Source organism: Streptomyces sp. NPDC007205 (assembly GCF_040634095.1).
Classification (GTDB): Bacteria; Actinomycetota; Actinomycetes; order Streptomycetales; family Streptomycetaceae; genus Streptomyces.
Genome location: NZ_JBEYEW010000012.1, coordinates 57,672 through 170,652, shown reverse-complemented (window position 1 = coordinate 170,652; position 112,981 = coordinate 57,672). Strand labels below are relative to the sequence as shown.

Here is a 112,981-nt window from a genome sequence, read left to right as displayed (position 1 = left end):
GCCGTTCTCGTACGCGTAGGAACGGTGGGTCAGCGCGCGCACCAGAAGGGCGGACTCGACCTGGTAGCCGAGCCGCCCTTCCAGAAGCGTGTGGGACGAGGCCGTGTTGTCCGCCTTCTTCCTGGCGGGTGCGTCCGCCGTGGCGTCTTCCGCCTTCTTGGGACTGGACACAGTGCCTCTCACCAGCCCACTCAGACTTCGAGGACCTGGCGCTTGTTGTAGGTGCCGCAAGACGGGCACGCGATGTGCTGCTGCTTGGGCTCGTGGCAGCGCTCGCACGCAACCAGGGTGGGGACCGCAGCCTTCCACTGCGACCGGCGGTGGCGCGTGTTGCTGCGCGACATCTTCCGCTTCGGAACAGCCACGGCTACTTCTCCTGCTTCTCGTCGGCGCGTGCTGACTGAGGCGCGCCGCCGCTCATCTCGTCCTTCTCGCCGTCTTCGAGTGAACCGGCGAGTCCCTGCAAAGCCGCCCAACGGATGTCGACGGCGTCGTGGTGGTGGTCCGGGTCGTCCGCGAGCCGCGCTCCGCACTCGGAGCACAGGCCCGGGCAGTCTTCCTGGCACACCGGCTGCATCGGCAGTGCGAGCACCACCGAATCGCGCAGCAGAGGTTCGAGGTCGAAGAGTCCGTCCTCGAGGTAGAACCTGTCCTCGTCGTCCTCGGCGTCGTCGCCCGGTTCCGCGATCACACGGCCCCGGTCGTCGGCGTCAGGGTACGTGAACAGTTCCTGGAAGTCCGCTTCGAGCTCCAGCCCGACCGGCTCCAGACACCTTACGCACTCCCCCTCGGCCTGTGCACGGGCGGTGCCTGTGACGAGCACCCCTTCCATGACCGACTCGAGCCGGAGTTCGAGCTCCACCGGGGCGCCTTCCGGCACTCCGATGACCCCCTGGATGCCGAGATCGGCGGGAGCGTCGATCGTGCGGGTCAGGCGCTGCAGCGCGCCAGGACGCCGACCCAGCTCGTGTGTGTCGAACACGAGGGGGTTGCGGTGGTCGAGGCGGGCGTTGGAGGCCATTCCTGCTTTCGATCTTGAACTCGGAGGGCCGCCGCCCGTCGGTTGATCCGGGCAGCGGTGATCGCGGACGTACACGCGACCGAAGAGCCAGGATACTGGAGCTTTCGCTCAGGGCCCAATCCGGTACGTCACTGCAGACCGCGCCCCTGCTCGTACGCCCGCAGCTGCTCCGCGCTGATCATGCCGGTGTCGAAGAGGCTGGTCTCGTCCAGAGCGTAGTTCTGCTGCTGGTGCTGGTGGGGCTGCTGTGCCTGCTGCGGGTCGTAGGCGGCCTGCTGGGGGTCGTAGGAGCCCTGATAGGCGTAGGGGTCGGCCTGCTGGTAGCCGTAGGGGTCCTGCTGGCCGTAGGCGGGCTGCTGCTGCGGGAAGCTGCCGTAGGGGTCCGGCTGCTGCTGGTCGTACGTCGCATACGCGGGCTGGGGGTCGTACGACGGCTGCGGCGGCTGCTCGGCGGGGCGCTCGGCCGTGGCGTCCTGCTCGGCGAGCGCGGCGAGGTCGGCGAGGTAGTCGGCGTCGCTGGAGTGCTGGAAGGTCGAGGTGTCGTCGGCGAGGGCACCGAGGTCGTCCGTGGCGATCCGGCCGTGCAGCTTCTGCCGGCCACGCCCGACGGCCTCCAGGGTCTTGGCGAGGACCGCCTCGAAGGCGCCCAGCTTGACGTCGACGTACTGGTCGGCGTTGTGGCGCAGGGTCTCCGGGTCGTGGCTGCGCTCGGGGGCGTCCTCGTCCTCGTAGCCGTTCTCGTCCAGGCCGGGACCGGTGCCGAGCAGCTTCTCGCGGCCACGGCCGACCGAGCCGAGGGTCTTGGTGAGGACGACCTCGAAGTTGGCGAGCTTGGAGTCGACGTAGTCGTCGGCCTCGGCGCGGATCTCCTCGGCCTCCTTGCGGGCCTCGGCGAGGATCCGGTCGGCCTCGGCCTGGGAGCGGCGGGCGATCTCGGTGTCGGAGATCAGCGAGCCGCGCTCGGCGTGCGCGTTCCCGATGATCCGCTCGGCCTCCATGCGGGCCTGCTCGACCATCTGCTCACGGTCGCCGATCAGCTCCTGCGCCTGTGCCAGGGAGCCGGGCAGCGCCTGGCGCACCTCTTCGAGCATCGCGAGCAGCTCGGCGCGGTTGACCACGCACGACGCCGACATGGGCATGGACCGGGCGCCGGAGACCGTGGAGACGATCTCGTCGAGCTTCTTCTGCACGTCCACCTGTGCTCGCCACTCTCTACAGCCGGGATGGAGACGGACGGGACGACTGTAGCCCCATCAGTCCTTGCGCAGACGTTTGTTCAGGGCCTCCAGGACCGGGGCGGGCACCAGGTGGGAGACGTCTCCGCCCCAGGCGGCGACCTCCTTGACCAGGGAGGAGGAGAGGAAGCTGTAGGTGGGGTTGGTGGGCACGAACAGCGTTTCGACGCCGGTGAGGCCGATGTTCATCTGGGCCATCTGCAGTTCGTAGTCGAAGTCGCTGACGGCGCGCAGGCCCTTGACGATGGCGGGGATGTCGCGCTGCTTGCAGAAGTCGACGAGGAGGCCGTGGAAGGCCTCGACCCGGACGTTCGCGTACTCGGCGGTGACCTCGCGGATCAGCTCGATCCGCTCCTCGATCTCGAACAGGCCCTTCTTGGACTTGTTGATCATCACCGCGACGTAGACCTCGTCGTACAGACGGGAGGCGCGGGCAATGATGTCGAGATGTCCGTTGGTGATCGGGTCGAACGACCCGGGACAGACGGCGCGGCGCACTTGAGTTCCCTCGCTCTCCGGTCCGGTCATCGTGCGTCTTCGCACGTAGAGGCGGCGCGACCGTACCAAAACGTTCCCTCGCCGTAGCGACGGGACCGGATCGCCTCGAAGCCGTCCGGCCAGTGGAATTCACCGCCTCTGGTGCTGCGCTCCACGGTGACGAGCGCTTGCTCAGCGAGCCAGCGTTCCGAGCGGAGTGTGAGCAGAATCTCGCGAAGATCGTCGTCTGTGACGGCGTACGGGGGGTCGAGGAAGACGAGGTCGTACGGCTCCGCCGGGGCCGGTGACTTGATGATCTGTTCCGCTTTGCCTGCTCTGACCTCGGCGCCTGGAAGGCCCAGGTTCTTCACGTTCTCGCGGACGGTCCTGGCTGCGCGGGCGTCTGCTTCGACCAGGAGCGTGTGGCTCGCGCCCCGGGACAGGGCTTCCAGGCCTACGGCGCCTGAACCGGCGTAGAGGTCGAGGACCCGTTCGCCATCCAGGGGGCCGCCCAACAGGGACTGCCAGGTGGAGAAGAGGCCCTCGCGTGCTCGGTCGGAGGTGGGGCGGGTGCCGGTGCCTGGCGGCACGGCCAGGCGGCGTCCGCCGGCTACGCCGGCGATCACGCGGGTCATCTTCAGTCCTTGGTCGGCGGTGGTTACTGGTTCAGTCTGGCAGCTGGTGCGTCGTGGTTGCTCGCGTGGTTCCCCGCGTGGCTCCCCGCGCCCTGACGTGGTCCACTTCACCCCTTTTCCAAGTACTGCTCCCTTTCCTCGTCCAAGAGGGCGTCCAGAGCTGTGCGCAGGCCCGGAAGCCGCTGCAGCTCAGGGTCCGCCGCCACCACCGCCGTTGCCTCCTCTCTCGCCTCCGCGATGACCTCCTCGTCCTCGATGACCGCCAGGACGCGCAGGCTGGTGCGGGCGCCGGACTGGGCCTGGCCGAGGACGTCGCCCTCCCGGCGTTGTTCGAGGTCGATGCGGGAGAGTTCGAAGCCGTCGAGGGTGGAGGCGACGGCGTTCAGGCGCTGGCGGGCGGCGCCGGCCTCGGGCATCTCGGTGACCAGGAGACAGAGGCCGGGGGCCGTGCCCCGGCCTACCCGGCCGCGCAGCTGGTGGAGCTGGGAGACGCCGAAGCGGTCGGCGTCCAGGATGACCATGACCGTGGCGTTGGGGACGTTCACGCCGACCTCGATGACGGTCGTGGCGATCAGGACGTCGGTCTCGCCGGCCGCGAAGCGGCGCATCACCGCGTCCTTGTCGTCCGGGTTCATACGGCCGTGCAGGACCTCCACCGTCAGGCCCTGGAGGGGGCCGCGGCTCAGCTGGTCCGCCACGTCCAGGACGGCGAGCGGCGGGCGCTTCTCCGCCTCGTCCTCGGGGGACTTCTTCTTGCCGGCCTTCTTCGGATCGTCCTCCTCGTCACCGATACGGGGGCAGACGACGTACGCCTGGTGGCCGTTCGCCGCCTCCTCGCGGACCCGTTCCCAGGCGCGGGCGAGGAAATGGGGCTTGTCGGCGGCCGGGACGACGTGGCTGGCGATCGGGGAGCGGCCGGCGGGAAGCTGGTCGAGGACGGAGGTCTCCAGGTCGCCGAAGACCGTCATGGCGACCGTGCGCGGGATCGGGGTGGCCGTCATCACCAGCAGATGCGGGGGCTGTTTGCCCTTGCCGCGCAGGGCGTCGCGCTGTTCGACACCGAAGCGGTGCTGTTCGTCGACCACGACCAGGCCGAGGTCGTGGAACTGGACCTTGTCCTCGATCAGGGCGTGGGTGCCGATGACGATGCCGGCCTCGCCGGTGACCAGGTCGAGCAGGGCCTGCCGGCGGGCGGCCGCGCCCATGGAGCCGGTGAGCAGGACGACCTTGGTGGCGTCTTCGGAGCCGCCCAGCATGCCTCCCTCGGCCAGGTCGCCCATCATCTCGGTGATCGAGCGGTGGTGCTGCTGGGCGAGGACCTCGGTGGGCGCCAGCATCGCGGCCTGGCCGCCCGCGTCGACCACGGCGAGCATGGCGCGCAGGGCCACCAGCGTCTTTCCCGACCCGACCTCGCCCTGCAGCAGGCGGTGCATCGGGTGCTCGGTGGCCAAGTCGTCGAAGATCTCCTTGGAGACCTTCTGCTGGCCCTCGGTGAGCGTGAAGGGGAGGCGGTCGTCGAAGGCCGTGAGGAGGCCGTCCGGCCTGGGCATGCGGGGGACGGCGGGGAGTTGGGCGTCCGCGTGGCGGCGGCGGGCCAGGGCGACCTGGAGGACGAAGGCCTCGTCCCACTTCAGGCGGGACCGGGCGTCCGCGACGTCGGCCTTGGTGTGCGGGCGGTGGATCTTGCGGAGGGCCTCGGGGAGCGGGAGCAGACCGCGGTCCTCGCGCAGGGCGGGCGGCAGCGGGTCGAGGGCTTCCTCGGCGGCGGGCAGCACCGTCTGGACCGCCTTGCCGATCTTCCAGGACTCCAGTTTGGCCGTGGCCGGGTAGATGGGGATCAGGGCGCCGGCCCAGGTCTCGACCGCCTCCTCGCCGTCGCCGCGCAACAACTCGTAGGCCGGGTGGGCGAGTTGGAGGCGGCGGTTGAAGACCGATACCTTGCCGGAGAACATCGCGTGGGTGCCCGGCAGCAGCTCCTTGTGGGGCTTGTGGACGCCGTTGCCGAAGAAGACCAGCTGGAGCCGGCCGCTGCCGTCGGTGATCGTGACCTCCAGGCGCTGGCCCTTGCCGCGGGGGGCCTTGGCGGAGGCGAAGCTGTGCAGCCGGGCGTCGGCGACCTGGGCGACCACCGTGACGTGCTCGTCCATGGGGAGGTCGGCGAGGTGGGTGAGCTGGCCGCGCTCCTCGTATCTGCGCGGGTAGTGGTGGAGGAGGTCGCCGACGGTGTGCAGGCCGAGGTGCTCGGCCATCACCTTCGCGGTGGCGGGGCCGAGCACTGACTTCAGTGGCTGCTTCAGTGGTTCTTCCAGTGCGGGCACGAGATCCATTGCACACCACGGCACTGACAATGCCGTATACGCTTCGGGAAAGTCCTGGTCACACGGTTGGTCCGGGCCCTAGGACGGCGCGCTCCGGCCATCCCTTCCGCGGCCACCGCCCCACCGGGACCGCCCGACCCCGCGCCGTGCGCGCCCCCGCCCGCGGCGCCGTGACGATGGACTCCCAGAATCCGCAGTCATCCCAGCCATCACGGTCAGCCGATAAGCCTCACCCACCTCATAGGTTCCAGGTCGACCTGCGCGGTCTGGTGGACCTGCTCTCGCACCACCTCTACACCAGCCCCAGGGTCTATCTGCGCGAGCTGCTGCAGGAGCTGATCGGCACGGCGGCCGAGTCGCTGTACGGGCAGGCGCTGCTGATGGCGCAGCGCCCGCTGCGGCCCGCCGACTCGGCGCTGCTCAACCGGGCGTTCATCAATCTGCTGGAGTGGGCGACGCACGGGGAGCGTGAGGATCGATGAGTGGGATCACGGACTTGGCCGCGCTGCGCCGGGCGATGGCGGAGAACTCCGAGGAGCCGGAGGGCCCGGCCCGCAACGCGCGCGCGGAGCAGCTGCTCGCCGAGGCCGAGCGGCTGGACGTCCCGCTCGCCGTGATCGAGGCGCTCGGACACCAGCTGCGGGTCTGCAACTACAGCTCCGAGAAGGACAAGATGTTCGTCCCGTTCGCGCGGCTGCTGCGCATGTGGGACGAACGGCCCGAGGACTTCGACGCCGACGAGACGCAGTCGCTGCACTGGGTCTTCAAGTGGATGTCGGCGGGCATGCTGGACCAGCCGCACATCCCGCTCGCCTCGATCGAGAAGTGGCTCGGCGAGATGGAGCACCGCTACCGGCTCGCGGGGCACTCCGAACGTGCCGTGCACAGCGCCGAGTTCAGCGTGGCCGCGCACATCGGGGACCTGGCGCGCGCGGAGCGGGCGTACGTGGCGTGGCTCGCCGCGGACCGCGACCGGATGGCCGACTGTCCCGCGTGCGAGCTGCGCGGGCAGGGCGTCTGGCAGGTCGAGCGGGGCCGCGACGCGGAGGCGCTGGGCCTCTGGCGGCCGGTGCTGGAGGGTGAGTTCGCGTGCGCGCACGAACCGCACACCGTGCTGGCCGCCTCGCTGGCCCCGCTGCTGTGCCTGGGCCGCGTGGACGAGGCCCGCGCCCGTCACCTGCGGGGCTTTCGCCTCGTACGCCCGATGGAGTCGATGCGCGGCGCGTACGCGACCATGTGGAGTTCTGTGCGCTGACCGGCAACGAGGCGCGCGGTCTGGAGCTGCTCGCCGAGCGGCCGGCGTACTTCACGGACACCGGGCATCCGCGCAGCCGGCTGGAGTTCCTGGCCGTGGTGGCGCTGCTGATGGACCGGCTGGCCGAGCGGGGGTTCGCCGGACAGCGGGTGCCCGGGCCGGCCGGGCGGACGTGGACGGCGGGGGAACTCGCCGCCCACGCGCGCGTGGAGGCGCTGGAGCTGGCCGAGCGGTTCGACCGGCGCAACGGCACGCCGTACGTCGGCGACCGGGCACGCGCGCGTATGGCCCAACGGCCACTGGTGGACCGCCTGCCGCTGGGCGTGCGCACCGTACGCCCGGTGCCGGCACCGGCGCCGGTGGCCGCACCGGCGGCGCCCGGCCTGGGGACTCTGCTCGCCGAGGCCCGACGGCTGTCGGACACGCTGCAGCCGCATGCCCTTGAGGCCTGGGCGGCCGCGGCCTACGAGGATGCCGACGACGAGGACGGGACCGTCCGCGCACGGCGGGCGGAGGCCGCCCAGTTGCTCGGCCCGGAGTCGTGAGGGCGGGTCACTCGACGCCGATGAGGAGCAGGGTGCCCTGGCGGCCACCCCGGTACACCACCGTGTCCACGGCGAGGTAGGACTCCCGTACGCGCGTGTCGAGGTGTTCGGCGATGGTCTCGGGGGCGTCGTCGCCGACGACGAGGGTGACCAGCTCGCCGCCGGCCTGGAGCATGCGGTCCAGGACGGTCGCGGCGGTGGCGGTGACGTCCGGGCCGATCACCGCCACATCGCCGTCGATCAGTCCGAGCACGTCCCCGGCCTGGCAGATCCCGGCCGTCGTCCAGGACCGGTGTTCGGCGACGACGACCTCGGCGTACCGGGTGGCGCCCGCCGCCGCGGTCATCTGGACGACGTCCTCGTCGAACCGGCGCTCCGGCTCGTGCACGGCGAGCGCGGCGATGCCCTGGACCGCCGAGCGGGTCGGGATCAGGGCCACGCGGATGCCCTCGGCACGGGCCTGCTCGGCGGCTGCCGCGGCCGTGTGGCGCAGCTCGGCGTCGTTGGGCAGCAGGACGACCTCGCGCGCGTGGGCACGCCGCACCGCCTGCACCAGCTCCCCGCTGGCCGGCGGCTCCCCCGGGCGCGCGAGGACGGTGGTCGCGCCCGCCTCGGTGTACAGGCCGGCCAGGCCCTCGCCCGGTACGACGGCGACGACGGCCCGCTGGACGCGCTCGCGCGGGTGCCGCTCGCCGCCGGTGTGCACGTCCCCGAGGCCGAAGTGGGTGATCCGGATCCGGTACGGCCGCCCGGCCTCCACGCCCGCCTCCACCGCGGCGCCCGCGTCGTCGACGTGCACATGGATGTTCCACAGCCCGTCGCCGCCGACCATCACCAGGGAGTCGCCGAGCGCGTCGAGGCGTTCCCGGAGCCGGGCCACGGCCGCGTCGCCGGCCTCCAGGAGATAGATCACCTCGTAGGCGGGCCCGGCGGTCTCGGAGCCGTCGGCGCACGGCCCGGCGTCGGTCATGGCCGCCACGCACGCGTGTGCCTTGCGGGCGCCGCCGTCCGCGTTCTCGCTGTCCTCGCTGTCCTCGCCGTCCTCGCCGTCGTGCGGGATCCCCGGGGTCTCCCCCGCCGCAGGGCTCTGCGACACCGCCGGCGCCTCCCGCACCGCCGTAGCCTCCTGCACCGTCTCCCCCGTGAACGCCTCCACCAGCGCCCCCAGCACCGCCACGAGGCCGCGTCCGCCCGCGTCGACCACGCCGGCCCGGGCGAGCACGGGCAGCTGGCCCGGCGTGGCTGCCAGGGCGGTCCGCGCACCGTCGTAGGCCGCCCGCGCGACCGCCCCGCAGTCGCCCTCGGCCCCCTCGGCGGCTTCTGCGGCTTCCGCGGCGGCCGAGGCGACCGTCAGGACCGTGCCCTCGACGGGGTGGGCCACGGCCTGCCGGGCGGAGTCGGCGGCCCGCCGCAGGGCCAGCCGCAGTCCCGCACCGCCGACGTGGGACCCGTCACCCCCGGGAGTGTCCGCGAGCACCTGCGCCATGCCCCGCAGCAGCTGCGCCAGGATCGTCCCGGAGTTGCCGCGGGCCCCGATGAGCGCCCCGTGCGCCATCGCGTGCACGGCGTCGGCCAGGGACGGTTCCCGGGTGCCCGTCTCGTACCCGGCGAACACCGCCTCCACGGCCGTGGCCGCCGATTCCAGGGTGAGATAGAGGTTCGTCCCGGTGTCGCCGTCGGCCACCGGATAGACGTTGATCGCGTCGATCTCCTCACGGGCCCGCCCCAGTGCCCGGAGCGCCAGACCGCACCAGGTGCGCACCGCGAGAGCATCGAAGAATGTCTGCGGCACCTGCGCCACCTGCGCCTCCCTGAGCTGGACGTGGGACGCAGCGTAGACCCCGGGACCGTGTGCACCGGAAGAGGGCTGGGAGCGGGGCCCTGAGCTGCCATGGTAGTTTCGTTGTACGGACGCAGCCGTTGTATGCTGCTCCGGTTGCCCGATCCGATCGGGCCGTTCCCCTGGCAACGCCACTCAGATCTCAGGTCGTACGACCTTGATCCCGGCATGCCGGGATTAACCGTAAGTGCATCTGAAGTCTTTGGAGTGACCCGTGGCTGCCAACTGCGACGTCTGCGGCAAGGGGCCGGGCTTCGGCAACAACATCTCGTTTTCGCACCGCCGTACGTCCCGCCGCTGGAACCCGAACATCCAGCGTGTGCGTACCGTGGTCGGCGGGACGCCGAAGCGCGTGAACGCTTGCACCTCGTGCATCAAGGCCGGCAAGGTCTCGCGCTGACGCTACAGCTGAGCGCGCGGCCACTGCCTGGTTCGCTGCACTGAGCCGGTCCACCTGCGGGTGGGCCGGCTTTTTGCCGTACCCAGGCTCCTGCCCGGCCGTACCCAGACTCTTGCCCGGCCGTACCGCGCCTCTCCCCGCCTGCCACGATCCGGGGAATGCTTCGGCATCCTGGGCCCGCTGGACATCCGTACCGACGACGGCGGCCCGATCGACCCCGGCGGCCCCGCCCCCGCGCCCTGCTCACGCTGCTGCTCCTGGACGCCGGCCGCCCGGTCGCCACGGAGCGGCTCACCGACGGTCTGTACGGCGCCGACCCGCCCGCCGGAGCGACCGGCGCCCTGCAGTCGCGGATCTCCCGGCTGCGCAGGCGCCTCGGCCCGCACACGGAGGTCGAGGCCACGCCCGGCGGTTACCGGATCACCGCCCCCGCCGACTCCGTCGACGCCCACCGCTTCGAGCGGCCGGCCCGGGAGGGGCGCGAGGCCCTCGCCGCCGGCGCCCCGCAGGCTGCCGCGTCCCTGCTGCGCGCGGCGCTCGCCCTGTGGCGGGGCCCCGCGCTGCCCGATCTGCCGGGCTCGCATGCCGAGTCCGCCCGGCTGGAGGAGCTGCGGCTGGCCGCCGTACAGGACCGGATCGAGGCCGACCTCGGCTCGGGCGGCCGCCCGGAGCTGGTGCCCGAACTGCGCTCGTTGCTCGCCGCGCAGCCACTGAGCGAGCGGCTCTACGGCCAGCTGATGCGGGCCCTGCACACCGGCGGCCGGTCCGCCGAGGCGCTGCGCGTGTACGTGGAGGCCCGGCGCACGCTCGCCGACGAACTGGGCGCGGATCCCTCGCCCGAGCTGGCGGCCCTGCATCCGGAGCTGCTGCGGGGTGCGGAGCCGGTCCGCCCGCGGTCCCGGCTCCCGGCGCAGCTGACCCGCTTCGTCGGCCGGGACGCCGAACTGTCCCGCATCCCCGCGCTGCTCACCGACGCGCGCCTGGTCACGCTCACCGGCCCCGGCGGGGCGGGCAAGACCCGGCTCGCGATCGAGGCCGCGCGCGCCCGCGCGGACGCGTACCTCGTCGAGCTGGCCCCGCTGACCGACGGCACCCGGATCCCGTACGCGATTCTCGCCGCCCTCGGGGTCCGGGAGGGCATGCGCAGCGCCACGACGGACATCGCCGGGCGGCTGCTGGCCGCGCTGGAGGACCGGGAGCTGCTGCTCGTGCTGGACAACTGCGAGCACCTGGTGGAGGACGCGGCCCGGATCGCCGGGCTGCTGCTCGGCGGCTGCCCCGGGGTGCGGATCCTCGCCACCAGCCGGGAGGCCCTCGGTATCACCGGCGAGGTGCTGGTACCGGTGCCCGCGCTGCCGCCGGAGCCTGCCGAGCAGTTGTTCCTCGGCCGTGCCCGTGCGGTACGCCCCGGGTTCGACGGCCACGCGTGCGTGGCGGACATCTGCCGGGCCCTGGACGGGCTGCCGGTGGCCATCGAGCTGGCGGCGGCCCGGCTGCGCACGCTGGGGCCGCGGGAACTGGCGGACCGCCTGGACGACCGCTTCCGGCTGCTGTCCCGCGGTGACCGCACCAAGGCGCCCCGCCATCGCACGCTGCGGGCCGTGGTGTGCACTACGAGGAGGGCCTGCGGGCCTGCGGGCCTGCGGGCCTGCGCCGCCAACTGGTTCGGGGCGGGCGAGGCCGTGCGCCTCCTCATCGGCCTGGGCCGTGCGGCCGCCGCCGAGGGGCGGGCCGAGGAGGCCCGGGAGTGGTTCGTGCAGGCGACCGGGCCGGCCGGCGAGACACCGGGGGCCCTGGAACTCGCCGAGTGCGCCGAGGCGGATCCTCGCCGAGCGGTTCGCGGGCATGGGCTGGGAGGCCCCGCATGTCCTGAAGGCGCTGGAGGAGACCGACGACCTGTACTTCGACGCGATCGCCCAGATCCACGTCGACCGGCTGGCCGAGGGGCGGGTGGTGCTGCTCGGGGACGCCGGGTACGGCGCCACCATGGGCGGGATGGGCACGGGTGCGGCGATCGTCGGCGCGTATGTGCTGGCCGGTGAACTCGCCCTCGCGGGCGGTGACCACCGTACGGCCTTCGCCGGGTACGAGAGCCGGGTCACGGGATTCGCCAAGGGCTGCCAGAAGATCTCCGGCAACGCGGGCCCGTTCTTCGCACCGCCCACCGAGCGGCGCATCCGCAGCCGTGACCGGATGTACCGGCTGCTCGGCTCACGCCTGCTGGCCGGCTTCTTCAAGCGGCTCACCGAGAAGGCGGCTACGGACATCGAGCTGCGGGACTACCCGGCGTGAGTCCGGCGCAGGGCCCATCCGTGATCCACCGGTCCGATGCCCGCGCCCAGCGCGAAGCCGGCGGCGATCGCCCCCGTGACGTACTCCTTGGCCCGCTTGACGGCCTCCGGCACGCTCTGTCCCTTCGCCAGCCCCGAGGCGATCGCGGAGGCGAGCGTGCAGCCCGTGCCGTGCGTGTGCCGGTTGTCGTGGCGGGGTGCGCGCAGCCAGTGTTCCTCGGAGCCGTCCGTCAGAAGATCGACGGCGTCTCCGGGCAGGTGTCCGCCCTTGACCAGCACCCACCGCGGCCCGTACGCCAGCACGGCGGCCGCCGCCCGTCGCAGATCGTCCTCGGACTCGACGCGGAGGCCGGTGAGTTGGGCCACCTCGTCGAGGTTCGGGGTTGCCACCGTCGCCACCGGCAGCAGCTTGGTGCGGACCGAGTCCAGGGCGGTGGCGGCCAGCAGCGGGTCGCCGTGCTTGGAGACGCCCACCGGATCCACCACGGCCGGGGCGTCCGTACCGGAGATCAACTCGGCGACCGTCCCGGCCAGTTCCGCCGAGGCCAGCATGCCGGTCTTCACGGCCTGCACGCCGATGTCGTCCACGACACTGCGGTACTGCGCCCGGACCGCCTCCACGGGCAGCTCCCACGCGCCCTGCACGCCCAGGGAGTTCTGCGCGGTGACGGCCGTGATCACGCTCATCCCGTGCACGCCGAGCGCGAGCATCGTCTTCAGGTCGGCCTGGATGCCGGCGCCGCCGCCGGAGTCGGAGCCGGCCACGGTCAGGACCCTGGGCAGGCTCATGACTCGATGTCCCCGAAGTGGTCCCAGCCGCCCTTGCTGGTCCAGGGCGCCCCGTCGACGGTCACCTGGGGCAACGCGGAGGGGTTGAGGACCTCACCGATGACCTTCCAGCGGGCCGGGAGCTTGGCGTCCGGCGGGAAGGTCGCCACGATCGCGTGGTCCTCTCCCCCGGTCAGCACCCACTGCATCGGGTCGACGCCGACGGCCTGACCGATGTCGTTCATCTGCGTCGGGATGTCGATCGCGCCGGAGCGGATGTCGATCCGGACCTTGCTGGCCTCGGCGATGTGCCCGAGGTCGGCGATCAGCCCGTCGCTCACGTCGCACATCGCGGTCGCGCCCAGCGCCGCAGCCGCGGGGCCCGCGTGGTACGGCGGCTCCGGGCGCCGGTGGGCCTCCACGAAGGCGCGCGGGGAGCGGAAGCCGCGGGAGAGGACCGCGTAACCGGCCGCGGACCAGCCCAGCCAGCCCGTGACGGCCACCAGGTCGCCGGGCTGGGCGCCGGCGCGGGTGACGGGCTCCTGGTTGCGCAGATCGCCGAGCGCGGTGATCGACACCATGATCGTGTCGCCGCGGACGACGTCACCGCCGACCACGGAGGCACCCGCGACCTGGCACTCGTCGCGCAGGCCGTCCATCAGCTCGCTCGGCCAGGTCACCGGGAGTTCGGCCGGTACGACCAGGCCGAGCAGCAGGGCGGTCGGTACGGCGCCCATCGCGGCGATGTCGGCGAGGTTCTGTGCCGCCGCCTTGCGTCCGACGTCGTACGCCGTGGACCAGTCGCGGCGGAAGTGCCGTCCCTCCAGCAGGATGTCGGTGCTCGCCACCACCCTCCGGTCGGGTGCGGCGACCACCGCGGCGTCGTCGCCGGGGCCGATCCGGACCGCCGGGGTGGTGGTGAGACGGGAGGTGAGCTCCCTGATGAGCCCGAACTCCCCGAGCTCACCAACAGTGCCCTTCATTGCCTTGCTCCCCTTCTCTGCCATGCCGTGCCCACTCGCGCCTCATCAGTGTCCCCGATACGGTCGAGGTGACCGTCGACACGGTCGGAACGACCGTCGAAACGGTCAGGTGACCGTCAACTTCCGTCGTGCCTGCACCCTGGCGCGCAAGCCCGGTTCCCGCAGGTCTCCCCGCGGGGAGCGGCAACGCGATACCGTGGCGTTCCTTTTCCCCACATGATCCTCGTGGCCGCTCTGGAGGTTCCGTGGTACAGGCGTACATCCTGATCCAGACCGAGGTCGGCAAGGCGTCGACCGTCGCCGAGACGATCAGCAAGATCCCTGGAGTGCTCCAGGCCGAAGACGTGACGGGACCTTACGACGTCATCGTGCGCGCCCAGGCCGACACGGTCGACGACCTCGGTCGCATGGTGGTCGCCAAGGTCCAGCAGGTGGACGGCATCACCCGCACCCTGACCTGTCCGGTCGTGCATCTGTAGCCCCCGTCTACCCTTGGCCGGTGAACATTTTCCGTCACCGGCCCATCGGCCTGCTCGCGCCCGCGCTGCTGATCGCGGTCGCGGGCTGCTCGTCGGCAGACGGCGGCGCCACGGTGGCGGTTCCCAGCCCCGACGCGAAGACGGCGAAGGTGTGCCGGGAGCTGCACCGGGTGCTGCCGCAGAAGCTCGACGGACGGAGCCGCAACGACCCCGGACCCCGGTCCGCCTACACGGCGGGCTGGGGAAACCCGGCGATCATACTGCGCTGCGGTGTCGTACGGCCGCCGAAGATGGTCGATCCCAAGGTGGCCGAGGGCGGTGACCCCGACGCCGTCGCGGGCGGCGTGAACGGCGTCGACTGGCTGATGGAGAAGCAGGGCGACGGCACCTGGCGGTTCACGACGGCGAACCGCGTGGCCTATGTGCAGGTGAGCCTGCCCGAGGGGGTGTCCGCGCAGGAGGAGGGCACGGCCCTGCTCACCGGCCTCGCGACGGCCGTGAAGAAGGCGATCCCCAAGGGGATCGCCTCCATGCGATGAGGGTGCCGACGGTCAGCGCAGCCCGGTCGGGCGCCGCAGCGCGGCCTGCACCAGGCGGTCGATCAGCTCGGGGTAGCTGACGCCGCCGGCCTGCCACATCTGCGGGTACATCGAGATCGGCGTGAAGCCGGGCAGGGTGTTGACCTCGTTGATCACGAACTCGCCGTCCTCGGTGAGGAAGAAGTCCGCGCGGACCAGCCCCTCGCAGGAGACCGCCTCGAAGGCCTGCACCGCGAGTTCCCGCACCTCGGCGGTCTGCTCCTCGGTGAGCGGCGCCGGGACGATACCGGGCGTGGAGTCGATGTACTTCGCCTCGAAGTCGTAGTACGCGTGCGCGTCCGGCGGCGGGATCTCGGCCGGCACGGAGGCGCGCGGCCCGTCCTCGAACTCCAGCACCCCGCACTCGATCTCGCGGCCCCGCACGGCGGCCTCGACGAGGATCTTCGGGTCGTGGGCCTGCGCGGTGGCGATCGCCTCGTCCAGGCCGGACAGGTCGCCGACCTTGGTGATGCCGATCGACGAACCCGCGCGCGCGGGCTTCACGAACAGCGGCCAGCCGTGCTCGCCGGCGAAGTCGATGATCTTCTTGCGGGCGGCGGACTCGTCCTGCTGCCACTCGCGGGGCCGGATCACCACGTACGGGCCGACCGCGAGCCCGTAGGAGGTGAAGATCCGCTTCATGTACTCCTTGTCCTGGCCGACGGCCGAGGCGAGCACACCGGCGCCCACGTAGGGCACCCCGGACAGCTCCAGCAGACCCTGCAGGGTGCCGTCCTCGCCGTACGGGCCGTGGAGCACCGGGAAGACCACGTCGACCTCGCCGAGCGCCTTGGGCACCGAGCCGGGCTCGCTGTAGACGACCTCGCGGTTCGAGGGGTCGACGGGGAGCACCACGCCGCCCTCGCGCGACTCCGCCAGTTCCTCCACGCTGGGGGTGCGGCGGTCGGTGATGGCCATCCGCTCCGGCTCGTCGGCCGTCAGCGCCCAACGGCCGTCCCGGGTGATGCCGATCGGCAGGACGTCGTACTTCGTCCGGTCGATGGCCTTGAGGACGGCGCCGGCCGTGACCACGGAGATCCCGTGTTCGGAGCTGCGCCCGCCGAACACGACGGCCACGCGCGGCTTGCGCGACGGCTGCTCAGGGCTCTGGGGAAGGTTCTCGGTGCTCATATCGCGTTGAGAGTACCCGTTGGTATCCACCGAGTCAGCGCCCGCTGGGCCGCCGTGACTCAGCGTCCCCCCAACGGTCGCTCAGCGTCGTGCGGGCGGTCCGTTCAGCGCCTCTCGGGCTTGGCGCTGCGCCCCATCAGCTCCTTGAGGGCGACCACCGGCGGCTTGCCCTCGTGCACGATGTCCACGACCGTCTCGGTGATGGGCATCTCCACACCGTGCCGGCGGGCCAGATCCGCCACCGACTCGCAGGACTTGACGCCCTCGGCTGTCTGCCTGGTGACCGCGATGGTCTCCTGGAGGGTCATGCCCTTGCCGAGGTTGGTGCCGAAGGTGTGGTTGCGGGACAGCGGCGAGGAGCAGGTGGCCACCAGGTCGCCCAGGCCCGCGAGCCCGGAGAAGGTCAGCGGGTCGGCGCCGAGCGCCATGCCGAGCCGGGTGGTCTCGGCGAGACCGCGCGTGATGAGCGAGCCCTTGGCGTTGTCGCCGAGCCCCATGCCGTCGGCGATGCCGACCGCGAGGCCGATGACGTTCTTGACCGCTCCGCCCAGTTCGCAGCCGACGACGTCGGTGTTGGTGTACGGCCGGAAGTACGGCGTGTGGCAGGCGGCCTGGAGGCGCTGGGCGACGGCCTCGTCGGTGCAGGCGACGACGGCCGCAGCGGGCATGCGGGCGGCGATCTCGCGGGCCAGGTTGGGCCCGGTGACGACCGCGATGCGAGCGGAGCCGACCTTGGCGACGTCGTCGACGACCTCGCTCATCCGCATGGTGGAGCCGAGTTCGACGCCCTTCATCAGGGAGACGAGCACGGTGTCCGGGGCGAGCAGCGGGGTCCACTCGGCGAGGTTGGCGCGCAGGGTCTGGGAGGGGATGGCGAGGACGGTGAAGTCCGCGTCGCGCAGGGCCTCGGCCGGATCCGAGGTCGCTGTGAGGTTCTCCGGGAGTGCGACGCCGGGCAGGTAGTCGGGGTTGGTCCGGGTGGAGTTGACCGCCTCGGCCAGCTCGGGACGGCGCGCCCACAGGGTCACTTCGCAGCCCGCGTCGGCGAGGACCATACCGAAGGCGGTGCCCCATGAGCCGGTGCCCATGACCGCCGCCTTGACCGCCTTGCTCACTTGCCCTGCCCTTCCGGTTCCTTGCGCTTGGTCTGCGCCTGGGTGCGGCGTCGCTGTTCGATCCGCTCGCGGCGCGGGTCGTAGGGCGTCTCGGGCGCCTTCTCGCCGCGGATCTGCTCCAGCTGGCGGGTGATGGCCGCCATGATGACCTCGGTGGCCTCCTTCAGCAGGTCCGGGGTCATCTCCTTGTCGTAGAAGCGCGAGAGGTCCACGGGCGGGCCCGCGAGCACGTGATGGGTCTTGCGCGGGAAGAGGTCGGGCTTCTTGGCGTACGGCGGCAGCAGTTCGTTGACGCCCCACTGCGCGACCGGGACGACCGGGCACTTGGTCTGCAGGGCGACGCGGGCGGCACCCGTCTTGCCGGTCATGGGCCAGCCGTTCGGGTCGCGGGTCAGGGTGCCCTCGGGGTAGAAGGCGACGCACTCGCCGCGCTCCACGGCGTCGATCGCGGCGCGGAAGGCGCTGAGCGCGTCCGTGGACTCACGGTAGACGGGGATCTGCCCGGTGCCCCGCATGGCGGCGCCGACGAATCCCTTCTTGAAAAGCCCGCTCTTCGCCAGGAATCGCGGAACCCGTCCGGTGTTGTACTGATAGTGCGCGTACGCGAAGGGGTCCACGTGGGAATTGTGGTTCACCACGGTGATAAATCCGCCCTCGGCCGGAATGTGCTCCATTCCACGCCAGTCCCGCTTGACCAGAACCACCAGCGGCGGTTTGCAGATCACCGCGGCGAAGCGGTACCAGAAGCCGATTCTGCGGCGGGGCACAAGAACACCTTCCTCTAGGGGCGCCACCCCGGCGGGGGCCGCACGATTGTCGCCCCGGGCCGCCGGTCTGTCGAGAACACCGTACGCCCGAGGGCAGGCGGCCAGACGGCCCGGGGACAATGATCGCGACAAGAGAGGGACGGTACGCCGGTGCAGTGGACCTTGGTCATCCCCCTGAAGCCCCTGTCCCGGGCGAAGAGCAGGCTCTCGGACACCGCCGCCGACGGGGTGCGCCCTGGGCTGGCGCTCGCGTTCGCACAGGACACGGTGGCCGCGGCGCTGACCTGCGCGGCGGTCGCGGATGTGGCGGTCGTCACCAACGACGAGCTGGCGGCGCGTGAGCTGGCGGCGCTGGGTGCGCGGATCGTGCCCGACGCGCCGGCGAACGGCCTGAACGCCGCGTTGGCGCACGGCGCGGCCGTCGTACGCGACAGGCGCCCGCGCGCACCGGTCGCCGCCCTGAACGCCGATCTGCCCGCGTTGCGGCCGGCGGAACTGGGCGTTGTCCTGGGTGCGGCGGCGGAGTTTCCGCGGGCGTTTCTCGCGGATGCGGCGCAGCTGGGCACGACGTTGCTGGCCGCGGGGCCGGACGGGGAATTGCAGCCGGAGTTCGGCATTGATTCCCGCGCCCGGCACCGGGCATCCGGGGCGGAGGAACTCCGGCTCGCGGGGGTCGATTCGGTACGGCAGGACGTCGATACCGGGGACGATCTGCGGGCGGCGCTGGCATGGGGAGTGGGCCCGCATACGGCCGCGGTGTCGGCGGGTTTGCTGATCCCGGGTTCGTGAGGTGCCCGGTACGGGAGCCGGGCTAGGCTGGCCGTCATGCACGCCACCGCATACACCTACGACCCGGAAAGCCGAAGCGGGCAGGTACTGCTCGACGACGGCACCCCGGTCCCCTTCGACGCCGCCGCCTTCACCGCCGGGGGCCTCCGGCTCCTGCGGCCCGGTCAGCGTGTGCGGATCGAGACCGAGGGACAGGGCGACGCCCTGCGCATCACCCTCGTAACCCTCCAAACCCTGTAACTGCCCTTACACACCCCGCGGGCCGGGCTCCCTGGGGAGTCCGGCCCGGCGCGTGAGTGCCCTGGCGTCGTGCCCTGGCGGCCTTACGACGTCGCCTTGCGGGCGGTGGCCTTCTTCGCGGTGGTCTTGCGTGCCGTCGACTTCTTGGCCGGGGCCTTCTTCGCGGTGACCTTCTTCGCCGGGGCCTTCTTGGCGGTGGCCTTCTTGGCGGTGGTCTTCTTCGCGGCGGTGGTCTTGGCGGTCGCCGTGGCCTTCTTGGCGGGCGCCTTCTTCGCCGTGGTCTTCTTCGCGGCGGCCGTGGTCTTCTTCGCGGTCGTCTTCTTCGCCGTGGTCTTCTTCGCGGCGGCGGCCTTGGTGGTCTTCTTCGCGGCGGCCTTCTTGACCGTGGGCGCCGCGGCGCCGCCGGTCAGGCTGCCCTTCGGCGCCTTCTTGACCGAGACCTCGCCCCCGCGCGGCAGTTTCTTCGAGCCGCTCACCAGGTCCTTGAAGCCCTGACCGGCGCGGAAGCGCGGCACGGAGGTCTTCTTGACCCGAACCCGCTCGCCCGTCTGAGGGTTGCGGGCGTAACGGGCGGGGCGGTCCACCTTCTCGAAGGACCCGAAGCCGGTGACCGAGACCCGCTCGCCCGCGACGACCGCGCGGACGATGGCGTCCAGGACATGATCGACAGCGTCGGCGGCCTGCTGGCGGCCACCCACCTTGTCGGCAATCGCTTCTACGAGCTGCGCCTTGTTCACGTCTTCCCCTTCGGAGACATCGCCAGAACGAAAGTGTTCAAGCTTTTTCGCACGTTAGGCAGATATATACCGCAAATCAAACACGAAACGGGCTAATCACCCTTGTGCCGCAACGGACTCGGTGGTCTCGGGCTGTTCAGTGGTCCTCGTCGGGGATCCGACCCTCGTCGAGGTCCGCGTTGAACCGCTCGAGCCGCCTTGCCGCAGCGGCGAGATCGTGCTTGGCCGCGGCCGTAATGACCAGCAGCTTCCGGGTCAGCGCCATCCGTACGCCCTCCGGGACTTGCAGTGCGCGCACCCTTGCATGCGCTTCTTTGAGTTGGTTCGCGACCGCCGTATAGAGCTGGAGTTGGCCGTCGTGTCCCATGCACAGATTGTGCCATCTGGGGCGAGTTGTCGCCTGCCCAGGGGGCAACTGCCGCCTCAAATGGCCTTCCAGGCACTTGCAAAGGACGCGATCCCGGCACTCACGTACCCGTGCAACCCCCTTCGTAACGTGGGAAGTTGAGAGGAGAGCAAGAAGCGCGCGGGGCGGTTCGGGCCCGGACATGGCCGTACCCCCGATCGTGGCGATCGGGGGTACGGAGGGGATGTTGGGGTGGCCGGATCTCGACCGCTCGGGCCCGGTGGCCGGAGCGGATCAGACCTGGAGCGTCCTCGGCTTGTACGACGGCCGCTTGGCCTCGTACGCGGCGATGTCGGCCGCGTTCTGCAGCGTGATGGAGATGTCGTCCAGGCCGTTCAGCAGCCGCCAGCGGGAGTTCTCGTCCAGCTCGAAGGAGGCGGTGATGCCCTCGGCGCGCACCTCACGAGCCTCAAGGTCCACAGTGACCTCAGCAGTGGGGTCCTGTTCCGTGAGTTCCCACAGCGCGTCGACGATCTTCTGGTCCAGGACGACCGTGAGCAGGCCGTTCTTCAGCGAGTTGCCCCGGAAGATGTCCGCGAAACGGGAGGAGATCACGGCCTTGAAGCCGTAGTTCTGCAGCGCCCAGACGGCGTGCTCGCGGGACGAGCCGGTACCGAAGTCGGGGCCGGCGACCAGGACGGTGGCGCCCTGCCGCTCGGGGCGGTTGAGGACGAACTCGGGGTCCTTGCGCCAGGCCTCGAACAGTCCGTCCTCGAAACCGTCCCGGGTCACCTTCTTGAGCCAGTGAGCAGGGATGATCTGGTCGGTGTCGACGTTGCTGCGGCGCAGCGGGACGGCCCGGCCGGTGTGCGTGGTGAATGCTTCCATGACTGATCAGACTCCAGCGGGCGTACGGGTCTCGGCGTCGGACAGGTCGGCGGGCGAGGCCAGGTGGCCCAGGACCGCGGTGGCCGCCGCGACCTGCGGCGACACCAGGTGCGTACGACCGCCCTTGCCCTGCCGGCCCTCGAAGTTGCGGTTGGAGGTGGACGCGGAGCGCTCCCCCGGGGCCAGCTGGTCGGGGTTCATGCCGAGGCACATCGAGCAGCCCGCGTGCCGCCATTCGGCGCCGGCCTCCTTGAAGACCACGTCCAAGCCCTCGGAGACGGCCTGCAGACCCACCCGAGCGGAGCCCGGGACGACCAGCATCCGTACGCCGTCGGCGACTTTGCGGCCCCGCAGCAGATCCGCGGCGGCGCGCAGGTCCTCGATGCGGCCGTTGGTGCAGGAGCCTACGAAGACGGTGTCCACCTTGATGGAGCGCAGCGGCTGGCCGGCCTCCAACCCCATGTATTCCAGGGCCTTTTCGGCAGCGAGGCGCTCCGAAGCGTCTTCGTACGAAGCCGGGTCGGGGACGTTCGCCGAAAGCGGCGCACCCTGGCCGGGGTTGGTGCCCCAGGTGACGAACGGGGACAGCTCGTCGGCGTTGATCACGACCTCGGCGTCGAACTCGGCGTCGTCGTCGGTGCGCAGCGTCTTCCAGTACTCCACCGCGGCGTCCCAGTCGGCGCCCTCGGGGGCGTGCGGGCGGCCCTTGAGGTACGCGAAGGTGGTCTCGTCGGGGGCGATCATGCCCGCGCGGGCACCGGCCTCGATCGACATGTTGCAGATGGTCATCCGGGCCTCCATCGAGAGCTTCTCGATGGCGGAGCCGCGGTACTCCAGGATGTAGCCCTGGCCGCCGCCGGTGCCGATCTTCGCGATGATCGCCAGGATCAGGTCCTTGGCCGTGACGCCCTCGGGCAGCTCGCCCTCGACGGTGATCGCCATGGTCTTGGGGCGGGCCAGCGGCAGCGTCTGGGTGGCCAGCACGTGCTCGACCTGCGAGGTGCCGATGCCGAACGCCAGGGCGCCGAACGCGCCGTGCGTGGAGGTGTGGGAGTCACCGCAGACCACGGTCGTACCGGGCTGGGTCAGTCCCAGCTGCGGGCCGACGACGTGCACGACGCCCTGCTCGACGTCGCCCAGCGGGTGCAGCCGCACCCCGAACTCGGCACAGTTCTTGCGCAGCGTCTCCAGCTGGACGCGGGAGACGGGGTCCGCGATGGGCTTGTCGATGTCGAGGGTCGGGGTGTTGTGGTCCTCGGTGGCGATGGTGAGGTCGAGGCGGCGCACCGGGCGACCGTTCTTGCGCAGTCCGTCGAAGGCCTGCGGGCTGGTCACCTCGTGCAGCAGGTGCAGATCGATGAAGAGGAGGTCGGGCTCGCCCTCGGCGCGCCGGACGACGTGGTCGTCCCAGACCTTCTCCGCGAGTGTCCTACCCATCGCTTTCCCTCCGGCCGGCAAAGGTCCACCGGCCCAACTAGAGATCTTGAGGAAGCGGCCGCCGCACCCTGATGTCGTGATTCCGGGCGTCCACCACCGGGCCCGTTGGTCTGCGGGCCGCTGTGTGATTCCAGGGTGGCGCGTTCCACGGAAAATTGAACTTGCGTTTCACAGAGTGAGACGTGAGTATCGTTGCATGGACAACAGTAGCGGCGTCGGCGTTCTGGACAAGGCGGCCCTCGTCCTGAGCGCCCTGGAGTCCGGTCCGGCCACCCTCGCGGGTCTGGTCGGGGCCACCGGACTGGCACGACCCACGGCTCACCGCCTGGCCGTGGCTTTGGAACACCACCGCATGGTGGCACGCGACATGCAGGGCCGTTTCATTCTCGGCCCGCGCCTCGCGGAGCTCGCTGCGGCGGCGGGCGAGGACCGCCTGCTCGCGACGGCGGGCCCCGTGCTCACCCACCTCCGCGATGTCACCGGCGAGAGCGCACAGCTCTACCGGCGCCAGGGTGACATGCGTATCTGTGTGGCCGCGGCGGAGCGCCTGTCCGGCCTGCGGGACACCGTCCCGGTCGGCTCCACGCTCACGATGAAGGCCGGCTCCTCGGCGCAGATCCTGATGGCCTGGGAGGAGCCGGAGCGTCTGCACCGCGGCCTGCAGGGCGCCCGCTTCACGGCGACGGCCCTGTCGGGTGTACGGCGGCGCGGCTGGGCCCAGTCCATCGGCGAGCGCGAGCCGGGCGTCGCATCCGTCTCCGCGCCCGTACGCGGCCCCTCCAACCGCGTCGTGGCCGCCGTGTCCGTCTCCGGCCCCATCGAGCGTCTGACGCGGCACCCGGGCCGTATGCACGCCCAGGCGGTCATCGACGCGGCGGCCCGCCTGTCGGAGGCCCTGCGCCGCTCGGGCTGAGCCGGCGCCGTACGGAGACGCCGGGGAGGGCCCGCCCCAACGCCGCGGCAGGCCCTCCCCGCTCCCCCGTCCCCCTGTTCAGCTGGTCTTCTCGGCCACCGGAACCTGTTGCGAGCGGTACGAGAACCGGTCCTTCGCGTACCGGCCCCGCTTCTCCAGCGGGATCTGCCCGTGCGCGGCGGCCAGCCCGAACGCGGGCATATCGCCGTAGATCGCCTCGTAGGACCCCTCCGGCACGACATACGTCTCGTGCCAGATGCCGACCTGCCCGCGCAGCTTCCCGGCCCGCTCCATGCGGTTGAGGCGCGCCCAGGCCTTGTGATGGAAGGCGTCCGGCGCGGTCGCGTAGGCGTACAGCTTCTCCTTGGACTCCCAGTACTGAACGATGTAGTACGTGCGCGGAGAAGCCGTCAGCATGACGCGGCTGCGCAGGCCCCGCGCCGGATCCTGCTCCAGCTCCCGCAGCATGCGGAACATCGCGAGCATCACCGGCAGCCACAGATGTACGGCCCGGAAGCGGTTGATGCGCATGCCGATCAGCAGGACGACGACCTCGCCCTTCGCGTCGGCGGTCGTGCGGGACACCATGGCCACTATCCCCTCGTTGGCGAGCGACGCTATCCAAGTAGCGATGCTTGGATAGTGCCGTTATCCAAGAAGGAGCGCAAGACATGCGGCTCGCCGAACTGAGCAGACGCAGCGGGGTGTCCACCGCGACGATCAAGTACTACCTGCGCGAAGGCCTGTTGCCGCCGGGCCGCCAGGTCAACCCCACGACGGCGGAGTACGACGACGGGCACCTGCGCCGGCTGCGGCTGGTGCGCGCGATGATCCAGGTCGGCGGGATTCCGGTGGCCACGGTCCGGGAGGTGCTGCGCAACGTCGACGACTACGCCCTGGGCCGCACGATCCGGCTGGGCGCGGCCCTGTGGGCGCTGCCGCAGGTGCCGGAGCCGGAAGAGGAGGACGCCTTCGTGCAGGCGGCGCACCGGGAGGTGGACGAGCTGCTGGACCGGCTGGGCTGGTCGAACGCGAAGCTGCTGACGACGATCTCGCCCTCGTACCGCTCCCTGGTGGTGGCGGTGGCCGCGTTCCGTCGGCTCGGCTACGAATGGGGAAGCGAACTGCTCGTGTCCTACGCCAAGTTGATGCACGAGGTCGCCAAACTCGACCTGGACTTCGTGGAAACGCATCTGTCGGAGGCGGAGAAGGTGGAGACGGCGGTGCTCGGCGCGGTCCTGACCGAGCCGATGCTGCAGGCGCTGCGCCGGCTGGCCCAGGAGGAGGAGTCGGGGCGTCGCTACGGCTTCGAGTGAGCCGACCGGTGGCCGGCTACGGCGAAGGCCCCCCACCGAAGTGGAGGGCCTGCCCTCTGTACCCCCGACCGGATTCGAACCGGCGCTACCGCCTTGAGAGGGCGGCGTGCTAGGCCGCTACACAACGGGGGCGTGGACTCTGCGTTTCCGCAGGTCCGAGCTGGTCTACCTGGACTCGAACCAAGACTAACTGAACCAGAATCAGTCGTGCTGCCAATTACACCATAGACCAATGATGGTTTAGACCAGTCAGTACCCCCGACCGGATTCGAACCGGCGCTACCGCCTTGAGAGGGCGGCGTGCTAGGCCGCTACACAACGGGGGCCCTAGCGATCCCGACAGGATCAGGATCAGTACCCCCGACCGGATTCGAACCGGCGCTACTGCCTTGAGAGGGCAGCGTGCTAGGCCGCTACACAACGGGGGCTTTGCAGATAAGCTCTGCGAGCTGGCCTACCTGGACTCGAACCAAGACTAACTGAACCAGAATCAGTCGTGCTGCCAATTACACCATAGGCCACCGGAACTCAAGCCCCTGCGGGGTTCTCGTTCTAGCTTGCTCCTTGGGGCTCCGGCCTTCCGGCCCGCTCCCCTCGGCGCAGGAAGAACATTACCCGAAGGTGGACGGGGCTCCAAAACGGGTATCCGCGCGGACGAGCGCCGGGAGTTCGGCGAGGGTCGAGATCCGGTGTGCGACGACGTCTCCGGCGGCCTGTGCGTACGCCGTCCCGCGGTCGATCCACACGGACAGCAGCCCCGCCTCGGCGGCGCCCCGCCCGTCGATCTCCGGGTGGTCGCCGACGTACGCCACCTGGTGCGGAGGCAGCCCCAGTGCCTCGCAGGCCGCCAGGAAGGCGCCGGGCTCAGGCTTGGATACGCCCAGCTCGGCGGCGCACAGCACGGCCTCGAAGCGGTCGAGGAGGCCGAGGGTGCGCAGCTTGTGCTCCTGGACGGTGATGCTGGAGTTGGACAGCACCGCGTGCCGGTGGCTGGCGGAGAGCGCCTCCAGGGCGGGCAGGACGTCCGGGAAGAGGTTCCAGGCGGCCTCGTAGTGCCCGATGTACCGCTGGAACCAGGCGTCGGCCTGGGCGTCGGCCAGTTCCGCGCCCAGGAAGATCCGTACGCGGTCCCGCCGCTGCTCCTCGAAGGTGACCTCCCCGGCCGAGAACCGCGCCCACTGCGCGTCGGTGATCGCCCGCCACCGCAGGAGGGCCTGCTCGGGACTGTCGTACCCGGCGAGCAGCCCTTCCACGGCAAGATGCGCCCGCATGCCCTCACGGTCCGCGGTCGTGTAGTCGAAGAGGGTGTCGTCCACGTCCCAGACCACGGCTCTGATCGTCATGACACCGACGGTACCGCCGAACGGCTGGCACACTGAGGGCCATGAGCGAGTACCGCGTCCAGTTCACCGTCGAGGCCCGCGCGACGTTCGACGCCCTGCCCGCAGAGCGCCGGGCGCAGTTGGACAGGGCCGTCGGGATACTGGCCCGTGACCCGTTCCGGAAGACCTCGACCGCACAGCTGGGCCCTGACGAGCACCTGCGCAAGGCGTACGTCGCCCCGGGCGTCATGCTGGAGTACATGGTGGCCGGCGCGGTCATGGTCATCGTCGTGCTGGAGATCTTCGACGAGAGCGCCTACCTGATCGACGATCCCGACGCCCAGTGAGCAACGCAACAGGGGCGGCACCCGGAACACTCCGGATGCCGCCCCTGACGCATGTGCCGGCTAGGCGCTCAGCTTCGCCAGCGCCGCGTCGATCCTGGCCAGCGTCTTCTCCTTGCCCAGGACCTCCAGGGACTCGAAGAGCGGCAGGCCGACGGTGCGGCCGGTGACGGCCACACGGACCGGGGCCTGGGCCTTGCCGAGCTTGAGGCCGTGAGCCTCGCCGGCGGCCAGGACGGCCTCCTTGAGGGACTCGGGCGACGTCCAGTCGGCCGACTCCAGGTTCTCGCGGGCGGTGCGCAGCAGGGCGTCGCTGCCCTCCTTCATCGCCTTCGTCCACGAGGCCTCGTCGAAGACCGGCTCGGCGAGGAAGAGGAAGTCGACGTTGTCGGTGATCTCCGACAGGACCTTCAGACGGGTCTGGGCGTGCGGGGCGACGGCCTCCCACTTGGCCGCGTCGAAGTCCTCCGGCGCCCAGGGGGCGAAGGGGGCCTTCAGCCAGGGTGCGCAGCGCTCGGTGAACTCCTTCACATCCAGCATGCGGATGTGGTCGCCGTTGATCGCCTCGCACTTCTTCAGGTCGAAGCGCGCCGGGTTGGGGTTGACGTCGGAGATGTCGAAGGCGGCGACCATCTCGTCGATCGTGAAGATGTCCTGGTCCGCGGAGAGCGACCAGCCCAGCAGGGAGAGGTAGTTGAGCAGACCCTCGGGCAGGAAGCCCCGCTCGCGGTAGAGGTTGAGGGACGACTGCGGGTCGCGCTTGGAGAGCTTCTTGTTGCCCTCGCCCATGACGTAGGGGAGGTGGCCGAACTGCGGAGTCTGCTGGGCGATGCCCAGCTCGGTCAGCGCCTTGTAGAGCGCGATCTGGCGCGGGGTGGAGGAGAGCAGGTCCTCGCCGCGCAGCACGTGGGTGATCTCCATCAGCGCGTCGTCGACCGGGTTGACCAGCGTGTACAGCGGGGCGCCGTTCGCGCGGACGATGCCGTAGTCCGGCACGTTCTCCGGCGTGAAGGTCAGCTCGCCGCGGACCAGGTCCGTGAAGGTGATCGTCTCGTCCGGCATCCGGAAGCGGACGATCGGGGTACGGCCCTGGGCCTTGTACTCCTCGACCTGCTCGGCGGTCAGGTCGCGGCAGTGGCCGTCGTAGCCGGAGGGCTTGCCGGCGGCGCGGGCGGCCTCGCGGCGGGTGTCCAGCTCCTCCTGGGAGCAGTAGCAGTGGTAGGCGTAACCGCCGTCCAGCAGCTTCCGGGCGACGTCGGCGTAGATGTCCATGCGCTGCGACTGGCGGTACGGCGCGTGCGGGCCGCCGACCTCGGGGCCCTCCTCCCAGTCGAAGCCGAGCCAGCGCATCGCGTCCAGCAGCTGGTTGTACGACTCCTCCGAGTCGCGGGCCGCGTCGGTGTCCTCGATGCGGAAGACCAGGGTGCCCTGGTGGTGCCGGGCGAACGCCCAGTTGAACAGGGCGGTGCGGACCAGGCCCACGTGCGGGTTACCGGTGGGCGAGGGACAGAAACGAACGCGTACGGGGGAGCCGGGTGCGCTAGCCACGCTTGACAACCTTGTTGGTGAGAGTGCCGATGCCTTCGATGGTGACGGCGACCTCGTCGCCGACGTTGAGGGGGCCGACCCCTGCCGGGGTGCCGGTGAGGATGACGTCGCCGGGGAGCAGGGTCATGGCCTCGGAGATGTTGACGACCAGGTCCTCGATGGAGTGGATCATCTCGCTGGTGCGGCCCAGCTGGCGCTGCTGGCCGTTGACCGTGAGCTGGACGGTCAGGTCGTTCGCGCGCTCCAGGGTCAGGTCCGTCTCCACCCAGGGGCCGAGCGGGCAGGAACTGTCGAAGCCCTTGGCGCGGGCCCACTGCTTCTCGCGCCGCTGCACATCGCGGGCAGTGACGTCGTTGGCGCAGGTGTAGCCGAAGATCACGTCCTTGACGCGCTCGCGCGGCACCTCGCGGCACATGCGGCCGATGACGACGGCCAGCTCGGCCTCGTGATGCAGTTCCTCGGAGAACGGCGGGTACTGGATGTCGTCGCCGGGGCCGATCACCGAAGTGGAGGGCTTGAAGAAGGCGAACGGGGTGTCCGGCACCTCGTTGCTCAGCTCACGCGCGTGCTCGGCGTAGTTGCGGCCGAACGCCACGACCTTGTTCGGGAGGACCGGCGGGAGCAGCCTGACCTTGTTCAGCGGCACCTTCGTACCGGACAGCTCGTGGTCCGCGAACGGGATGCCCTTGATGATGTCGAGGACGAGTTCGTCCTGCTTGTCGCCCTCGACCGCGCCGAAGGCGACGTTCCCGTCGATGGAGAACCTGGCGATGCGCACGGGATCCTTGCGCCCCTCACTGAGAACCGGCGTACTGACGCCTCAGGTTAACCGGTCGGGCGGCCCGGCGTTCGGCCGGTGCGGTGTGGCGGCCCGCATTTCCGGTACGGGAATGGCCGGGCCGGAATTCCGCGTCGGCGGCTGCGGCGCATGCGGAATTCGGACGAGGGGTGAGCGCGGAGTCGTTGCCCGCCGCGCGGGCGCGGACACACGCGCGAGGGCGCCGGTGTGGGCGCATGGGCCGGTCCCCGGCCGTACGGCGCGGGGACCGGCGGTGGGAGCACGTCCTCCCGTGTCTTTCGGCGGCTCCGCAGAGGCGCCGGAAATCCGGACCGCCGATGCCGTCGGCGGATATCCGGCGAGAGCGGTGCCGATATCGGCCGTCGTGGCCGGGCGCATCCCGGCCGTGACCGGGGAAAGGCGCCGTACGTGAATACGGGGCCCGGAATTCAGCGGAAAAGGCGAGCCGGGAGGCCGGCCGGCCGGGGTCGGCAGCCCGGTCGGCTACTCTCCGGCCGGGGCCGCCGCGCCGACGGGGACGTCCACCAGGACCGTGCGCCGCGGGTTGGCGGTCTGGGCGGGGAGGTCGACGGAGTGCTCCGGCAGGTCGGGCGTCTGCAGCTCGCCGGTGTCCTTGAGATGCGCCAGGGTGGTGCGTCGCGGGTTGGCGATCTTGTGGAACATCATCGTCGTCTTCACGGTTGTACGAGTCCTAGTCCTGTGTCGGCCTACAGAAGCGTCGCTCTTGTAAAGCGTCAGGCTAAACATCCGATTCCCTGCCGACGGCGCCAACTGCCCACGACAGGTGTGTGAGTTTGCTCACGAGCTCGCGGACAAACCGGTCAAATCTGACCCGCAACGTGCCCCAGCGAAACGGACATTGACCCCCTGAAGCCATCATTCCGCTCCTGATCATGGCGACTGGGACACCCGGCACCGGGCGGCAACTCGCAAAGAAACGCCCGTTTTGGCCGGGATCACCCTCCACGACTGGTAACTCGGCACTCACAGCCCGTCACGGAGGTCACAGCTCGGGACACGGACCTTGTTGGAGATCCGGCACTGTGCTGGAATTCCACGGACCGCCGCGGGGATCGAACCGGCGCACCGGGCGCGACGCAGCGCCGAAGCGGCGGCGAGATCAGGGGGGAGCCAGCGCCGGTCACTCAAGACCACCCGGAGGGCGTTTTCAGGGCGCTCTCCACAACGCCGACACCGTGTCCCTCCGTTCACGCGGAGGGGTGCCTGGTCCAGAGGTTGCGACGCTAGTGCAGGGACGTTTCAAGAGGGATGGCAGCGCTTCGGCGGAGCCGGAGTCGCACGACGGGACTGGCCCCATGAAGGGCAGCTCCTCGCCCCAGCACGCCCAGAACCCGGGCCAGGCCCCGTCCGGGAACGGCGGCGAGCGCAGCGGACGCCCCGGCGCGTCGGCCTCGTCGGCCGCCACGGGCGGCGGCTCCGGTGCGGCCCCCACGCCGGCCGTGAAGCCCCCGAAGGGCCCCACCGGGCCCGGCTCACGCATGGCCCTGCGCAACTGGCGCATCTCCACCCGCCTGGTGTCGCTGCTGGCGCTTCCCGTCATCGCGGCGACCTCGCTGGGCGCGCTGCGCATCAGCGACAACATGGACGACATCCAGCAGCTCGACAACATGAAGCTGCTGACGGACATGACCAAGCAGGCCACCGAGCTGGCCATGGCGCTCCAGGACGAGCGCGACCAGTCCGCCGGTCCCCTGGCGCACGGCCTGTCGCAGAACGACTACACGGTCAAGGGCTTCGAGGAGAAGACCGACCGGGCCCGCGAGAACTTCCTCAACGCCTCCGAGCAGATCGACGCGGCGAGCAAGGACGGCAACCTCCAGGGCGTCCGCGACGCGCTCGTCGGCCTCGCCAACCAGCTGGACGACCTGGCCAAGATCCGCAAGACGGCCTACAAGTCGCAGAGCAACTCGACGCAGACGATCGAGTCCTACCACCGGCTGATCACCCAGCTGATCAGCCTGTCCCAGGACATGGCCGAGGCGTCCAGCAACCCGGAGATGATCTCGCGCACCCGCGCCCTGGCGGCCTTCTCCACCGCCAAGGAGTACGCCTCCGTGCAGCGCGCCACGATCGCCGCCGCACTGCCCGCGACCACGGACAAGAAGGGCGACCTCTCCGAGAACGACCGCCTGTACGGCCAGTCGGCATACCAGAGCGAGAACTCGGAAATCGCGATCTTCCGGAAGATCTACGCGAACAACAACGCCGAGGAACTCCTCAAGCCGATCGACGAGGGCAACCCGACGATCCAGTCCGCGGACACCTACGCCAAGCGTGTCTTCGACTCCCCCAACGGCATCCAGACCCTGAACAACCGGTCGTACAAGGACTGGGTGGACGACAGCTCGACCAAGATCGAGCAGATGAAGAAGATCGAGCACACGCTGCTCGAGGAGATGGAACAGAAGGCCCGCGAGCTGAAGAGCGCCACCCAGCGTGACGCCATCATCTCCGGTGCGCTGATCCTGATCGTGCTCGGCGTGTCGCTGGTCGGTGCCTTCGTCGTGGCCCGTTCCATGATCCGCTCGCTGCGCCGCCTGCAGGAGACCGCGACCAAGGTCGCCCAGGACCGCCTGCCCGAGCTGGTCAAGCAGCTGTCGGAATCCGACCCGCAGGACGTCGACACCTCCGTGGAGTCGGTCGGTGTGCACTCCCGGGACGAGATCGGCCAGGTGGCCGCGGCCTTCGACGACGTGCACCGCGAGGCGGTCCGCCTCGCCGCCGAGCAGGCCCTGCTGCGGGGCAACGTCAACGCGATGTTCACCAACCTCTCGCGCCGCTCCCAGGGTCTGATCCAGCGCCAGCTGTCGCTGATCTCCGAACTGGAGTCCCGCGAGGCCGACCCGGACCAGCTGTCCTCGCTGTTCAAGCTGGACCACCTCGCCACGCGTATGCGCCGTAACGGTGAGAACCTCCTCGTTCTCGCGGGTGAGGAGCCCGGCCGCCGCTGGACCCGCCCGGTCCCGCTGGTCGACGTGCTCCGCGCCGCCGCGTCCGAGGTGGAGCAGTACGAGCGCATCGAGCTGGCCGCCGTCCCGACCACCGAGGTCGCCGGCCGGGTCGTCAACGACCTCGTGCACCTGCTCGCCGAGCTGCTGGAGAACGCGACCTCGTTCTCCTCGCCGCAGACCAAGGTCAAGGTCACCGGTCACGCGCTGCCCGACGGCCGCGTCCTGATCGAGATCCACGACACCGGTATCGGCCTCTCCCCCGAGGACCTCGCGGCGATCAACGAGCGGCTCGCCTCGCCGCCCACCGTGGACGTCTCCGTCTCCCGCCGCATGGGCCTGTTCGTGGTCGGCCGGCTGTCGCAGCGGCACGGCATCCGTATCCAGCTGCGCCCGTCCGACTCCGGTGGTACGACCGCGCTGGTCATGCTGCCCGTGGATGTCGCCCAGGGCGGCAAGAAGCCCGCTCCGGGCAAGCCCGGTGGCCCCGGCGTGACCGGTGGTCCCGCCGCCGCGCAGGCCGCCGCCGGTGCCGCCGCAGCACGCCGCGCGAACGCCGGCAACGGCCAGGGCGGTGCCCTCGGCGCCGGCCCGGCCGGTGGCGGTCTGCTCGGTGGCGGTCCCGGCCCGCGCGGCCAGGTCGGCGCCGGCCAGGGTCCCCGGGCCGCGCTGCCCGGCACGGGCCAGGGCGGCCGTCCCGGTGCGCCGGTCGGTGCGCGTGGTCCCCAGGGCGGTCCCGGTGCGCCGGGGACTGCGGGTGGTCCCGGCGGTCTCGGTGGTCCGCAGCAGGGCCGGCCGGCGCCCGCGGGTGCCGGTGCGGGCGTCTTCGGCGGTCAGGCGCCCGGCGCTCCGCAGGGTCTGCAGGCCGCGAACCCGGGCGGCCCGCAGCAGGACGCCTTCGGCGGCCGTGGCCCGCAGCGGCCCGGTGCCGCCTCCGACCAGGGCCGCCAGCCCCAGCTGCCGCCGCGTGGCGGCCCGCGGGCCGAGCTGCCCGGCGGTGACCAGCAGCAGCGCACCCCGCAGTGGGGCGATGCCCAGGCTCCGCTGTCGCGTGCCTCGCTGGACGCCCCGCGCGGCCACGACGAGCAGGGCCCGGGCTCGACCGCGGAGATGCCCCGGATCGACGCACAGGGCCCGGCCGGCACGGGCGAGTTCGCCCGCCCCGAGCTGAACGGCCTGGGCGGCCCCCAGCACACGGGCCAGTACGCCCGTCCGGAAAACCCGCAGCAGACCGGCCAGTTCGCCCGGCCCGACGCCCCCGAGCTGCCCGGCCGCTTCGACGGTGCCGGTGACGGACAGGGCACCGATCCCTACGTCCGCTCCGACATCTTCGGCACGCCGGCGCCGCGGCAGGACGACACCGCGAAGAACGCCGGTCAGAACGCGGGCCAGAACACCGGCCAGTTCGCGGCTCCGCAGGGCTTCGACAACGGCTACGACGGCAGCTCCACCGGCCGGCACGCGCTGCCCGGCCGCCAGAACCCGGCGCACACAGGTCAGTTCGAGCGCCCGCAGCCGGCCGGCCGGGACGGCTTCGGCGCCCCGCGCCAGCAGGCCCCGCAGCAGCGTCCGGTGCAGCGTGAGCCGGAGGCTCTGCCGCCGGCCACCGGCCCGGGTGACGGCCGTACCCCGCTGTACGACACGCTGGAGACCAACTGGTTCCACGGCGGTCCGCAGGCGGAGGGCGCGCCCGCGCAGCAGCAGCCGCCGCAGGCACCCGCCCCGGCCCCACAGCGCCCGACGAACAGCAACGGCAACGGCAACAGCCCCACCACCGGTTCCTGGCGCACCTCGCCGAACGACGAACTCGTCCGGCAGGCCGAGCGCGTCCGGCAGCCCGCCGCGGGTGGGGTCACCACCTCCGGCCTGCCGCGCCGGGTGCCCCGGGCCAACCTCGTCCCGGGCACCGCCCAGCAGCAACAGCACCAAGCCGGTCCGCAGGTCTCGCGTGCGCCTGACGACGTACGCGGACGGCTGACCAATCTTCGTCGGGGCATCGCTCAGGGCCGTCAGGCCGGCAGCGGCCAGACCGGCAGCTACCCGAGCCCCACTCACCAGCAGGAGCGTTAGTTGAGTCCGATGAGCCAGGCGGCACAGAACCTGAACTGGTTGATCACCAACTTCGTGGACAACACCCCTGGGGTGTCGCACACGGTGGTGGTCTCCGCCGACGGCCTTCTGCTGGCGATGTCCGAAGGTTTCCCGCGGGACCGCGCCGACCAGCTGGCGGCCGTCGCCTCCGGGCTGACCTCGCTGACGGCCGGGGCGTCCCGGATCTTCGAGGGCGGCACCGTGGCACAGACGGTCGTCGAGATGGAACGCGGGTTCCTCTTCCTGATGTCCGTCTCGGACGGGTCGTCCCTCGCGGTCCTGGCCCATCCCGAGTGCGACATCGGTCTCGTCGGCTACGAGATGGCACTGCTCGTCGACCGCGCAGGGGCGGTACTCACCCCGGACCTGCGCGCCGAACTCCAGGGCAGTCTGCTCCACTGACCGCCTTCGGCACCACCCACCTCACGAAAACACCGTCCGGCCGCCACAATCCCCCCACCGGCCCCGTCAGACGGCTTGACTGACCGACTTGCTGTCCTGCCCGGAGGATTCATGACCCCGCCCACCGCCCATCACGATCCGTATGCGGAACCGTACGGGGACGAGGGCGACCAGCCGCTGGTCCGTCCGTACGCGATGACCGGCGGCCGGACCAGGCCGCGCTATCAGCTCGCCATAGAGGCACTGATCAGTACGACGGCAGACCCGGCTGCGCTCATGGGACTGCTCCCCGAGCACCAGCGCATCTGCCACCTGTGCCGGGAGGTCAAGTCGGTCGCGGAGGTCTCCGCGCTGCTGGCCATGCCGCTCGGAGTGGCCCGGATCCTGGTCGCCGACCTCGCCGAGGCCGGCCTGGTCGCCATCCACCAGCCGGGTGGCGACGAGAACAACGGCGGCGCACCGGATGTGACGCTGCTCGAAAGGGTGCTCAGTGGACTTCGCAAGCTCTGATGCGGGCCGGGCCACCACCTCGGCGAAGATCGTGGTGGCGGGCGGCTTCGGCGTGGGCAAGACCACGTTCGTCGGCGCGGTCTCGGAGATCAACCCGCTGCGCACCGAGGCCGTCATGACGTCCGCTTCGGCGGGCATCGACGACCTCACCCACACCGGGGACAAGACGACGACCACCGTCGCCATGGACTTCGGCCGTATCACCCTGGACCAGGACCTGATCCTGTACCTCTTCGGTACGCCGGGCCAGGACCGGTTCTGGTTCATGTGGGACGACCTGGTGCGCGGTGCGATCGGCGCGGTGGTGCTCGTGGACACCCGGCGCCTGGCCGACTGCTTCCCCGCGGTCGACTACTTCGAGAACTCGGGCCTGCCGTTCGTCGTCGCGCTCAACGGCTTCGACGGCCAGCAGCCGTACCAGCCCGAGGAGGTGCGCGAGGCCCTGCAGATCGGGCCCGACACCCCGATCATCACGACCGACGCCCGCCACCGCGCCGACGCCAAGAGCGCGCTGATCACGCTGGTGGAGCACGCCCTGATGGCACGCCTCAAGTAGCACCCGCGTACGTACCCAAGTACGACGGCGAACAGGGCAGTTGCGGAAAGCGGCACGGAGCCGGCTGTGGCCTTAGACACGGTCGGCTCCGACGTTCATAACAGTTCGGCAGAGGAATCGCCCGGCTTCACCACGCGACGCGGTCGCGCAGTGCCGCTGTGCGCACAAACGCCCCGCCTTTTGGCGGGGCTCGCTCTTTATGACCGTTTTATCTGGGGCTTACAAGAGGGTCGCTCCAGGGTTTCCGCTGTTTGGAAGAGCGCTGGTCCACGTGCTGGAATGCCTGAACTGCCCAATAGTCAAAGACGTACCTACCAAGGGGTCGATGACGAACCGGGCTCTGAGAGACTGCGGCACGACGTAGGTGCCGACCGCCGAGAGGTTGTTGGTCGAGTGAGGCGAAGCAAGAACGGTCCCGAGCCGTCGGCGCGGGGCAACTTCACCCCGCCGCCGCGCGCTGCGGCGCCCACCCCCGTGCCCGGCGCGGAACCGACGGCGGCCCCCGCCCCGAGCGGCGGCCGTTTCTCCCCGCGCAACTGGCGCGTGCCGACCAGACTGAACGCGATCCTGCTGATACCCGTGGCGGTCGGCCTCGTCATGGGCGGCTTCCAGGTGAAGAGCTCGATCGACACCTGGCAGCAGGCACGCGACGCCGAGAACACCGCCCGCCTGGTGCGTGCCGCCCTCACCTACGCCGACGCCCTCGAGAACGAGCGTGACGTCACCGCGGCACCCCTGCTGCTGAAGAAGACCGACAGCAAGAGCAAGGCGACCATCGCCGCCGCCCGCAAGGCCACGGACGACGCCGCCGACGGCTTCGACCAGGCCGCACAGAACATGCCGCAGAAGTCGGGCCTGGTACGCCGGCTGAAGCTGTTCCGCGAGGCCGAGCCCAAGCTCGCGCAGCTGCGGCAGGTCGCGTACACCTCCAAGGTGACCGGCGTACAGACCGAAGAGGGCTACGTCGAGGTCGCCCACCCCCTGATGGAGTTCGCCAACGAGCTCGGTCTGGGCACCGGCAACATCACCTCCTACGGCCGTACCGTCTACGCCATCTCGCTGACCAAGGCGGCGCTGTCGCTGGAGCGGTCGATCGGCACCCATCTGCTGGTCAAGCCCGGTCCGGACGCCCCCAACCTGGCGACCCAGCGGGTGTCCCTGTCCTCGTACGCCTACCTCGAGCGGATCGCCGTGGAGGAGTACAAGGGCGGTGGCACCGAGGCCGACGCGCAGAAGCTGAAGGACAAGCAGACCCAGATCGAGTCGCAGGGCGCCGCGATGGCCACGGCGGCCAAGCAGCAGAACCCGAACTACGTCCCGCCGCCCTCCGACCCGGCCAAGATGGTGGCGGCGCTGGCCACCATGAGGGACACCAGCCTCCTCACCCGTCAGACCCTCGCGGCTGGCGGCATCACCGCGGACAACTGGTACGCGGTCAACACGCTGAAGTACAAGGCGTACCGGCAGATCGAGTCGGACATGGCCGACCGGGCCGTGAACGAGGCCTCCGACATCGCCGACAACGCCAAGACCTCGGCGTTCATCACCGGTGGCGTCGTCGTGGTCGCCCTGCTGCTCGCCTTCGTCCTGGCCGGTGCCGTGGCCCGCCAGATGAGCCGCTCGATGCGCCAGCTGCGCAACGCCGCCTTCGGCATCGCCGAGCAGCGCCTGCCGATGCTGGTCGACCAGCTCTCCCGCACCGACCCCGGCCGGGTCGACACCCGGGTCGCCCCGATCCCGATCAACACGAAGGACGAGATCGGCGAGGTCGCCCGCGCCTTCGACCAGGTCCACCGTGAGGCGGTCCGGCTCGCCTCCGAGCAGGCCCTGCTGCGGGGCAACATCAACGCCATCTTCACCAACCTCTCGCGCCGCAACCAGTCGCTGATCGAGGGCCAGCTGACCCTGATCACCGACCTGGAGAACAACGAGGCGGACCCGGACCAGCTGGAGAACCTCTTCAAGCTGGACCACCTGGCCACCCGTATGCGCCGCAACGGCGAGAACCTCCTGGTCCTCGCGGGCGAGGAGCCCGGCCGCCGCTGGGACCAGCCGGTCCCGCTGGTCGACGTGCTGCGCGCCGCCTCCTCCGAGGTGGAGCAGTACGAGCGCATCGAGCTGTCCGGCGTCCCCGAGGCCGAGATCCACGGCCGCGCGGTCACCGACCTCGTCCATCTGCTGGCCGAGCTGCTGGAGAACGCCACCACGTTCTCCTCCCCGCAGACCAAGGTCCGCGTCACCGCGACCCGGCTGCCCGACGGCCGCATCATGATCGAGATCCACGACAAGGGCATCGGCCTGACCGCCGAGGACTTCGCGGACATCAACCACAAGCTGGCCAACCCGCCGACCGTGGACGCCGCGATCTCCCAGCGCATGGGCCTGTTCGTGGTCGGCCGGCTGTCCGACCGGCACGGCATCCGCGTCCAGCTGCGCCCCTCGGGTGAGCAGGCCGGTACGACCTCCCTGGTCATGCTGCCGGACGCGATCACGCACGGCGGTGGCGGCGAGGCGCTGGATCGCGAGGAGTTCACGGTCTCGCAGATCATCCCGGAGCAGCAGTTCCAGGGCGAGAGCTTCCACCAGCAGCAGCCGATGCGCACCGCCGCCGAGCTGGGCTTCGACGACAGCCAGTACACGGAGGTCCCCGACGACATCCGTGAGCTGGATCCCGTCGGCCGTTCCCTGATGCGCGAGGAGCGCCGGGCGGCCCTGGAGGCCCAGACGCACGGCCAGCAGACCGGCGAGCCGCAGGCGGAGGCCGCCGAGGCCTCCGGGTACGAGGGCCCGCTCTTCGACGGGCGGCAGGCCTACCAGGAGCAGCCGCAGCCGTCGTACCAGGAGCAGGCCTACCAGCAGCAGCCGCAGCAGACGTACGAGGAGCAGACGTACGCCGAGCCGCAGCAGGCCTCGTTCCAGGAACAGTCGTACGACAAGCCGTACGAGGAGCAGTACTACGCGCCGAACGGCGGCTATCCGGACCCCGGGTATGCGGAGCCGGCGCAGGCCCCGTCCTACCAGGACGACTGGCCGCAGCAGCCGCAGCAGCCGCAGCAGCCGCAGCAGCCGCAGCAGCCGCAGAACGGCTACCGGAACGGGTATCCGGACCAGTACGCTCCGGAAACGGAATCCTCGCAGGCCGCTGACGCAAGTGAGCGGAACCGCGTAGGCTTCGACCGTCCGGGACCGGGCTCTCCCGCGGGCCACGAGCTGACCGACGCCGGGCTGCCCCGCCGCGGATCCGTCGCTAGCGGCTCCAACGGCTCGGGTACCGCGAACGGCACGGCGCGCGCGCAGCAGGAAGCCACGGCACCGGACAACACACCGGCGGCGGGCGGCGACAGCGACTGGCGTTCGGCCAACGACGAGCGCTGGCAGCAGGCCGCGCAGCTCCGGAAGCCCAAGGCAGGCGGGGTCACCGCCTCGGGCCTGCCGCGGCGGGTGCCCAAGGCCAACCTGGTCCAGGGTTCCGCCGAAACCACCCCCCAGGGGGGCCCACAGGTCTCCCGCGCCCCGGAGGACGTCCGGGGCAGGCTGAGCAACCTGCGTCGGGGCGTCCAGCGCGGACGCAGCGCAGGCAGTGAAACGAACGGCCAGGCCACTAGGAATCAGCACAGTGGTCCTGACAGCACCTACAACCAGGAGCGTTAGTGTGAGCCCGATGAGCCAGGCGGCACAGAACCTGAACTGGTTGATCACCAACTTCGTGGACAACACCCCGGGGGTGTCCCACACGGTGGTGGTCTCCGCCGACGGACTCCTTCTGGCGATGTCCGAAGGCTTCCCCCGCGACCGCGCCGACCAACTCGCGGCCGTCGCATCCGGTCTGACGTCGCTGACGGCAGGCGCCTCCCGGATCTTCGAGGGAGGCGCTGTGAACCAGACGGTTGTGGAGATGGAGCGGGGATTCCTCTTCATCATGTCCGTATCCGACGGCTCCTCGCTCGCGGTGCTGGCCCACCCGGAAGCGGACATCGGCCTCATCGGGTACGAGATGGCCCTTCTGGTGGACCGCGCCGGCACGGTCCTCACCCCGGATCTGCGTGCAGAACTCCAGGGAAGCCTTCTCAACTAACAGGCGAACGGTGCGTATACGCGTCCCGGGGCCGTAAGGTTTCGGGACGCGGCTCCACACGGATGGGTGCCCGGCACAGTCGGAGGAGGAGAAGAGAGTGGCAACACCCCCAGGCGGTTCGAATTCGGGCAACTGGTCGTACGGCCCTGCCCAGGGCCGCGGCGACGGTTCCCAGAACCCGAACCGTTACAACTTCCCCTCCGCCCCGGGCCATCGGCAGCCGTACGCTCCTCAGGGCCCCGGCCCCTCGCCGTACGACCAGCCGCCGGCCCCGCGCATCCAGCCGGTGCAACCGCAGCGCCGCCCCGAGCCGGCGCCCGCGACCGCGTCGAACAACCCCTTGGTGCGTCCGTACGCCATGACCGGCGGCCGGACCCGCCCGCGCTACCAGCTCGCCATCGAGGCACTGGTGCACACCACCGCCGCTCCGCACCAGATGCAGGGCCAGTTGCCCGAGCATCAGCGGATCTGCAACCTCTGCCGAGAGATCAAGTCGGTAGCCGAAATCTCCGCGCTCCTGACAATCCCCCTCGGCGTGGCCAGGATCCTCGTCGCCGACTTGGCGGAGGCGGGCCTGGTCGCCATCCATCAGCCCGGCGGCGACGAGAACGCCGGTGGCCAGCCAGACGTGACACTGCTCGAAAGGGTGCTCAGTGGACTTCGCAAGCTCTAGCGGCGGTCCTTCCCGCTCCACCACCTCCGCGAAGATCGTGGTGGCGGGCGGCTTCGGCGTGGGCAAGACCACGTTCGTCGGCGCCGTCTCGGAGATCAACCCGCTGCGCACAGAGGCCGTGATGACATCCGCGTCGGCGGGCATCGACGACCTCACCCACACCGGGGACAAGACGACCACTACGGTCGCCATGGACTTCGGCCGTATCACCCTGGACCAGGACCTGATCCTGTACCTCTTCGGCACCCCCGGCCAGGACCGCTTCTGGTTCATGTGGGACGACCTGGTGCGCGGTGCGATCGGCGCGATCGTCCTGGTCGACACCCGGCGCCTCGCCGACTGCTTCCCCGCGGTCGACTACTTCGAGAACTCGGGCCTGCCGTTCGTCATCGCCCTCAACGGCTTCGACGGCAACCAGCCGTACAACCCGGACGAGGTCCGCGAGGCCCTGCAGATCGGCCCCGACACCCCGATCATCACGACCGACGCCCGCCACCGCGCGGATGCCAAGTCGGCGCTGATCACCCTGGTCGAGCACGCCCTGATGGCCCGCCTGCGGTAACGGCGCCGCTTCGGGCAACCGACAAGCCTCTGTCTCTCTTCGTGAGGGACAGGGGCTTTTGTCGTTGTACGGGGACGGTTGGGCTGGTGGCTGCGCAAGCGGGACGAGGCTCGGCGCACCGGCTGACGGCAGGCGGACCTGGTACACGCCGAGAGCCGCCGACTTCGTGGACGAAGTCGGCGGCTCTCGGTGTCGAGGATCTCTGGCCCTCAGTGCCAGCTGTGCGGTGCCCGGAAGCCCGGCTCGCGCTCAAGGCGGCGCCAGCCGGCCTTGGCGCGGCCTCGGTGGGTCCGGGCGGAAGGCTCCGGCTGGGCAGCCGCGCGGGCCAGGAGGACGGCCGTGATGGCGGCGACCTCCTCGGGCTCGGCGTGGCCCTTCTCGACGCGGATGTCAGGAGTGCTCATGGGTGTCAGTCTCCGTGAGAGAGAGGTCCGCGGGGTTGCCGCGGCGGGTCCGCCCGGTTACTGCGGGGGGTTGCCGTGCTTGCGGGAGGGCAGGTCGGCGTGCTTGGACTGCAGCATCGCCAGGGACTTGACCAGGACTTCGCGGGTTTCGGCCGGGTCGATGACGTCGTCCACCAGGCCGCGCTCGGCCGCGTAGTACGGGTGCATCAGCTCGGACTTGTACTCCTTGACCATCCGTGCCCGCATGGCCTCGGGGTCCTCGGCCCCGGCGATCTGACGGCGGAAGATCACGTTGGCCGCGCCCTCGGCGCCCATGACGGCGATCTCGTTCGTCGGCCAGGCGTAGGTGAGGTCGGCGCCGATCGACTGGGAGTCCATGACGATGTAGGCACCTCCGTACGCCTTGCGCAGGATCAGCGAGATCCTCGGCACGGTCGCGTTGCAGTAGGCGTACAGCAGCTTCGCGCCGTGACGGATGATCCCGCCGTGCTCCTGGTCGACACCGGGGAGGAACCCCGGCACGTCCAGGAAGGTGACGATCGGGATATTGAAAGCGTCACACATCTGGACAAAGCGCGCAGCTTTTTCACTCGCCTCGATGTCCAGGACGCCCGCCAGCACCTGCGGCTGGTTGGCGATGATGCCGACCACCTGGCCGTCCAGGCGGGCCAGCGCGCAGATGATGTTCCGCGCCCAGCGCTCGTGCACTTCGAGGTACTCGCCGTCGTCGACGATCTCCTCGATGACCTTGGCCATGTCGTACGGCCGGTTGCCGTCGGCCGGGACCAGGTCGAGCAGGACGTCGGACCGGCGCTCCACCGGGTCGGAGGAGTCCACCCGGGGCGGGTTCTCGCGGTTGTTCTGCGGCAGCAGCGACAGCAGGTACCGCACCTCGGCGATGCAGGTCTCCTCGTCGTCGTAGGCGAAGTGGCAGACACCGCTCGTCTCGGCGTGCACATCGGCGCCGCCGAGGCCGTTCTGGCTGATCTCCTCGCCGGTCACCGCCTTGACCACGTCCGGCCCGGTGATGAACATCTGCGAGGTCTCGCGGACCATGAACACGAAGTCCGTCAGGGCCGGGCTGTAGGCCGCGCCGCCCGCGCACGGGCCCAGCATGACGCTGATCTGCGGGATGACACCCGACGCCTTGGTGTTGCGCTGGAAGATGCCGCCGTAACCGGCGAGCGCGCTGACGCCCTCCTGGATACGGGCGCCCGCACCGTCGTTCAGCGACACCAGCGGCGCACCGGCCGCGATGGCCATGTCCATGATCTTGTGAATCTTGGTGGCATGGGCCTCACCCAGTGCACCACCGAAGATCCGGAAGTCATGGGCGTAGACGAAGACCGTACGGCCCTCCACCGTCCCCCAGCCGGTGATCACACCGTCGGTGTACGGCTTCTTCGCCTCCAGGCCGAAGCCGGTCGCCCGGTGCCGGCGCAACTGCTCGACCTCCTGGAAGGACCCCGGGTCCAGGAGCAGCTCGATCCGCTCCCGCGCGGTGAGCTTGCCCTTGGCGTGCTGCGCCTCGGTCGCCTTCTCGCTCGGGCCCGCCACGGCCTGGGCACGAATCTCGTGCAGCTCGGCGACCCGTCCGCGCGCGTCCGTCGGCTCGCCGGTCGGCTCATCCGTCGTCTCTTCCAAAACGGTCATGTAGCGACCTTACGAAGGATGCCAAGGAAAGCGAGCCGTCGACTCCGTACAGTCTCCGGGCCGTTTTCCTGGTACCAGTGAACAGAACCATGGCCGCGTGCAGCCCTTTCGACTGGTCACAGGGCATCGGCATTGTAGGGAGGACACAAAGACGTCACCTGAGAGCCACCTCACATTCGAGGAGCCCGGATGCCATCCCCAGGGTGACACGACCCCTCGGGCGGACGTCCACCGGCATACCCGACACAGATGATGTTGAAAGTCGAACTAAAAAGGGCTACCGTGCAAGGCGTGAGGTTGTTTAACCTTCAACAGACCGTTCGGACACCCCCTGGAGCAGGACATGGGCTTCTTCAGCCGCAAGGACAGCACCCCCGCGACCACCGCCACGCCGGCCGTCACGGGCCCCGACCTCACCGCGCTGACCGGTGACTACACGATCGACCCGGCGCACACCACGATCGGTTTCGTCGCCCGGCACGCCATGGTCACCAACGTCAAGGGCAGCTTCCACGACGTCACCGGCACGCTGCACCTGGACGGGGCGGACCCCAGCAGGTCCACCGCCACGCTCGACATCAGGATGGACAGCATCGACACCGCCAACGCCGACCGGGACGTGCACCTGAAGTCGTCCGACTTCTTCAAGACCGACGAGTTCCCGGTCATGACCTTCCGCTCCACCAAGGCGGAGGCCCTGGGCGGCGACGACTACCGCATCACCGGTGACCTGTCCCTGCTCGGCGTGACCAAGCCGATCACCATCGACCTGGAGTTCAACGGCGCCGCGAAGGACCCGTTCGGCAACGAGCGCGTCGGCTTCGAGGGCAAGGCCGAGATCCTCCGCTCGGAGTGGGGCCTGACCTGGAACGCGGCGCTGGAGACCGGCGGCGTCCTCGTCTCCGACAAGATCAGGCTGAACTTCGACATCTCGGCCGTCAAGAACGCGTGACCCCTCCGGGGGTTCAGCCGGAAGACATCGGCCGAGCAGTGGACGGACCGCGCGGGTCGGCTTCAGAACCCTCCCCCGAAGTCGCCCCCGCTGTCCCCTCCGCCGAAGTCGCCGCCGCCGCTGTCCCCGAACCCGCCCCCGAAGTCCCCGGGGTCGAAGTCCGTGCCGGAGACATCGCCCCCCTCGTAGCCGCCCCCGTAGTCGCCCCCGCCGAAGTCGCCGTACCCCGTGCCGTAGTCGGCGGCGTACGACGGCGTCGCCATGATGCTCCCGAGCAGGGTGCCGACGAGCAGGCCGGGCAGGATGCCGCCGCCGAAGTAGCCGCCCGCCCAGGGGCCGTAGGCGGGACCCGCGTCCCAGTAGGGGCGGCGGCCGTAGTCCGTGTCGACCTCGCGGATCACCGGGTCGCGGCCGTCGGCCAGCCGGGTGGCGTCGGCCGCGCAGACGGGGACCTGACGCGCGGCGCCGCCGGGCGGGGTCCAGGTGGCGTCGGTGACCGAGGGGCCGTGGCGCGGATCGAAGAAGCAGGGCGGGCGGCGCTCGGGCAGGGGGCGGCCCTCACGGCGGGCGGCCAGCCGGGCCAGGGAGAAGCGGCCGTCCTCCAGGGCCTCGGTGACCGTGCGGACGTCCTCCGGGCGGCTCGCCTGCGCCATGCGCTGTTTGGCGGTGTCGTAGGCGTCGAGGGCGTGCTCGTAGTCGGCGCGCATCGCGTCGTCGGCACCGGGCCCGGCCGGCTGGAAGTCGAGGCGGTCCAATTCCTCGCCGAAGGCGGTGATGTCCTCGTCCACGACCACCCGGAGACGGTCGAGCGCGGCCCGCTGTTCTTCCTCGCGGCGCCGTCGGTTGCGGCGGACCAGCGCGAATGCGCCCACACCGCCCGCCAGCACCACCGCGCCGACCGCGATCAGGGCCGCACTCGACGCACCGCCGCCTCCGCTCGAGCCGCCCCAGCTCTTCGGGGCGTGGCCGCCCATGTGGGCCAGGGCCCGGTCGGTGAAGTCGGTGAGCTGGGCCTTGGCCGGCTCGCCCTGGACGCTCGTCACCAGGTTCTGCCGGGCCGTCGCCGACATGACGGAGGCGTCGGCGCGGGCGTCGAAGCGGTCGCCGAGGCGGATGCCGTACAGGCCGGTGATGCCGGTGGCCGCGCGGAGTCGGGAGAACAGGCCGGCCGTCGGGTAGTCGGCCGGGAGCACCGCGATGAACAGCGGTTTGTTCGCGTCCTTGATGCGTTTCGCGAGCGCGTCGGCGTCCGCCTTCGACAGCTGGGCCGAGGCGGCCGGGTCGACGTAGACCGGGCCCTTGCGGAACGCCTGGGCGATCGTGGAGATGCCGGTCTGCGCGCTCGCCGCGGGCGCGAACAGGGTCGCCATGACCAGGGCGAGGGCGGCCAGCAGCAGTGCTGGGAGGCTTCGGGTCCGCAGGACGGCCTTCATGCTTCGAAGCTACCCGAAGCCTCCCGTGAGCGGGCGGAACGATCCCGGTCTACGCGGCCCGGTATGCCGCCGTCAGCTTCTGCACCGCCGTTCCGTACCGGCCGGTGAGCAGCAGGTGGTCGGCGTCGGCGAAGGGTTTCGCCACCGCCGGTGTCAGCCGCTCCCCCAACCGCTCCCGCACCCGGTTCTGGACGATCAGCCGCGCCTTGGTCACCAGCGCGCGGCCCACCCCGTCGGCGCCCGTCCGTTCGGCCGCCGTCGCCGCCGCAGCCAGCGCCTTCAGGGTGGCCGTACCGCCGCGCGGGACGCCGGTGAGGGTGGTCAGGCCCCAGCCGTACGGGAACTGGGGGTCGTACGACGCGTCGCCCACGTTGATCGGCAGCTGCGCCTCGGACTTCGGCCAGGTGACCGGCAGCTGTCCGGTGAAGGGGCGCCTGCCGTAGAGGACGTCGGCGACGCCCTCGCCCTCGGTGCCGGGCAGCCAGGAGGCCACCAGCGCGTCGATCGTGCCGAGCCGGTCGCCGATGAGCTGGGGACGGCCGGAGACGATCAGCACCGCGCACTTCATGGCCGCGCACACCTTGTCCACGGCCGCCTGGTCGGCGGCGGACAACTGGAGGCTGCGGCCGTTGCCGACGTCGCCGACGCCCTCGGCGTACGGGGTCTCGCCGACCACGACGACGCCGACGTCGTAGCCCGCCAGAGGTGCCGAGGCGTCCCTGGAGTAGGTGACGTCCCCGCCGGCCTCGCGCATGCCCTGCAGGATGGTCGTGCCCCGGGTGTGGGTGCCGGACGCGCCCTGCCAGGTGAGGGTCCAGCCGCCGGTCTGATTGCCGAGGTCGTCGGCGTTCGACCCGGCCACGTACACCTTCTCGCTCTTCTTCAGCGGCAGGACGTTCCCGCTGTTCTTCAGCAGGACCTGCGACTCGGCGGCTGCCCTGCGGGCGACCGCCCGGTGGGCCGGGGAGCCGATGGCGGCGGCGCCGCTGGTGTCGGCGTAGGGGTGCTCGAAGAGGCCGAGCCTGAACTTCTGGGTGAGGATGCGGGAGACCGCGTCGTCGATCCGCCGCTCGCTGATGCGGCCCGCCTTCACCTCGTCGACGAGCGTGCTGCTGAAGTCCTTGTAGCCGTACGGCACCATCATCATGTCGACGCCCGCGTTCACCGCCGTGCGCACATGCGCGGCGTAGTCGCCGGGGAGCTGGTCGATGGCGTTCCAGTCGCTGATGACGAAGCCGTCGAAGCCCATCCGGTCCTTGAGCACGCCGTTGATCATGTCGCCGCGTGCGTGCATCCTCACCGGGCCCCGGCCGTCGCCGGTGATGTCGAGGGAGGAGTACGACGGCATGACCGTGCCGATGCCCCGCTCGACGGCGGTCCGGTACGGCGCCAGATGGATGTCCTCCAGCTGCTGCCGGGTGACGGTGGTGACCCCCTGGTCGATCGTGTAGGTGCCGGTGGTGGAGGAGCCGTAGGCGGTGCCGCCGTCGCCGGCGAAGTGCTTGGCGGTGGCGAGCACCTTGTCGTTCCGGCTCAGGTCGCGTCCGTCGGCGCGGCCCTGGAGGCCCTGGATGATGGTCTCCATGGACTGCACGAGGGCCGGGTCCTCGCCGAAGGACTCGTAGGCGCGGCCCCAGCGTTCGTCACGGCTCACGCACAGGCAGGGCGCGAAGTCCCAGGGGATGCCGGTGGCGCGGACCTCGGCGGCCGTCACCTCGCCCGTCTCCTCGGCGAGTTGGGGGTCCCGGGTGGCGCCGATGCCGGTGTTGTGCGGCATGATCGTGGCGCCGGTCAGGTTGTTGTGGCCGTGGACCGCGTCGACGCCGTAGATCAGCGGGACCTGGAAGCGGGTCGCCCGCGCCCGGAGCTGGAAGCCGTCGATCATCCTGGCCCAGGCCTCGGGGGTGTTGGGCGTGGGCGTGGAGCCGCCGCCGGAGAGCAGCGAGCCGAGGGCGTACGTCGTGATGTCACCACCGCCGCCGACGGCCCCGCGCTCGGCCTGTGTCATCTGCCCGGCCTTCTCCTCCAGGGACATCCGGGAGAGCAGGTCGGCGACGCGCTTGCGCACGGGCAACCCGGCGTTCAGATACGGCAGTCCGTGCGCGTCGATGACGATCTGCGGGGTTTCCGCCGGGGCTTTGGCGCCGGTGACCGTGAGCTTGAGCGGGACGGTCTCGGCGGGTTCGGCGGTCCTGTCCTTGCGGGTGGGCACCTCGATGGTCTGCGAGGCGCCGGACGCGGTGCCGGCCGGGAAGGTGAGGGTGCCGGAGACCGGGGTGTAGTCCCGGCCGGCGGTGGCGGAGCCGCCCTGCGTGGTGTACGTGACCGTCACGGGGTCGTCGACGGGCTGGTCGCCGGTCGTGACCAGGGTGACCTTCACCTGGGCGGTGCCGCCCTCCTTGACCGGGTGGACGGGCGCGCCGGTGGTGACGGAGGCGCGCAGCGACTGGTCGGCCCTGCCGTACAGCTCCACGTCGTCCATGGCGAAGTCGCCCCGGGTGCCGGGCGGGAGGGTGACCGCGTACCCCCACATCCGCGTGAGCCCGAGGACGTGGTCGATGCCGCCGACGGGCTGGTAGTCGGTGCGGTACCGGAAGTCGGTGAAGGGGATCTCGATGCGCTTCCAGCCGGTGAAGTCGTCGGTGAAGGAGGTCGTCCAGAGTTCCGAGGCCTCGCCGTTCGCGCCGCCGTCCTTGATCTCGAAGGCGATCTTCCTGCCGTTGTCGCGGCCGTCCCACCAGAAGCGGATGCCCTGGTGGGCGGACCAGTCGTGGGCGGGCCGGCCGGCGGCGAAGTCGTGGGTGAAGCCGCCGTAGCCGCTGATGTCGTAGGTGCCGGTGAGGACCTTGGCGCCCTCGGGGGCGTCGGCGCGGCCGGTGAGGCGGAGGGCGGGCGGGTCGTCGGTGTCGCTCCCCCAGGTGAAGATGCCGTCGGCGGGCTGGGAGGCGAAGGGGACCTCGCCCTCGAAGCGGTCGACGGGGACCGGGGCGGGGTCGTCGGCGGCGTGGGCGGCGGCGGACAGGGGCAACAGGGCGGCGAGCAAGGCCCCGGAGACGAGCAGGGCGGTTCTCGGCATAGACCTTCCCTCGGCTCTCGCGGTTCACTCATGTCTTAGATCACGCCGTGAGTTAACTAACGGCCCCTCAGGCCCGTCAAGACGTCGTGTCAGACAGGGATTCATGGAAATGACGGTCGCCATGCTGCGCTTCCGGGCTTCGCGGCTCATGGTAGGGCTATGACCACACCGCAGGATCTGTTCCTCGTCAGTCTCGACGTGCCCGGCGATCACCCCGTCGAGCAGGGTGATCTGTCACTGGCGCTCGCGGGGGCCGAGCTGATCGATCTGCTCGGCGCGCGGGCTCTCACCCTGGACGGTGAGCGCATCGTGCCCGGTCCGGTGCTGACCACGGGTGACCGGATGCTGGACGAGGCCGGGGCGGCGCTGGTGCGGAAGGAGCCGTACGAGACCGTCGAGGACTGGCTGTGGCGCCGGGGGCAGGGGCTGGCCGTGGCCTATCGCGACGTGCTGGACGCCGAGGGGCAGCTCTCGGGGAAGCGGCACCGCTGGCCCCACCGAGCCGACAAGGCGGCGGCTGCCGACACCCCGGCCCGGCGGCATGCCGCCGACCGCTGGTGGTCCCGTGAGCCGGTGCTCGCCGGGCTCGGCGCCGCCCTGGGCGTCCAGAGCGAGCGGCCGCCCGAGGAGGAGCCCGGCGACGAGGCGGTCGTCACCGTCCTGGTGGCGGTCGGCGACGCGGTGACCGAGCTGGAGGCCGTGCGCGAGCGGCGGCGCATCGAGAACGCGGCCTTCGACAACATCTGGCGGGCGCCCTGAGCCTCAGAAGTCCGGCTGCCTCAGGGGGCCCGCTGCCTCAATGGGCGCGGCTGCCTCAACGGACGCGGCCGCCTCAGGAGAGCGGCTGGCCGATGCCCATCAGGTTGCCCTCGCTGTCCCGGAACCAGGCGGCCCGCTCCCCGCGCGCGCCCTTGCTCGGGTAGTTGCCCTCGATCTCGGCGATGCCGTCCCGGGTGCGGAAACCGGGCGCGTCCACGTCCTCGAACACGACCCCGCGCCGCCTCAGCGCCGCCACGACCGCCTCCAGGTCGTCGACCTCGAACGCCATCTGGGTGAAGGTGCCGGGCGAGACCCCGGTGGAGCGGAACACCACGAAGTCGGTCCCGGCGCACCGGTACAGCAGCCCGCCGGGGCGTTCGTCGACGGGTTCGAGCCCGAGCTTGTCGGCGTAGAAGCGCCGGGCCCGCGCCAGGTCCCCGGCGGGCAGCCGGGTGGCCACGCGGGCCCGGGACAGCAGATCGGCGGTGTCTGTGCTCATGCCTCCACTGTGACTACTCCGCCGGCGCCACGCCCGCCCGCAGCAGGCCGTACGTGTACGCGTCCTCCAGCGCCTGCCAGGAGGCGGCGATGACGTTCTCGGCCACGCCGACCGTGGACCACTCGCCGGAGCCGTCCGAGGTGGAGATCAGGACCCGGGTGGTGGAGGAGGTGCCGTGCTTGCCCTCCAGGATGCGGACCTTGTAGTCGACCAGCTCCAGCTTGGCGAGCTGCGGGTAGATCTTCTCCAGCGCGACGCGCAGCGCGCGGTCGAGGGCGTTGACCGGGCCGTTGCCCTCGGCCGTGGCGACGATCCGCTCGCTCTTGGCCCACAGCTTGACGGTGGCCTCGTTGGCGTGGGTGCCGTCGGGGCGGTCCTCGACGATGGCCCGCCAGGACTCCACGTCGAAGTACTTCAGCGGGCGGCCCTCGACCTCGGCGCGCAGCAGCAGTTCGAAGGAGGCGTCGGCGGCCTCGTACGTGTAGCCCTTGAGCTCGCGCTCCTTGACGCGCTCGACCACCCGGCCGACCAGCTCCCGGTCGCCGCCGAGGTCGATGCCGAGCTCCTTGCCCTTGAGCTCGATCGAGGCGCGGCCGGCCATGTCGGAGACCAGCATGCGCATGGTGTTGCCGACCAGCTCGGGGTCGATGTGCTGGTACAGGTCCGGGTCGACCTTGATCGCGGAGGCGTGCAGGCCGGCCTTGTGGGCGAAGGCGGATACGCCGACGTAGGGCTGGTGGGTGGACGGGGTGAGGTTGACGACCTCGGCGATGGCGTGCGAGATCCGGGTGGTCTCGCGGAGCTTGCCGTCGGGCAGCACCTTCTTGCCGTACTTCAGCTCCAGGGCGGCGACGACCGGGAAGAGGTTGGCGTTGCCGACGCGCTCGCCGTAGCCGTTGGCCGTGCACTGCACGTGGGTGGCGCCCGCGTCGACGGCGGCGAGGGTGTTGGCGACCGCGCAGCCCGTGTCGTCCTGGGCGTGGATGCCGAGCCGGGCGCCGGTGTCGGCGAGGACGGTGGAGACGACGGCGTGGATCTGGGCCGGGAGCATGCCGCCGTTGGTGTCGCAGAGGATGACGACGTCGGCGCCGGCCTCCGCAGCCGTACGGACGACCGCCTTGGCGTACTCGGCGTTGGCGCGGTAGCCGTCGAAGAAGTGCTCGCAGTCCACGAAGACCCGGCGGCCCTGGTCCTTCAGGTACGACACCGTGTCGCGGACCATGTCCAGGTTCTCGTCCAGGGTGGTGCGCAGCGCCAGCTCCACATGCCGGTCGTGCGACTTGGCGACCAGGGTGATCACCGGGGCGCCGGACTCCAGCAGGGCCTTGACCTGCGGGTCCTCGGCGGCCTTCGCACCGGCGCGGCGGGTGGCGCCGAAGGCGACCAGCTGGGCGTGCTTGAAGGCGATCTCCGCCTGCGCGCGGGCGAAGAACTCGGTGTCGCGCGGGTTCGCGCCGGGCCAGCCGCCCTCGATGAAGCCGACGCCGAAGTCGTCCAGGTGCCGTGCGATGGCGAGCTTGTCCGCGACGGTGAGGTTGATGCCCTCGCGCTGCGCGCCGTCGCGCAGCGTGGTGTCGAAGACGTGGAACGAGTCGTCGAGCTCGCTGGTTGCCGTCTCGGTCATGGTCTCAAGGCTCCTGTTGTGAATCTTCGGTCTTACCGGAATGACCGGCTCCACCGTCCCCCCAATGGTCCCTCGCGCTGCGCTCCCGGCTGAAGGTGGGCCGGAAAACGAAAAAACCCCTCGCGGGTGCGAGAGGTCTGCGCGCGGGTCGAGGACGACGGTGGCCACCCGCATCTGTTCGTACGAGGTGGTCACTGCGGACCGGCGCGCCTGCTGCCCATAATCATGGCGAGCGAGAACACGGGGGCAGTCTGGCACAGTCCCACCCCCGGTTCGCCGACCGTCTCAGGATGCGGGCGTCAGACTGGACTCCGCTGAGCCCGCTCCGGCTTCCTGACCGGCCCTCACCCGGGCCAGATCCAGGTCCCTCGTCTCCCGCATGGTGACGTACACCACCAGGGATACGGCGGCACAGCCCGCCACGTACCAGTAGAAGCCGGACTCGATCCCGGCCTTCTTGAACCACAGGGCGATGTATTCCGCGGTGCCGCCGAAGAGGGCGTTGGCGAGGGCGTACGGCAGGGCCACGCCGAGCGCGCGGACGCCGGTCGGGAACAGTTCGGCCTTCACACAGGCGTTGATCGAGGTGTAGCCGGTGACGACGACCAGCGCGAGCAGGGCGAGCCCGAGGGCCGGCCAGAAGCTGCCCGTGTGCTTGAGCAGGGTCATGACCGGCACGGTGAGGAGGGTGGAGCCGACCGCGAAGGTGATCAGCAGCGGGCGCCGGCCGATCCGGTCGGAGAGGGCGCCCGCGAGGGGCTGGAGCGCGGCGAAGACGATCAGTGCGGTGAAGGAGACGAGGGTGGCGGTCTGCTTGGACAGGCCGGCCGAGTTGGACAGGTACTTGGTCAGATAGGTGGTGTACGTGTAGTAGGCGACCGTGCCGCCCATGGTGAGGGCGATGACGAGGAACGCCTCCCGCTTGTACGCCCACAGCGCGCGCAGGGTGCCGCGCTCCTCGGCGTGCGAGTCGTCCTCCTCGTACACCTCGGTCTCCAGCATGCTGCGCCGCAGATAGAAGATGACGGCGGCGCCGAGCGCACCGACGACGAACGGGATCCGCCAGCCGTAGCTGTGCAGGGCGCTGTCGGACATGGTCCGCTGCAGGATGATCTGCAGGCCGAGGCCGACGATCTGGCCGGCGGTCATGGAGACGTACTGGAAGCTGGAGGCGAATCCGCGCCGCTTCGGGTCCGAGGCCTCCGTCAGATAGGTGGCGCTGGCCGCGTACTCGCCGCCCACCGACAGGCCTTGCAGCAGGCGGGCGACGAGCAGCACGAGCGCGCCGCCGTAGCCGGCGACCGTGTAGGTGGGGGCGACGGCGATGAGGACCGCCGACGCCGACATCAGCGAGACGGTCAGGGTCAGCGCCGCCTTACGGCCCTTGCGGTCACCGACCCTGCCGAGCAGCCAGCCGCCCACGGGGCGCATGAAGAATCCGACGGCGAAGATGCCGGCGGTGTTCATGAGTTGGGCGGTGGGGTTGCCGCTCGGGAAGAACGCGCCGGCGAAGTAGGTGGCGAAGCTCGCGTACACGAACCAGTCGAACCACTCGACCATGTTGCCCGCCGAACCGACCCAGATCTTCTTCCAGTGTTGTCGTCCCATGGGCCGTTACTTGCCCGGCCCACGAGGAAACGATTCCTTTACCGGCAGCCACGACGGCGCCGCAGTCACGGCGAAAGGAGCGTATCCTCGACGAACTCCCTTACGTGCGCCAGCACTTGGCCGCGGTCCGTGCCGCGCAGCCCGATGGCGACGTGGATGGAGAAACCGTCGAGCAGCGCACGCAGCCGGGAGGCGAAGCGATCCGCGTCCACCCGGCGGAACTCCCCGCGCGAGATCCCCTCGGCGATCAGCGCGACCAGGTCCCGGTGCCACGCCCCCTCGATCGCCGCCTGCCGGAGGCGGGCTTGGTCGTCCGCGTTCTGCGAGCGGTTCCAGACCTCCAGCCACAGCGTCCAGTGCGGATCGCGGTGGCCGTCGGGGACGTACAGGTCGACATAGGCGGACAGTCGCTCCCCGGCGGTTCCAGGGCCGGTGAGGAGCCGGCCCCGCTCCGCGCCGAGCCGCCCCTCGCTCCACTCCAGGGTCTGCAGCAGCAGTTCGTCCTTGGAGTGGAAGTAGTACAGGAGATGGCCGCTGCTCATCCCGACCTCGCGGCCGAGCGCCGCCATGGTGAGCTTCTCCAGACCGCGCTCGGCGATCATGTCCATGGCGGCGGCGAGGACCTCCTCGCGCGGCGGCGCGTTCTTCCGCGCCCGTGCCGCACCGGCCATCCCTGACTCCTACATGCTCATGCCTTCGGCTGCTGCTGGGTGATGCAGTGGATGCCGCCCCCACCCGCAAAGATCGTACGCGCGTCCACCAGGGTGACCGTCCGCTCGGGGAACAGGCGGCGGAAGATCCCGGCGGCGATCTCGTCGCGCGGGTCGTCGAAGCCGCACAGCACGACGCCGCCGTTGCAGATGTAGTGGTTGATGTAGGAGTAGTCGGCCCAGTGGCCGTCGGCCTCCAGGACGGTCGGGGCGGGGACCTCCACCACCTCCAGCGCACGGCCCCGGGCGTCGGTCTGGGAGCGCAGGATGCCGATGACCTCCTTGGTGACCTCGTGGTCGGGGTGGGCGGGGTCCGGCTGGGAGTGCGCCACCACGACGCCCGGCCGGGCGAAGGCGGCCACGATGTCCACGTGGCCGAGGGTGCCGAAGCCGTAGGGAGGGTAGTCGCCGGTCAGGCCGCGCGGCAGCCAGATCGCCTTGCTGGTGCCGAGGTGGGCGTGGATCTCGGCCTCGACCTCCTCCTTCGACCAGTGCGGGTTGCGCTCGGGGCCCAGCTGGACCGTCTCGGTGAGCAGCACGGTGCCCTCGCCGTCGACGTGGATCGCGCCGCCCTCGTTGACCAGCTTCGAGGCGTACGTCTTCGCGCCCGCGAGGTCGGAGACATACGCGGCGATCTTGGAGTCGTGCTCCCAGCGGGCCCAGTCCTGCGCGCCCCAGCCGTTGAACGTCCAGTCCACGGCGGCCAGTTCGCCCTTGCCGTCGGTGAGGAAGGTGGGCCCGATGTCCCGCATCCAGGCGTCGTCCAGCTCCCGTTCGACGGTGTCGACGTCCGGGCCGAGCAGCGCCTGCGCCTCGGCCGACTGACCGGGGCCGCAGACCACGGTCACCGGCTCGAAGCGGCGGATCGCGCGGGCCACCGAGGCCCAGGCGGCGCGGGAGGCGGCGAGGTCGTCCGGGTCGTCGAAGGTGGGGTTGGGGCCCGGCCACGCCATCCAGGTGCGCTCGTGCGGGGTCCACTCGGCGGGCATGCGGAAGCCGTCGGCGGCAGGGGTGGTCATGTGAGATCCCTGAGGGTTAGAGGAAGTACAGGCGGTTGAGGGAGACGGAGTCGGCGGGCTCCGAGCGCAGCGGTTCGCCGTCGAGGGTGACCAGACCGGTGCGCCGGTCGACGTCGACGGCTCCGATACGGGCGTTCAGCCGCAGGTCGGCGGGGCCGATGCCCCGGGTGCCGCGCACGGCGACCCTCCGGCGGCGGGTGGGCATCGTGTCGTTGCCCTGGTCGACGGCCGCCCGGGCGACGAACGCGACGGAGATGTCGGCGGCCGTGGCACCGTACGAGCCGAACTGCGGGCCGAGGACGAGGGGTTCACAGGTGTCGGTGGCCGCGTTGGGGTCGCCGACCACGCCATACGCCGGGAAGCCGGACTTCAGCACCAGCTGCGGCTTGGCGCCGAAGTACTCGGGGCGCCACAGCACGATGTCGGCGAGCTTGCCGACCTCGATCGAGCCGACCTCGTGCGCGAGGCCGTGCGCGATGGCCGGGTTGATCGTCAGCTTGGCCATGTAGCGCAGGACGCGGGCGTTGTCGTCGCCGTCGCCGTCACCCTCCAGGGGCCCCAGCTCGGCCTTCATCTTCCCGGCCATGGCGAACGTACGGCGCACCGTCTCACCGGCGCGGCCCATGCCCTGGGCGTCGGAGGAGGTGATGCCGATCGCGCCCAGGTCGTGCAGCACGTCCTCGGCGCCCATCGTGCCGGCCCGGATGCGGTCGCGGGCCATGGCGGCGTCGCCGGGCAGGTCCGGCTTGAGGTCGTGGACGGAGACGATCATGCCGTAGTGCTCGGCGACCGCGTCCCGGCCGAAGGGCAGGGTGGGGTTGGTGGAGGAGCCGATGACGTTCGGTACACCGGCCATCTTCAGCACGTTCGGGACGTGTCCGCCGCCGCAGCCCTCGATGTGGAAGGCGTGGATGGTGCGGCCCTCCAGCACCTTCAGGGTGTCCTCGACCGACAGGCACTCGTTCAGGCCGTCGCTGTGCAGGGCGACCTGGACGTCGTGCTCCTCGGCGACCCGCAGCGCGGTGTCCAGCGCCCGGGTGTGGGCGCCCATGTCCTCGTGCACCTTGAAGCCGGAGGCTCCTCCTTCGGCCAGCGCCTCGATCAGGGGCGCGTCGTGGGAGGACGAGCCCCGGCCCAGGAAGCCGATGTTGACCGGCCAGGCGTCGAAGGCGTTGAAGGCGTGGCGCAGCGCCCAGGGCGAGTTGACGCCGACGCCCCACACCGGGCCGAACTCCTGCCCGATGACCGTGGTCACCCCGGAGGCGAGGGAGGCCTCCATGATGCGCGGCGACAGCAGATGGACGTGTGTGTCGACGGCCCCGGCGGTGGCGATCAGCCCCTCTCCGGACACGATGGAGGTGCCGGTGCCGACGACGACGTCCACGCCGTCGAGGGTGTCCGGGTTGCCGGCGCGTCCGATGGCGCAGATCCGGCCTTCCCGGATGCCGATGGAGACCTTCCGGATGCCCTGCGCCGCGTCGATCACGACGACGTTGCTGATCACGACGTCGCAGGTGTCGCGGACGGCGGCGGCCTTGAGGTGCAGTCCGTCGCGGGCGGTCTTGCCGAAGCCGGCCAGGAACTCGTCGCCGTAGCGCTGGGAGTCGGACTCGACGCGGACGGTCAGGCCCGAGTCGCCGAGGCGGACGCGGTCGCCGGCGCGGGGGCCGTGGGTGGCTGCGTAGGCGTGCGGGTCGACATGGATCGCCCGGCTCACCTCTCGTCCCTTCGAGCGGCTCATCGCTTTTCGCCTCCGTCCGTCGTCGCTCCCAGGTATCCGCATGCGGCGGCCCTGCGCAGGGCCTCGTCCTTGGCGCCGGGCACGTCCAGCGGCCCGTCGACCAGTCCGGCGAAGCCGATCGCGATCCGGTCGCCGCCGATGGGGACGAGACCGACCTCCTCGCTCTCGCCCGGCCCGAACCGCACGGACGATCCGGCGGGCACGGCGAGCCGCATGCCGTAGGCGGCGGCCCGGTCGAAGTCCAGGCGTGGGTTGGCCTCGAAGAAGTGGAAGTGGGAGGTGACGGAGACCGGCACGGTCGCGGTGTTGGTGACCGTGAGCCGGACGGCCGGCGCGGGGTCGGCGTGCTGGGGTCCGGGCAGCAGTGCGCCCGGTGCCTGCTCGCCGAGGCCGCCGCCGATGGGATCGGAGACCACCGCGAGCCGGGAGCCGTCGTCGAAGACGGCCTCGACCATCACCTCGGTGACGACGTCGGCGACGCCCGGCAGCACGTCCTCGGGGCCGAGCACGGACCGGGCCGCCTCGACGGCCTCGGCGAGCCGTCTGCCGTCCCGGGCCGCCTCGCAGACGGTGTCCGCGATCAGCGCGGTCGCCTCCGGCACGTTCAGCCTGAGGCCGCGCGCCCGGCGGGCCCTGGCCAGCTCAGCGGCTCCGAAGAGCAGCAGCCGGTCACGTTCCGTGGGGGTGAGTCTCATGTCGCGGCACCTCCTTGCCATCACCCGATTAGAGCACCACTCTAAACACAGAATTCTTGAAACAGAAGCATTGACTGCGGGCCGAGACTTCACAGACATTGAACGTCGCTCTAACTCTCTGGCGGTAGTCGAAGGAGACCAGTCATGCCGATAGAACAGCGCGGAGTCGACACCATCCCGGACGAGGAACGGACCAGCGGTCCGCGCGACCTCGTCTCGATCCTGCTCGGCTCCAACCTCTGCCTCGGGGTGATCATCTTCGGGTGGCTGCCGCCCTCCTTCGGGCTCGGCTGGTGGGCGTCGGTGAGCGCGATCGTGGCGGGAACGGTGGTCGGCACGGCCGTCACGGCCCCGCTCGCCCTCGTCTCCCTGCGCACCGCGACCAACCTGTCCACCTCCTCCGGCGCCCAGTTCGGCGTCCGGGGCCGGCTGGTCGGCTCGGTGGTCGGTCTGCTGCTCGCCCTCGGCTACACGGCGCTGACCGTGTGGATCGGCGGCGATGTGATGCTGAGCGTGCTCGGCCGGCTCTTCGGGGTACCGGCGGACGGGGTGTCGTACGCCCTCGTCTACGCGGTGCTCGCGGCGGCGACCGTCGCGGGCGCGGTGTACGGCTACCGGGTGCTGCTCGCCATGTCCCGCGTCCTCGCCATCGGCATGACGGCCCTGCTGGCCCTCGGGATCGCCGCCTACGCCCCGCACTTCACCACCGCGGCGCTGCCCGACGCCGGCGGCTGTCTGCTCGGCTCGTTCTGGCCGACCTGGTTCCTGGCGGCGGTGGCCGCGGGCCTGTCCGGTCCCATCGCCTTCATCACCCTGCTCGGTGACTACACCCGCTACATCTCGCCGTCCCGGCACTCCAGCCGCCGGGTGCTGCACGCCACCTGGCTCGGGCTGATCCTCGGTCTGCTGGTGCCGCAGCTGTTCGGCACCTTCACGGCGTACGCGGCCCACGCGGCCACCGACTACGCGGGCCCGCTGGTGGTGGCCTCGCCCACCTGGTACCTGATCCCGCTGCTGCTGTCGGCGTCCGCCGGCTCGGTCGGCAACGCCGGTCTGATGCTGTACTCCATGGGCCTGGACCTGGACGCGATCCTGCCGAAGGCCTCCCGCGCCCGGGCCACCTACACGGTCGCCGTCGTCGCCACGGTCTGCGTCTTCGTCGGCCACTACGCCTGGAACGCGCAGTCCGCGATGACGTCCTTCGTGCTGCTGCTCACCGCCCTCGGCACCCCGTGGGCCGTCATCACCCTCATCGGCTTCGCCCGCTGTCGCGGTGTGTACGACGCCGACGCCCTGCAGGTCTTCAACCGCCGTTCGCGGGGCGGCGTCTACTGGTACCGGGCGGGCTGGAACGCACGGGCGGCCGGCTCCTGGGCACTGGGCGCCGGAGTCGGCCTGCTGGGGGTGTCCCTGCCGGCGTACCAGGGCCCGCTGCTGCGCCTGACCGGCGGGGTGGACTGCAGCTTCCTGCTGTCGGGCGCGGTCGGGGGCCTGGTCTACCTGCTGCTGACGTTCCGCCAGGAAACCGGGAGGGCCGCGACGGACGTCGACGAGTCCGAGGCGGCCCTGAGCGTGTCCGGCCGGGGTTAGCCGATCTTGTGCATCCAGCCGTGCTCGTCCGCCGTGACACCACGCTGGACGCCGAGCAGGGCCTCGCGCAGCCGGAGGGTCACCTCGCCGGGGGTGCCGTCGCCGTGGGTCCAGGCGTCCGTCCTGGTCTTGACGTGACCGATGGGTGTGACCACGGCGGCGGTGCCGCAGGCGAAGACCTCGGTGAGCGCGCCGGAGGCCGCGTCCTCGCGCCACTGCTGGAGGGTGACGACGCCCTCCTCGGCGGTGTAGCCGAGGTCGCGGGCGACCTGGAGCAGGGAGTCGCGGGTGATGCCCTCCAGGATCGAGCCGGTCAGCTCCGGGGTGACGATCCGGTCGCCGTAGACGAAGGCGACGTTCATGCTGCCGCTCTCCTCGACCTTGGTGCGGGTGACCGCGTCGAGGTAGACGACCTGGTCGCAGCCGTGCGCGGCGGCCTCGGCCTGCGGGAGCAGGGAAGCGGCGTAGTTGCCGCCGGTCTTGGCGTCACCGGTGCCGCCGGGGACGGCACGGACGTGGTCCTCGGAGACCCAGATGGTGACCGGCCTCACGCCACCGGCGAAGTAGGCGCCGGAAGGCGAGGCGATGAGCATGAACAGGTACTCGTTCGCCGGGTGCACACCGAGCGCCGCCTCGGTGGCGAACATGAACGGGCGCAGGTACAGCGACTGCTCGCCGCCGTGCGGCGGGACCCAGTCGGCGTCCTGGGTGAGCAGCGCGTCCAGCGCGGCGATGAACAGCTCCTCGGGCAGCTCGGCCATGGCCATGCGGCGGGCCGAGTTGCGGAAGCGGCGGGCGTTCGCCTCGGGGCGGAACAACGCGATCGAGCCGTCGGGCTGACGGTAGGCTTTCAGCCCCTCGAAGATCTCCTGACCGTAGTGCAGGACGTGGGTGGAGGGGTCGAGGGAGATCGGGCCGTACGGGACGAGCTGGGCGTCGTGCCAGCCGCGCCCCTCGGTCCACTTGATCGTCACCATGTGGTCGGTGAAGTGGCGGCCGAACCCGGGGTCGGCCAGGATCGCCTCGCGCTCGGCGGCGGCGAGGGGGCTGGCGGAGGGCTTGAGCTCGATCGTGGGCGTCGTCATGTGTTGTCCTTCACCGGTTGTAGTGACGGGCCGCTTATACGCCCCGCACACGGCCGCTGGCCAGTTCTAGGACGTCCGAGCATTCCCTCATACCGCGGCTCCGCGTTCGATTATCGCGCGGGGGCTGCGGCCGGCGGAACGGGGGTGAAAGCGGCCCAAGGGTTGATGGTGGCACCCGGCGAGGCACAGGAAAAGCCGCCGGGTGCGGATGCGACCCGGCGGCTCGGTGGGAGGGGGCGCCGGGTCAGCCGGCTACTCGTGCGGCGAGCGTGTCGCCGATCTGCGAGGTGCTGCGGGCGCCCAGCCCGGCACGCTCGGTGAGGTCGGCGGCGACGGCCGCGTCGATGCGGTCCGCCTCGGAGTCGTAGCCGAGGTGGCGCAGCAGCAGGGCGACGGACAGCACCGTGGCGGTGGGGTCGGCCTTGCCCTGGCCGGCGATGTCCGGGGCCGAGCCGTGCACCGGCTCGAACATCGAGGGGAACTCACCGGACGGGTTGATGTTCCCGCTCGCGGCCACGCCGATGCCGCCGGAGACGGCCGCGGCGAGGTCGGTGATGATGTCGCCGAAGAGGTTGTCGGTGACGATGACGTCGAACCGGCCCGGGTCGGTGACCAGGAAGATCGTGGCCGCGTCGACGTGCAGGTAGTCGGTGGTGACCTCGGGGAACTCCTGGGCCACCTTGTTGAAGATGTTCGTCCACAGGTGCCCGGCGAAGGTCAGCACGTTGTTCTTGTGGACCAGCGTGAGCTTCTTGCGCGGGCGGGCCTGGGCGCGGGCGAAGGCGTCACGGACCACCCGCTCGACGCCGAAGGCCGTGTTGACGGACACCTCGGTGGCGATCTCGTGCTCGGTGCCCTTGCGGATGGTGCCGCCGTTGCCGGTGTACGGGCCCTCGGTGCCCTCGCGGACGACGACGAAGTCGATCTCCGGCTGGCCGGCGAGCGGCGTGGCGACGCCGGGCAGGAGCTTCGACGGCCGCAGGTTGACGTGGTGGTCGAAGGCGAAGCGGAGCTTGAGCAGGAAGCCGCGCTCCAGGACGCCGGACGGCACCGACGGGTCACCGATGGCGCCGAGCAGGATGGCGTCGTGCCGCTTCAGCGCGTCGAGGTCGGCGTCGGTGAGGGTCTCACCCGTGGCGTGGTAGCGCTGGGCGCCGAAGTCGTACTCCTTGGTCTCCAGCTTCACATCCTGCGGCAGGACGGCGGAGAGGACCTTGAGACCTTCGGACACGACCTCCTGGCCGATGCCGTCACCCGGGATCACTGCGAGATTGATGCTGCGAGACATGCGGGCACCCTACTCCTCGTCCCAGTTGCTGACATGACCCTTCCACCATGCGGACAACCGGACGGATGTGCTCCGTGGGTGCGAAGCCGGTGGGGCGGGGTCTCAGTGGCCGGTCTCGCCACCGTTGTCGCGGCGGTCGAGTGCGCGCTGGAGGGCGGCGGCGGCGTTCTTGCGGTCGGACTCGCTCGCGCGGGACACGTGGCGGACTCGGCGGCGGACGGTCGTCTCGGCCATGGAAATCGTCTCCTTCGGCAAACGTGGAGCACGCGGAGGGGCAGGGAGACGCCGGAGAGGCGGCGAGCGAGGACCGCAGGGGTTGCCTGCACAGGGCCCGGCTCACGACCGCCATTCGCTGGATCGAGCGAGACGTTCGGCTCCTCCCAAACTAAGGGAGCGGCCCGCTCCTGTCTGCCCAATTACTCGGACTTCCTACTATCTGAGACGGTGGACCCCGTCACACCGCTCTGAGCTGGGCTTTCACGCGTTCGGGTGATGCCGCGCCGAGGGAACGCAGGGCGCGGATCAGGCCTCGTACGGCGGTGGTGGCGGCCAGTTCCGGCGTCGTGAGACAGCCGACGGAGCGGTGGGGCCGGCCCGGCCCGAGGTCGGTGATCTCCACGGCGGGCGGCGCCCCGGTGAGGGAGAGCGCGGGCATGATCGCCATGCCGAGCCCGCTGCCCACCATGGACAGCACCGCTCCGTCGTCCTCGGCGTTGACGGTCGCCGCCGGGATCCAGTCCTGGGCGGCCCACCAGGCGCGGGTGTAGGAGCCGCAGTTCTCCGCCCAGTCGACGAGCGGGAGGGCGCGCGGATCCGGGTGCCCGGCCGGATGGACCAGGGAGTACGGCTCCCACCCCCGACGCCCCGCCGGTCGTCTTCGACCATGCCGACGTCGTGGAGAAGAGCCTGCGCATCGAGGGCTTCCTGGTGAGCGACCACCGGGACGCGCAGGAGGAGTTGTACGACTTCGCCGTACCGCATCTGCGCAGCGGGGCGCTGACGGCGGACGAGACGGTGGTGGACGGGTTCGAGCGGATCGTGGAGGCGTTCCTGCTCATGCTGCGCGGCGGCAACACGGGCAAGATCCTGGTCCGCGCCGCATGACAGTCGGTGACGGTCGGTCAGGTGACGTCCCCCCGGCCGTACGGCGACGGCTTCGACGTATGGCAGGGAATGGACACGAATGGAAAGGAATGGAGACGGGCCGGGGAGCCTGCTCGGCGGCAGGCTTCCCGGCCCGTGTTCAGGGGGCTGAGGGTCAGCCCATGTGCGGGTAGGTGTAGTCGGTCGGCGGGACCAGGGTTTCCTTGATGGCGCGGGTCAGGGTCCAGCGCAGGAGGTTCTGCGGGGCGCCGGCCTTGTCGTTGGTGCCGGAGGCGCGGCCGCCGCCGAAGGGCTGCTGGCCGACGACGGCGCCGGTCGACTTGTCGTTGATGTAGAAGTTGCCCGCGGCGAAGCGGAGCTTCTCCATCGTGTAGGCGGCGGCGGCTCGGTCGTTGGAGACCACCGAGCCGGTCAGGGCGTAGTCCGACACCGACTCCATCTGCTCGAGCATCTCGTCGTACTTGTCGTCCTCGTAGACGTAGACGCCGAGGACCGGTCCGAAGTACTCCGTCCGGAAGACCTCGTTCTCCGGGTCGGTGGAGACGATCACCGTCGGGCGGACGAAGTAGCCGACCGAGTCGTCGTAGCTGCCGCCCGCGACGATCTCGCAGGTCGGGTCGGACTTCGCGCGGTCGATCGCGGCCTTGTTCTTGGCGAAGGCACGGTCGTCGATCACGGCGCCGATGAAGTTCGACAGATCGGTGACGTCACCCATGGTCAGGTAGTCGACCTCGGCCGCGAACTCCTCCCTGAAGCCGCTGTTCCAGATCGACGCCGGGATGTACGCCCGGGAGGTCGCGCTGCACTTCTGGCCCTGGTACTCGAAGGCACCGCGGGTCAGGGCGGTCTTCAGCACCGCGCGGTCGGCCGACGGGTGGGCGACCAGGAAGTCCTTGCCGCCGGTCTCGCCGACCAGACGCGGGTAGGAGCGGTACTTCTCGATGTTCGCGCCGACCGTCTTCCACAGGTACTGGAAGGTCCTGGTCGAGCCGGTGAAGTGGATGCCGGCGAGGTCACGGTGCTCCAGGGCCACCTTGGAGACCTCGATGCCGTCGCCGGTGACGAGGTTGATGACGCCCTTGGGCAGACCCGCCTCCTCCAGCAGCTGCATGAGCAGGACGGCGGCGTGCGTCTGGGTCGGGGACGGCTTCCAGACCACGACGTTGCCCATCAGCGCGGGGGCCGTCGGAAGGTTGCCCGCGATGGCGCTGAAGTTGAACGGCGTGATCGCGTAGACGAAGCCCTCCAGCGGGCGGTGGTCCAGGCGGTTCCACACGCCCGGGGAGTTCGCCGGGGGCTGCTCGGCGATGATCTGGCGGGCGTAGTGGACGTTGAACCGCCAGAAGTCGACCAGCTCGCAGGGCGTGTCGATCTCGGCCTGCTGGGCGGTCTTGGACTGTCCCAGCATGGTGGAGGCGGCGATCGTCTCGCGCCACGGGCCGGCCAGCAGCTCGGCGGCGCGCAGGATGATCGCGGCGCGGTCGTCGAAGGACATCGCGCGCCAGGCCGGCGCGGCGGCGAGGGCCGCGTCGATGGCGTCCTTCGCGTCCTGCTGGGTGGCGTGGCGCAGGGTGCCGATGACGGCCTTGTGGTTGTGCGGCTGCACCACCTGGAACGGCTCGCCGCCGCCCATCCGCTTCTCGCCGCCGATGGTCATCGGCAGGTCGATCGGGTTCTCGGCCAGCTCCTTGAGCTTGACCTCCAGGCGGGCGCGCTCGGGCGAGCCGGGGGCGTAGCCGTGCACCGGCTCGTTGACGGGGGTGGGGACCTGGGTCACAGCGTCCATGAGATCCGAACTCCTTGTACGTGAGCGGGTGTTGGGGCGTTGGGGAGGCTCAGCCCTTGCTGACCATGGAGCGGAGGAAGAACCGCAGGTTGGCGGGCTTCTCCGCGAGACGGCGCATGAAGTAGCCGTACCAGTCGGTGCCGTAGGCGGTGTAGACGCGCATGCGGTGGCCCTCGGCGGCCAGCCGCAGGTGCTCCTCGCCGCGGATGCCGTACAGCATCTGGAACTCGTACTCGTCGAGCTTGCGGCCGGCCTTGTGGGCCAGCTCCTGGGCGATGGCGATCAGACGCGGGTCGTGGGACCCGATCATCGGGTACCCCTCGCCCTCCATCAGGATCCGCAGGACACGGACGTACGCCTTGTCGATCTCGTGCTTCTGCTGGTAGGCGACCTCTGCGGGCTCCTTGTAGGCGCCCTTGACCAGGCGGACGCGGCTGCCGGCGGCGGCGAGGCGGCGGGCGTCGGCCTCGGTGCGGAAGAGGTAGGCCTGGATGACGCAGCCGGTCTGCGGGAAGTCCTTCCGCAGCTCCTCGTGGATGGCGAACATCGAGTCGAGGGTGGTGTGGTCCTCGGCGTCCAGCGTCACGGTCGTACCGATGGCGGCGGCGGCCTCGACGACCGGGCGGACGTTGGCGAGGGCCAGTTCGTGGCCGCCGTCCAGCGCTTGGCCGAACATCGAGAGCTTGACGGACATCTCGACCTGCTCGCCGAGCTCCAGCTCCTTGAGGTGGTCGATCAGCGCCAGGTAGGCGTCCCGGGCGGCGGTGGCCTGCTCGGGGGTGGTGATGTCCTCGCCGACGACGTCCATCGTCAGCTCCAGGCCCTTGGCCGTCAGGTCCTTGATGATCGGGACGATGTCGTCGACGGTCTCACCGGGGATGAAGCGGTCGACGACCTGCTTGGTCACCGGGGCCGCCGAGACAAGGCGTCGCATCCGGTCGCTGCGCGACGCGGCGAGAATCACGGGACCCAGCACGGGGCACCTCCACAGACAAGCACCAAATACGGCCATCACCCGACGATTCGGGTACGGCGCGGAGAACCACCGTGAAACCTAAGGATCTCTCCGATCGTGAGCCATCGACAGCTGTCACGCATCCGTGCACTGGATCTCAGACAGATGTATGAAGGCGGCCGGAAAATGAGGGAGAATGCCCGAGTGGCGGCGGATTTCAAGGCTTTCAAGGGTGACTACCAGGAGCTGGTGGACGAGATCTCGGAGCTGCTGGGCGTCCCGGCGACCCTGGAGAACCGCGACTTCGAGCTGCTCGCCTTCGGCGCGTACGACAGCGAGGGTGAGCTGGATCCCTCCGCGCTGGACCCCGTGCGCACCCGCTCGATCCTGACCCGGCGCTCCACGGCGGCGGTCCGGGCGTGGTTCGAGGGCTTCGGCATCACCCGCGCGACCGGCCCGGTACGGATCCCGACGAGCCCGGAGGCCGGGGTGTACCGCGGCCGGATCTGCCTCCCCGTACGCCATCGTGGGGTCGTCCTCGGCTATGTGTGGCTGCTGGAGAGCGACCCGGGACCGACGGACGCGCAGCTGGCCGCCGCGATGCAGGTGGCCGGCCGGATCGGCGCGCTGCTCGCGGACGAGGCGGAGGCCGGGGCCGGGCTGAGCCGGGAGCTGCGGGCGGTGCTCACCGCGGAACGCGGCTGGCAGCGGGACATGGCGGTGGCCGAGCTGCGCACCGCGCTCGGCGCCCGCGCGGACGGCCCCGTCACCCTGGTGTGCGTCGCCCCCTGGCCGTCGGCCGACCCGGACGACGCCCCGGCCGCCCGTACGATCCCCCACACCGCGGCGCTGTGCACGCTGCCGTGGGGGGCGTCGGAGCAGAGCCTCGCGTTGCTGATACGGCTGCGCACCCCGGAAACGAGCACCCCCGCACTGACGGCCGCCGCGAGGGTGCTCAAGGAGGCGGAGGTGACCCGGGGGACACCACCGGAAGGCAGGGCGCGGGCGCAGGCGGGCGGGCTGTGGGGCGGAACCCGGCCCGGAACCGGGACGGGAGCGGGGACCGGGACCGGAGCCAGGACGGGGACCGGAGCGGGAGCCGGAGCCGGGAGCGGAGCCAGGGCCGGAGCTGGGACCGGAGCTGGGGCTGGAGCGGGGACCGGAGCCGGAACCGGGACCGGAGCCAGGACGGGGACCGGGACCGGAGCGGAAGCCAGGGCCGGAGCCGGAACCGGAGCCGGGACCGGAGCCAGGACGGGGACCGGGACCGGAGCCGGGACCGGGGCCGGGACCGGAGCCAGGGCCGGGACCGGAGCCAGGGCCGGAGCCGGGACCGGAGCGGGAGCCAGGGCCGGAGCCGGGACCGGGACTGGAGCGAGGGCGGCCTCGGTCGAGGCTGCGGCCCCGGCCGAGGGATTGACCGGGCCGGGCCGAGCCACCACGGGCGCCGGCGCGGGATCGACCGGAACACCCCGAGCCACCACCGGCACCACCGCGGGATCGACCGGGGTGGCGCGGGCCCCCGCGGGCGCCGGGTGTGCTGCCGGGGTCGGTGAACCCCGCGTCGGCCTCAGCGACCTGGGGACGGTGTGGGAGGAGGCCGCCGCCGCGGCGCGCGCCGCGCTGGCCGAGCCGCGGTTCGGGCCGGTCGCCCAGTGGGCGCACATCGGGCCGTACCGGCTGCTGACCTCGCTGCCGCCGGAGGCCGCGCACGATCCCGTGGTCGGCCCCCTCCTCTCCCCCGCCCACCGCGAACTCGCCCGCACCGCCGAGGTCTACCTCGACTGCGCGGGCCAGGCGGGCCGCACGGCGGCGGAGCTCGGCGTCCACCGCCAGACCCTGTACTACCGCCTCTCCCGGGTGGAACAGCTGACCGGCCTCGACCTGGACGACGGCGAGGACCGACTGCTGCTGCACATGGCGCTCAAGCGGGCACGGCTCTGAGTCTCCGAGCCCCGGCCTCGCCTCGACAGGCACATGCCGGCGGAGGTGATCCGCAGATACGTCTGGTACGTCTAGTACGTCTGGACCGCCCGGCGGCCCGGCGAGGCGAGGCCGCACCCCCTCGCCCACGGTACGGGCGTAGCCGGCCACTTCGCAGACTGCGCAGGCCTCAGCGCCGTACCTCACCGGTGCTCAGCTCACCGCCTCACCGAGGCGAGCCGAGACCCCGTGCACGCTGTCCACGCTGTCCACGCTGACGAGATCCCGCGCCCGCCGCCGCCTCGACGATCCGCCGGAGGCCCTCGGTGAGCTGCTCCGCGGTGGTCGCCGAGTCCGGGTCGAACAGCCACTGGACCATGAGGCCGTTGAGCAGTGTCTGGTAGAGGCGCCCCTCGGTCTCGACCGCCTCCTGGTCGAGGTCCGCCTCCGGGACACCGCTGAACATGGCGGCGAGCCCCGCGCGGCCCTCCTTCTGCGCCTCCGCCAGGAGCTTGCGCACCTCCTCCAGCCGCTCGTCCTGGAACATCAGCTCAAAGCTGAGCAGCCAGATCGCCCGCGACTCGGGCATCGTGCGGATGATGCTCGCCCATACCTCCTGGAAGCGCTCCAGCGACCCCGGAGGCTGCGTCACCTCTCCGCCGAGCCCTGGGTCGAACCGCTCCCCCACCCCCTCGATCAGCGAGATGTAGGCCTGCACCAGCAGCGCGTCCTTCGAACCGTAGTGGTAGCCGATCGACGCCAGGTTGGTGCCCGACTCCTTGACGATGTCCCGCGCGGTCGTGCGCAGGAACCCCTTCGCCAGCAGGCAGCGCTTGGCGCCTTCCAGCAGATCTTCGCGGTGTCCCATGCGCACCACACTACCGCCGACCCATACAACCGTCCTAGACGCATGACTTACACAATCGTTCTAGACAAACGTTTAGGACGTCCGTACAGTCACTGCCATGACGAACTCGACGCGCACCACCACCCCCGTCGTGGCGGCTCACCGGGCCGGGCGCCGTGAATGGACCGCTCTCTCCGTGCTGATGCTGCCGCTGCTGCTGGTCTCCATGGACGTCTCGGTCCTGTACTTCGCGACCCCGGCCATCAGCGCCGACCTGCACCCGAGCGGCACCCAGCAGCTGTGGATCTTCGACGTCTACGGCTTCGTCCTGGCCGGCCTGCTGATGACCATGGGCTCCCTCGGCGACCGCATCGGCCGCCGCAGGCTCCTCCTCATGGGCGCCGCCGCCTTCGGCACCGCCTCGCTCCTCGCGGCCTACGCGGACAGCGCAGAGACCCTGATCGCGGCCCGCGCGGTCCTCGGCATCGGCGGCGCGACCCTGATGCCGTCCACGATGGCGCTGGTGCGCACGATGTTCACCGACCCCGGCCAGCGGGCCAAGGCGATCGGCCTGTGGTCCGGCGTGATGACCGGCGGTATCGCCCTCGGCTCGGTGATGAGCGGCATCCTCGTCGAGCACTTCTGGTGGGGCTCGGTCTTCCTGGTCAACCTGCCCGCGATGGTGCTGCTCCTGCTCCTCGGACCGGTGCTCCTGCCGGAGTCCAAGGACCCGAACCCGGGCCGTTTCGACTGGCCGAGCGTCCCGCTGTCGATGGCCGCCGTGCTCCCCGTGATCTACGGCCTGAAGGAGATCCCCTCCGAGGGCTGGCACCCGCTGTACGTCGTCTCCGTCGCCGTCGGCCTGCTCTTCGCGGCCCTGTTCGTCCACCGGCAGCGCACGGCTGCCTCGCCGCTGATCCCGCCGGCCCTGCTGAAGGGCCGCGGCTTTACCCCGGCGCTGGTCCTGAACCTCGTCGCCGCCCTCGCCATGATGGGCTCGGCCATCTTCACCACGCAGTACCTGCAGGCGGTCCTCGGCAAGAGCCCGCTGGCGGCGGCCCTGTGGAGCCTGCTGCCCTCGGTGTTCATCGGATTCGCCGGTCCGGTCACCGCCCAGCTCGTCCAGCGGGGCGTCAACCGGGCGTACGTGGTCGCCGGCGGCTTCGCGGCCATGACGGCCGGTTACTCGACGATGGCCCTCATCGGCACCGACTCCCTGTGGCTGGTGCTGGCCGGGGCCGGCGTCCTCGCCTGCGGGATGGTCGCGATCTCGTCCCAGCTGGTCGACCTGGCCATGAGCAGCGCCCCGGTGGAGCGGGCGGGCTCGGTCTCCTCCCTGCTGGAGACCGGCACCGAGTTCGGCGGCGCGCTCGGCATGGCGGTCCTCGGCTCCATCGGTACGGCGGTCTACCGCCACGAGATGCCGTCCACCGCTCCGGCCGAGGCCCGCGAGAGCCTGGGCGACGCCCTCGCCACGGCCGCCCGGCTGCCCGGCCGGGCCGGCGAGTCCCTCCTCGCCACGGCCCGCGAGGCGTTCACCAGCGGGATGCAGGGCGCGGCGATCGCCGGCGCGGTCGTGGTGGCGCTGGCGGCGGTGGGGGCGGCGGTGAGCCTGCGGAGGATCGAGATCAGGGACGGCGAGTAGGGCACAGAAAAACGCCGGGCGGGCTGACCGAAGTCAGCCCGCCCGGCGTTTTCGATGCCGCGTCAGACCAGGTTCACCGAGCGGGCGGACGTCGCACCGATCTCGGCAGCCACCTCGGACAGCACACCGGCGGCCACCGTGTCATCGACGGTGAGCACCGCCAGCGCCTCGCCGCCCACCGCCGCGCGGGCGACCTGCATGCCGGCGATGTTGATGCCCGCCTCGCCGAGGATGCGGCCGACGGTGCCGACGACACCGGGACGGTCCTCGTAGCGCAGGACGACCATGTGGTCGGCGAGCGCGAGGTCGACGTCGTAGTCGCCGACCGCGACGATCTTCTGGACGTGCTTCGGGCCGGCCAGCGTGCCGGAGACCGACACCTCCTCGCCGTCCGCGAGCGTGCCGCGCACGGTGACGACGTTGCGGTGCTCGGCCGACTCGGAGCTGGTGGTCAGCCGGACCTCGACGCCCCGCTCCTGCGCGAACAGCGGCGCGTTGACGTACGACACCGTCTCGTCGACGACGTCCTCGAAGACACCCTTGAGCGCGGACAGCTCCAGCACCTTCACGTCGTGCTGGGTGATCTCGCCGTAGACCTCGACGTCGAGGCGGTGCGCGACCTCACCGGCGAGCGCGGTGAAGATACGGCCGAGGCGCTCGGCGAGCGGCAGGCCCGGCTTGACGTCCTCGGCGATGACACCGCCCTGGACGTTCACCGCGTCGGGCACCAGCTCACCGGCGAGGGCGAGCCGGACGGACTTGGCGACCGCGATGCCCGCCTTCTCCTGGGCCTCGTCGGTGGAGGCGCCGAGGTGCGGGGTGCAGACGACCTGGTCCAGCTCGAACAGCGGCGAGTCGGTGCACGGCTCCTTGGCGTACACGTCGAGGCCGGCGCCGGCGACCCGGCCCTCCTTCAGCGCCGCGTACAGCGCCGCCTCGTCGACGATGCCGCCACGCGCGGCGTTGACGATGCGCGCGCTCGGCTTGACCTTGCGCAGCGCCTCGTCGCCGATGAGGCCGAGGGTCTCGGGGGTCTTGGGCAGGTGGACGGTGATGAAGTCGGAGACCTCCAGCAGCTCGTCCAGGGAGAGGACCTTCACGCCCATCTGCGCGGCGCGGGCGGGCTGCACGTAGGGGTCGTAGGCGACGACCTTCATGCCGAAGGCGGACATGCGCTGGGCGACCAGGGCGCCGATGCGGCCGAGGCCGACGACGCCGAGGGTCTTCTCGGCCAGCTCGACGCCCGTGTACTTGCTGCGCTTCCACTCGCCGTTCTTCAGCGCGGCGTTGGCCTGCGGGATGTTGCGGGCCGTGGCGAGGATCAGACCGCAGGCCAGCTCGGCGGCGGTCACGATGTTCGAGGTCGGGGCGTTGACGACCATCACGCCGGCCTTGGTGGCGGCGGAGACGTCGACGTTGTCCAGGCCGACGCCGGCACGGGCGACGACCTTGAGCTTCTTCGCCGCGGCGATGGCCTCGGCGTCGACCTTGGTGGCGGAGCGGATCAGGATCGCGTCGACATCGGCGATGGCGGGGAGCAGTTCGGCTCGGTCGGCTCCGTTGGTGTGCCGGATCTCGAAGTCCGGGCCGAGTGCGTCCACGGTCGCGGGCGACAGCTCTTCAGCGATGAGTACGACAGGTTTCGAGCTCACGTGAGGTCCTCACAAGTCCAGAGCATGCGGACGGCCGTCCCGACGGCCGCAGGCGGAGGAGGGGGCTAGCCGCGGAAGACGCACGACGCTGTGGGCCTGACGCGTATGTTGTGCAGCAGTCTAGTGGCGCGGCGGGTGTCGTTTTGCGCCACCGCGGAAGTATCACCCGGACGAGAAACTCCATTTTGTAGCCCCGCCCGCGGTTGTGGAACAGGGGGCCGGGGCAGCGTGCCCCGACCCCCTGACATGAGGCTTACGCCTCCTCGTTCACCCAGCTCATCAGCTTGCGCAGCTGCTTGCCGGTGGTCTCCAGCAGGTGCTCGGAGTCCTGCTGCTTGTACTCGTTGTACTTCTTCAGACCGCCGTGGTACTCGTCCATCCAGTTCTGGGCGAAGGTGCCGTCCTGGATCTCGGCGAGGACCTTCTTCATCTCGGCCTTGGTGGCGTCGGTGATGATCCGCGGGCCGGTGACGTAGTCGCCCCACTCGGCGGTCTCGGAGATGGACCAGCGCATCTTCTCCAGGCCGCCCTCGTACATGAGGTCCACGATCAGCTTCAGCTCGTGCAGGCACTCGAAGTAGGCGATCTCCGGCTGGTAGCCGGCCTCGGTCAGGGTCTCGAAGCCCGCCTTCACCAGGGCCGCCGTGCCACCGCACAGAACGGCCTGCTCGCCGAACAGGTCGGTCTCGGTCTCCTCGGTGAAGGTCGTCTTGATGACGCCGGCGCGGGTGCCGCCGATGCCCTTGGCGTACGACAGGGCCAGCGCGAAGGCGTTGCCGGAGGCGTCCTGCTCGACGGCGGCGATGCACGGAACGCCGCGGCCCTCCTCGTACTGGCGGCGCACCAGGTGGCCCGGGCCCTTCGGGGCGACCATGCAGACGTCCACGCCGGCCGGGGGCTTGATGAAGCCGAAGCGGATGTTGAAGCCATGGCCGAAGAACAGCGCGTCGCCGTCCTTCAGGTTCGGGGCGATGGACTCCTCGTAGACCTGGGCCTGGATGGGGTCCGGGACCAGGATCATGATGACGTCGGCCTCGGCGGCGGCCTCCGCGGGCGTCACCACGCGCAGACCCTGCTCCTCGGCCTTGGCCTTGGACTTCGAGCCCTCGTGCAGACCGACACGCACGTCGACACCGGAGTCACGCAGCGACAGCGCGTGGGCGTGGCCCTGGCTGCCGTAGCCGATGACCGCGACCTTGCGGCCCTGGATGATGGACAGGTCGGCGTCAGCGTCGTAGAACAGCTCGGCCACTTTGGGTTCTCTCCTTGGTGTGCAGGTTGTGCGTCCCACCGTATGACGGTGAGGGGAGGGGAAGTTTCGGGATCTCGGCATACGGGCGGAGGGACCGCCTGTATTCAGCCTTACGCGGTTCGGTCGAGCGCGCGAAGCGAGCGGTCGGTGATCGAACGGGCGCCGCGGCCGATGGCGATGGTGCCGGACTGCACCAGCTCCTTGATGCCGTACGGCTCCAGCATCTTGAGCATGGCGGACAGCTTGTCACCCGATCCGGTGGCCTCGATCGTGACGGCCTCCGGGGAGACGTCGACGGTCTTGGCGCGGAACAGCTGGACGATCTCCACGATCTGGGAGCGGGTCTCGTTGTCGGCGCGGACCTTCACCAGGACGAGTTCACGCTGGACGGCCTGTCCGGGCTCCAGCTCCACGATCTTCAGCACGTTGACCAGCTTGTTGAGCTGCTTGGTCACCTGCTCCAGCGGCAGGTCCTCGACGTTCACCACGATGGTGATGCGGGAGATGTCGGGGTGCTCGGTGACGCCGACCGCGAGCGAGTCGATGTTGAAGCCGCGCCGCGAGAACAGGGCGGCGATGCGGGCCAGGATGCCCGGGGTGTTCTCCACCAGGACGGAGAGCGTGTGCTTGGACATGGTCTTTTACGTCTCTCTCGCTCAGTCGTCTTCGTTGTCGCCGAAGTCGGGGCGGACGTCCCGGGCGGCCATGATCTCGTCGTTGGAGGTGCCGGCGGCGACCATCGGCCACACCATCGCGTCCTCGTGGACGATGAAGTCGACGACGACCGGGCGGTCGTTGATGGAGTTCGCCTCTTCGATGACCTTGTCCAGGTCCTCCGGGCGCTCGCAGCGCAGGCCCACACAGCCCATCGCCTCGGACAGCTTCACGAAGTCCGGCACGCGCGTGCCCTTCGCGTCCGGGTTGACGTCGTCGGGGCCGCTGTGCAGCACGGTGTTGGAGTAGCGCTGGTTGTAGAAGAGGGTCTGCCACTGGCGGACCATGCCGAGGGCGCCGTTGTTGATGATGGCGACCTTGATCGGGATGTTGTTCAGCGCGCAGGTGGTCAGTTCCTGGTTGGTCATCTGGAAGCAGCCGTCGCCGTCGATCGCCCAGACGGTCTGCTCCGGCTGTCCGGCCTTGGCGCCCATGGCGGCCGGGACCGCGTAGCCCATGGTTCCGGCGCCGCCGGAGTTCAGCCAGGTGGCCGGCTTCTCGTACTGGATGAAGTGCGCGGACCACATCTGGTGCTGGCCGACGCCCGCCGCGAAGATCGTGCCCTCGGGGGCGAGCTGCCCGATGCGCTCGATGACCTGCTGGGGGGAGAGCGAGCCGTCCTCGGGCTGGTCGTAGCCGAGCGGGTAGGTCTCGCGCCAGCGGTTGAGGTCGCTCCACCAGGCGGTGTAGTCGCCCTTGTGGCCCTCGCTGTGCTCCTTCTGCACCGCCTGGACCAGGTCGGCGATGACCTCGCGGGCGTCCCCGACGATCGGCACGTCAGCGGCGCGGTTCTTGCCGATCTCCGCCGGGTCGATGTCGGCGTGGACGATCTTGGCGTAGGGGGCGAAGCTGTCCAGCTTGCCGGTGACGCGGTCGTCGAAGCGGGCGCCGAGGGCGACGATCAGGTCGGCCTTCTGCAGCGCGGTGACGGCGGCGACCGCACCGTGCATGCCCGGCATGCCCACGTGCAGCGGGTGGCTGTCGGGGAACGCGCCGAGCGCCATCAGGGTGGTGGTGACGGGCGCTCCGGTGAGTTCGGCGAGGACCTTCAGCTCGGCCGTCGCGTGGGCCTTGAGGACGCCGCCGCCGACGTAGAGGACGGGCCGCTTGGCGGCGGTGATCAGCTTGGCGGCCTCGCGGATCTGCTTGGCGTGCGGCTTGGTCACCGGGCGGTAGCCGGGCAGGTCCATGGTGGGCGGCCAGGAGAAGGTGGTCTTCGCCTGCAGGGCGTCCTTGGCGATGTCGACCAGGACCGGGCCCGGGCGGCCGGTGGAGGCGATGTGGAACGCCTGCGCGATGACCCGCGGGATGTCCTCGGCCTTGGTGACGAGGAAGTTGTGCTTGGTGATCGGCATGGTGATGCCGACGATGTCCGCCTCCTGGAAGGCGTCCGTGCCGATCGACTTCGAGGCGACCTGGCCGGTGATCGCGACCATCGGGACGGAGTCCATGTGCGCGTCGGCGATCGGCGTGACCAGGTTGGTGGCACCGGGGCCGCTCGTCGCCATGCAGACACCGACCTTGCCGGTGGCCTGCGCGTAGCCGGTGGCCGCGTGGCCGGCGCCCTGCTCGTGGCGGACCAGCACATGACGGACCCGGGTGGAGTCCATCAGGGGGTCGTACGCCGGAAGGATCGCACCGCCGGGAATGCCGAATACCGTGTCCGCGCCGACCTCCTCGAGGGAGCGGATGAGGGACTGCGCACCCGTGACGTGCTCGACGGGGGCGGACTGCTGTCCTCCGGATCGGGGCCGCGGCTGCGGATGGGCCCCGGTGGCCTGCTCGGTCATCGGCATTCTCTTCTCGATGCTGAGGGTTTTTGCGAGGTTTGAGCGGAGTTCAAGCGCTGCACGAGCGGCACTCGTGCAACAAAAAACCCCTCGTGCCGCAAGGCAAGCGAGGGGAGCGCGCCGGTGAGGTCGCTGGGCGTTCCGGATCGTCCTCCGGTGGGTCCCAGCTCAGCCGACGCGCTGTCCAAGTACGAGAATTCGGGTGCGCATGGCACTGACCCTCCCCCCGGCACGCACCACGTGTCAAGTGGGTGGGACGGGCGTCTCATTATGTGAGCGGCAGCCACTGCCACCTCCCAAGACGGCGGACACACTCCCTGTGTACACCTCCACGCCCTTCTCCGTGGCTCGTTCACCCACGGGGCGCACCGGTCGGTGTCGAGGCCCCGACGCGCCCCTGTGGCTCGCGCACGCCGCCCGCGAACGCCGGTTCGGCCGGCGCATGGGGCACCGGATAGTGGCCGGATGCGAGCGCCCGGCGCAGCCGGTACTCGTCCAGCGGCCCCGCGAACGCCATGCCCTGCCCGTGCGTACAGCCCATCGCGCGGAGCGCCACGGCCTGCTCCGGCAGGTCCACGCCCTCGGCCACGGACTGCAGCCCGAGATCGCCGGCGATCCGCAGCAGACCACTGGTGATCTTGTGCAGCCGCGCGGACTCCACGACGCCCTCGACCAGACTGCGGTCGAGTTTCAGCACGTCCACCGGGAGCCTTCTGAGCGCCGTGATGGCCGCGTGGCCGCTGCCGAAGCCGTCCAGCGCGATCCGCACCCCGAGCCTGTTGAGCGCGGTCAGCCGGCGCTCCAGCTCGTCCAGGGAGACATGCGGATCGGTGTCGGACAGTTCGAGCGCCAGCGCGCCGGGCGGCAGTCCGTGCCGGGTCAGCAGCGCCTCCACGGCGCCGAGCGGCATCGAGCGGTCCAGCAGCCGCCGGGCGCTCATCCGGACGGCCACCGGTACGACGAGTCCCGTCGCGGCCCGCTCGGCGGCCTGCTCGACGGCCTCCTCCAGCATCCAGCGGTCCAGCTCGGCGGTCTTGTCGCCGTCCTCGGCCACCCGCAGGAACTCGGCCGGGGTGAACAGCACCCCCTGCGAGGAGCGCCAGCGCGCCTGCGCCGAGACCGCCGTGACGCGACCGCTGTCCAGGCACACCACCGGCTGGTGCAGCAGCGCGAACTCGCCGTCGTGCAACGCGGCACGCAGCCGGGTGGCCAGCTCCGCCTTGCGTACGACGTCCTGCTGCATCTGCGGCTTGTACAGCTCGACCCGGCCCTTTCCGGCCGCTTTCGCGCGGTACATCGCGAGGTCGGCGTTGCGCAGCAACTCACCCGCGCCGAGGCCCGGTTCGGCGAAGGCGACGCCGATGGAGGCGTTGACCCGCACGTCCTGGCCGTCGATCGCGTACGGCTGGGACAGGGTCACCCTGAGACGGTCGGCGAGCTCCAGGATGTTGCGCTCCCGGGCGGCGCGGTCACGGGTACCGTCTCCGACGATCAGGGCCGCGAACTCGTCGCCGCCCAGCCGGGACGCGGTGTCCCCCTGCCGGACCGCGTCCTGGAGCCGGCGGGCGGCCTGGACGAGCAGCTCGTCCCCGGCCTGGTGTCCGATCGTGTCGTTGACGGCCTTGAAGCCGTCCAGGTCGATGAAGAGCACCGCCGTGTTGCGCAGCGCGGGGCCCCGGTCGGTGGCACGGCGGCCGGACAGGGCCTGCTGCACGCGCCGGGTGAACAGCGCGCGGTTGGGCAGGTCGGTCAGCGGGTCGTGCTCGGCGTTGTGCTGCAACTGCGCCTGCAGGCGCACTCTTTCGGTCACGTCCCGGCTGTTGAAGATCAGCCCGCCGTGGTGGCGGTTGACCGTCGACTCCACGTTGAGCCAGCCGCCGTCGCCGGACCGGAAGCGGCACTCGATGCGGGTGGTGGGTTCCTCCAGCGGGCTGGCGGCGAGGAAGCGGCGCACCTCGTGCACCACGCAGCCCAGGTCCTCCGGGTGGATGAGACCGGCCAGCTCACTGCCCACCAGTTCCTCGGCGGGCCGGCCGTAGACCCCGGCGGCGGCCGGGGAGACGTACCGCAGGACGCCGTTGGGCGCGGCGATCATGATGACGTCGCTGGAGCCCTGCACCAGGGAGCGGAAGTGGTTCTCCTTCTGGGCCAGCTCCTGGGTGAGGGTGATGTTGTCCAGCAGCATGATGCCCTGCCGGACGACGAGCGCGAGCACGACGGCGCCCGCGGTGATCAGCACGACATGGTCGGGCCGGCGGCCGTTGAGGACGTTGTACAGGATGCCCAGGGTGCACACGGCGGCGGCGAGGTACGGGGTGAGGGCGGCGAGGGAACCGGTCAGCGGACGGCCGGCCGGATACCGGCTGTGCTCGCCTCCCGGGGCGGGCACGGACATGGTGGGGTGGGCCGTGCCGCGCTGTCCGGGCAGGTGTTCGTGGACCACGCGTGTGTGCCCGTCCGGTACCTGCGCCTCCTGCGCGCCCTTGCGGCCGGGCGCGGCCCAGGGGGCGTAGGCGAGCAGCAGCGAACCGGCGAACCAGCCCGCGTCCAGCAGATGCCCGGAGTGGTAGCTGCTCTGCAGCAGCGGCGAGATGAACAGCGCGTCGCACATCACGATCAGCGCGAGCGCGCCGATCACGGTGTTCACCGCCGTGCGGTTGCCCGGGGTGCGGCGGAAGTGCAGCGCGAGCACCATGCTGACGAGCGCGATGTCGAGCAGCGGGTATGCCAGCAGCAGCGCGGTGCGTGCCACGCTCGGTCCGTCGAAGCGAGCCGCCTGGGCGAGCGCGAGGCTCCACGAGAGGATCAGCAGGGAGCCGCCGATCAGCCAGGCGTCCAGCGCGAGGCAGATCCAGCCCGCCTTCGTCACCGGCCGTTTGGCGAAGACCAGCAGGCCGACGATGGCAGGCGGCGCGACGCACAGGAAGAACAGGTTCGCCCAGCTGACCTGGGGCACCTGCACGCCGAGCACGACCTCGTACCACCCCCAGACCGCGTCGCCGAGGGCCGCCATCAGCTGGGAGAGGGCGAACAGCAGCCAGGCCGTCCGGAAGCGCACGCGCGGGCTGCGCGCGTAGCGGAAGCAGGAGACCGCAGCGGTGGCCGCCGCGGCGCTCAGCCCGAAGTCGCCCATGAAGTCGGCGACTTGATCCGTACCCCAGTCGAACGCGGCTCCCACGGCGTAGGTCGCGCAGACCACCGCGAGGACGAGCTGCTCCGCCGCGCGCGTGCCCTCGCCGACGGCCGGCCGACGGCGCGGCGGCGCCTGCTGCGGGTGGGGGGCGCGCACCGCTGCGTCCAGGGCGGTCGTCACGGAGGGCGGCGCGCTCACCGGGGCCTCCCCGTCCGCGCCGCTCCCGCGTCCCGACGGTCCCGGTGCGCTGGGTGCGCATGCCTCCGGCGACCGCTGTGCCTGCGCTGGTGGTGACTGTGGTGGCTGGTGTGGTGGCCGCGCCTGCGCGTGGCCGTGCGCCAGGGTCGCCGTCGGCGGCTCCGCCGCGTCGGATCGTTCGTCCATAGGCCGTGCATCGCCCGTCGCCCCCCTCACGAATCTGAAATGTCCATCCCCGGCGCCGAACGGTCGGCGGCGCAGCCCCTGTCGGGACGATACACCAGGATCGTCACTCAGGGACATAGCTTCTCTACGCTCCGTGACGACCAGCGAGGATGCCGGTACGGGCCGCGTCCGAGGGGTTGCGGAGGGTGCCGGAAACGGTGTTACGACCCCGTCGTAAGGATCACGTTCCGCAGGGGCTCGTGGTTCACGAACCGGGTCAGCTGGTCGGCGAGGAGCCGCTTCGCGCGGGGCAGGAAGGCCGAGGAGGGCCCGCCCACATGCGGGCTGATGAGCACGCCGGGGGCCTGCCAGAGCGGGTGCCCGGGCGGCAGCGGCTCGGGATCGGTGACGTCCAGGGCGGCGGTGAGACGGCCGCTCTCCAGCTCCGCGAGCAGCGCCCCGGTGTCGACGACGGGACCCCGCGCGACGTTCACGAGCAGCGCCCCGTCCTTCATCCCCGCCAGGAAATCGGCGTCGACCAGCCCCCGTGTCTCCTCCGTCAAGGGCGTGGAGAGGATCACGACATCGGCGTGTGGGAGCAGTTTCGGCAAATCGGTGAGCGGGTGCACCAGACCGCGCGCCGTGGTGCGCGGGGAGCGCGCCACGCGCGCCACCCGCGCGAGCTCGAAGGGCGCGAGCCGGTCCTCGATGGCGGCGCCGATGGCGCCGTAGCCCACGATGAGGACGGACTTGTCGGCGAGCGAGGGATGGAACGCGCTCTCCCAGCGCTCCTGTCGCTGGGCACGGACGAAGCCGGGGATGCCGCGCAGGGAGGCGAGGGTCAGGGTGAGCGCGAGCTCGGCGGTGCTCGCCTCGTGGACGCCGCGCGCGTTGCACAGCCGCACGCCCGGCCGGATGTCCGACAGCCGCGCGGTGACGTCGTCGACGCCGGCCGTCAGTGTCTGGATGACCTGCACGCCGGTCAGGAGCTCCAGCGGACGCACCTTGGCCGACCACCGTTTCATGTACGGCACCACGTAAAGGACGCAGTCCGCCGGGTCGCCGGGAAAGGGCTGGTCACCGTCCTCGCCGCCGTCCCAGAACAGGTACCGGGGTCCCTCGGGAAGTCCCTCGATCTCCTCCGGCGCTACGGGAAGCCACACGTCAGCAGTCATGGCAAGGAGGCTATGTCAGGTACGCGTGCGTGCAGAGGTTAGGTTGGGGGCCGGGCAGAGGGAGGTTCACGAGCAGGTGGAGCGCAGGACGATCGGCGCGGGGGCGCTCGCGGTGGGGGCCGTCGGACTCGGGTGCATGCCGATGAGCTGGGCGTACAGCGGTTCGCGGCAGCGGGGCGACGAGTCGCTCAGAACCGTGCACCGGGCGCTGGACCTGGGCTCGAACCTCCTCGACACAGCCGACATGTACGGTCCGTTCACCAATGAGCTGCTGTTGGGCCGGGTGCTCAAGGAGCGGCGCGCGGACGCCTTCGTGTCCACGAAGGTGGGGCTGCTGGTGGGTGAGCAGCACATCGTGGCCAACGGCCGCCCCGGGTACGTGAAGCGGGCCTGCGACGCCTCGCTGCGGCGCCTGCAGACGGACGTGATCGACCTCTACCAGCTGCACCGCGCCGACCCCGAGGTCCCCGTCGAGGAGACCTGGGGCGCGATGGCGGACCTCGTCCGGGCGGGCAAGGTGCGGGCACTGGGCCTGTGCGCGGTGGGCGCGCGCGGTGGCCGCCGCTCGGGGGCCGGGCTGCACGACGGCACGCTGCGCCAGCTGCAGCGGGTGCAGCAGGTGTTCCCGGTTGCCGCGGTGGAGGCGGAGCTGTCGGTGTGGTCGCCGGAGGCGCTGCAGGCGCTGCTGCCGTGGTGCGGGGCCCGGGGTGTGGGTTTCCTCGCCGCCATGCCGCTGGGCAACGGCTTCCTGACCGGCACGCTGAGGCCGGGCGAGGGTTTCGAACCGGACGACCTGCGCGCTCGCCACCCCCGTTTCACGGCGGAGATGATGGCGGCCAACCAGCCGATCGTCGCGGGCCTGCGCCGCATCGCCCACCGCCACGGCGAGCACGTCACCCCGGCCCAGGTCGCCCTGGCCTGGGTCCTGGCCCAGGGCCGCCATGTGATCGCCCTCCCGGGCACCAAGCAGGAACGCTGGGCCACGCAGAACGCGACGGCGACCGACCTGCACCTGACCGAGGAGGACCTGGCGGAGGTGTCCCGCCTTCCGGCGGCACGGGGGTCGTGGGACTGAGGGTTCGCGTTCGGTCTTGGGGGATCGGGAACCCGAGCGGGGTGGGCGGTGTATGAGAGGTAGCACCTGCTGCTGGAACACCGCATCGAAGGGACCATGATCGTGGAACGTCGAGCTGTGCCGGCCGTGTTGGCCGTGGCCGCCCTCCTGCTGACGGCCGGCTGCTCCTCCGACGGAGGGGGATCACCGGGCGGCGCCGGACGGGCGACGCCGACGGGTAGGGCATCGGGCACACTGCCCTCCGGCCGGGCCGCCGAGCCGGCCCCGCCGGCCAAGGGCTCGGTGAAGGTGCTGCGTACCGTGGCCGAGGGCCTGAAGACACCCTGGGGGCTGGCCCCGTTGCCCGACGGCGGTCTGCTGGTCTCCTCCCGCGACGACGGGACGCTCATCCGGATCGACGAGAAGACGGGCCGCAAGACCGAGCTGGGCACAGTCTCCGGTGTCTCCCCGGCCGGCGAGGGCGGCCTGCTGGGCATCGCCCTCTCCCCCGACTACGCCTCGGACCACATGGTCTACGCCTACTTCACCTCCGCCTCGGACAACCGCATCGTCCGCATGCTGTACGACGAGCGAAAGCCGGCCGGTGAGCAACTGGGCGCTCCGGACACGGTGTTCAAGGGCATCCCCAAGGGCGAGATCCACAACGGCGGCCGGATCGCCTTCGGCCCGGACGGCATGCTGTACGCGGGCACCGGTGAGAGCGGCGAGCGGGGTCTGGCCCAGGACAGGAAGTCCTTGGGCGGCAAGATCCTGCGCCTGACCCCGGAGGGCGAACCGGCTCCGGGCAACCCCTTCCCCGGCTCCCCGGTGTACTCGTACGGCCACCGCAACGTCCAGGGCCTGGCCTGGGACGACAAACAGCGCCTGTTCGCCTCGGAGTTCGGCCAGGACACCTGGGACGAGCTGAACGCGATCAAGCCGGGCGGGGACTACGGCTGGCCGAAGGCCGAGGGCAGGTCCTCCGATGCCGCCTTCCAGAACCCGATGGCCCAGTGGCACACCGATGACGCCTCCCCCAGCGGCATCGCCTATCTGAAGGGCGTGATCTGGATGGCCGGCCTGAAGGGTCAGCGCCTGTGGCGCATCCCGCTGCGGGGCACGGAGGCCTCGGCGGCGCCGCAGGCCTTCCTCACCGGGACGTACGGCCGGCTGCGGACGGTGGTCGCGGCGGGCGGCGACAGGGTGTGGCTGGTGACGAGCAACACGGACGGCCGCGGACGGCCGAAGAAGGGGGACGACCGAGTGCTGGAGGTGGAGGTGAGATAACGCTCAGCGCTCGTCTGACCGCTCATGCCTGCTGACGTCCCTGTTCGTGTCGGGTCCCTCTGCCGCTCTCCCCTCCGCTCCCCCCTCCGGTTCCGCCGCGGCCGGCGGCGGCTCCGGCAGGCGTATGACGGCCTTCCCGGACGCCAGGTCGATGGCTCCTCGGCCGGGATCGTTGTCGCCGACGTCCTCGCGGGTCAGCTCCAGCCGGTTCTGTTCGTCCCGGGTGTGTTTGCGACCGGGTGCGAACAGTTCCTCGAAGGCGTTGAACATGGCCTCTCCCCCGTTTTCTCCCGCTCACGGCTTTTCTCCAGCCTAGGTCTCAGCCCGTCGGTCCGGCAGTGAGCGTCTCGGCCGGAAACAGGCCCAGCCGATGCGCCACCGCGGCTGCCTCTCCCCGGCCCGAGACGCCGAGCTTGCTCAGGATGTTGGAGACGTGGACGCTCGCGGTCTTCGGGGAGATGAACAGTTCCTCGGCGATCTGGCGGTTGGTACGGCCGGCCGAGACCAGGCGGAGGACGTCCCGCTCCCGGCTGGTGAGTCCGAGGGTCTCGGCCGGATCGGCGGGGCCGAGGGACCGCCGTGGGGCGCGGGCCAGGGCGAGGCGGGCGCGCTGGGCGAGCCGGGTGACGGCGTCGGCGAGGGGCCGGGCGTCGAGGTGGGCGGCGACCGCCCCGGCCAGCCGGAGCAGTTCGACCGCGCGGTCACGTTCGTCGGCGCCGCCGTCGGTGAGGAGGGCTCCGGCGAGGCGGTGGCGGACCCGGGCGAGTTCGTAGGGGCGGTCCAGGCACTCGAAGGCGGTGACCACCGGCGACCAGTCGTCGGCGGTGTCGGCGCCCTGGGCCCGGCGCAGTTCGGCGCGGGTCCACTGCTCGTAGGCCTGCCAGAGCGGGGCGCCGGTGGCGAGTGCGTCCACGGCTTCGCGGAGGCGGTCGAGGATCTCGGCGCGGCCGGGCTGTGCGGCGGGCAGGGTGCGGGCTTCGGCCTCCGCGGTGGCGGCGGCCCGCAGCAGCGGCCAGCCGTGGCGGTGGGTTCCGGGTGGGAAGCCGTCCTCCAGGGCGCGGAGCAGTTCGGTGCGGGCGTCGTCGATGCGGCCCTCCTCGGCGGCGATACCGAGGGCGACCCGGGCCAGGGACAGGGAGTGCTGGGGCATGCGGTCGTGGGTGCCGTAGTGCCCGCGGGCGGCGGTGAGTTGCCGGCCGGCCTCGGCGCAGTCGCCGCGGGCCAGGGCGAGGTGGGCCAGGCGCAGGGCGCCCGCGCCGGGGGGCTTGGCGCTGTGGCGGACCTCGGTCGCGTGGCCGGCGGCTTCGGCGGCCTCCGTCCAGTGGCCGAGCGCATAGAGCGACGCGGACAGATTGCCCCGCATGAAGGCCTCGGGGTCCGTCAGCCCGTAGGTGCGGGCGAAGGCGATCCCCTCGCGCAGGAGGGAGACGGCCTCCCGGTCGCGGCCGATGCCCTGCAGCTTGGAGGGCAGGTTCACATAGGCACGGCCAGCGACGTCGTGCATGCCCTCCGCGAGGGTGTCCCGCAGCACCTGCCGCATCTCCGCCATTCCGGTCTCGGGATCGCCCGCATCCACCTTGAGGCCGCCGAGGGTGAGCCGGGCGTGCAGTTCGATGTCGCGGGCGCCGACCATGCGCGCGTACTCCACGGCCCGCTCGGCGGCGGCGAACGCCTCGGGCCCGGGCCGGTGCAGCATGGACCAGTTGGCGGCGAGGGCCAGCACCTCGGCGTGCACCTCGGACGGGGGCAGGCCGCGCACCAGGTCCTGGGCGGTGGCCAGTTCCTGCCATCCGTCGCCGCGGGCCTGGGACTGGACGAGCCGGGAGCGCTGCACCCAGAACCAGGCGGCGCGCAGGGGGTCCGGCTCGTCCTCGAGGAGGCGCAGCGCCCGTTTGGTGATCTTCAGGGCGCGTTCGCGTTCGCCGCCGAAGCGGCCCGCGACGGCGGCCCCGGCCATCAGGTCGAGGTAGCGCAGCGGGGTGGTGGCGGGGTCGCAGCCGCACGGAGGGTAGACCTCGGTGTAGTCGACCGGGCGCAGGGCGGAGCGCACCCCCTCGGGGGCGCTGTCCCACAGTTCCATCGCCCGTTCCAGCAGCCGGAGTTGCTCGGTGTAGGCGTGCCTGCGGCGGGCCACGACAGAGGCGTCCAGGACGGCGGGCAGGGCCTTGGCGGCGTCGTGGGCGTGGTACCAGTAGCTGGCCAGGCGCATCACGCGCGCGTCGGCCGGGACGAGCGTGGGGTCGGCCTCCAGGGCCTCGGCGTAGCGGCGGTTGAGCCGGGAGCGTTCGCCGGGCAGCAGGTCGTCGGCGACGGCCTCGCGGACCAGGGAGTGCCGGAAGCGGTAGCCGTCGCCGGCCCGCGTGACGGTGAGGATGTGGGCGCCGACGGCGGCTCGCAGCGCCTCGATGAGGTCGTCCTCGCCGAGCTGGGCGACTGCGGCGATCAGCTGGTACTCCACGGTGGAGCCGCCCTCGGCGACGACCCGGGCGACCCGCTGGGCGCTGTCGGGCAGCGTCTCGACCCGGACCAGGAGCAGGTCGCGCAGGGAGTCGGTGAGGCCGGCGCCGCAGCCGTCGCAGCCGGCGACGGCGAGTTCCTCGACGAAGAAGGCGTTGCCGTCGGACCGTTCGAAGATCTGGTCCACCTGGGCGGGGTCGGGTTCGGCGGCGAGGATGCCGGCGATCTGGCGGCCGACCTCGTCGCGGGTGAAGCGGGCGAGTTCGATGCGGCGGACGGTGCGCAGCCGGTCGAGTTCGGCGAGCAGGGGGCGCAGCGGGTGGCGGCGGTGGATGTCGTCGGAGCGGTAGCTGGCGAGGACCAGGAGCCGGCCGGCGCGCAGGGTGCGGAAGAGGAAGGCGAGGAGGTGGCGGGTGGAGGCGTCGGCCCAGTGCAGGTCCTCCAGGACGAACACGACCGGCCGGTCGGCGGCGATCCGCTGGAGCAGCCGGACGGTGAGTTCGAACAGGCGGGCCATGCCCTGCTCGTCGTGGCGGCCGGCGCCGGTCTCGCCCAGGTCGGGCAGGAGGCGGGCCAGTTCCTCCTCCTGGCCGCGCGCGGCGGCGGTGAACTCCTCGGGCAGGGCGTCACGCAGGGCGCGCAGCGCGGTGGAGAAGGGGGCGAACGGCAGCCCGTCGGCGCCGATCTCCACACAGCCGCCGACGGCGACGACCGCGTGCCGGCCGGCGGCCGTGGCGAACTCCTCGACGAGGCGGGTCTTGCCGACCCCCGCCTCGCCGCCGAGCAGCAGCGCCTGCGGCTCGCCGGTGCGGGCACGGGCGAGCGCGTCGTTCAGGGTGTCCAGTTCTTCGGTGCGGCCGACGAACACGGGACTGACGGACCTGGTCTCCACGGGCCCGAGCATCGCACGAGGCACGGACGGCAGGGCACCGGTTTTCCACAGCTCCGGTGTGATCGTCGTACCGATGGCCGGGAGGGTCGTGGCAACGGACGGCAGGGTCCCACGACTGGCTTGGGCAGTCGTGGGACCCTGTTCCGTACGGTCCGGGAGGCGGCCGACCCCCGTACGGCCACCCTCCGGACCCGCCCGGCCCGTCGGTCCGGTGGTCACGCGGTGCGCGGGATCCGGTGCCGGCGCGGGCGGTCGGTATGGGACTCGGCGGCCGAGCCCTCGTGGCGGGCGGCGCGCCGCATCCGGGCGACGTCGCGGGCCAGGCGCTCCTGCTCGGCTTCGCGGATCAGCTGGGCGGAGCGCACCTTGTGGTACTCGAACTCGATCACGGTGTGTCCTTCGAGGAGAGTCGGTGTCGTGCGTCGCGTTCTGCGATGCCTCCACCTTCGTCTCCCACGGGGGTGCGCCACATCGGGAGAGTTCCGCATCTTCGGGCGGCGTTCGGACCCGCACGCGCGCGTAAGGGGCCTCAGGGAGTCCGTAAGGTGCGCATGGACTCCCTAAGGCCCCCTGGGATCTGCTGGGATCTCCTGCGATCTCTGGGATCTGCGCCTTTCTCAGCCGGTCGAGGGCAGGGCGAGCAAGGCGTCGGAGTACTTGAGAACCGCCAGCAGCAGGCCGATGACGCCGAGCGAGACACCCGCCCAGGCGACCGACCTGATCCACGGGGCCTGCGCCCGGCCGGGAGCGCCGAGGGCGGGCCGGGCGAGCACGACCACGCCGGTGAGCAGCGCGGCCAGCGCGAACAGGCCGGCCCACAGGGCGGTGCTGTGCCAGGCGTTGCCGTAGACCGCCTTGATCTGGGTGGCGACGCTCGCGGTGGAGGACGTCCGCAGCTGGCCGATGAGCTGCTCGCGGGCGCCGGCGACGGTGCCGATCCAGCCGCCGCTGAGCGAGACGAGGCCCAGTGCGGCGGAGACGACGGCTCCGGCGCCCTGGCCGACCCCGGAGGGCGCCTTCTCCCGTGCGGGTTCCTGCTCCCCGGAGCCCTCCTCGGTGCTCTCCTTCTCGGTGCTCTCCCTCTCGGGGCTCTCCTCCTCGGCGGCGTCCGTCCGCCCGAAGCCCTCCTCAAGCGTCTTTGCCTGAGCGGCTTCCTCCTTGCCGGTGGCGGCCTCCACCGCCGTCTCGTCGCCCTGCGCCTCGGTGCCGGCCTCGGCGCCTTCCTCTGTCTTCGTAGCCATGCCCGGCACCGTACGGATGCTGTCTGAGAGGTCCCTTAATGATCGTTGTGCGCGGTACGCGCGCGTGCCGCACGCCACTCGGGGGCCAGCACCGCCCAGATCTCGGTGCTGCTGCGCACGCCCCGGTGCGGGTGGTTCTCGCGGAGCACGCCCTCGCGGGTCATGCCGAGCCGCCGGGCCACGTTGATGCTGGGCTCGTTGGCGGAGGAGACATGCCACTCCACGCGGTGCATGCCGCGCTCCTCGACGGCCCAGTCCAGCAGCACCCGCATGCTCCGCGTGACCAGTCCGCGCCCGGCCGCCGCCGGCTCCAGCCAGCAGCCGGCCTCGCACACCCCGCTCGGGGTGTCCCACACACGGAACAGCACACCGCCGACCAGCTTGCCGTCCAGCCAGATGCCGTGCAGGCCGCCGGCGTCGACGGCGCGCTTGTCGGCGTACGACTTCACCCAGGAACGGGCGCCCTCCAGGTCGCACACCACGTCCGACAGCCCGATGTGCCGGCCGATGAACTCCCGTCCCCGGTCGACGTTGGCGAGGAGCTCCTCGGCGTGCCAGACCTCCAGGGGCCGCAGCTCGGCTCCGTCGTCACCCAGGGATATCGCGTACATCGCGCTGCTCGTCCTTCCGCAGTTCCTCGATCGAGATCTTGCCGAGCCTCTCATGCGCGGCCTTGCACTCGGGCGGTTCGATGCTGATGCGGGGCAGCAGGCGCTCCAGCCGGGCGGGCAGCCACCAGTTGGCGGCGCCGAGCAGATGCATCAGCGCGGGGACGAGCAGGGTGCGCAGCACGAAGGCGTCCAGGGCGACGGCGGAGGCCAGCGCGATGCCGAACATCGCGATGACGCGGTCGCCGCTGAGCACGAAGGCGAGGAAGACCGAGATCATGATGATCGCGGCCGAGTTGATGACCCGGCTGGTCTCGGCGAGGCCGACGCGGACGGCACGCCGGTTGTCGCCGGTCTCCAGCCACTCCTCGTACATCCGGCTGACCAGGAAGACCTGGTAGTCCATGGAGAGCCCGAAGAGGACGGACACCATGATCACGGGGAGGAACGGCTCGATGGGACCGGCCCGGCCGAGGCCGAGCAGTTCGCTGCCCCAGCCCCACTGGAAGACCGCGACGACGATGCCGAACGCGGCGGCCACGGCGGCGACGTTCATCACGGCGGCCTTCAGCGGGATGCCGAGCGAACGGAACGCGACGAGCAGCAGCAGACAGCCGAGTCCGATGACCGCGCCGATGAACAGCGGCAGTTTGCCGACGATCACATCCGCGAAGTCGTCGTAACCAGCGGTGACCCCGCCGACCTGGATGTCGAGGGAGGTGCCGGTCTCCGCGCGGGGCAGCACCTTCGTGCGCAGCCGGTCCACGAGGTCGCTGGTGTCCTGCGACTGCGGCGCGGAGTCGGGGACCACGGTGAGGTAGGCGGTGGTGCCGCCGGTGGCGTAGGTGACCGGGGTGACGGAGGCGACGCCCCGGGTGGCGCGCAGGGTCTCACCCAGGTTGTCCAGGGCGAGCCTGTCGGCGCCGCCGTCCACCCGGGTCACCAGGGTGAGCGGTCCGTTCACGCCCGGTCCGAAGCCGTCGGCGAGCAGGTCGTAGGCCTTGCGGGTGGTGGAGGTGCGGGGATCATTGCCCTGGTCGGAGGTGCCGAGGTGGAGGAACAGGGTCGGCAGGGCGAACAGCGCGACGACGGCGACGGCGAGTGACCCGAGCAGCTTGGGGCGGCGTTCGACGAGCGCGGACCAGCGGGCGGCGAGACCGGTGGGCAGCTCCGGGCGCGGGCCGCGTTCGGTGAGCCGGCGCCGCTCGCGGCGGCTGAGGGCCCGGTGGCCTATGTACGACAACAGGGCGGGCAGCAGGGTGACCGAGGCGGCGACGGTGAGCACCACCGTCAACGAGGCCGCCACGGCGACCCCGTTGAGGAAACCCAGCCGCAGGGTCAGCATCCCCAGCAGGGCTATGCACACCGTCGCACCCGCGAAGACGACGGCGCGTCCGGTGGTGGCGACGGCGTTCACGGCGGCCTCGGTGACGCTCAGGCCGCGTTTCAGTCCGCGCCGGTGTCTGGTCACGATGAACAGCGCGTAGTCGATGCCGACGCCGAGGCCGATCAGCATGCCGAGCATGGGCGCGAAGTCGGCGACCGTCATGGCGTGTCCGAGCAGCCCGATGCCGGCGTAGGCGGTGCCGACGCCGACCAGCGCGGTGGCGATGGGCAGGGCCGAGGCGGCGAGCGAACCGAAGGCGAGGAACAGCACGACGGCCGCGACGAGCACACCGACCACCTCGGCGGTGTGCTCGCGCGGGGACGCGGTGAGCCCGATCGCGCTGCCGCCCAGCTCCACCTGGAGTCCGTCTGCCTGGGCGGCCTTGGCGGTGCGCACCACGGCCCGCGCCTCGGGCGCGCCGATGTGGTCGGCCGGCTGGGTGAAGGTGACGGTGGCGTAGGCCGTGTGGCCGTCGGCGCTGATCCGGTGCGCTCCCCGGCCGCCGTACGGGCCGGTCACCGAGGCGACGCCGGGCAGCGCGGCGATCCGGTCCAGGGCCTGGGTCATGGTCTGCTCGACGTCGGCGGCGCGGACGGTGCCGGTGACGGTGTGCCAGACAACGGTGTCGCTGTCCCCGCCCAGCCCCGGAAAACCGTCCTGGAGGAGCTGCGTCGCACGGCCGGACTCGGTGCCGGGGACCTCGTAGTCGTTCGAGTACGCCGAACCGGCCACGGCGGCGGCCGCGGTGACCCCGCCGAAGGCGAGGAGCCACAGCAGCACGGCGATCAGCCGATGCCGGACACACCAACGGGCGAGGTCTGCCACGGACGTGCTCCCAGATGATGATGTGCGGATCTGTGGATCTTTGGCCGGGAACGATCGTCCATGAGGTGAACAGCCCGCAAAGAACGTATGAGCAATCGCAGGACACTCTTGCAGGCGAAAGTGATCGTTTGCCGTGATCGTGGGCTTATTCACACGAGTGCGAGGTACGTCACAGGACACTTCGGCGAACTCTGTCGTACCGTGCCGCACTCCGGGACATGCGTACGGCCCCGGAGGGCATGTGGGTCATGCCCTCCAGGGCCGTAGCCGTACCGTGCGCGCAGCCGGGTCTCAGCCCTCGCTGACGCCCAGCTTCTGAAGGATCAGCTCCTTCACGCGGGCCGCGTCGGCCTGCCCCCGGGTGGCCTTCATGACCGCGCCGACCAGGGCGCCGGCCGCGGCCACCTTGCCGCCGCGGATCTTGTCCGCGACGCCCGGGTTGCCGGCGATGGCCTCCTCGACGGCGGCGGTCAGCGCGCCCTCGTCGGAGACGACCTTCAGACCGCGCTTGTCGACGACCTCGTCCGGGGTGCCCTCGCCGGCGAGGACACCCTCGATGACCTGGCGGGCCAGCTTGTCGTTCAGGTCACCCTTCGCGACCAGCTCGGTGACCCGGGCCACCTGCTGCGGAGTGATCGCCAGCTCGTCCAGCGCCTTGCCGGACTCGTTGGCGCTGCGCGCCAGTTCGCCCATCCACCACTTGCGGGCGGAGGCCGCGTCGGCACCGGCGTCGATCGTGGCGACGATCGGGTCCAGCGCACCGGCGTTGAGGATCGCCTGCATGTCGGTCGCCGAGATCCCCCACTCCTCACGGAGCCGGTTGCGGCGGACCAGCGGCAGTTCGGGCAGGGCCGCGCGGATCTCCTCGACCCACGCGCGCGAGGGCGCGACCGGGACGAGGTCGGGCTCCGGGAAGTACCGGTAGTCCTCGGCCTCCTCCTTCACACGGCCCGAGGTCGTGGAACCGGTGTCCTCGTGGAAGTGGCGGGTCTCCTGGACGATCGTGCCGCCGGACGACAGCACCGCCGCGTGGCGCATGATCTCGTAGCGGGCCGCACGCTCCACCGAGCGCAGCGAGTTGACGTTCTTGGTCTCGCTCCGCGTGCCGAACTTGTCGGCGCCCTTGGGCATCAGCGACAGGTTGACGTCGCAGCGCATCTGGCCCATCTCCATGCGGGCCTCGGACACGCCGAGGGCACGGATGAGCTCGCGCAGCTCGCGGACGTACGCCTTCGCCACCTCGGGGGCGCGCTCGCCGGCCCCGACGATCGGCTTGGTGACGATCTCGATCAGCGGGATGCCGGCACGGTTGTAGTCCAGCAGGGAGTGGGACGCGCCGTGGATACGGCCGGTGGCGCCGCCGACGTGGGTCGACTTGCCGGTGTCCTCCTCCATGTGGGCGCGCTCGATCTCCACGCGGAAGGTCTCGCCGTCCTCCAGCTGTACGTCGAGGTAGCCGTTGAAGGCGATCGGCTCGTCGTACTGGGAGGTCTGGAAGTTCTTCGGCATGTCCGGATAGAAGTAGTTCTTCCGGGCGAAGCGGCACCACTCGGCGATCTCGCAGTTCAGCGCGAGACCGATCTTGATCGCGGACTCGACGCCGGTCGCGTTGACGACCGGGAGCGCGCCGGGCAGGCCGAGGCAGACGGGGCAGGTCTGGGTGTTCGGGTCGGCGCCGAGCGCCGTCGAACAGCCGCAGAACATCTTGGTCTTGGTGCCGAGTTCGACATGGACCTCAAGGCCCATGACGGGGTCGTACGACGCCAGTGCGTCTTCGTACGACACCAGGTCGGTCGTGGTGGTCACGATGAAAACTTCCCTCTCAGCCCAGCAGGACGTCGTCGTCGCCCAGCCGCTTCAGCTCGCGGTAGAGGATCGCGAGGCCGGTCACGATCGCCACGGCGGAGACCGTGGCGTCGATTAGCCGCAGCGTGTCGTGCTCGGCGCGGGCCTTCTTGATCTGCTTGGCGACACCGAACGCGCCGAACGCGGTGGTGGCCATCGACAGGTACGTACCGGACTTGGACTTCTTGAAGTCCTTGGCCTTGGACAGCTTGCTCACAGCGACGGAGCCTCCTCCAGCAGCGGGTGTCCCCACTTTTCCACGAAGGCGGCCTCGACGGCGGCGCCCACCTTGTACAGGCGGTCGTCCTGCATCGCCGGGGCGATGATCTGCAGGCCCACCGGGAGGTTGTCCTCCGGGGCGAGTCCGCAGGGCAGGGACATGGCCGCGTTGCCCGCCAGGTTGGTCGGGATGGTGCACAGGTCCGCGAGGTACATCGCCATCGGGTCGTCGGCGCGCTCGCCGATCGCGAAGGCGGTGGTGGGCGTCGTCGGCGAGACGATGACATCCACCTGCTCGAAGGCCTTCTCGAAGTCGCGCGTGATGAGCGTGCGGACCTTCTGCGCGGAGCCGTAGTACGCGTCGTAGTAGCCGGAGCTCAGGGCGTACGTGCCGAGCATGATGCGCCGCTTGACCTCGGGGCCGAAGCCGGCCTCGCGGGTCAGGGAGGTGACCTCCTCGGCCGAGTGGCCGCCGTCGTCGCCGGTCCGCAGGCCGTAGCGCAGGCCGTCGAAGCGGGCGAGGTTGGAGGAGCACTCGGACGGCGCGATCAGGTAGTACGCCGACAGGGCGAGGTCGAAGGACGGGCAGTCCAGCTCGACGATCTCGGCGCCCAGCTCCTTCAGCAGCGCGACGGACTCGTCGAAGCGCTGGATGACACCGGCCTGGTAGCCCTCGCCGCGGAACTGCTTGACCACGCCGACGCGCATGCCCGCGACGCTGCCGTTGCGGGCGGCCTCGACGACCGGCGGGACCGGGGCGTCGATGGAGGTGGAGTCCAGCGGGTCGTGCCCGGCGATGACCTCGTGCAGGAGGGCCGCGTCCAGGACCGTACGGGCGCAGGGGCCGCCCTGGTCCAGGGAGGACGAGAACGCCACCATGCCGAAGCGGGAGACCGCCCCGTACGTCGGCTTCACGCCGACCGTGCCGGTGACGGCGGCCGGCTGGCGGATGGAACCGCCGGTGTCGGTGCCGATGGCGAGCGGGGCCTCGTAGGAGGCGAGCGCGGCGGAGGAACCGCCGCCGGAGCCGCCGGGGATCTTGGTGAGGTCCCACGGGTTGCCGGTCGGACCGTAGGCGCTGTTCTCGGTGGAGGACCCCATGGCGAACTCGTCCATGTTGGTCTTGCCGAGGATGACGACGTCGGCGGCCTTCAGCCGCTTGGTGAGCGTCGCGTCGTACGGCGGGATCCAGCCTTCCAGGATCTTCGAGCCGACGGTCGTGGGCACGCCCTCGGTGGTGAAGATGTCCTTGAGCGCGAGCGGCACGCCGGCCAGCGGGCCGAGTTTCTCGCCGCGGGCCCGCTTCTCGTCCACGGCGCGGGCCTGGGCGAGCGCGCCCTCGCGGTCGACGTGCAGGAAGGCGTGCACCTTCTCGTCGACGGCCTCGATGCGGGCGAGGTGGGCCTCGGTGACCTCGACGGCCGTCAGCTCGCCGGAGGCGATCTTCTCGGCGATCTGCGCGGCCGTGAGCTTGATGATGTTGCTGTCCGTCATGGTGGTCACTCCTCCCCCAGGATCTGCGGCACCTTGAAACGCTGCTGCTCCTGGGCGGGGGCGCCGGAGAGCGCCTGCTCGGGGGTGAGCGAGGGACGGACCTCGTCCGGCCGCATGACGTTCGTCAGCGGGAGCGGGTGCGAGGTCGGCGGTACGTCTTGGTCGGCGACCTCGCTGACGCGGGCGACCGCGCCGATGATGTCGTCCAGCTGTCCCGCGAAGTGGTCGAGTTCTTCGGGCTTCAGCTCCAGACGCGCCAGCCGGGCGAGGTGGGCGACCTCCTCGCGCGTGATGCCAGGCATGCAGCGTTCCTCTGGGGTGAGTGTGTGTGGTTTGGGGCCGGGGGCTGGCGTCGCGTTTCCGCCGTCCGCCCGAAGGGCGGGCCTCGCGGCGTCTGGTGCGTGCGATCGCAAGGCGCCGGAGCGCCCTCGTGGCGGAGCCACGTGGGCGATTCGGCAACGCGGCGAGCGTGCGTGCCAGGCGTCGCGAGGCAGGCGGAAATGTGACGCCAGTCCCCAATCCTATGGGGCGGGGCCGGGTGGCCGTGAAACGGTTTCCCCGGGGCCCCGCGCGTCAGCCCCGGCGGCCGTCCCAGACCTCGCTCTTGAGGAAGTGGTTGTCGTACCGCTCCTGCACCTCGAGGATGCTCTCCGGGGTGGCCTCACCGAGGCGGATGCGCTGCAGGTGGCGGAAGTACTCGAAGCGCTCGATGCCCGGGGCGAAGACGATGAGGATGTCCGCCGTCGCGTCCGGGACGGCGGCGAAGGCGTGCGGCCTCTCCGGGGGGACGATGACGAGATCGCCGCGCTCGGCGGTGACGATGTCGTCGCCGGAGAGGATCTCGGCCGACCCGTCGAGCAGGTAGAACATCTCCGCCCCGCTGTGGTGGAGGTGGGGCCGCGCGCCGTCGGCGCCCTCCGCGAGGGTGACGCGCACCGTGGACAGCGCCCCTCCGGTCGCACTGCTGTCGGCCAGCAGCCGGACACCGACGGGGGCACCGCCCAGCACCTCCGCCTCGGCGCCACGGACGATCACGGAGTCGTCGAACTCGGGCACGAACAGGGACATGGCTTTCCCCCTCGGTGATGTCGTGCGGTGCCGTCAGACCGCGAAGAGCAGCCCGGCGCTGATCAGGACCACGACCGCCGTGGCGAGGTGGATTCCGAGGGCCACGGCCTTGGCGCCGCCGTGCCGCAGCACTATCCACGTGTCCACGAGCGGTACGAGTGCCACGGCGAGCAGGAACCACGCCTCGGCACGGGCACCGACGGCGGCCAGCAGGACCAGGCCCACCAGCCCGAAGGTGCCGTCCCTGAGCCCCTTGATCGACAGGTGGGCGCCGGCGTCGCCACGAGGGCCGGCCCTGACGTATCCACAGGCGCCGGGAGCGCGAACGAGCGCAGCGGGAGCGGCTGATCGTGACGGCCGCGCGGGAGCTGGCCGAGGCGGAGAGCTGGCACGCGGTGACCACACGCCGGCTGGCCGCCGAGATCGAGTACAGCCGGCCCAAGACGTTCTGGGCGGCGCTGCACGGCCTGGCGACCCTGATGCGCAGTGGGCGTCTGCCGGAAAACGGGCACGAGAAACGGCTGACGTTGCTGATCGGCCACTTCGCTGGGGGCTGAGCGCCCCGTGGGGACGCGGGCAGCTGCGGGCGATCCACGACGCCCCGCACCCGCCGACCGCCCCCACGGCAGACGCCCGCCCTCCAGCCAGGTTGGCACGGGCGGGCGGGAAGACTACTCGCCGGCAGGCAACGCTGCCCGAGGCCTTTGCCACCCTCGGGATCCACGGGCCCGCAACCACGCCGTGGCCTCCTCGGCCGGCATCGCCGCAGCGACCAGCCATCCCTGCACAGCGTCACACCCCATGTCCCGCAGGCGCTCCCAGGTCTCGTCGTCCTCCACGCCCTCGGCGACGACGAGAAGACCGAGCGAATGCGCGAGATCCACCGTGCAGCGCACGATCTCCGCGTCCTCGGTGTCGACGGCCAGCCGAGCCACGAACGACCGGTCGATCTTCAGCTCGCTCACCGGCAGCCGCCGCAGATGCACCAGCGACGAATATCCCGTGCCGAAGTCGTCCAGCGACATCTTCACACCGTGCCCGGTCAGGCCCGCGAGGGTGTCCGCGGCCCGCTGCGGATCCTCCAGCAGCACATGCTCGGTTATCTCCAGCTGCAGGGCCGCCGCAGGGACCCCGTGCCGGGCCAGCCGCGCCGCGACCGACCCCGCGAAACCGGGCGTGTGGACATCCCGGGGGGAGACGTTGACGGCGACCGGGACCCGCAGCCCCTGCGCGCGCCACTTGGCGACCTGGCTCAGCGCGGTTTCGAGGACGTACTCCGTCAGATGGGGCATCAGCCCGGAGGACTCGGCGATCGCTATGAACTCGTCCGGCGGAACCTTCCCTCGCTCGGGATGCACCCAGCGCACCAGCGCCTCCAGGCCGGCGACCTGACCGTCGAAGCGGACCTTGGGCTGGTAGTGCAGCTGCACCTCGTGCGCGTCCAGCGCCCGGCGCAGATCGCCCAGCAGACCGAGCCGGTCCGGGGTGTTGGAGTCCCGCTTGGACTCGTACACCTCCACGCCCGTACGGCCCCTCTTGGCCTGGTACATCGCCACGTCCGCCCGCCGCAGCAGCCCTTCGGCGTCCAGGGCGTGGTCGGGGAAGACGGCGACGCCGGCGCTGGCCTCCAGGACGAGGGTGAGCCCGTCGAGGTCCAGCGGGGAGCTGAGCGCGGTGACCAGGCCGCGGGCCATGCGCGTGGCCGACGTGGTGGAGTCGGCGAGGGGCAGTAACACGGCGAACTCGTCACCGCCGAGTCGCGCGGCCTCCGCTCCGCGTGGCAGGGCGAGCCGCAGCCGGTCGGCTATCTGGAGCAACAGCCGGTCACCGGCGAGATGGCCCAGGGTGTCGTTCACCGACCGGAACCGGTCGAGGTCGATCAGCAAGAGGGCGGAACGGGCGCCGATGCGTTCGGCGTCGTCGAGGGCGGTCCAGATCCGCTCCAGCAGCCACTGCCGGTTGGGCAGGCCGGTCAGCGGGTCACGCAGTTGCTCCTCGGCACGCGCGCGGGCCATCCACAGGCTGGAGTCGAGGGCGATGAGGGGGATGGCGAACAACGGGAGCAAAATCGGCTGGGCTTCGGCGACGACGCACAGCAGCGGTGCGATGCCGAGCAGCGCAACGGCCACCAGGCCCTGTCTGACCAGGGCGGTGCGGGCCACGGTGGGCACCTTGCCGCTGCGCGGTGCGTACAGATACCACTGCAGGCCGCGGCTGACCGCGAGGTAGGCGACGGCGACGAGGACGACCTCGGGGGCGGTGGCGATGCTCCAGGTGTCCGGCCGCCAGGGCGTCTCGACGCTCGGCGCCGGGCCGAACGCGCCGAGCAGCAGTGCCCCGGCGGCGATGCCGAGGAGGTCCACGGCGCCGTGCAGCACGCCCTGCCGCCAGCGGTGGCGCCGGGCGATGCCGACCAGGACGACGACGGTGAGGCTGACCATGCCGGCGGGCACCCAGCCGTAGAGCAGCAGGACGGCGAGGGTGAGGGCGGCGCCGGAGCCGGTGCCGCCCCACCAGCGGGCGCGGCCCAGCATGACGAGGTGGCCGACGATGACGCCGGTGAGCAGGGCCAGCGACCAGCCGACCGTGCCGCACGGGAAGAGGGCGTGGTGGCCGCTGAAGGCGCGGTAGAAGCCGGCGCCGAGGACGAATGCGGCGGCGCCCACGACGGCCGCGGGCAGCGCGGGCCAGGACAGGTGCCGTTCGGTGTCGGTGTCGCTATCGGTGCCTGTGCCGGTCAGGCCGGGGGCGGGCTCGATGGCCAGGGGTATGGGCGGGTGGGCGTCGGTGGCGGTGCCCGGTCCGGCCGCGCGGGCCTGACCGCCCGCACGCCCGTGGCCCCGCCCCGTCCACCGGTTCCCCCGCCAGGTGCCCGCGCCACGGCGCAGGCGCAGCCGTGAGTCGGGGGCGACGCTCTCGGTCGGTTCCATTCCCGTCCCTCTCACAGCCGGCGGTGCCCACGCCACGCGGCCCGATGTCCGACACCCATCAGCAGCTCCGCGTTGAAGAAACCTTCCCCGCGCCCTCAGAGCGCACGGGGATGCCCCAACCGCAGCTGGGCACGGCAGGTGCACACCTCAACAGTAGGCCGCGGAAGGCTTCCACGGGCACCGGTCGTCGACGGTTGCCCGAATGCGCCCGGGCCACCCGTATGCAACTGATATGCGCCGAACGGGTGGCCTTCAACCGCTACTCCCCGGTCGGAAGCGCGACTTCGGCCGCCGCGTCCGGACCCTGCTCCAAGAGGACGACGAAACCGTCCTCGTTCAGAACCGGAACCTTCAGCTGCATGGCCTTGTCGTACTTCGACCCCGGGTTGTCGCCCACGACGACGAACGAGGTCTTCTTCGACACCGATCCGGTCACCTTCGCGCCCCGGCTCTGCAGCGCCTCCTTGGCGCCGTCCCGGGTGAAGTTCTCCAGGGTGCCGGTGACGACGACCGTGAGCCCCTCCAGCGGGCGCGGGCCCTCCTCCTCGCCGGTCGACTCGTCCTCCAGCGGGACTCCGGCGGCCTTCCACTTGCGGACGATCTCGCGGTGCCAGTCCTCGGCGAACCACTCCTTGAGCGCGGCGGCGATGGTGGGGCCGACGCCGTCGGTGGTCGCCAGCTCCTCCTCGGTGGCCTGTTCGATGCGGTCGACGGAGCGGAACTCGCGGGCGAGGGCCTGCGCGGCGACCGGTCCGACGTGCCGGATCGACAGGCCGTTCAGGAAGCGGGCCAGCGGGCGGGACTTGGCCGCCTCGATGTTCTCCAGCAGTGCGAGGGTGTTCTTCTTCGGCTCGCCCTTCTGGTTGGCGAAGACCGTGACGACCTTCTCCTCGCCCGTCTTGGGATCCCGCTTGGGCAGACCGCTGTCGGGGTCCAGGACATAGGCCTTGATGGGCAGCAGCTTCTCCACCGTCAGGTCGAACAGGTCGCCCTCGTCCACCAGCGGCGGGTCGGCCGGCTCCAGCGGCCGGGTGAGCGCGGCGGCGGCCACCGCGCCGAAGTTCTCGATGTCCAGGCACTCGCGGCCCGCGAGGTAGGAGACACGCTCGCGCAACTGGGCCGGGCAGGTACGGCCGTTGGGGCAGCGGAGGTCGATGTCGCCCTCCTTCATGGGCCGCAGCGGCGTGCCGCACTCGGGGCACTCGCTCGGCATCACGAACTCCCGCTCGCTGCCGTCCCGCAGGTCGACCACCGGGCCGAGGATCTCCGGGATGACGTCACCGGCCTTGCGCAGGACGACGGTGTCCCCGATCAGGACGCCCTTGGCCTTGACGACCTCCTGGTTGTGCAGGGTGGCGAACTCCACCTCGCTGCCGGCGACCGTGACCGGCTCGACCTGGGCGTACGGCGTGACGCGGCCGGTGCGGCCGACGCCCACCTTGATGTCGACGAGCTTGGTGTTGACCTCTTCCGGCGCGTACTTGTAGGCGATCGCCCAGCGCGGCGCCCGCGCGGTGGAGCCGAGGCGCCCCTGCAGACGGATCTCGTCCAGCTTGACGACGACACCGTCGATCTCGTGTTCCACGGAGTGGCGGTTCTCGCCGTAGTGGGCGATGAACTCGCGCACGCCGTCGAGGTCGTCGACCACGCGGTTGTGCGGGGAGGTGGGCAGGCCCCAGGTCTTCAGCAGGTCGTAGGCCTGGGACAGCCGGGTCATGCCCGTGAAGCCCTCCAGGGCGCCGATGCCGTGGACCACCATGTGCAGGGGGCGGGTGGCGGTGACCCGCGGGTCCTTCTGGCGCAGCGAACCGGCGGCGGCGTTGCGGGGGTTGGCGAACGGCTTGTCACCGGCCGCGACCAGGCGTTCGTTCAGTTCGAGGAACTTCTCCATCGGGAAGTAGACCTCGCCGCGGATCTCCACGAGGTCCGGGATGTCGTCGCCCTTGAGGCGGTCCGGGATCTCCGCGATCGTGCGGACGTTCGGCGTGATGTCCTCGCCGGTGCGGCCGTCGCCGCGGGTTGCCGCGCGCGTGAGCCGGCCGTTCTCGTACGTCAGGTTGACCGCGAGGCCGTCGACCTTGAGCTCGCACAGGAAGTGGTAGTCCTGGTCGCCGAGTTCGCGCGCGATGCGCTCGGCCCAGGCGGCCAGCTCCTCGTCGTTGAAGGTGTTGTCGAGCGACAGCATCCGCTGGCGGTGCTCGACAGCCTTGAACTCCGTCTCGTACGACCCCGCGACCTTCTGGGTCGGCGAGTCCGGGGTGCGCAGCTCCGGAAACTGCTCCTCCAGGGCCTCCAGAGTCTTCAGGAGCTTGTCGAACTCCGCGTCGCTGATGACGGGAGCGTCCTTCACGTAGTACCGGAAGCGGTGCTCCTCGATCTGCTCAGCGAGCTGCGCGTGCTTGTCACGTGCCTCGGCGGGCACTGCCGTCTCCGCCTGCTGCTTGTCGCCGGCCACCGTGTCGTCCTCCCGTTACTCTGGGTTGTCCGCGAGGGATCTCGCCGCCCGGACGCAGTGGGCGAGCGCCTGGCGTGCGTAGGCGGGGGAAGCTCCCGCCAGACCGCACGCCGGGGTGACCGTGACCGCCTCCGCGAGCAGCCCCGGGTGCAGACCCAGCCTGCGCCACAGCGTCCTGACACCCATGACGCTACCGGCAGGGTCTGACAATGGCCCTTGAGTCCCGCTCACGACACCGGTGAACAGCCGGGTGCCGCCCTCGACGGCTTCACCGATCGCGTCGTCGTCACGTTCGGTGAGCAGGGCGAAGTCGAAGGAGACCGCGGCTGCGCCGGTCCGCCGCAGCAGTGCGAACGGCACGTCGGGGGCGCAGGAGTGCACGACCACGGGTCCGCCGTCCTGGACCCCGATGACGTCGCGCAGGGTGGCCTCCACGACCTGCCGGTCCACGGCCCGGTGCGTGCGGTAGCCGCTGGCGGTGCGGACCTCTCCGCGCAGGACGGCGGTGAGGGAGGGCTCGTCGAGCTGGAGGACGAGGCGGGCGCCCGGCACACGGCGCCGCACCTCGGCGAGGTGGAGCCGCACGCCCTCGGTGAGCGAGGCGGCGAGGTCACGGCAGGCACCGGCGTCGGAGAGCACCGCCTCGCCGTTCTTCAACTCCAGCGCGGCGGCCAGCGTCCAGGGGCCGACCACCTGCACCTTCAGGTCGCCCTCGTAGCCCTGGGTGAACTCCTCCAGGGCGTCCAGGTCCTCCCCCAGCCAGGCGCGCGCCCGCTTGGTGTCCCGGCCCGGCCGGTCGCCGAGCCGCCAGCCGCTGGGCTCCACGCGCGCGTAAAGCTCGACGAGCATGCCCGCGGTACGGCCGATCATGTCGGCGCCGGGGCCGCGCGCGGGCAGCTCGGGCAGGAACGGAAAGTCCTCGCAGCTGCCGGTGACGGTCTTGGCGGCCTCGCGGGCGTCGTCACCGGGCATGGACCCGACACCGGTGGCCCCGGCAAACCTGAACTGGCTGTTTTCGCTCACCAGGGAAGCCTACGGAACCCCTCGGCCGGGGTCAGCGTCCCGGTCGCACCGTCAGGTCGTTGACCTCCGCGTCCCTCGGCAGGTCGAGGGCCATGAGGATCGTCGTGGCGACCGACTCGGGGTCGATCCACTGCGAGGGGTCGTACTCCTTGCCCTCCTGCTGGTGGACCCTGGCCTGCATGGGGCTGGCCGTGCGGCCCGGGTAGACCGAGGTGACCCGGACGCCGTTCGCGTGCTCCTCCTGGCGCAGGGAGTCGGCGAGGGCCTTGAGACCGTGCTTGGAGGCGGCGTACGCGGACCAGCCGGCGTGCGCGGTGAGGCCGGCGCCGGAGTTGACGAAGATCACATGGCCGCGGGCGGCGCGCAGCTGGGGCAGGAAGTGCCGGGTCAGCTCGGCCGGGGCGATCAGGTTGACGTTGAGCTGGTGGCGCCAGGACTTGGGGGTCAGGTCGCCGACCTCGCCCAGGTCGACGACGCCGGCGATGTGCAGCAGCGAGTCCACCCGCTCCGGGAGCGTCTGGTGGGAGAACGCCCAGGACAGCTTGTCGGGGTCCGCGAGGTCGCCGACCAGGGTGCGGGCGCCGGGAAACTCGGCCGCCAGTTCCTTCGCGCGGCCCGCGTCGCGCGCGTGCAGGACGAGTTCGTCCCCGCGCGCGTGCAGACGGCGGGCGACGGCCGCGCCGATGCCGGACCCGGCCCCGGTGATCACATAAGTAGCCATGCAGGCCATGCTCGCATCAGCGCTCGCCCTGCCCCGCGGCGGCAGCCGCAGATGTCGCCGCCTCCAGGTAGGCCAGCGCTCCGACCGGCTCCTCGGCGAAGAAGACTAGCTCGGACAGCGGGCGGGGCAGGAAGCCCTCGTCCTCCATGCGGCGGAACTGCTCCTGGAGACCGTCGTAGAAACCCGCGGTGTTCAGCAGCACGACCGGCTTCTCGGTGCGGCCGTGCTTCTTCAGCTCCAGGATCTCGGTGGCCTCGTCCAGCGTGCCGGTGCCGCCCACCATGATCACCACCGCGTCGGCCTTCTCCAGCAGCAGCTTCTTGCGTTCGGCGAGGTCGGCTGCGATGACCATCTCGTCGGCGCCGGGCCGCGCCTTGTTCGCGAGGAACTCCACGGACACGCCCAGCAGTCTGCCGCCCGCCTCGTGCACCCCGTCGGCGACGACCTTCATCAGACCGACGTTGGAGCCGCCCCACACCAGGGTGTGACCGGCCTTGCCGATCAGTTCCGCGAACTCGCGCGCGGGGCGCGTGTACCGCTCGTCGAGATCGGCTGCGGAGAGGAAGACGCAGATGTTCATGGCCTCTACCGTACGGCCCCTGCCTCACCGTCTCCGTCGTACGCGGGAAGAACCACGGGCCCGCCGGTGCTGTCCCACTATGAGCCGAGGACACACGATCACCATCGAACAGGGCGAGCAGCACGTGCGCGTGGTGCACGGCGAGCAGGTGCTCGCGGAGACCGACCGGCCGCTGGTGCTGCGCGAGACGGGCTGTCCGGTGCGGTACTACATCCCCGCCGCCGACGTACGCGTCGATCTGCTGACCCCCTCCGACACGCACACCGAGTGCCCTTTCAAGGGCACGGCGTCCTACTGGTCGCTGCCGGACGCGCCCGATCTGGTGTGGGCGTACCCGGACCCGAAGCCGGACGTCGCCGAGATCAGGGATCACTTCTGCTTCTACGAAACCGACGTGTCGTGACCGATGAGCCGGGGCCGGTGCGGCAGTCTGCAGGGGCATGGACAAGAAGACGACTTCCCGTGACGGCACGTCCCTCGCGTACGAGGTGATCGGCCAGGGGCCCACGGTGATCCTGGTGAGCGGCGCGATGTCCACCGGGGGCACCGTGGCTCCTCTGGCCCAGCGGCTCGCGGGCCGCTGCACGGCCGTCGTCTACGACCGCCGGGGCCGCGGCGAGAGCGGCGACACGAAGCCGTACGAGGTCGAGCGTGAGGTCGAGGACCTGGCCGCGCTGATCGACGCCGTGGGCGGCGAGGCGGCGCTGTTCGGGGTCTCCTCGGGCGGCGCGCTGGTGCTGGAGGCGGTGGCGGGCGGGCTGCCGGCTGTCCGGGCCGCCGTCTACGAGGTGCCCTACGCCGACTTCCTGCAGGGCGGCGCCGAGCGGGAGGCCACCTACAAGGAGCAGCTGAACAAGGCGCTCGCGGACGGCCGGCGCGGGGACGCGGTGGAGCTGTTCCTGCGGCTGACGGGCCTCGGCGAGGAGGTCATCCGGGGCGCCCGGGAGTCGCCGATGTGGGCCGGGATGGAGGCCGTCGCGCCGAGTCTCGCGTACGACGACGCGGTCATGGGCGACGGCCTCCTCCCCCGGGACCGGATCGCCGCGATCTCCGTGCCCGTGCTGGTGGTCGCGGGCGGGGCGAGCCCGGAGTGGATGCGCGAGGCGAACCGCACGGTCGCCGAGACGCTGCCGCAGGGCACGTACCGGGTCCTGGAAGGGCAGACCCACATGGTGGAGCCGGAGGTGCTGGGGCCCGTGCTGGCCGATTTCCTGACGGAGTAGCGACGGCTACAGCGCCGCGGCCGTCGCGCGCGTGGTCGACGCGATCGTCGCCGAGCCCACCACGCGCGTGCCGTCGTACAGGACGATCGCCTGGCCGGGGGCGACGCCGCGGACCGGTTCGGTGAAGGTCACGCGCAGTTCGCCGTCGACCGGTTCCGCGGTGACCTCGGTCTCGCCGCCGTGGGCGCGCAGCTGGGCGGTGTAGGTGCCGGGGCCGGTGGGGGCGGTGCCGCACCAGCGGGGCTTGATCGCGGTGAGGGCGGTGACGTCCAGGGCGGCGGCGGGGCCGACGGTGACGGTGTTGGTGACCGGGGAGATGTCGAGGACGTAGCGGGGCTTGCCGTCGGGGGCCGGAGTGCCGATGCGCAGGCCCTTGCGCTGGCCGATGGTGTAGCCGTAGGCGCCCTCGTGCGTGCCGAGCCTGTTGCCGGACTCGTCGACGATGTCGCCCTCGGCCTTGCCGAGGCGCTTGGCGAGGAAGCCCTGGGTGTCGCCGTCGGCGATGAAGCAGATGTCGTGCGAGTCGGGCTTCTTGGCCACGGCGAGGCCCCGGCGCTCGGCCTCCGCGCGGATCTCGTCCTTGGTGGTGACCGTGTCGCCGAGCGGGAACATCGCGTGGGCGAGCTGCTTCTCGTCCAGCACGCCGAGGACGTACGACTGGTCCTTCGCCATGTCGGAGGCGCGGTGCAGCTCGCGGGAGCCGTCCTCGCGGACGATGACCTTGGCGTAATGACCGGTGCAGACCGCGTCGAAGCCGAGGGCGAGGGCCTTGTCGAGCAGCGCGGCGAACTTGATCTTCTCGTTGCAGCGCAGGCAGGGGTTGGGGGTGCGGCCGGCCTCGTACTCGGCGACGAAGTCCTCGACCACGTCCTCGCGGAAGCGGTCGGCGAGGTCCCAGACGTAGAAGGGGATGCCGATGACGTCGGCCGCGCGGCGGGCGTCTCGCGAGTCCTCGATGGTGCAACAGCCCCGCGCGCCGGTCCGGAAGGACTGCGGGTTCGCGGAGAGCGCGAGGTGGACGCCGGTGACGTCGTGGCCGGCTTCCGCGGCACGCGCGGCGGCTACGGCGGAGTCGACTCCACCGGACATGGCGGCGAGGACGCGGAGGGGGCGCTGCGGGGTCTCAGTCATAGCCCTTCCAGGGTACGGGGCGGCGGGAACCGGGACTGCCGGATATCCGTTGACGGTCACAGGGGGCGGAACAGGGCGCGGACCGGGGCGCGGACCGGGTGCGGAAGGGGAGGGCATGAGCGACGCGGATCGGCGGCTGGGGCGGCGGGCCCTGCTCGTCGGCGGTGCGGCGGCCGCCGTGGGCACGGCCGTGCTGGCCCGCGGGGAGCTGTCGCATCTGTGGTGGCGGCTGCCGGGCGTGGAGAAGCCCCGGGTGGCGGGGGCCGTGGACTTCCGGGGCGCGCGCTGGGTGCCGGCCTCGCCGGCCAACTACCGGCGGGCGGACCGGCCGGACGACTATTCCGTGGACCGGGTCGTCATCCATGTCACGCAGGGCGACTACGCGAGCGCGGTGAAGGTCTTCCAGGACCCGGCGCACGGTGCGGCGGCGCACTACATCGTGCGCAGGGACGGCCGGATCACCCAGCTGATACGGGAGCTGGACGTGGCCTTCCACACGGGCAACCGCGCGTACAACGAGCGCAGTGTCGGCATCGAGCACGAGGGCTTCGTGGACGACGCCTCCTCCTTCACGGACGCCATGTACGCGTCCTCGGCGCGGCTGACGGCGGCGGTATGCGGGCGGTACGGCATACCCGTGGACCGTGAGCACATCATCGGGCACGTGGAGGTGCCGGGGACGGACCACACCGACCCGGGGCCGCACTGGGACTGGGAGAGATACCTGAAAAAAATCAAGGCTTAGGCCTTTTTTGTCCGGTGTGTGCGGTTCTATCCTGAATACCAGACCTACGAGACGAGTGAGGGAGTTCAAGCGGAGTAGCCGACGTCAGCGAGAGATACATGATCTCTTCAACGAGAGGTACACCGTTTCCGCTGGTGCCGACATCGACGCTCGGGCTGAGAGGCCGGAAGGTCGCAAGGACTGGACCTGACGGCGACCCCCATCACCTGATCCGGACAATGCCGGCGAAGGGAACCCGCCTCGTAGGTCGCCTTCGTGTGCGCCTCAGCTGAGCCCCGCCACGCGCGCCCGCTCCACCGCCGGGCCGATCGCCTTCGCCACCGCCTCGACGTCCGCCGCCGTGGAGGTGTGGCCGAGCGAGAAGCGCAGGGTGCCGCGGGCCAGATCCGGGTCAATACCGGTGGCGAGCAGCACATGGCTGGGCTGGGCGACGCCCGCGGTGCAGGCGGAACCGGTCGAGCACTCGATGCCCTGGGCGTCCAGCAGGAGCAGCAGGGAGTCGCCCTCGCAGCCGGGGAAGCTGAAGTGCGCGTTGGCCGGCAGGCGGCCCTCGGGTGCCGGGTCGCCACCGAGGATCGCGTCCGGTACGGCCGTACGGACGGCGTCGATCAGCTGGTCCCGCAGGGCGCCGATCTCGCGGGCGAACCACTCGCGGTGCCCAGTGGCGAGCCGGCCGGCGACGGCGAAGGAGGCGACGGCGGGGACGTCCAGGGTGCCGGAGCGGACGTGCCGCTCCTGGCCGCCGCCGTGCAGGACGGGTACGGGGGTGTGGTCACGGCCGAGCAGCAGCGCGCCGATGCCGTACGGGCCGCCGATCTTGTGGCTGGAGACGGTCATCGCGGCGAGGCCGGAGGCGGCGAAGTCGACCGGCACCTGGCCGAGGGCCTGGACCGCGTCGGCGTGCATCGGGACACCGAACTCGGCGGCGGCTTCGGCGAGTTCACGGATCGGCATGACCGTGCCGATCTCGTTGTTGGCCCACATCACGGTGACCAGGGCGACGTCGTGGGGGTTGCGGGCGATGGCCTCGCGCAGGGCCTCGGGGTGGACGCGGCCGTAGGGGTCGACGGGGAGGTACTCGACCGTCGCGCCCTCGTGTTCGCCGAGCCAGTGCACGGCGTCGAGGACGGCGTGGTGCTCGACGGGGCTGGCCAGGACGCGGGTGCGGGCCGGGTCGGCGTCGTGGCGGGACCAGTAAAGGCCCTTGACGGCGAGGTTGTCGGCCTCGGTGCCGCCCGAGGTGAAGACGACCTCACTGGGGCGGGCGCCGAGCGCTTCCGCGAGGGTTTCGCGGGATTCCTCGACCGTGCGGCGTGCCTGGCGGCCGGATGCGTGGAGGGAGGAGGCGTTGCCCGTGATGCTCAACTGGGCGGTCAGGGCCTCTGCCGCCTCCGGGAGCATGGGGGTTGTCGCGGCGTGGTCGAGGTAAGCCATGGTGCCCTGATTCTACGGCCCCCTTGCAGCCTGCCTCGGCTGCGAGGTTTCCGTTGGCCGGGGGCGCCTTGCCTTGCCTTTGAGGGTGCCCTGGGCTGGGGCGCCTTGCGCTGACTGCGGGACGGGGGTGAGAGGCAGCGGCTCGGCTGCCAGGCCACCAGACTGCCCGGCGGCAGGGGGGCGCGACGCTCGGCTTCAGACACCCCTCAGACGCCCCGCGCCGGGAAACGGCGACGGTGGCGGTAGGGGCGTTGGCCGGGTGCCCCGTCGTCCTCGGGGCCCGGGGGGCGTCAGCTGATGCCGGGCGGGGTCACAGGCTCCAGGAGAGCGTGTGGGACAGCTGCATCGCGATCACCAGGACCACCAGGTCGGCTACGCCCAGGGTGAGGCCCAGCCAGGCTCGGCCGCGGCGGGTGGTGCCGCGCCAGAGGGACACGGCGGCCAGGACCATGGCGATCGGGCCGAGGAAGAGGTTGAGGACGAGCAGGCCGAGAAGGCCGAGGATGAAGGACGCCACGGCCATGCCGTCGGCGTCACGGGCGGCCGGCCGGGTGTCGTCGCGGCTTGTGACCGGTGCGGTGAGTTGCATGGTGCTCAGCTCCTGGAAGTCGGGGCGGACGGTCAGTTGGCCGGCGTACGGCGCCGGCGGCTGTGGCGCTCGCGGAGCGCGAAGACGCCGAGCCACACGGCGATGACGGCGGCGACGACGGCGGTGACCGTCAGCGGCGCGTGGGCGATGGTGCCCAGCACGACACCGAGCAGCATGAGTGCGGCGACGAGGAACAGCATGGGATCAGATCCCCCCTCCGGGATACCTCGATCGGGCCGGTGTGAAGTTTCGGTGAACAGTTGTAGTAACAGTTGTTCACTGACTTCTACTCTAGCGCGTTCCACGGCTTTCCAATTCCGGAGAACAGTTGTTAACTGGATGACATGAGTCACACCCTCGGCATCCGGCAGGCCCAGAAGCAGAAGACCCGGCAGGCGTTCCTCGACGCGGCGCTCGCGCTGCTGGAGGAGCAGAGTCTGAGCAGCCTGGGCCTGCGCGAGGTCACCCGGGCCGTCGGCGTTGCCCCGACCGCCTTCTACCGGCACTTCCGCTCGACCGCCGACCTGGGTGTGGCACTGGTCGACGAGGCGCTGGGCAGCCTGCATCCGATGGTGCGGACGACGGTGTCCACGGCGGGCGACAGTGAGGAACGCATCTCGCGCGCCATCGAGTTGATCGCCCGCCACGTAGACGCGTACCCCGCACATGTCCGGTTTATCGCCCGGGAACGACATGGCGGGGTACAGCCGGTACGGGAGGCCATCCGGGCCCAACTGGTCCGGTTCGCCGAGGAGGTGAAGGCCGAGCTGGCCAAGGACTCCGAGGCCGCGGGCTGGAGCGACGACGACCTGCTGATGCTCGCGCATCTCTACGTCGACCAGATGCTCATCACCGCCTCCCTGTTCCTGGAGGCGCTGGAGTCCCCGGCGGAGGAGCGGGAGCGCGTCATGCAGCTCGCCGCCCGGCAGCTGCGGCTCATCAGCATCGGCCGCAGCCACTGGACGGACTGAGAGGTACAGAGAGTTCTGAGGGACCGTACTCAACCAACGCCGCATTGGGGGCACTTGAGCCCGCCCTGCCCGCCAGCTGTCCGTTCCGGGTCCGGCCCCTCCTGGTACAGGGCCGTGACAGAACGGGCCGCCGCCAGCAGTTCCGCGCGGGCCTCGGGCGGTTCCAGCAACTCCACCTGATCGGAGAACCCGAGGAGTTGGCGGACCGCGCGCAGCACCGGGTAGGTCAGCCGGGCGGTGACCCAGTCGCTCTCGCCGTCGTCATCGGGCGGTGCGGTCAGTTCGGCGGCCGTCACCCGCTGGAACATGTCGAGCCGCTCGCGCCGTACCCGTACGGTGACCTCGATCCCGCCCTGCCGCTCCTCCACCTGACGTCGCAGCGCCTCCCAGGCGTCGGCGAGTTCGATCCCGGGCCGGCGCCGTACCGGCTCGTCGAGCGGGCGGGCCGAGCGGATCCGGTCGGCCCGGAACAGCCGCGGCACCCCGCGCCGGTCGGCGACCAGGTACCAGACCCCGGCCTTGGCGACCAGTCCGTACGGGTCGACGGTGTACGTCCGCGGCTCCCGCGTCCCGCTGTGCCGGTAGCGCAGCTTCAGGCGCCGGTCGGAGAACACCGCGTCCTGGAGCACCTCCAGGTCGACGGACTGCTGGGGGCCGCTCTTCCAGCGGGTGGCGTCGACCAGGATGCGGCGGCTGGTCACCTCGGCGGCGGGCCGGTACGGCGCCGGCAGCGCGGCCATCACCTTGCGCAGGGCCGAGCCGAGGGCGGCATCGAGGCCGAGCGCGGCGTGCGCGCCCTGTGCGGCCAGGATGAACAGGGCGCGGGACTCGTCGGCGGTCAGTCCGGTGACGTCGGTGCGGAAACCGGCGAGGAGTTCGATGCCGCCGTGCCGGCCGCGCTCGGCGTACACCGGGACGCCGGAGGCCGACAGGGCCTCGATGTCCCGGTAGATGGTGCGGACCGACACCTCCAGCCGGTCGGCGAGTTCGTGCGCGGGGACACGGCCCCGGGTCTGCAGGAGCAGCAGGATCGACAACAGCCGGTCGGACTTCACGCGCCCAGAATCCCGCCCGGACGGATTCCCGCGCAAATATTGACGGCAGATGTCAGGTTATCGCGCCATCCTCGGGGCACCGACCTACCGAGAGGCACACCATGACCACCAGGACCACCAGCGAGTTCATCGACCCGCGCCCCATCTACGTCCGCGCCACGGAGCAGGCGGCGGCCCTGATCAAGACCGTACGGCCGGACCAGCTGGACGGCCCGACGCCGTGTACGGAGTTCGACGTACGGGGCCTGTTGAGCCACATCGTCGGCGGCACCCGGCGGATCGCCGTGGTCGGCGAAGGCGGCGACGGACTCGCCGTACAGCCCGTCGCCGACGGTGTCGAGGACGAGGGCTGGGCGGCGGCCTACGACGAGGTGCGCGTCCGTGTGCTGAAGGCCTGGGAGAGCGACGAGCGGATGGCGGCCCCGGTCCGGGTGCCGTGGGGCGAGGTACCGGGCTATGCGGCGCTCTCGGGCTACGTGATGGAGATCGTGACCCACACCTGGGACCTCGCCGAGGCCCTCGGGCACCCGCACCGGCTCGACCCGGAACTGGCCCGGTTCGCGCTCACCACCGCCCGCCAGGTACTGCCGGACTCCCGCCCCCGCGACGAGAACACCCCCTTCGACACCCGCCGCCAGACTCCCGAGAACGCCGACGTCTACGAGCAGCTGGCCGCCTGGCTCGGCCGCACCCCGCTCAGCCGGGCCTGACGCCCGCCACCACACCGAGCCGGACCCGCAACCGCCCCGGCCGCCCGCACCGGAGGCTTCCCTCCAGCCGGGCCCGACCGAGCCGTTCAGCCGAGCCGGAACCGCAGCGACCCCGCGGGCCGGACGCCACCGCTCAGCCGAGCCCGAACCACAGCCGTCCCGCCGGCCGGAGGCCACCGCTCAGCCGAGCCTGGCCCGGGCCAGCTGGCGGGACTGGGTGACCAGGTTGTCCTCGCTGTCCCAGACCTCGGCGTCCTCCTCCAGGAAGCCGCCGGCCAGGTTGCGGGTGGTGATGGACACCCGCAGCGGGCCGGGGGCCGGGCGGCGGCGGACGTGGACGGTGAGTTCCACCGTGGGCACCCAGCCCTTCAGGCCGAGCTCGAAAGCCGTGGGCGGCAGGGCATCCACCGCCAGCAACAGCGACAGCGGGTCGGCGTCACGGCCGTCGGCCAGGCCGAACCAGGCGCGCATCTCCCCCTTCCCGGAGGGCGCGCCCAGCGCCCAGCCCAGGGTCGACGGGTCCAGCTTGAGCATCAGGCGGTCGGCGATCGCCGAGCCGCCCTCGACCGGGGACGGCCCGTCCTCGGGGCCGAAGCACTGGTCGAGGGGCGGGATCGCGGGCGGGGTGGCGGTCGTACGGACGTCGTCGGGGAGGGTGGCGAGGTCTCCGTAGGAGGCGAGGACGCGGATGCGTTCGACTTCGTTGCCCTGGTCGTCGTACTGGAGCAGGGAGGCCTGACCCGTGGAGAGGGTGCGGCCCGTGCGGACCGTTTCCGTGCGGATGACCGCCGGGCCGGGCCGGGAGGCGGTCAGGTAGTGCGCGGAGACGGTGAAGGGGTCCGGGTGCGGAAGGGCGTCCGCGAGGGCCCGGCCGAGCACTGCCAGCAGGTAGCCGCCGTTCACGGCGTTGAAGATGGTCCAGCCGGCCGAGAGGTCGACGTCGTAGACACCGGGCTCGCGCCGGCTGACCGCCGTGTCGCGGTCGAATTCGCTCGCGCCGATCACGGCCCGTGCGGCAGGGGCGGAAGCTGCTTCTGGCATGGGTGAAAGGTACAACAGGAGACTACTAAGCGGTAGCTTTTTATGGTGAAATCAGGGCGCCCACGGCCCCCTGATCCCTCTGCCGGGTGAGGTTCCGGCAACTTTTCGGTAAGTGTGCTGACTCGTCCACAACCTCAGCGCCCTGATTCCCATCTATGGAGGCATGAGCCTCACCGGGACTCCGTTCCTCTACACGACCATCGTGCTGGCCGTGGTTGCACTGATACTGCCGCTCGTGTTGTGGTCACGAGTGCGCGGGCACAAGGCCCTGCGTGCCGCGGCCCGCGTGCTGATGCTGCTGTTCGCCCAAGGCACCGCCGTCACACTGATCTTCGTTCTGGTCAACAACCAGAACAACCTGTACGACAACTGGGCCGATCTGCTCGGCACCGGCAACCACGTCCAGCAGGCCCGGGACCTGGGCCGGGACGGCACCGGCGGCATAGCGGTGAAACGGTTGCCCAAGGTCAAGCAGACCTTCACAGCAGCCTCGGGACCCGGGATGAGCGCGGCCGGTGGGGTGCGCGTCACCCAGCTCAAGGGCCGGGTCTCGGGCGTGAACGCCGAGGTCTACGTCTGGCTGCCGCCGCAGTACAACGACCCCGCCTACCGCCACAAGAAGTTCCCGGTGGTGGAGGTGCTGCCGGGCTACCCCGGTTCGGCGAAGGCCTGGTTCGGTTCCATGCACGCGCACGAGCAGCTGCTGCCGCTGATGCAGAGCGGCCAGGTGGCGCCCTTCATCATGGTCGCCCCGCGCACCAACCTGCTGGCCGGCGTGGACACCGGCTGCGCGAACGTCCCCGGCCAGGTCAACGCCGACACCTGGCTCAGCATCGACGTGCCGAAGATGGTCACGGACAACTTCCGTGCCCAGCCGGCGCCGCAGGGCTGGGCCGTCGCCGGGTACTCCGCGGGCGCCCACTGCGCGGTCAAGCTGGCGGTGGCGCACCCGGACCGGTACCGGGCCGCGGTGAGCCTGTCCGGCTACAACGACCCGATCGGCGAGCGCAACTCCCTCGCCGCGCAGAACCCCACCCTGCGCGCCGAGAACAACCCCTACATGATCCTGAAGAAGTCGGCGGTGCCGCCGCGGATCGCGCTGTACGTCTCCGGCGAGTCCCGCGACGGCTACGAGGCGGGCGTGGCGCTGGAGTCCGTCGCCAAGGCGCCGACGACCGTGCACGTGGTGTTCCTGCCGCGCAGCGCGGGCGGCCACAACATGGCGCTGTGGCGGCCCCAGGTCGGCGCGGTGTTCCGTTGGCTGACCCTGCAGATGGGCCAGAACCACGCCAAGGGTCAGGACCGGTCGCTCGGCGGCACCACGGGTTCTCTCGACGGGAACGCCGCCGGAACCACCGGCACTACTCCTCGGTCACCGTCGACCGGCGGTTCCACGCGCGCGGAGCTCGCCAGTGGAACCGCATCGCGAGCAGGCGCAGCACAAAAGCGGTGACGGCCGCGAGCCCACTGGTGAGGGGGGTCAGGGCGTCATAGCGGAGACACAGCACCACCATGGTGGAGCCCACGATCGCTGGGACCGCGTACAGATCGCGGTCCCAGCGAAGCAGTGAGGGCACCTCGTTGGCGAGCACGTCGCGCAGCACACCGCCGCCGACCGCGGTGGCGAGCCCCAGGGTCGCCGACGCGGTCAGGTTGAGGCCGTAGCTGTACGCCTTCGTCGTTCCGCTGACGCAGAACAGGCCGAGGCCGGCCGCGTCGAAGACCAGCACCGCCGCCTGGATGCGTTCCACGTGCGGGTGCAGGAAGAAGACAACCAGCGCGGCGAGCAGCGGGGTGAGGAAGTACCCGAGGTCGGTGAAGGCGGCCGGGGGTACGGCTCCGATGACCAGGTCGCGGAACAGTCCTCCGCCCAGCGCGGTGACCTCGGCGAGCACGGCGATGCCGAACACGTCGAAGTTCTTCCGGACGGCCAGCAGGGCGCCGGAGATCGCGAACACGAAGATGCCGATGACATCGAGCGTGTGCTGAACGGAGGGACTGAAGAGTTGCTGGAGCTGCACCCCGGTATTCTCACCTGCCGGACGGCGTGAACCTTACAAAGCCAGGCTTACAGAGCAGGTCTCCCTGTGGTGGACAGCCAGGTGTCGAACAGGTCGTCCAGTTTCTGCCCGCTGACGCGCTCGGCGAGGCGGACGAAGTCGGCGGTCTCCGCGTTGCCGTACCGGTGGAGCCTGGTCCAGGCGGGCAGCAGCCTGAAGAAGGCCTTGTCTCCGATGCGCTCGCGCAGTGCCTGGAGCGTCATCGCGCCGCGCTGATAGACGGCGGAGGAGAACATCGTGTCGCGCTGCGGGTCGGCGACCTTGATCTGCCAGAAGCCGGAGTCGGCCGGGCGGGCGTTGTAGGCGGCGAGGAAGGAGTCGTGGGCCGAGCGGGTGCCCTGGTGCTCCGCCCACAGCCACTGGGCGTAGGTGGCGAAGCCCTCGTTGAGCCAGATGTCCTTCCACCGCGCCACGCTCACCGAGTCGCCGAACCACTGGTGGGCCAGCTCGTGCACGATGGTCGTCTCGCTGCGCACGGCCGAGTAGGCGGGCTTGCTCTGCACCTCCAGCGAGAACCCGGCCTCGGGCATGTCGTCGACGATGGCGCCGGTCTCCTCGAACGGGTACGGCCCGAAGACGCGCGACCAGTAGTCGGTGGCGGCGGCGGTGACGGCGTACACGTCGACGCTGTTGCTGTTCTTCAGGACGGGGTCGATCGCGACGTAGACCGGGATGCCGCCGGGGGTGCGGCCGGTGCGCACGTCGAACCTGCCGATGGTGGCGGTGGCGAGGTAGGTCGCCATCGGCTTCGACTCGCGCCAGTGGGTGTACGTCGATCCGCCCTTGTCGTACGTCGACACGAGCCGGCCGTTGGAGACGCCGGTCAGGCCTTTCGGCGCCTTGATCCGGATGTCGTAGGTGGCCTTGTCGGAGGGGTGGTCGCTGGACGGGAACCAGGTGGAGGCGGCGTTGGGCTCGCAGGCGACGAAGACGCCGTCGGTGGTTTTCATCCAGCCGTACTTGGAGCCGAACACGATGGGCCCGCTGAGGGGCTGGGGTATGCCGCCGTAGGTGACGGTGACCTCGAAGGTGCGCCCGCGCGCCAGGCTTCGGCGCGGGGTGATGGTCACCTCGTCGCCGTCCCGCGTGAACTCGGCGCGTCTGCC

At 71.0% G+C, this 112,981-nt stretch carries 99 protein-coding genes, 5 tRNA genes and 7 pseudogenes (2 of these 111 only partly in view); 35 read left to right on the top strand and 76 right to left on the bottom strand.

Features of this window, described 5'->3' with window-relative positions; genetic code table 11:
* From rnc to recG, 7 genes are all read right to left on the bottom strand, one after another.
* On the bottom strand, positions 1-183 hold the start of the coding sequence (gene rnc / locus ABZ624_RS21640) for a ribonuclease III (protein ID WP_360091120.1). Its footprint begins 675 nt before the window's first position; only the first 183 of its 858 coding nucleotides appear in the window; it begins with the start codon at positions 181-183; the stop codon falls past the left edge of the window.
* 8 nt (positions 184-191) lie between these two features.
* The gene (gene rpmF, locus ABZ624_RS21635; protein WP_003951102.1) at positions 192-365 is read right to left on the bottom strand and encodes a 50S ribosomal protein L32; all 174 of its coding nucleotides are present in this window, start codon (positions 363-365) and stop codon (positions 192-194) included.
* A 2-nt stretch (positions 366-367) separates the two neighbouring features.
* A complete protein-coding gene (locus ABZ624_RS21630) occupies positions 368-1,021 on the bottom strand; it encodes a YceD family protein (protein ID WP_360091117.1) in 654 nt (217 codons plus the stop codon).
* Positions 1,022-1,149: 128 nt separating this feature from the next.
* The gene (locus tag ABZ624_RS21625) at positions 1,150-2,217 is read right to left on the bottom strand and encodes a cell division initiation protein (RefSeq protein WP_360091114.1); all 1,068 of its coding nucleotides are present in this window, start codon (positions 2,215-2,217) and stop codon (positions 1,150-1,152) included.
* A gap of 57 nt (positions 2,218-2,274) precedes the next feature.
* Positions 2,275-2,754, bottom strand: a complete 480-nt coding sequence (coaD, locus tag ABZ624_RS21620) for a pantetheine-phosphate adenylyltransferase (protein ID WP_067041222.1) — start codon at positions 2,752-2,754, stop codon at positions 2,275-2,277.
* A 26-nt stretch (positions 2,755-2,780) separates the two neighbouring features.
* The gene (gene rsmD / locus ABZ624_RS21615; protein WP_360091271.1) at positions 2,781-3,374 is read right to left on the bottom strand and encodes a 16S rRNA (guanine(966)-N(2))-methyltransferase RsmD; all 594 of its coding nucleotides are present in this window, start codon (positions 3,372-3,374) and stop codon (positions 2,781-2,783) included.
* Between the two features lie 101 nt (positions 3,375-3,475).
* The gene (gene recG / locus ABZ624_RS21610; RefSeq protein WP_360091111.1) at positions 3,476-5,695 is read right to left on the bottom strand and encodes an ATP-dependent DNA helicase RecG; all 2,220 of its coding nucleotides are present in this window, start codon (positions 5,693-5,695) and stop codon (positions 3,476-3,478) included.
* Between the two features lie 167 nt (positions 5,696-5,862).
* On the opposite strand from recG, the gene ABZ624_RS21605 reads away from it, so the two are divergent.
* Entirely contained in the window at positions 5,863-6,168 is a 306-nt protein-coding gene (locus tag ABZ624_RS21605; RefSeq protein ID WP_360091108.1) for a hypothetical protein, read from the top strand.
* Positions 6,165-7,405, top strand: a pseudogene (locus ABZ624_RS21600) (tetratricopeptide repeat protein); the annotation flags it as partial. The gene ABZ624_RS21605 and the pseudogene ABZ624_RS21600, both read left to right, overlap by 4 nt.
* An 88-nt stretch (positions 7,406-7,493) precedes the next feature.
* On the opposite strand, the gene ABZ624_RS21595 reads toward ABZ624_RS21600, so the two are convergent.
* Positions 7,494-9,287, bottom strand: a complete 1,794-nt coding sequence (locus tag ABZ624_RS21595) for a DAK2 domain-containing protein (RefSeq protein WP_360091105.1) — start codon at positions 9,285-9,287, stop codon at positions 7,494-7,496.
* 253 nt (positions 9,288-9,540) lie between these two features.
* Here ABZ624_RS21595 and rpmB point away from each other — a divergent pair, with 253 nt between their 5' ends.
* The 3 genes and pseudogenes from rpmB to ABZ624_RS21580 form a co-directional block, all read left to right on the top strand.
* Complete coding sequence (gene rpmB / locus ABZ624_RS21590; RefSeq protein ID WP_009190838.1) at positions 9,541-9,726, top strand: 50S ribosomal protein L28; 186 nt, start codon at positions 9,541-9,543, stop codon at positions 9,724-9,726.
* Between the two features lie 141 nt (positions 9,727-9,867).
* Positions 9,868-11,333 (top strand): annotated as a pseudogene (locus ABZ624_RS21585) (BTAD domain-containing putative transcriptional regulator); the annotation flags it as partial.
* Between the two features lie 199 nt (positions 11,334-11,532).
* A pseudogene (locus ABZ624_RS21580) lies at positions 11,533-12,018 on the top strand (FAD-dependent oxidoreductase); the annotation flags it as partial.
* Here ABZ624_RS21580 and thiD read toward each other — a convergent pair.
* The gene (gene thiD / locus ABZ624_RS21575) at positions 12,006-12,806 is read right to left on the bottom strand and encodes a bifunctional hydroxymethylpyrimidine kinase/phosphomethylpyrimidine kinase (RefSeq protein ID WP_360091102.1); all 801 of its coding nucleotides are present in this window, start codon (positions 12,804-12,806) and stop codon (positions 12,006-12,008) included. The pseudogene ABZ624_RS21580 and the gene thiD sit on opposite strands and share 13 nt — an antisense overlap.
* A complete protein-coding gene (locus ABZ624_RS21570; protein ID WP_360091099.1) occupies positions 12,803-13,768 on the bottom strand; it encodes a thiamine-phosphate kinase in 966 nt (321 codons plus the stop codon). The genes thiD and ABZ624_RS21570 overlap by 4 nt, the downstream gene beginning before the upstream one ends.
* A 245-nt stretch (positions 13,769-14,013) precedes the next feature.
* On the opposite strand from ABZ624_RS21570, the gene ABZ624_RS21565 reads away from it, so the two are divergent.
* Both ABZ624_RS21565 and ABZ624_RS21560 read left to right on the top strand, forming a co-directional pair.
* Positions 14,014-14,247 (top strand): Lrp/AsnC ligand binding domain-containing protein, encoded by a 234-nt coding sequence (locus tag ABZ624_RS21565; RefSeq protein WP_003993216.1) that lies wholly within the window; start codon positions 14,014-14,016, stop codon positions 14,245-14,247.
* Between the two features lie 20 nt (positions 14,248-14,267).
* The gene (locus ABZ624_RS21560; RefSeq protein WP_360091096.1) at positions 14,268-14,786 is read left to right on the top strand and encodes a DUF3515 domain-containing protein; all 519 of its coding nucleotides are present in this window, start codon (positions 14,268-14,270) and stop codon (positions 14,784-14,786) included.
* 12 nt (positions 14,787-14,798) lie between these two features.
* Here the strand turns inward: ABZ624_RS21560 and ABZ624_RS21555 are convergent, their stop codons facing one another.
* From ABZ624_RS21555 to ABZ624_RS21545, 3 genes are all read right to left on the bottom strand, one after another.
* Positions 14,799-15,956 (bottom strand): D-alanine--D-alanine ligase family protein, encoded by a 1,158-nt coding sequence (locus ABZ624_RS21555; protein ID WP_360091093.1) that lies wholly within the window; start codon positions 15,954-15,956, stop codon positions 14,799-14,801.
* Positions 15,957-16,060: 104 nt separating this feature from the next.
* On the bottom strand, positions 16,061-17,071 hold the full coding sequence (locus ABZ624_RS21550; RefSeq protein WP_360091090.1) for an NAD(P)H-dependent glycerol-3-phosphate dehydrogenase: 1,011 nt from the start codon (positions 17,069-17,071) through the stop codon (positions 16,061-16,063).
* Positions 17,068-17,838: a lysophospholipid acyltransferase family protein gene (locus ABZ624_RS21545; protein WP_360091087.1), complete on the bottom strand. Its 771-nt coding sequence runs from the start codon at positions 17,836-17,838 to the stop codon at positions 17,068-17,070. The genes ABZ624_RS21550 and ABZ624_RS21545 overlap by 4 nt, the downstream gene beginning before the upstream one ends.
* Positions 17,839-17,988: 150 nt before the next feature.
* On the opposite strand from ABZ624_RS21545, the gene cofC reads away from it, so the two are divergent.
* A complete protein-coding gene (cofC, locus tag ABZ624_RS21540) occupies positions 17,989-18,627 on the top strand; it encodes a 2-phospho-L-lactate guanylyltransferase (RefSeq protein WP_360091084.1) in 639 nt (212 codons plus the stop codon).
* A gap of 36 nt (positions 18,628-18,663) precedes the next feature.
* Positions 18,664-18,867: a hypothetical protein gene (locus tag ABZ624_RS21535; protein ID WP_360091081.1), complete on the top strand. Its 204-nt coding sequence runs from the start codon at positions 18,664-18,666 to the stop codon at positions 18,865-18,867.
* Positions 18,868-18,950: 83 nt separating this feature from the next.
* Here ABZ624_RS21535 and ABZ624_RS21530 read toward each other — a convergent pair whose 3' ends face one another.
* The 4 genes from ABZ624_RS21530 to leuC form a co-directional block, all read right to left on the bottom strand.
* Positions 18,951-19,604 (bottom strand): HU family DNA-binding protein, encoded by a 654-nt coding sequence (locus tag ABZ624_RS21530; RefSeq protein WP_360091078.1) that lies wholly within the window; start codon positions 19,602-19,604, stop codon positions 18,951-18,953.
* A gap of 136 nt (positions 19,605-19,740) precedes the next feature.
* Positions 19,741-19,971, bottom strand: coding sequence for a hypothetical protein (locus ABZ624_RS21525; RefSeq protein WP_360091075.1), 231 nt, complete (start codon positions 19,969-19,971; stop codon positions 19,741-19,743).
* A gap of 273 nt (positions 19,972-20,244) precedes the next feature.
* Positions 20,245-20,838, bottom strand: a complete 594-nt coding sequence (gene leuD, locus ABZ624_RS21520; protein WP_360091072.1) for a 3-isopropylmalate dehydratase small subunit — start codon at positions 20,836-20,838, stop codon at positions 20,245-20,247.
* Positions 20,839-20,844: 6 nt separating this feature from the next.
* Positions 20,845-22,275 carry a 3-isopropylmalate dehydratase large subunit gene (gene leuC / locus ABZ624_RS21515; RefSeq protein ID WP_360091069.1) on the bottom strand — a complete coding sequence of 477 codons (1,431 nt, stop codon included), beginning with the start codon at positions 22,273-22,275 and terminating at the stop codon, positions 20,845-20,847.
* A 196-nt stretch (positions 22,276-22,471) separates the two neighbouring features.
* On the opposite strand from leuC, the gene ndgR reads away from it, so the two are divergent.
* Positions 22,472-23,188: an IclR family transcriptional regulator NdgR gene (gene ndgR / locus ABZ624_RS21510; protein ID WP_009320373.1), complete on the top strand. Its 717-nt coding sequence runs from the start codon at positions 22,472-22,474 to the stop codon at positions 23,186-23,188.
* A gap of 78 nt (positions 23,189-23,266) precedes the next feature.
* On the opposite strand, the gene ABZ624_RS21505 is transcribed toward ndgR, so the two are convergent.
* Positions 23,267-23,776 (bottom strand): DUF4188 domain-containing protein, encoded by a 510-nt coding sequence (locus ABZ624_RS21505; protein WP_360091066.1) that lies wholly within the window; start codon positions 23,774-23,776, stop codon positions 23,267-23,269.
* Between the two features lie 83 nt (positions 23,777-23,859).
* Between ABZ624_RS21505 and ABZ624_RS21500 the strand changes: the two genes are divergently transcribed.
* Positions 23,860-24,504 (top strand): MerR family transcriptional regulator, encoded by a 645-nt coding sequence (locus ABZ624_RS21500; protein ID WP_360091063.1) that lies wholly within the window; start codon positions 23,860-23,862, stop codon positions 24,502-24,504.
* A 59-nt stretch (positions 24,505-24,563) separates the two neighbouring features.
* Here the strand turns inward: ABZ624_RS21500 and ABZ624_RS21495 are convergent.
* The 6 genes from ABZ624_RS21495 to ABZ624_RS21470 all read right to left on the bottom strand — a co-directional run bounded on the left by ABZ624_RS21495 (position 24,564) and on the right by ABZ624_RS21470 (position 25,847).
* Positions 24,564-24,636 (bottom strand) — tRNA-Glu (locus tag ABZ624_RS21495).
* A gap of 28 nt (positions 24,637-24,664) precedes the next feature.
* Positions 24,665-24,736, bottom strand: a tRNA-Gln gene (locus tag ABZ624_RS21490).
* A gap of 21 nt (positions 24,737-24,757) precedes the next feature.
* Positions 24,758-24,830: transfer RNA gene (locus ABZ624_RS21485), tRNA-Glu, on the bottom strand.
* Positions 24,831-24,859: 29 nt separating this feature from the next.
* Positions 24,860-24,932, bottom strand: a tRNA-Glu gene (locus ABZ624_RS21480).
* A gap of 21 nt (positions 24,933-24,953) precedes the next feature.
* Positions 24,954-25,025: transfer RNA gene (locus ABZ624_RS21475), tRNA-Gln, on the bottom strand.
* 90 nt (positions 25,026-25,115) lie between these two features.
* Positions 25,116-25,847 (bottom strand): HAD family hydrolase, encoded by a 732-nt coding sequence (locus ABZ624_RS21470; protein WP_360091060.1) that lies wholly within the window; start codon positions 25,845-25,847, stop codon positions 25,116-25,118.
* 41 nt (positions 25,848-25,888) lie between these two features.
* Between ABZ624_RS21470 and ABZ624_RS21465 the strand changes: the two genes are divergently transcribed.
* Positions 25,889-26,173, top strand: a complete 285-nt coding sequence (locus tag ABZ624_RS21465; protein ID WP_360091057.1) for a hypothetical protein — start codon at positions 25,889-25,891, stop codon at positions 26,171-26,173.
* A gap of 60 nt (positions 26,174-26,233) precedes the next feature.
* Here the strand turns inward: ABZ624_RS21465 and gltX are convergent, their stop codons facing one another.
* From gltX to ABZ624_RS21450, 3 genes are all read right to left on the bottom strand, one after another.
* Entirely contained in the window at positions 26,234-27,718 is a 1,485-nt protein-coding gene (gene gltX, locus ABZ624_RS21460; protein WP_360091055.1) for a glutamate--tRNA ligase, read from the bottom strand.
* Positions 27,711-28,496, bottom strand: a complete 786-nt coding sequence (locus tag ABZ624_RS21455; RefSeq protein ID WP_360091052.1) for a fumarylacetoacetate hydrolase family protein — start codon at positions 28,494-28,496, stop codon at positions 27,711-27,713. Before ABZ624_RS21455 ends, gltX begins: the two co-directional genes overlap by 8 nt.
* Before the next feature lie 504 nt (positions 28,497-29,000).
* Positions 29,001-29,195 carry a hypothetical protein gene (locus ABZ624_RS21450; protein ID WP_360091049.1) on the bottom strand — a complete coding sequence of 65 codons (195 nt, stop codon included), beginning with the start codon at positions 29,193-29,195 and terminating at the stop codon, positions 29,001-29,003.
* 569 nt (positions 29,196-29,764) lie between these two features.
* Here ABZ624_RS21450 and ABZ624_RS21445 point away from each other — a divergent pair.
* From ABZ624_RS21445 to ABZ624_RS21410, 8 genes are all read left to right on the top strand, one after another.
* The gene (locus tag ABZ624_RS21445) at positions 29,765-33,556 is read left to right on the top strand and encodes a nitrate- and nitrite sensing domain-containing protein (RefSeq protein ID WP_360091046.1); all 3,792 of its coding nucleotides are present in this window, start codon (positions 29,765-29,767) and stop codon (positions 33,554-33,556) included.
* A 9-nt stretch (positions 33,557-33,565) separates the two neighbouring features.
* Positions 33,566-33,979: a roadblock/LC7 domain-containing protein gene (locus ABZ624_RS21440; protein WP_023546525.1), complete on the top strand. Its 414-nt coding sequence runs from the start codon at positions 33,566-33,568 to the stop codon at positions 33,977-33,979.
* A gap of 111 nt (positions 33,980-34,090) precedes the next feature.
* On the top strand, positions 34,091-34,489 hold the full coding sequence (locus tag ABZ624_RS21435; RefSeq protein ID WP_009190816.1) for a DUF742 domain-containing protein: 399 nt from the start codon (positions 34,091-34,093) through the stop codon (positions 34,487-34,489).
* Positions 34,470-35,045, top strand: a complete 576-nt coding sequence (locus ABZ624_RS21430) for an ATP/GTP-binding protein (protein ID WP_191876339.1) — start codon at positions 34,470-34,472, stop codon at positions 35,043-35,045. The genes ABZ624_RS21435 and ABZ624_RS21430 overlap by 20 nt, the downstream gene beginning before the upstream one ends.
* A gap of 393 nt (positions 35,046-35,438) precedes the next feature.
* Entirely contained in the window at positions 35,439-38,696 is a 3,258-nt protein-coding gene (locus ABZ624_RS21425) for a nitrate- and nitrite sensing domain-containing protein (RefSeq protein WP_360091043.1), read from the top strand.
* Positions 38,697-38,706: 10 nt separating this feature from the next.
* The gene (locus ABZ624_RS21420) at positions 38,707-39,120 is read left to right on the top strand and encodes a roadblock/LC7 domain-containing protein (protein WP_003993185.1); all 414 of its coding nucleotides are present in this window, start codon (positions 38,707-38,709) and stop codon (positions 39,118-39,120) included.
* 97 nt (positions 39,121-39,217) lie between these two features.
* Positions 39,218-39,793 (top strand): DUF742 domain-containing protein, encoded by a 576-nt coding sequence (locus ABZ624_RS21415; protein ID WP_351240156.1) that lies wholly within the window; start codon positions 39,218-39,220, stop codon positions 39,791-39,793.
* A complete protein-coding gene (locus ABZ624_RS21410; protein WP_026248371.1) occupies positions 39,774-40,355 on the top strand; it encodes an ATP/GTP-binding protein in 582 nt (193 codons plus the stop codon). The genes ABZ624_RS21415 and ABZ624_RS21410 overlap by 20 nt, the downstream gene beginning before the upstream one ends.
* A 209-nt stretch (positions 40,356-40,564) precedes the next feature.
* Here ABZ624_RS21410 and ABZ624_RS21405 read toward each other — a convergent pair whose 3' ends face one another.
* Both ABZ624_RS21405 and ABZ624_RS21400 read right to left on the bottom strand, forming a co-directional pair.
* Positions 40,565-40,759 carry an acyl-CoA carboxylase subunit epsilon gene (locus ABZ624_RS21405; RefSeq protein ID WP_360091040.1) on the bottom strand — a complete coding sequence of 65 codons (195 nt, stop codon included), beginning with the start codon at positions 40,757-40,759 and terminating at the stop codon, positions 40,565-40,567.
* A 57-nt stretch (positions 40,760-40,816) separates the two neighbouring features.
* Complete coding sequence (locus ABZ624_RS21400; protein WP_360091037.1) at positions 40,817-42,412, bottom strand: acyl-CoA carboxylase subunit beta; 1,596 nt, start codon at positions 42,410-42,412, stop codon at positions 40,817-40,819.
* A gap of 343 nt (positions 42,413-42,755) precedes the next feature.
* On the opposite strand from ABZ624_RS21400, the gene ABZ624_RS21395 reads away from it, so the two are divergent.
* Positions 42,756-43,364: a YceI family protein gene (locus tag ABZ624_RS21395; protein WP_360091034.1), complete on the top strand. Its 609-nt coding sequence runs from the start codon at positions 42,756-42,758 to the stop codon at positions 43,362-43,364.
* A 62-nt stretch (positions 43,365-43,426) separates the two neighbouring features.
* On the opposite strand, the gene ABZ624_RS21390 is transcribed toward ABZ624_RS21395, so the two are convergent.
* Together ABZ624_RS21390 and ABZ624_RS21385 are read right to left on the bottom strand one after the other, a co-directional pair.
* On the bottom strand, positions 43,427-44,797 hold the full coding sequence (locus ABZ624_RS21390; RefSeq protein ID WP_360091031.1) for a hypothetical protein: 1,371 nt from the start codon (positions 44,795-44,797) through the stop codon (positions 43,427-43,429).
* Positions 44,798-44,846: 49 nt separating this feature from the next.
* A complete protein-coding gene (locus tag ABZ624_RS21385; RefSeq protein WP_360091028.1) occupies positions 44,847-47,873 on the bottom strand; it encodes a glycoside hydrolase family 3 N-terminal domain-containing protein in 3,027 nt (1,008 codons plus the stop codon).
* A gap of 159 nt (positions 47,874-48,032) precedes the next feature.
* On the opposite strand from ABZ624_RS21385, the gene ABZ624_RS21380 reads away from it, so the two are divergent.
* On the top strand, positions 48,033-48,632 hold the full coding sequence (locus ABZ624_RS21380) for a GPP34 family phosphoprotein (protein ID WP_360091025.1): 600 nt from the start codon (positions 48,033-48,035) through the stop codon (positions 48,630-48,632).
* 73 nt (positions 48,633-48,705) lie between these two features.
* Here the strand turns inward: ABZ624_RS21380 and ABZ624_RS21375 are convergent, their stop codons facing one another.
* From ABZ624_RS21375 to ureA, 7 genes are all read right to left on the bottom strand, one after another.
* Positions 48,706-49,131, bottom strand: coding sequence for a VOC family protein (locus ABZ624_RS21375; RefSeq protein ID WP_360091022.1), 426 nt, complete (start codon positions 49,129-49,131; stop codon positions 48,706-48,708).
* A gap of 13 nt (positions 49,132-49,144) precedes the next feature.
* On the bottom strand, positions 49,145-50,755 hold the full coding sequence (gene cimA, locus ABZ624_RS21370) for a citramalate synthase (protein WP_360091019.1): 1,611 nt from the start codon (positions 50,753-50,755) through the stop codon (positions 49,145-49,147).
* A gap of 285 nt (positions 50,756-51,040) precedes the next feature.
* On the bottom strand, positions 51,041-52,363 hold the full coding sequence (locus tag ABZ624_RS21365; RefSeq protein ID WP_360091016.1) for an MFS transporter: 1,323 nt from the start codon (positions 52,361-52,363) through the stop codon (positions 51,041-51,043).
* Between the two features lie 65 nt (positions 52,364-52,428).
* A complete protein-coding gene (locus ABZ624_RS21360; RefSeq protein WP_360091013.1) occupies positions 52,429-53,034 on the bottom strand; it encodes a TetR/AcrR family transcriptional regulator in 606 nt (201 codons plus the stop codon).
* Between the two features lie 17 nt (positions 53,035-53,051).
* Positions 53,052-54,092 (bottom strand): agmatine deiminase family protein, encoded by a 1,041-nt coding sequence (locus ABZ624_RS21355; protein ID WP_360091010.1) that lies wholly within the window; start codon positions 54,090-54,092, stop codon positions 53,052-53,054.
* Between the two features lie 16 nt (positions 54,093-54,108).
* On the bottom strand, positions 54,109-55,833 hold the full coding sequence (locus tag ABZ624_RS21350; RefSeq protein ID WP_360091007.1) for an urease subunit alpha: 1,725 nt from the start codon (positions 55,831-55,833) through the stop codon (positions 54,109-54,111).
* Entirely contained in the window at positions 55,830-56,528 is a 699-nt protein-coding gene (gene ureA, locus ABZ624_RS21345; RefSeq protein WP_360091004.1) for an urease subunit gamma, read from the bottom strand. Before ureA ends, ABZ624_RS21350 begins: the two co-directional genes overlap by 4 nt.
* 144 nt (positions 56,529-56,672) lie before the next feature.
* On the opposite strand from ureA, the gene ABZ624_RS21340 reads away from it, so the two are divergent.
* Positions 56,673-58,118: a cytosine permease gene (locus ABZ624_RS21340; protein WP_360091001.1), complete on the top strand. Its 1,446-nt coding sequence runs from the start codon at positions 56,673-56,675 to the stop codon at positions 58,116-58,118.
* On the opposite strand, the gene ABZ624_RS21335 is transcribed toward ABZ624_RS21340, so the two are convergent.
* The 4 genes and pseudogenes from ABZ624_RS21335 to ABZ624_RS21320 form a co-directional block, all read right to left on the bottom strand.
* Positions 58,115-59,203: a branched-chain amino acid aminotransferase gene (locus tag ABZ624_RS21335; RefSeq protein WP_360090998.1), complete on the bottom strand. Its 1,089-nt coding sequence runs from the start codon at positions 59,201-59,203 to the stop codon at positions 58,115-58,117. The two genes, ABZ624_RS21340 and ABZ624_RS21335, sit on opposite strands and share 4 nt — an antisense overlap.
* 244 nt (positions 59,204-59,447) lie before the next feature.
* A complete protein-coding gene (locus tag ABZ624_RS21330; RefSeq protein ID WP_360090995.1) occupies positions 59,448-60,491 on the bottom strand; it encodes a 3-isopropylmalate dehydrogenase in 1,044 nt (347 codons plus the stop codon).
* Between the two features lie 102 nt (positions 60,492-60,593).
* On the bottom strand, positions 60,594-60,725 hold the full coding sequence (locus ABZ624_RS21325) for a hypothetical protein (protein ID WP_107100810.1): 132 nt from the start codon (positions 60,723-60,725) through the stop codon (positions 60,594-60,596).
* A 220-nt stretch (positions 60,726-60,945) separates the two neighbouring features.
* A pseudogene (locus ABZ624_RS21320) lies at positions 60,946-61,341 on the bottom strand (LysR substrate-binding domain-containing protein); the annotation flags it as partial.
* A 2-nt stretch (positions 61,342-61,343) separates the two neighbouring features.
* Here ABZ624_RS21320 and ABZ624_RS21315 point away from each other — a divergent pair.
* Positions 61,344-61,595, top strand: a pseudogene (locus ABZ624_RS21315) (NADP-dependent oxidoreductase); the annotation flags it as partial.
* A gap of 154 nt (positions 61,596-61,749) precedes the next feature.
* On the opposite strand, the gene pruA reads toward ABZ624_RS21315, so the two are convergent.
* Both pruA and ABZ624_RS21305 read right to left on the bottom strand, forming a co-directional pair.
* Positions 61,750-63,381: an L-glutamate gamma-semialdehyde dehydrogenase gene (gene pruA / locus ABZ624_RS21310; RefSeq protein WP_360090992.1), complete on the bottom strand. Its 1,632-nt coding sequence runs from the start codon at positions 63,379-63,381 to the stop codon at positions 61,750-61,752.
* Between the two features lie 49 nt (positions 63,382-63,430).
* On the bottom strand, positions 63,431-64,357 hold the full coding sequence (locus ABZ624_RS21305; protein WP_360090989.1) for a proline dehydrogenase family protein: 927 nt from the start codon (positions 64,355-64,357) through the stop codon (positions 63,431-63,433).
* Positions 64,358-64,522: 165 nt separating this feature from the next.
* Between ABZ624_RS21305 and ABZ624_RS21300 the strand changes: the two genes are divergently transcribed.
* Complete coding sequence (locus tag ABZ624_RS21300) at positions 64,523-66,280, top strand: helix-turn-helix domain-containing protein (protein ID WP_360090986.1); 1,758 nt, start codon at positions 64,523-64,525, stop codon at positions 66,278-66,280.
* 205 nt (positions 66,281-66,485) lie between these two features.
* Here the strand turns inward: ABZ624_RS21300 and ABZ624_RS21295 are convergent, their stop codons facing one another.
* Entirely contained in the window at positions 66,486-67,127 is a 642-nt protein-coding gene (locus ABZ624_RS21295) for a TetR/AcrR family transcriptional regulator (protein WP_360090983.1), read from the bottom strand.
* 97 nt (positions 67,128-67,224) lie between these two features.
* Between ABZ624_RS21295 and ABZ624_RS21290 the strand changes: the two genes are divergently transcribed.
* Positions 67,225-68,751 carry an MFS transporter gene (locus ABZ624_RS21290; RefSeq protein WP_360090980.1) on the top strand — a complete coding sequence of 509 codons (1,527 nt, stop codon included), beginning with the start codon at positions 67,225-67,227 and terminating at the stop codon, positions 68,749-68,751.
* A gap of 62 nt (positions 68,752-68,813) precedes the next feature.
* Here ABZ624_RS21290 and serA read toward each other — a convergent pair whose 3' ends face one another.
* The 6 genes and pseudogenes from serA to ABZ624_RS21260 form a co-directional block, all read right to left on the bottom strand.
* Positions 68,814-70,403, bottom strand: coding sequence for a phosphoglycerate dehydrogenase (serA, locus tag ABZ624_RS21285; RefSeq protein WP_360090977.1), 1,590 nt, complete (start codon positions 70,401-70,403; stop codon positions 68,814-68,816).
* 253 nt (positions 70,404-70,656) lie between these two features.
* The gene (ilvC, locus tag ABZ624_RS21280) at positions 70,657-71,655 is read right to left on the bottom strand and encodes a ketol-acid reductoisomerase (RefSeq protein ID WP_360090974.1); all 999 of its coding nucleotides are present in this window, start codon (positions 71,653-71,655) and stop codon (positions 70,657-70,659) included.
* Between the two features lie 110 nt (positions 71,656-71,765).
* Positions 71,766-72,290, bottom strand: a complete 525-nt coding sequence (gene ilvN, locus ABZ624_RS21275) for an acetolactate synthase small subunit (RefSeq protein ID WP_116146898.1) — start codon at positions 72,288-72,290, stop codon at positions 71,766-71,768.
* Positions 72,291-72,311: 21 nt separating this feature from the next.
* The gene (locus ABZ624_RS21270) at positions 72,312-74,159 is read right to left on the bottom strand and encodes an acetolactate synthase large subunit (RefSeq protein ID WP_360090971.1); all 1,848 of its coding nucleotides are present in this window, start codon (positions 74,157-74,159) and stop codon (positions 72,312-72,314) included.
* 243 nt (positions 74,160-74,402) lie between these two features.
* A pseudogene (locus ABZ624_RS21265) lies at positions 74,403-77,490 on the bottom strand (EAL domain-containing protein).
* 386 nt (positions 77,491-77,876) lie between these two features.
* The gene (locus tag ABZ624_RS21260; RefSeq protein ID WP_360090968.1) at positions 77,877-78,830 is read right to left on the bottom strand and encodes a 2-hydroxyacid dehydrogenase; all 954 of its coding nucleotides are present in this window, start codon (positions 78,828-78,830) and stop codon (positions 77,877-77,879) included.
* A gap of 76 nt (positions 78,831-78,906) precedes the next feature.
* Here ABZ624_RS21260 and ABZ624_RS21255 point away from each other — a divergent pair, with 76 nt between their 5' ends.
* Positions 78,907-79,905 carry an aldo/keto reductase gene (locus ABZ624_RS21255; RefSeq protein WP_360090966.1) on the top strand — a complete coding sequence of 333 codons (999 nt, stop codon included), beginning with the start codon at positions 78,907-78,909 and terminating at the stop codon, positions 79,903-79,905.
* 96 nt (positions 79,906-80,001) lie between these two features.
* Entirely contained in the window at positions 80,002-81,171 is a 1,170-nt protein-coding gene (locus ABZ624_RS21250) for a PQQ-dependent sugar dehydrogenase (RefSeq protein WP_360090963.1), read from the top strand.
* Positions 81,172-81,174: 3 nt separating this feature from the next.
* Here ABZ624_RS21250 and ABZ624_RS21245 read toward each other — a convergent pair whose 3' ends face one another.
* From ABZ624_RS21245 to ABZ624_RS21190, 12 genes and pseudogenes are all read right to left on the bottom strand, one after another.
* Complete coding sequence (locus tag ABZ624_RS21245) at positions 81,175-81,441, bottom strand: DUF6191 domain-containing protein (RefSeq protein ID WP_360090960.1); 267 nt, start codon at positions 81,439-81,441, stop codon at positions 81,175-81,177.
* A 49-nt stretch (positions 81,442-81,490) separates the two neighbouring features.
* On the bottom strand, positions 81,491-84,532 hold the full coding sequence (locus ABZ624_RS21240; protein WP_360091268.1) for an AAA family ATPase: 3,042 nt from the start codon (positions 84,530-84,532) through the stop codon (positions 81,491-81,493).
* A 203-nt stretch (positions 84,533-84,735) separates the two neighbouring features.
* Positions 84,736-84,909, bottom strand: a complete 174-nt coding sequence (locus ABZ624_RS21235; protein ID WP_360090957.1) for a hypothetical protein — start codon at positions 84,907-84,909, stop codon at positions 84,736-84,738.
* Between the two features lie 228 nt (positions 84,910-85,137).
* Positions 85,138-85,761, bottom strand: coding sequence for a hypothetical protein (locus ABZ624_RS21230; protein WP_360090954.1), 624 nt, complete (start codon positions 85,759-85,761; stop codon positions 85,138-85,140).
* A gap of 35 nt (positions 85,762-85,796) precedes the next feature.
* Positions 85,797-86,372 (bottom strand): GNAT family protein, encoded by a 576-nt coding sequence (locus tag ABZ624_RS21225; protein WP_360090951.1) that lies wholly within the window; start codon positions 86,370-86,372, stop codon positions 85,797-85,799.
* A complete protein-coding gene (locus ABZ624_RS21220) occupies positions 86,350-88,581 on the bottom strand; it encodes an MMPL family transporter (protein ID WP_360090948.1) in 2,232 nt (743 codons plus the stop codon). The genes ABZ624_RS21225 and ABZ624_RS21220 overlap by 23 nt, the downstream gene beginning before the upstream one ends.
* 291 nt (positions 88,582-88,872) lie before the next feature.
* Positions 88,873-90,390, bottom strand: a complete 1,518-nt coding sequence (gene gatB, locus ABZ624_RS21215) for an Asp-tRNA(Asn)/Glu-tRNA(Gln) amidotransferase subunit GatB (RefSeq protein WP_360091265.1) — start codon at positions 90,388-90,390, stop codon at positions 88,873-88,875.
* Between the two features lie 13 nt (positions 90,391-90,403).
* Positions 90,404-90,643 carry a hypothetical protein gene (locus tag ABZ624_RS21210; RefSeq protein ID WP_351240077.1) on the bottom strand — a complete coding sequence of 80 codons (240 nt, stop codon included), beginning with the start codon at positions 90,641-90,643 and terminating at the stop codon, positions 90,404-90,406.
* Positions 90,640-92,139: an Asp-tRNA(Asn)/Glu-tRNA(Gln) amidotransferase subunit GatA gene (gene gatA, locus ABZ624_RS21205; protein ID WP_360090945.1), complete on the bottom strand. Its 1,500-nt coding sequence runs from the start codon at positions 92,137-92,139 to the stop codon at positions 90,640-90,642. The genes ABZ624_RS21210 and gatA overlap by 4 nt, the downstream gene beginning before the upstream one ends.
* Before the next feature lie 5 nt (positions 92,140-92,144).
* A complete protein-coding gene (gatC, locus tag ABZ624_RS21200) occupies positions 92,145-92,441 on the bottom strand; it encodes an Asp-tRNA(Asn)/Glu-tRNA(Gln) amidotransferase subunit GatC (protein WP_004925108.1) in 297 nt (98 codons plus the stop codon).
* Between the two features lie 271 nt (positions 92,442-92,712).
* On the bottom strand, positions 92,713-93,207 hold the full coding sequence (locus tag ABZ624_RS21195) for a cupin domain-containing protein (protein WP_360090942.1): 495 nt from the start codon (positions 93,205-93,207) through the stop codon (positions 92,713-92,715).
* A gap of 33 nt (positions 93,208-93,240) precedes the next feature.
* Positions 93,241-93,525, bottom strand: a pseudogene (locus ABZ624_RS21190) (DUF4267 domain-containing protein); the annotation flags it as partial.
* Here ABZ624_RS21190 and ABZ624_RS21185 point away from each other — a divergent pair.
* The gene (locus ABZ624_RS21185; protein ID WP_360091262.1) at positions 93,510-93,764 is read left to right on the top strand and encodes a hypothetical protein; all 255 of its coding nucleotides are present in this window, start codon (positions 93,510-93,512) and stop codon (positions 93,762-93,764) included. The pseudogene ABZ624_RS21190 and the gene ABZ624_RS21185 overlap by 16 nt on opposite strands.
* Positions 93,765-93,878: 114 nt before the next feature.
* On the opposite strand, the gene ABZ624_RS21180 is transcribed toward ABZ624_RS21185, so the two are convergent.
* The 5 genes from ABZ624_RS21180 to ABZ624_RS21160 all read right to left on the bottom strand — a co-directional run bounded on the left by ABZ624_RS21180 (position 93,879) and on the right by ABZ624_RS21160 (position 100,916).
* Positions 93,879-96,137: a bifunctional diguanylate cyclase/phosphodiesterase gene (locus ABZ624_RS21180; protein ID WP_360090939.1), complete on the bottom strand. Its 2,259-nt coding sequence runs from the start codon at positions 96,135-96,137 to the stop codon at positions 93,879-93,881.
* 259 nt (positions 96,138-96,396) lie between these two features.
* Complete coding sequence (gene ligA, locus ABZ624_RS21175; RefSeq protein WP_360090936.1) at positions 96,397-98,592, bottom strand: NAD-dependent DNA ligase LigA; 2,196 nt, start codon at positions 98,590-98,592, stop codon at positions 96,397-96,399.
* 15 nt (positions 98,593-98,607) lie between these two features.
* Positions 98,608-99,615: a methionine synthase gene (locus tag ABZ624_RS21170; RefSeq protein WP_360090933.1), complete on the bottom strand. Its 1,008-nt coding sequence runs from the start codon at positions 99,613-99,615 to the stop codon at positions 98,608-98,610.
* Between the two features lie 31 nt (positions 99,616-99,646).
* Positions 99,647-100,345 (bottom strand): SDR family oxidoreductase, encoded by a 699-nt coding sequence (locus ABZ624_RS21165; protein WP_360090930.1) that lies wholly within the window; start codon positions 100,343-100,345, stop codon positions 99,647-99,649.
* Positions 100,346-100,352: 7 nt separating this feature from the next.
* On the bottom strand, positions 100,353-100,916 hold the full coding sequence (locus ABZ624_RS21160; RefSeq protein WP_360090927.1) for a TIGR00730 family Rossman fold protein: 564 nt from the start codon (positions 100,914-100,916) through the stop codon (positions 100,353-100,355).
* Positions 100,917-100,995: 79 nt separating this feature from the next.
* Here ABZ624_RS21160 and ABZ624_RS21155 point away from each other — a divergent pair, with 79 nt between their 5' ends.
* Both ABZ624_RS21155 and ABZ624_RS21150 read left to right on the top strand, forming a co-directional pair.
* The gene (locus tag ABZ624_RS21155; protein WP_360090924.1) at positions 100,996-101,319 is read left to right on the top strand and encodes a DUF427 domain-containing protein; all 324 of its coding nucleotides are present in this window, start codon (positions 100,996-100,998) and stop codon (positions 101,317-101,319) included.
* Positions 101,320-101,356: 37 nt separating this feature from the next.
* Positions 101,357-102,139 carry an alpha/beta hydrolase gene (locus tag ABZ624_RS21150; protein ID WP_360090921.1) on the top strand — a complete coding sequence of 261 codons (783 nt, stop codon included), beginning with the start codon at positions 101,357-101,359 and terminating at the stop codon, positions 102,137-102,139.
* A gap of 6 nt (positions 102,140-102,145) precedes the next feature.
* Here ABZ624_RS21150 and mnmA read toward each other — a convergent pair whose 3' ends face one another.
* Entirely contained in the window at positions 102,146-103,270 is a 1,125-nt protein-coding gene (mnmA, locus tag ABZ624_RS21145; protein ID WP_360090918.1) for a tRNA 2-thiouridine(34) synthase MnmA, read from the bottom strand.
* Positions 103,271-103,385: 115 nt separating this feature from the next.
* Here mnmA and ABZ624_RS21140 point away from each other — a divergent pair, with 115 nt between their 5' ends.
* On the top strand, positions 103,386-104,015 hold the full coding sequence (locus ABZ624_RS21140) for an N-acetylmuramoyl-L-alanine amidase (RefSeq protein ID WP_360090915.1): 630 nt from the start codon (positions 103,386-103,388) through the stop codon (positions 104,013-104,015).
* A 264-nt stretch (positions 104,016-104,279) separates the two neighbouring features.
* Here ABZ624_RS21140 and ABZ624_RS21135 read toward each other — a convergent pair whose 3' ends face one another.
* The 3 genes from ABZ624_RS21135 to ABZ624_RS21125 all read right to left on the bottom strand — a co-directional run bounded on the left by ABZ624_RS21135 (position 104,280) and on the right by ABZ624_RS21125 (position 106,238).
* On the bottom strand, positions 104,280-105,449 hold the full coding sequence (locus tag ABZ624_RS21135; protein WP_360090912.1) for a cysteine desulfurase family protein: 1,170 nt from the start codon (positions 105,447-105,449) through the stop codon (positions 104,280-104,282).
* A 310-nt stretch (positions 105,450-105,759) separates the two neighbouring features.
* Positions 105,760-106,038 carry a DUF4190 domain-containing protein gene (locus ABZ624_RS21130; RefSeq protein WP_360090909.1) on the bottom strand — a complete coding sequence of 93 codons (279 nt, stop codon included), beginning with the start codon at positions 106,036-106,038 and terminating at the stop codon, positions 105,760-105,762.
* A gap of 32 nt (positions 106,039-106,070) precedes the next feature.
* Positions 106,071-106,238, bottom strand: a complete 168-nt coding sequence (locus tag ABZ624_RS21125) for a hypothetical protein (RefSeq protein WP_360090906.1) — start codon at positions 106,236-106,238, stop codon at positions 106,071-106,073.
* 144 nt (positions 106,239-106,382) lie between these two features.
* Between ABZ624_RS21125 and ABZ624_RS21120 the strand changes: the two genes are divergently transcribed.
* Positions 106,383-107,009: a TetR family transcriptional regulator gene (locus ABZ624_RS21120; RefSeq protein WP_360090903.1), complete on the top strand. Its 627-nt coding sequence runs from the start codon at positions 106,383-106,385 to the stop codon at positions 107,007-107,009.
* 29 nt (positions 107,010-107,038) lie between these two features.
* Here the strand turns inward: ABZ624_RS21120 and ABZ624_RS21115 are convergent, their stop codons facing one another.
* Entirely contained in the window at positions 107,039-108,064 is a 1,026-nt protein-coding gene (locus ABZ624_RS21115; protein WP_360090900.1) for a YafY family protein, read from the bottom strand.
* A gap of 101 nt (positions 108,065-108,165) precedes the next feature.
* On the opposite strand from ABZ624_RS21115, the gene ABZ624_RS21110 reads away from it, so the two are divergent.
* Positions 108,166-108,774: a TIGR03086 family metal-binding protein gene (locus ABZ624_RS21110; protein ID WP_360090897.1), complete on the top strand. Its 609-nt coding sequence runs from the start codon at positions 108,166-108,168 to the stop codon at positions 108,772-108,774.
* A gap of 180 nt (positions 108,775-108,954) precedes the next feature.
* Here ABZ624_RS21110 and ABZ624_RS21105 read toward each other — a convergent pair whose 3' ends face one another.
* Positions 108,955-109,815: a thioesterase family protein gene (locus tag ABZ624_RS21105; protein ID WP_360090894.1), complete on the bottom strand. Its 861-nt coding sequence runs from the start codon at positions 109,813-109,815 to the stop codon at positions 108,955-108,957.
* A gap of 163 nt (positions 109,816-109,978) precedes the next feature.
* On the opposite strand from ABZ624_RS21105, the gene ABZ624_RS21100 reads away from it, so the two are divergent.
* A complete protein-coding gene (locus ABZ624_RS21100) occupies positions 109,979-111,268 on the top strand; it encodes an alpha/beta hydrolase-fold protein (RefSeq protein WP_360090891.1) in 1,290 nt (429 codons plus the stop codon).
* Here the strand turns inward: ABZ624_RS21100 and ABZ624_RS21095 are convergent.
* Together ABZ624_RS21095 and ABZ624_RS21090 are read right to left on the bottom strand one after the other, a co-directional pair.
* Positions 111,177-111,836 carry a trimeric intracellular cation channel family protein gene (locus ABZ624_RS21095; protein WP_360090888.1) on the bottom strand — a complete coding sequence of 220 codons (660 nt, stop codon included), beginning with the start codon at positions 111,834-111,836 and terminating at the stop codon, positions 111,177-111,179. The two genes, ABZ624_RS21100 and ABZ624_RS21095, sit on opposite strands and share 92 nt — an antisense overlap.
* A gap of 47 nt (positions 111,837-111,883) precedes the next feature.
* Positions 111,884-112,981, bottom strand: the 3' portion of a protein-coding gene (locus ABZ624_RS21090) for a M1 family metallopeptidase (protein WP_360090885.1). The gene runs 294 nt beyond the window's last position; only the last 1,098 of its 1,392 coding nucleotides appear in the window; its start codon lies beyond the right edge, outside the window; it ends in the stop codon at positions 111,884-111,886.

Excerpts from the sequence above, each read along its gene's own strand:
- ABZ624_RS21630 (WP_360091117.1), bottom strand. The coding sequence starts at position 1,021 with ATGGCCTCCAACGCCCGCCTCGACCACCGCAACCCCCTCGTGTTCGAC.
- recG (WP_360091111.1), bottom strand. The coding sequence starts at position 5,695 with ATGGATCTCGTGCCCGCACTGGAAGAACCACTGAAGCAGCCACTGAAG.
- ABZ624_RS21605 (WP_360091108.1), top strand. The coding sequence starts at position 5,863 with ATGGACTCCCAGAATCCGCAGTCATCCCAGCCATCACGGTCAGCCGAT.
- thiD (WP_360091102.1), bottom strand. The coding sequence starts at position 12,806 with ATGAGCCTGCCCAGGGTCCTGACCGTGGCCGGCTCCGACTCCGGCGGC.
- ABZ624_RS21570 (WP_360091099.1), bottom strand. The coding sequence starts at position 13,768 with ATGAAGGGCACTGTTGGTGAGCTCGGGGAGTTCGGGCTCATCAGGGAG.
- ABZ624_RS21555 (WP_360091093.1), bottom strand. The coding sequence starts at position 15,956 with ATGAGCACCGAGAACCTTCCCCAGAGCCCTGAGCAGCCGTCGCGCAAG.
- ABZ624_RS21535 (WP_360091081.1), top strand. The coding sequence starts at position 18,664 with ATGCACGCCACCGCATACACCTACGACCCGGAAAGCCGAAGCGGGCAG.
- ABZ624_RS21525 (WP_360091075.1), bottom strand. The coding sequence starts at position 19,971 with ATGGGACACGACGGCCAACTCCAGCTCTATACGGCGGTCGCGAACCAA.
- leuD (WP_360091072.1), bottom strand. The coding sequence starts at position 20,838 with ATGGAAGCATTCACCACGCACACCGGCCGGGCCGTCCCGCTGCGCCGC.
- leuC (WP_360091069.1), bottom strand. The coding sequence starts at position 22,275 with ATGGGTAGGACACTCGCGGAGAAGGTCTGGGACGACCACGTCGTCCGG.
- ndgR (WP_009320373.1), top strand. The coding sequence starts at position 22,472 with ATGGACAACAGTAGCGGCGTCGGCGTTCTGGACAAGGCGGCCCTCGTC.
- ABZ624_RS21505 (WP_360091066.1), bottom strand. The coding sequence starts at position 23,776 with ATGGTGTCCCGCACGACCGCCGACGCGAAGGGCGAGGTCGTCGTCCTG.
- ABZ624_RS21500 (WP_360091063.1), top strand. The coding sequence starts at position 23,860 with ATGCGGCTCGCCGAACTGAGCAGACGCAGCGGGGTGTCCACCGCGACG.
- ABZ624_RS21470 (WP_360091060.1), bottom strand. The coding sequence starts at position 25,847 with ATGACGATCAGAGCCGTGGTCTGGGACGTGGACGACACCCTCTTCGAC.
- ABZ624_RS21465 (WP_360091057.1), top strand. The coding sequence starts at position 25,889 with ATGAGCGAGTACCGCGTCCAGTTCACCGTCGAGGCCCGCGCGACGTTC.
- ABZ624_RS21440 (WP_023546525.1), top strand. The coding sequence starts at position 33,566 with ATGAGCCAGGCGGCACAGAACCTGAACTGGTTGATCACCAACTTCGTG.
- ABZ624_RS21435 (WP_009190816.1), top strand. The coding sequence starts at position 34,091 with ATGACCCCGCCCACCGCCCATCACGATCCGTATGCGGAACCGTACGGG.
- ABZ624_RS21420 (WP_003993185.1), top strand. The coding sequence starts at position 38,707 with ATGAGCCAGGCGGCACAGAACCTGAACTGGTTGATCACCAACTTCGTG.
- ABZ624_RS21405 (WP_360091040.1), bottom strand. The coding sequence starts at position 40,759 with ATGAGCACTCCTGACATCCGCGTCGAGAAGGGCCACGCCGAGCCCGAG.
- ABZ624_RS21400 (WP_360091037.1), bottom strand. The coding sequence starts at position 42,412 with ATGACCGTTTTGGAAGAGACGACGGATGAGCCGACCGGCGAGCCGACG.
- ABZ624_RS21395 (WP_360091034.1), top strand. The coding sequence starts at position 42,756 with ATGGGCTTCTTCAGCCGCAAGGACAGCACCCCCGCGACCACCGCCACG.
- ABZ624_RS21390 (WP_360091031.1), bottom strand. The coding sequence starts at position 44,797 with ATGAAGGCCGTCCTGCGGACCCGAAGCCTCCCAGCACTGCTGCTGGCC.
- ABZ624_RS21385 (WP_360091028.1), bottom strand. The coding sequence starts at position 47,873 with ATGCCGAGAACCGCCCTGCTCGTCTCCGGGGCCTTGCTCGCCGCCCTG.
- ABZ624_RS21380 (WP_360091025.1), top strand. The coding sequence starts at position 48,033 with ATGACCACACCGCAGGATCTGTTCCTCGTCAGTCTCGACGTGCCCGGC.
- ABZ624_RS21375 (WP_360091022.1), bottom strand. The coding sequence starts at position 49,131 with ATGAGCACAGACACCGCCGATCTGCTGTCCCGGGCCCGCGTGGCCACC.
- cimA (WP_360091019.1), bottom strand. The coding sequence starts at position 50,755 with ATGACCGAGACGGCAACCAGCGAGCTCGACGACTCGTTCCACGTCTTC.
- ABZ624_RS21365 (WP_360091016.1), bottom strand. The coding sequence starts at position 52,363 with ATGGGACGACAACACTGGAAGAAGATCTGGGTCGGTTCGGCGGGCAAC.
- ABZ624_RS21360 (WP_360091013.1), bottom strand. The coding sequence starts at position 53,034 with ATGGCCGGTGCGGCACGGGCGCGGAAGAACGCGCCGCCGCGCGAGGAG.
- ABZ624_RS21355 (WP_360091010.1), bottom strand. The coding sequence starts at position 54,092 with ATGACCACCCCTGCCGCCGACGGCTTCCGCATGCCCGCCGAGTGGACC.
- ABZ624_RS21350 (WP_360091007.1), bottom strand. The coding sequence starts at position 55,833 with ATGAGCCGCTCGAAGGGACGAGAGGTGAGCCGGGCGATCCATGTCGAC.
- ureA (WP_360091004.1), bottom strand. The coding sequence starts at position 56,528 with ATGAGACTCACCCCCACGGAACGTGACCGGCTGCTGCTCTTCGGAGCC.
- ABZ624_RS21340 (WP_360091001.1), top strand. The coding sequence starts at position 56,673 with ATGCCGATAGAACAGCGCGGAGTCGACACCATCCCGGACGAGGAACGG.
- ABZ624_RS21335 (WP_360090998.1), bottom strand. The coding sequence starts at position 59,203 with ATGACGACGCCCACGATCGAGCTCAAGCCCTCCGCCAGCCCCCTCGCC.
- ABZ624_RS21330 (WP_360090995.1), bottom strand. The coding sequence starts at position 60,491 with ATGTCTCGCAGCATCAATCTCGCAGTGATCCCGGGTGACGGCATCGGC.
- ABZ624_RS21325 (WP_107100810.1), bottom strand. The coding sequence starts at position 60,725 with ATGGCCGAGACGACCGTCCGCCGCCGAGTCCGCCACGTGTCCCGCGCG.
- pruA (WP_360090992.1), bottom strand. The coding sequence starts at position 63,381 with ATGGACGCTGTGACCCAGGTCCCCACCCCCGTCAACGAGCCGGTGCAC.
- ABZ624_RS21300 (WP_360090986.1), top strand. The coding sequence starts at position 64,523 with ATGAGGGAGAATGCCCGAGTGGCGGCGGATTTCAAGGCTTTCAAGGGT.
- ABZ624_RS21295 (WP_360090983.1), bottom strand. The coding sequence starts at position 67,127 with ATGGGACACCGCGAAGATCTGCTGGAAGGCGCCAAGCGCTGCCTGCTG.
- ABZ624_RS21290 (WP_360090980.1), top strand. The coding sequence starts at position 67,225 with ATGACGAACTCGACGCGCACCACCACCCCCGTCGTGGCGGCTCACCGG.
- ilvN (WP_116146898.1), bottom strand. The coding sequence starts at position 72,290 with ATGTCCAAGCACACGCTCTCCGTCCTGGTGGAGAACACCCCGGGCATC.
- ABZ624_RS21270 (WP_360090971.1), bottom strand. The coding sequence starts at position 74,159 with ATGACCGAGCAGGCCACCGGGGCCCATCCGCAGCCGCGGCCCCGATCC.
- ABZ624_RS21260 (WP_360090968.1), bottom strand. The coding sequence starts at position 78,830 with ATGACTGCTGACGTGTGGCTTCCCGTAGCGCCGGAGGAGATCGAGGGA.
- ABZ624_RS21250 (WP_360090963.1), top strand. The coding sequence starts at position 80,002 with ATGATCGTGGAACGTCGAGCTGTGCCGGCCGTGTTGGCCGTGGCCGCC.
- ABZ624_RS21245 (WP_360090960.1), bottom strand. The coding sequence starts at position 81,441 with ATGTTCAACGCCTTCGAGGAACTGTTCGCACCCGGTCGCAAACACACC.
- ABZ624_RS21240 (WP_360091268.1), bottom strand. The coding sequence starts at position 84,532 with ATGCTCGGGCCCGTGGAGACCAGGTCCGTCAGTCCCGTGTTCGTCGGC.
- ABZ624_RS21230 (WP_360090954.1), bottom strand. The coding sequence starts at position 85,761 with ATGGCTACGAAGACAGAGGAAGGCGCCGAGGCCGGCACCGAGGCGCAG.
- ABZ624_RS21225 (WP_360090951.1), bottom strand. The coding sequence starts at position 86,372 with ATGTACGCGATATCCCTGGGTGACGACGGAGCCGAGCTGCGGCCCCTG.
- gatA (WP_360090945.1), bottom strand. The coding sequence starts at position 92,139 with ATGACGGACAGCAACATCATCAAGCTCACGGCCGCGCAGATCGCCGAG.
- gatC (WP_004925108.1), bottom strand. The coding sequence starts at position 92,441 with ATGCCTGGCATCACGCGCGAGGAGGTCGCCCACCTCGCCCGGCTGGCG.
- ABZ624_RS21195 (WP_360090942.1), bottom strand. The coding sequence starts at position 93,207 with ATGTCCCTGTTCGTGCCCGAGTTCGACGACTCCGTGATCGTCCGTGGC.
- ABZ624_RS21180 (WP_360090939.1), bottom strand. The coding sequence starts at position 96,137 with ATGGAACCGACCGAGAGCGTCGCCCCCGACTCACGGCTGCGCCTGCGC.
- ABZ624_RS21165 (WP_360090930.1), bottom strand. The coding sequence starts at position 100,345 with ATGGCCTGCATGGCTACTTATGTGATCACCGGGGCCGGGTCCGGCATC.
- ABZ624_RS21160 (WP_360090927.1), bottom strand. The coding sequence starts at position 100,916 with ATGAACATCTGCGTCTTCCTCTCCGCAGCCGATCTCGACGAGCGGTAC.
- ABZ624_RS21155 (WP_360090924.1), top strand. The coding sequence starts at position 100,996 with ATGAGCCGAGGACACACGATCACCATCGAACAGGGCGAGCAGCACGTG.
- ABZ624_RS21150 (WP_360090921.1), top strand. The coding sequence starts at position 101,357 with ATGGACAAGAAGACGACTTCCCGTGACGGCACGTCCCTCGCGTACGAG.
- mnmA (WP_360090918.1), bottom strand. The coding sequence starts at position 103,270 with ATGACTGAGACCCCGCAGCGCCCCCTCCGCGTCCTCGCCGCCATGTCC.
- ABZ624_RS21140 (WP_360090915.1), top strand. The coding sequence starts at position 103,386 with ATGAGCGACGCGGATCGGCGGCTGGGGCGGCGGGCCCTGCTCGTCGGC.
- ABZ624_RS21135 (WP_360090912.1), bottom strand. The coding sequence starts at position 105,449 with ATGGCTTACCTCGACCACGCCGCGACAACCCCCATGCTCCCGGAGGCG.
- ABZ624_RS21130 (WP_360090909.1), bottom strand. The coding sequence starts at position 106,038 with ATGCAACTCACCGCACCGGTCACAAGCCGCGACGACACCCGGCCGGCC.
- ABZ624_RS21125 (WP_360090906.1), bottom strand. The coding sequence starts at position 106,238 with ATGCTGTTCCTCGTCGCCGCACTCATGCTGCTCGGTGTCGTGCTGGGC.
- ABZ624_RS21120 (WP_360090903.1), top strand. The coding sequence starts at position 106,383 with ATGAGTCACACCCTCGGCATCCGGCAGGCCCAGAAGCAGAAGACCCGG.
- ABZ624_RS21110 (WP_360090897.1), top strand. The coding sequence starts at position 108,166 with ATGACCACCAGGACCACCAGCGAGTTCATCGACCCGCGCCCCATCTAC.
- ABZ624_RS21105 (WP_360090894.1), bottom strand. The coding sequence starts at position 109,815 with ATGCCAGAAGCAGCTTCCGCCCCTGCCGCACGGGCCGTGATCGGCGCG.
- ABZ624_RS21100 (WP_360090891.1), top strand. The coding sequence starts at position 109,979 with ATGAGCCTCACCGGGACTCCGTTCCTCTACACGACCATCGTGCTGGCC.